Source organism: Nonomuraea sp. CX421, from assembly GCF_059358955.1.
Window position 1 is genome coordinate 1 of sequence record NZ_JCADBK010000013.1, and the last position, 113,719, is coordinate 113,719.

Sequence of the window (113,719 nt, forward strand, 5' to 3'; positions counted from 1 at the left end):
CTACGTAGCCCGCGAGCTCTATCGACTCATCACATCAAACGATCAAGAACACGTCGCTTGACATCCATAGGAGCATCCCTCCTGGGGAGCCACTCCCGAGAGGCCGCCCCTAGGAAGCCGCCATGTCCGCTGGGCTGCGCAGCGCCGCGTTGTACCGCTCCAGCAGCACCCGGGCGGGCTCCGGCGCGGGACCGAGCACGCCGGCCACCACGTCGGCGCCCGCCTCCAGCGTGGTGCGCCGTACCTTGTCGGCGAAGTAGCCGGGGGCCAGCAGGTAGGGGGCGACCGCCACCCGGGGGGCGCCGGCCCGCCTGAGCAGCGCGACCGCCTGCTCGGGCGTGGGGTCGGCGGCCGACGCGTAGGCGGCGGTCACCGCCCACCACCCGCGCTCGCCCGGCCGGCCGGGGCCGGTGGACGGCAGGTGGGCCGCGCCGGCGTCGGGGCGGGGCCGACGGCTCCAGTCGCGGGCCATCTCGGCGATCACCGCGTTGGCGCGGGCGTCGCTCGAACCGGCCGACACCAGCACGACCGCTGTGTCCGGGTCGCCAGGCGGGACACCCGCCTCGGCCAGCCGCCGTTCCAGGGCGGACGTCAGGAGCGGGTGAGGGCCGAGCGTCGCGCCGTAGTGCAGGCGCAGCCGCGGGTCGCGTGCCCTGGCCTCGTTGATCGCCGCCGGCAGGTCCACTCTGCTGTGGTACGCCTCCGTCAGCAGCAGCGGCAGCACCACGGCCTCCTCCAGGCCGTGCAGCGCCCGCGCGAGGGTCGGGGCCGAGTGATCGAGGTAGGCGGTGCGCACCGGCAATCCGGGGCGCGCCCGCCGTACTTCGTCCAGCAGCGCCTCCACGGTGGCGGCCGCGCGCGGGTCGCGAGACCCGTGCGCCACCGCCACCAGGGGCACGTCCTGGCCCGCCCCGCCTGCCAACGGGGCGGGCCACACGCCGGGGTTCACAGGTGAATGCCGCATTCGACCTTCCCCAGCCCCGCCCAGCGGCCGCTGCGCGGGTCCTCGCCGTCCGCGACCTGCCTGGTGCAGGGGGCGCAGCCGATCGAGGGATAGTTGTCGTAGTGCAACGGGTTGATCAGCACCCCGTTGTCGGCCATGTAGTTGTCGACGTCGTCCTGGGTCCACCGGGCGATCGGGTTGACCTTGACCATCTGCCGCTTGGCGTCCCACTCGACGACCTTGGTCTCGGCGCGGGTGGGCGACTCGTCGCGGCGGATGCCGGAGACCCACGCCAGGTAGGGCTCCAGCGCCCGGTTGAGCGGCTCCACCTTGCGCAGGTAGCAGCACAGGTCGGGGTTGCGGCCGAACAGGCGCGGACCGAGCTCGCGGTCCTGCTCCTCGACCGTCCGCGACGGCTTCACGTCGATCACGTTGACGTCGTAGACCTGGCGCACCGCGTCACGCGTGCCGACTGTCTCGGCGAAGTGGTAGCCGGTGTCGATGAACAGCACGTCGACACCGGGCTTGACCCGGCTGACCAGATCGATGAGCAGGGCGTCGCTCATGGAGGAGGTCAGGCAGAGCCGGTCGCCGAACGTCGCCGCCGCCCACCGGATGATCTCGCGGGGAGAGGCTTCCTCAAGAAAGATCGCGGCGGAGTCGACGATGTCCTGCAGGTCGAGCGTGCCGCGCTGCTCTCTTAAACCGACTTCGATGTCCACCAGCGTCATATCTTCACTCCGATCCCGAGGAACTTCAGTTTGAAAGCGCGAGAGCAGGCCCTGCAGTACCAGCCGCCGTCGCCCTCGTACGGCTCCAGGTCCTCGTCACCGCAGTAGGGGCAGTGGAACGGGACGGCCCGCGCGCTCATCGCAGGTCCGCCTCGTCGGCCCGCTGCACCCAGTCGGCGAAGGACTCGCCGTCCTTCTTCTGGGCGTCGTAGTGGGTCACGACGCGTTCCACGTAGTCGGGCAGCGCGGCGGCGGTCGTCTTCAGGCCGCGGACCTTGCGGCCGAAGCCGGGGGTGACGCCGAGCGAGCCGCCCAGGTGGATCTGGTAGCCCTCGACCTGCTCGCCGTGCTCGTCGACCACCAGCTGGCCCTTGAGCCCGATGTCGGCGACCTGGATGCGGGCGCAGGAGTTGGGGCAGCCGTTGACGTTGATGGTGAGCGGCTCGGCGAAGCCGGGCAGCCGCCGCTCCAGCTCGTCGATCAGGTTGGAGGCGCTGGCCTTCGTCTCGACGATGGCCAGCTTGCAGAACTCGATGCCGGTGCAGGCCATCGTCTGGCGGCGGAAGGTCGACGGGTTGACCTGCAGATCGTTGGCCTCCAGCTCGGCGACCAGTGAGTCGACCCGCTCGGGCGCGACGTCGAGGATGACCATCTTCTGCTCGACCGTGGTGCGGACCCGGCCGGAGCCGTGCCGCTCGGCGATGTCGGCGATCAGGTGCAGCCGGTCGCCGTCGAGGCGGCCCACCCTGGGCGCGAACCCGACGTAGAAGTCGCCGTCCTTCTGCCGGTGGACGCCCACGTGGTCGCGCCGCGATCCACGCGGCTGCTCCGGCGCGGGGCCGTCGGGCAGCGGCTCCTTCAGGTACTCGGTCTCCAGGACCTCCCGGAACCTCTCCACCCCCCAGTCGTTGACCAGGAACTTGATCCGCGCCCGGTGCCGCAGCCGCCGGTAGCCGTAGTCGCGGAAGATGCCGATCACGCCGCCGTAGACGTCGCCGACCTGCTCCGGCCGGACGAACACGCCGAGCCGCTTGGCGAACATCGGGTTGGTGGACAACCCGCCGCCCACCCAGAGGTCGAACCCCTTCTCGCCGTCCGGGCCCTCGACCCCGACGAACGCCACGTCGTTGATCTCGTGCACCGTGCAGTGGGCCGGGCAGCCGCTGATCGCGGTCTTGAACTTGCGCGGCAGGTTGGAGTAGGCCGGGTCGCCGATGAAGCGCTCGTGCACCGCGTGAATCTGCTCGGTCGCGTCGAGCACCTCGTCGGTGTCGATGCCGGCCAGCGGGCAGCCCAGGATCACGCGCGGCGTGTCGCCGCACGCCTCGGTCGTGGACAGCCCGACGGCTTCGAGCCGTTCCCAGATGTCGGGCACCGACTCGATCTCCACCCAGTGCAGCTGCACGTTCTGGCGGTCGGTGATGTCGGCCGTGCCCCTGCCGTACTCGTTGGAGATGTCGGCGATCACCCGCAGCTGGCGCAGGTCGAGCTGGCCGCCGTCGATCCTGACGCGCAGCATGAAGTAGCGGTCGTCGAGCTCCTCCGGCTCCAGGATCGCCGTCTTGCCGCCGTCGATGCCGGGCCTGCGCTGGGTGTAGAGGCCGTACCACCGCATGCGTCCGCGCAGGTCGGCCGGGTCGATCGAGTCGAAGCCGTGCTTGGCGTAGATGTCGATGATGCGCTGGCGTACGTTGAGCCCGTCGTCGTTCTTCTTGCTCTCTTCGTTCTTGTTGAGAGGCTCGCGGTAACCGAGAGCCCACTGGCCTTCGCCGCGCGGGCGCTTGTGGTGCCGGCTGGCGGGAGTGCTCATTGCGCGTCCTTCGGATCATGGGCGCGCGCGGCAGTCCTCCTGCCTCGTCATCGAGTGCAGGGGTGTTGAGGATCGCGACGCGCTCAGCGGTGATAACAGGGGTGGCTGACTAGCGGGCGTCGCAACAGATGGCACTGCGGACACGCAGAAGGTCGACGTGGCGTCGACCTACGAGCATGGGGTCCGCTGGCATGTACACGAAGATACTCTGACCGTCCGGGATGTCCAAGATGGGGTCCAGAGTCTGGACTCGATCATCCCTGGCGCAGCCAGTCCAGCTCCGACTCGTGGCTCTCCTCGCGGCTCTGGTGCTGGCAGTCGCACCAGGAGCCACCACGGCAGTCCTCGTGGTGCTTCTCCTTGCAGCTGTCACAGATCACGCTGCACATTATTCCTTGTAGAACGATGTTCGGGTTAATGTGTCGGGCGTGAACCTGATGCCCGACCTCCTCGCCGACCTGCGAGCCGAGACCGAGTCGCTGGAGCGGCTGCTGCGCCCGCTGCGGCCCGAGGACTGGGAGCTGCCCACGCCGGCCGCGGGATGGGCGGTGCGCGACCAGATCAGCCACCTGGCCTGGTTCGACGACGCCGCGCGCACCGCGGTGACCGACCCCGTCGCGTTCCGCGCCTCGATCGCGGAGCTCACCTCCGTCGACGACCTCGCGGCGCGCTCGCGCCACCTCCCGGCCGCCGAGCTGCACGCCTGGTTCCGTACGGCCCGCGCCCGCAGCGCCGAGGCGTTCGCCGGGCTCGCCCCCAAGGACCGGGTGCCGTGGTACGGGCCGGACATGTCGGCCGTGTCGTTCGTCACCGCCCGGCTGATGGAGACCTGGGCCCACGGCCAGGACGTGGCCGACGCCCTCGGCGTCACCAGGGAGCCCACGGCCCGGCTGCGGCACGTCGCCATGATCGGTTTCAGGGCCATGCCGTACGGCTTCGCCGTCCGCGGGCTGCCGGCCCCCGAGGACCCCGTACGGGTGGAGCTGACGACGCCCGGCGGCGAGCCGTGGACGGCCGGACCGGCCGGAGCGGCCGACGTGGTGCGCGGCCCGATGCTCGACTTCTGCCTGCTCGTCACGCAGCGTGTGCACCTGGCGGACACCGCGCTCCAGATCACCGGCGCGACGGCCCGCGCCTGGATGGAGATCGCTCAGGCCTTCGCCGGGCCCCCCGGAGAAGGCCGCGCGCCGAGGTCGGGGACGGATGGGGAACGGTCCGGATGACCCGCGCCCGGGCACGGTGACATGCTTGAGTCATGCGGACACTTCTGAACGTCATCTGGCTGGTCTTCGCGGGGATCTGGCTGGCCATCGGCTACGCCGTGGCCGGGGTCATCTGCTGCATTCTGATCATCACGATCCCGTTCGGCATCGCCTCGTTCAGGATCGCCGCCTACGCGCTGTGGCCGTTCGGACGGACCGTCGAACGCGACCCCGAGGCGGGGGTGTTCTCACTGATCGGCAACATCATCTGGTGCGTGGTCGCCGGCATCTGGCTGGCCATCGGTCACGTGCTGACCTCGATCCCGTTGTTCATCTCGGTCATCGGCATCCCGATGGGCATCGCGAACCTCAAGCTCATCCCGGTCTCCCTGCTCCCGCTGGGAGCGCGCATCGTGGACGCCGACCGGGGCAGCGCCGTTGGGACGTAAGCTGTTCCACAGAGTCACTGCGAAAATACGTTTGGGTGCCATGACCTCAACCGACGCGCCTGCTCGGACCAAGAGGCGGCTCAGCGCCACGGCGCGTGCCCGGCTGACCTGGGTGCGTGACTCGAAGCCGTGGGCCGTCGTCCGCGCGGCCACCAACGCCGGCGTCGCCTACCGCGTGACCGGCCTGGCGGGCGAGGCGGCCTTCTTCGCCCTGCTGTCGCTGCCGCCGTTCGTCCTCGGCCTGATCGGCGTGCTGGGCAAGCTCGGCACCTGGCTGGGCCAGGCCCAGGTCGACACGATCAAGACCTGGGTGATCGACCAGGCGGGCGTGCTGTTCACCAAGGAGACGATCGACACCGTCGTCGTCCCGCTCATCAACGACGTGCTGCGCGACGACGCCAGCAAGGTCTCCATCATCTCGCTGGGCTTCCTGCTGTCGCTGTGGTCCGGCTCGCGCGCCCTCTACGTGTTCGTCGACCTCATCTCCGTCGCCTACGGCCTCGGTGAGGAGCGCGGCATCGTCAGGACGAGACTGATGTCGTTCGGCCTCTACGTGGTGGGCCTGGTCGCCGGCATCATCGTCATGCCGATCCTGGTCATCGGGCCGACGCTGCTCAAGGGCCCGCTGCCCGCCGACTACGCCGTCCTCATCGACGTGCTCTACTGGCCGGTGGTGGTCATCGGTTCGGTGCTCTTCCTGACCGTCCTCTACCACGTGAGCGTCCCGGTGCGCACGAAGTGGTACCGCGAGCTGCCCGGCGCGATCCTGGCCCTGTTCCTGTGGATCATCTGCGCCGCGGTGCTGCGGGCCGTGCTGGCCGCGTGGTTCTCCCCGGTCTCCGTCTACGGCTCGCTGGCGGCGCCCATAGCGCTGCTGCTGTGGCTCTACATCACCGCGCTGGCCGTGCTCATCGGGGCCATCCTCAACTCCGAGGTCGACCGGCTCTGGCCGGGAGTGGGCCGCACCGCCGAGGGCTGACCGCGGCCGCCCGAGGGGCCGCCGGAGCCGCCTGACGTGCTGATCGGCCGGAGTTCGCCCTCATCTCATCCGATACCTCCGAGGAAACCCCCGCCTCCAGGCGGGGGAGGAATCGGACCTCTGCGGAGCATGACAGAGGCAGCCGATTCGCCGCCAGTCGAACCGGTGTCTCGAACACGCGCACGAGGCTTAGCTGATCGCGCAGTAGAATGTGAGGCGTGGTGCAGACCGTGAAGCGGGCCTACAAGTACCGCTTCTACCCGACCTCCGGGCAAGCGCCGTGGAAGACCTGACCGTCCGCACCATGGTCAAGAACCACTGCCTGGCCCGCGCCATCTCCGACGCCGCATGGCGGCAACTGCGCTCCATGCTGGAGTACAAGGCGCAGTGGTACGGGCGGACCGTGGTGGCCGTGGACCGCTGGTTCCCCTCCAGCAAGTTGTGCTCCGTGTGCGGTGCGCCGCGGGAGAAGATGCCGTTGAACGTCCGGGAATGGGAGTGCGCTTGCGGCGCGGTCCACGACCGGGATGTGAACGCGGCCAAGAACGTGCTCGCCGCCGGGCTGGCGGAGAGCTGAAACGCCTGTGGAGCTGGTGTGAGACCTCAACGAGAGTCCTCTCGGGCGGGCAACCGGCGGTGAAGCAGGAAGCCTCACGGGCGACCGTGGGAATCCCCTCGTTTACGAGGGGGAGGACGTCAACCGCTATCGTCTAGGAAGACGCGACTGGCGCATTGGGTGGGATCGACCACCGGGGAGCGGAGGGAGCGGAGGCCGTGCGCCTGGGTCTTCGCCGTTGTCAATGATGACAGGGGAGTCATGAGTTCTCTCGCTAGCGTCGACCCGCAGCTCGCCGATCTCATCAGGGCGGAGGAGCGCCGCCAGGCCGACACCGTCAAGCTGATCGCGTCCGAAAACTACGTGTCCAAGGCGGTCCTCGAGGCCACCGGCACCGTGCTGACCAACAAATACTCCGAGGGCTACCCCGGCAAGCGCTACTACGAGGGTCAGCAGGTCATCGACCAGATCGAGACCCTCGCCAACGAGCGGGCCAAGGCGCTGTTCGGCGTCAACCACGCCAACGTCCAGCCCTACTCCGGCTCGCCGGCCAACCTGGCCATCTACCTGGCCTTCGCGCAGCCGGGCGACACCGTGATGGGCATGGGCCTGCCGTTCGGCGGTCACCTCACGCACGGCTGGTCGGTGTCGGCCACCGGCAAGTGGTTCAACCCGGTCCGCTACGGCGTGCGCCAGGACACCGGCCGCATCGATCTCGACGAGGTGCGCGCCCTCGCGCTGGAGCACCGGCCCAAGCTGATCTTCTGCGGCGGCACCGCGATCCCGCGCACCATCGACTTCGAGGGCTTCGCCGCGATCGCCCACGAGGTGGGCGCCGTGCTCGCGGCCGACATCGCCCACATCGCCGGCCTCGTCGCGGGCGGCGCGCACCCGTCTCCGGTGGGCCACGCCGACGTGATCTCCACCACCACCCACAAGACGCTCCGCGGCCCGCGCGGCGCCATGCTGATGGCCACCACCGACGAGCACGCCACCGCCCTCAACAAGGCCGTCTTCCCCGGCCTGCAGGGCGGCCCGCACAACCACACCACCGCCGCCATCGCGGTCGCCCTGCACGAGGCCGCCACCGACGACTTCAAGGCCTACGCCCACCAGGTGGTCGCCAACGCCAAGGCGCTGGCCGAGGAGCTTTCGAGCCGCGGCTTCGATCTGGTGTCGGGGGGCACCGACAACCACCTGATCCTGCTCGACCTCACGCCCAAGGGCATCGGCGGCAAGCCCGCTGCCCAGGCGCTCGACCGGGCCGGGCTGGAGACCAACTACAACACGGTCCCGTTCGACACCCGCAAGCCGTTCGACCCTTCGGGCATCCGCATCGGCACCCCGTCGGTCACCTCGCGCGGCATGGGCGAGGCCGAGATGCGGCAGATCGGCGCCTGGATGGACGAGGTCGTCACCGCTCTGGCCAAGGGCGACGCCGAAGACGTCATCACCCGGGTGCACCACGAGGTCAGCGAGCTGACCTCCCAGTTCCCGGCGCCCGGCCTGTCCTGACGATTCGTGACACGTGAAACGCCCCGCCGGGCCGGCGGGGCGTTTCCTTTCGGGGCGCGGCCCGGAGTCACCGGAGGTCATCCGAGGTCACGCCAGGTCATCCGAGGTCATCCGAGGAAGAGGTAGTCGGCCTGGTAGGGAACCGTCGCCTTGCTGCCCGGCCTGCAGGTGCCCGACGGGGCGAGGCCGCCCTTCGTGTTGAGCCGCAGGATCTGGGTGGTGTGGGAGAGCAGGCCGCCACCCGCCCCCGATGGGGTGGCGACCAGCACGAGCTCGGGGATGTTCCGCTCGCCGTTCGGCGTCCGGGTGACGACCTGGCCGCGCACCGCGCTGCCGTCAGGGGCCACCCATCGCGGCGGGCCGGAGACGGGTCGGACGAACGAGTGGTCCAGGCCACGCCGGAGCTTGGCCCGCACGCCGTACTGGGTGAAGGCGTATCCGTCGCCGGTCACCTTGGTACAGGCGTAGATCTGGGAGCCGCGCCGCACGTCGGCGGTGAGCGCACGGGGGTGGCCGAACTGCCCGCCCGACAGCCGGCCGCGCACCGCCCCGCCCCCGGACTCGGTGGTGTGCAGGTTGGAGTAGTAGTTTCCGGGACGCGCCGCGATGCGCCTGACGACGGAGGCCTTCACCGGGGCGTCGCCCGCCACGCCGGTCAGCTGCGCGGGCAGCCCCTGGCCGCCGGCGAACAGGTCGGCGACCACGGGACCGTTCCTGCCGGGCACACCACGGTGGACATGGCCGGCGGTGACCGGCGAGAGCCCCGACCAGGTGGCCGTGTAGCTGATGGCCGAGCCGTGCGGGCGCAGCCACCAGACGGCCCGGCCGTCCTTGTCGCCGCGCTTCTGACCGTCGTCCGCGCGCACCTCCTGCGCGCCGTCGGCGCTGGAGGCGAGGGTGGCCCGGTCGCTGCCGTGCAGCACGCCGTCGAGGTCGACCGGCCGGGCCAGCCGGTGGAACTGGCCGCGCACCGCGCCCTTCGGGTGCCGGGCGTCGTGCAGGTTGGCGTAGAAGCTTCCCGGGTTCTTGCTCAGCGCATTGATCAGGGCAGGATCGGCGTCGACCGCGCCCTTCACGCCGAGCGCCGTCTTCGGCAGCGTCCCCCCGAAGAAGTCCAGCTTCACGTCGCCGTTCACGCCCCTGCCGCCCAGGTGGACATGTCCGGCCGTGGGCGGGCCTATCTTGTTCCACCGCACCGCGTACGTGACCCGCCGGCCGCTGATCCTGATGACCACGGTCGAACGGCCGTCGGGGTCGCCCTTGGCGCCGACCTCGTTGGCGCCGCGCAGCCCGGCGGCGAGATAGACGTCGCCGGTCACCGCGTCGGCGGAGGCGGCGACAGGAGTGAGTGCGGGGGCGAGCGCCGCCGCGAGCAGGCCGGTGGCGAGCAGGGCTCCGGCGCGGGCCGGCTTGGGCATCGACATGATGAGTCCTCGTCAGGGTTGGCATCCGGGTACGTACGGCAGGCAGTACGAGGCCCGCGCCCCGCCGGGTTCAACCCGCGAATGGGTAAAAATACCGCTTGCCCCGAGGGCAGGAAAAAGCCCTCCCACCACGGGTGAGAGGGCTTTCGCGAACACCTAGACGTCGACGGTGAGCAGCTTCTCGCCGTCCGTGGTGACCACCTCGAACCGGTCGATCTGGTCCAGCGGCACCGAGCTTCCGCCGTGCATGTAGAGCGGCTCCGGTTGTCCCGGCACCCCGTAGCCGGATCTGGGCACCGACCATCCCGTCATCACGTGCCGCTCGCCTGAGCGCGACACCGACACCAGCTCGCACTCCAGCGGCCCCTTCACCCCCGCCAGTTTGAGCGCGGCATGGGTGCCCCATGCCTTCGACTCCAGGACCAGCCCGCCGCTCACCCCGCCGGCACCGACTCCGGGCACCGGGATGCCGTCGGCGTAGAACTCCTCGGCCGGGCCCTGGTGATCGCCGTGGCCCGCCGCGACCGGGGGAGCGGCCGCGTCACCGCCGAGCTGGGTGCCGATCGTCATGCCGCCGGCCACCAGCGTGACCGCGGCGGCCAGGCCGATCAGGACGGTCCCCCTGCGCGCGCGCCGGTCGGCCCGCTGCTTGCGCCGCATCAGGTCGATCACCTCGGCCTCCCCGTCACGGGAAGGAGGGAGGTCGTCCTCCAGCGGGCCGAGCCCGGTCAGCGCGCCGGCCACGCCGGACAGCTCCGACAGCTCGGCCACGCACGACCGGCAGATCGAGAGGTGCGCCTCGAAGGCCCGCTGGTCGTCGCCGTCGAGCAGCCCGAGGGCGTAGGCGCCGACATCGGTGTGTTCGACTCGCGCGTTCACGCCGTCACCCCTCTCTCCTGCAGTGCGACACGCAACGCCCGGACCGCGTAGTAGACCCGGGACTTCACGGTGCCCACCGGGATGCCGAGCGCTTCGGCGGCGTCGTTGACCGACCGGTCCCGCAGGATCGTCTCGTTGAGGATCTCGCGGTGTGCCGGCGACAGCGCGCGGAGCGCATCCGCCACGACCACCTGGTGCAGGAGCCCCTCCATCTCGTCGGGCATGGGCACGGTCTCCAGCGGCCCGTCGCCCGACTCCTGAGGGCGGGCGTCCCTGCGCCGCCGGTCATCGATCACGATACGTCTGGCGACGGTGGCGAGCCAGGGCATCAGCGACACCGACGCGGGATCGAGCCGTTCCGCGCTCCGCCAGGCGCGGATCATGGTCTCCTGTACGACGTCCTCGGCCCACTGCCGGTCGCCCGCCGTGAGCCGCACCACGAAGGCCAGCAGCGGCCGATGGTATTCCCGGTAGAGCGCGGAGACGACCAGGTCGTCGTCCGGCCGGACGCGCCTGATCCAGTGGCTCACACGCGGCTTGCCCATGGGGGCGGCTCCCTCTGCGGAGGGCGGGGGATACGTGCCGATGCGCATCATTCCCCTTTCTCGAGTGCGTCGGCAGGGAGTACGGCCGGCGATCGGGGCGGGGTTCAACGCGCCGCGAAGATAAATGTGATTGCGACCTTCGGGACAGGGTGCGTAGAGTCCCGAAGGCGACGAGATCGAGGAGGTGAGGACCATGCGGGTTGTTCTGTTCCGCCTGCCGTCCATCAACCTCCGGGTGCCCGCCTGAGCGCTGCCCCGGGTCCTCTTCGATCCCAAAGGAATCACTCCGTTGTCCTTCGACCTTTCGCTGCTCGGCTGGACCGACGTACGTGCCGCCGAGCTTCCCGTTGACACCGTTCCGGCGCGTGTGGCGCGCGTGGATCGCGGCGCCGCAGAGGTGATCGCGGCCGACGGCCAGCACCACGTCCGATACGGCGCCCGCGTCCGCCGGGCCTCAGCCGGCGACCCGGTGGCGCTGCCGTGCGTCGGCGACTGGGTCGCCCTGAGGTGGCTGCCGGAAGGCCGCTTCGAGGTCGACGCGGTCCTGCCCAGAAGCTCCGCCTTCGTCCGTGGCGGGGTCAGCCGCGACTCGCGCGGCGGCCTGTCGGGCGACGGCCAGGGCCAGGTGCTCGCGGCCAACGTCGACATCGTGTTCGTGGCCGAGCCGTCCATGCACTCCACCGACTTCGCCGACCTGGGCCGCATCGAGCGGCTGGTCGCGCTGGCCTGGGAGTCGGGCGGCACGCCCGTCGTGCTCCTCACCAAGTCCGACCTGTTCGAGCAGGGCCTCGACGGGCTGCTCGCCGACGTGCGCGCCGCCGCGCCCGGCGTGGAGGTGCACGCCGTCTCCTCGACGCTCGGCGAGGGCGTGCAGCCGGTACGCGGCCTTCTCGGCGGCTCGCGCACCGCCGTCGTCCTCGGTCCGTCGGGCGCCGGCAAGTCCACCCTGGTCAACGCGCTGGTCGGCGGGGAGGTGATGGAGACGCAGCAGGTCCGGGCCGCCGACGGCCGGGGCCGCCACACCACGGTGCACCGCGAGCTCATCCCGCTGCCCGGCGGCGGGCTCGTCATCGACACGCCGGGCATCCGCCGGGTCGGCCTCTACGAGATGAGCGAGGGCGTCGACCTGGTCTTCTCCGACATCGAGGCCCTGGCCGGGCAGTGCAGGTTCGACGACTGCGGTCACGACAGCGAGCCCGGCTGCGCGGTGCTGGCGGCCCTGGAGAGCGGCGAGCTGCCCGAGCGGCGGCTGCACAGCTGGCGCAAGCTGCAGCGGGAGGCCGCGTGGATGGCCGGCCGCACCGATGCCCGGCTCCGCAAGGAACAACAGAACAAATGGAAGATCATCCACAAGGAGATGCGCCGTTCCGGCAGGAACCGCCCATGAGGCCGCCCGGTCGCGCGAAGTCCCGGCACCTGTGACGGGACCTCGCGCGCGCCGGGGGTACCACCAGGGGATGGACATCGTGTTCGCCGACCGGGCCGAAGCCGGGGCCATGCTCGCCGAGCGGCTCGCGCACCTGCATAACCCGGTGGTGCTCGCGCTGCCGCGCGGTGGCGTCGCGGTGGCCGTGCCCGTCGCCCGCAGGCTGGGCGCCGTGCTCGACGTGCTGGTGACCCGCAAGATCGGCTATCCCCCGTCGCCCGAGCTGGGGGTCGGCGCGATCGCCGAGGGCGGCGAGCCGGTCTTCGACCACCAGCTGCTGCGCCGGCTCGGGCTCACGCCCGAGTCGGTGGCGGACGTGGTCGCGGACGAGCGGCGCGAGCTGGCCCGCCGGGTGGAGACCTACCGCCAGGGCCGGCCGCTGCCCGCCCTGGCGGGGCGCGAGGTGGTCGTGGTCGACGACGGTCTGGCGACCGGAGGCACCGCGCGGGCGGCGCTCCGGGCGGTCCGCGCGGCCGATCCGGCCCGGGTGATCCTGGCCGTGCCCGTGGGCTCCCGCGCGACCGTCGAGGCCCTGCGGGAGGAGGCGGACGAGATGGTGGTGCTGGCCACACCTGAGGACTTCCGGGCGGTCGGCCAGTGGTACGAGCGCTTCGACCAGCTCAGCGACGCAGACGTGCTGGGCCTGCTGGCCGAGGCGTAGGCCGCGGCCATCGGCCCAGCACGCCGCCTAGACCGCCAGCACGGCCCAGACGTACTTGCAGGGGCCGTTCGGGATGATCCAGCCCCATGCGGCGGACAGCGCCTCGACCAGCCGCAGCCCGCGCCCGAACTCGGCGTGGACGTCGGGAGAGGCGGCGATCGGAGTGGTCTGACTGAAGTCGCTGACCACGCAGGCCAGCTCGGGCCCGTGGCTGATCAGGCGCAGCTGGATCGCGCCGCCGCCATGCCGCATCGCGTTGGTGACCAGCTCGGAGACCACGAGCTGCGCGTCGAAGGTGACGCACTCGGAGCCCCAGGCGGAGAGCGTGTAATCGACGAAACGCCGGGCTGTGGCCACACATCCTGGCTCGAATGTGGTCAACTGATGAAAAGGGAAGATCGCGTCGCAAGGAGTGGAACGTCCATCCAGCAGAATGGAGGACAGCCATCCGGGCGGCCGGGCCCCTATGGCGGCTGGCGGCCGAGAGTCGAAAGTCGTCATCCTGGCCCCCGAAGCGCGGTCTAGGTGATCTAGTTCCATCTTTACGGCATGCGCTTACCGATGCAAGACTTTTCATGGTTTACAGATGCAAATCGCATCTGCACGTGCAGATGATCAGGGAGTGAAGGCGTGAGCGTACCTGGTGCGGAGGGGAAGGTCCTTGGCCACTCGCTGGGGAGCCCCACGGTCCTGCGGATCCTTCTGGGCACGCAGTTGCGCCGGCTCCGCACGCGCCGGGGCATCAGCCGCGAGGACGCCGGCTACGCCATCCGCGCCTCCCATGCCAAGATCAGCCGGCTGGAGCTCGGCCAGGTCAGCTTCAAGGAGCGCGACGTGGCCGACCTGCTCACCCTCTACGGCGTCATCGACGAGGAGGAGCGGGCGCCGCTGATCGAGCTGGCCCGCCAGGCCAACGCGCAGGGCTGGTGGCACAAGTACAGCGACCTGCTGCCGAGCTGGTTCGAGGTCTACATCGGTCTCGAAGGCGCGGCCTCCAGCGTCCGTACGTACGAGAACCAGTTCGTGCCCGGGCTGCTGCAGGCGCCCGGCTATGCCCGTGCGGTGATCAAGCTGGCCCACTGGGCGGCCCCTGACGAGGAGATCGACCGCCGCGTCATGCTGCGCACCATCCGGCAGAGGCGGCTGACCGGAGACAACGCGCTGACCCTGTGGGCGGTCATCGACGAGGCCGTGGTGCGCCGCGCCCTCGGCGGGCCGAAGGTGATGCGCGAGCAGGTCGAGCACCTGCTGGAGATGACCGCGCTGCGCAACGTCACCGTGCAGATCATGTCGTTCGAGCGGGGCGGGCACGCCGCGGCGGGCGGGCCGTTCAGCATCCTGCGGTTCCCCGAGCGGGACCTGCCCGACGTGGTCTACATGGAGCAGCTCACCAGCGCTCTCTACCTCGACAAGCCGGCCGAGTCCGACCGTTACACGCAGGTCATGGACCGGCTGAGCATCCAGGCCGAGTCGCCGGCCGACTCCAGGCTGTTCCTTGAGCGGTTGCTCGCCTCCATGTGACCCACTCCATACGGGGATTTTGGTCATCCCGTATATGGGCTTCGGCGCGCTGCCGTATCGTCGGCGTGCAAAGCACGGATGCACGTGCATTTGTAAGCGCGAGGAGTTTCTCCATGCATGAGTTCCGCAACGGGACGCCTGCCCGCACCCTTCCGGTCGTCTGGCGAAAGAGCAGGCGGAGCAACCCGAACGGCAACTGTGTCGAGGTGGCCAGCCTGCCGTCCGGTGAGGTGGCTGTGCGCAACTCGCGTTTCCCCGACGATCCCGCGCTCGTCTACACGCGGGCCGAGATCGCCGCGTTCGTCCTGGGTGCCAAGGACGGAGAGTTCGACGACCTGATCGTCTGATTCGGGGGTCCGCGAACGAAGAGAGCCCGGCGTCGATGACGCCGGGCTCTCTTTGTGCTCGGGATTGAGACTCGCGCCTGATCAGGCAGTTGCCCCGACCGGGTTCGGCCGGGCCTGGCTGGGAGGGCCAGGCTCCGCTTCATCGGGACAACTGCGGGATCACGCGCGCTCGTGGCGCTACGGCCGGGCGGGTCAGGCGGCGGAGATGCCGGCGCTGGCGGCGCGGCGCATGCGACGGCGACGCTCGGAGGCGCGCTCGTCCTCGTTCAGGCCACCCCACGTGCCGTACTTCTCCGGACGGGACAGCGCGTAGTCAAGGCACTCGTTACGGACGGGGCACTGGGCGCAGATCGCCTTGGCCTTCCGCTCACGTACGTCACGCTCGGGCTGCCGCTCCCCGTCGGGGCCGAAGAAGAGCACGAGGTCCTCACCCCGGCACGCGGCATCATCCTGCCAACCCCAGCTGGGGCGCGGGCGGGCGAGCTGCCGACGTACCTGAGACATGAGAAAACCACCTTCGTGAGAGGTATTTCGGTAATTGAGCCGCATTGGACGCTTTTGGCGTCACTGTTCCAACGCAGGGAGGGGCCGCGGATGTTCCCGTGATCAGGTGAGGGCGAACGTGGTGTACCGCACAGGGGTGAGCCTGTCCAGCGAAACCAGCCGGTAGGTGGTGATCGTCTCGGCGCAAGCCGTACCACACGGGGCTTGCCACGCCGATGGTTCAACCACAACCCGCAACCGGACGTCGCCGCCGCTTCGCGCGCTGACTCGCACGATGGCTTCGGTGACGTCGCCGTCTGACCTGGAGGATTCCACGGCCACTGCGCCGACAGAGCACTCTCCCGTATGGGATCGGGCGAAGTGCTCGACGGCTTGCAATGGCTCAGGGATGCCTGCGCGTCCCCGGTAACGGTCGAGAATGATCTCGCCCGACCGGTACGCGTTAGCCGCTGCGATCGCAGCAGCCTGAGACATGCTGCCGTAGAAAATTCCGTGTGGCAAGCACACAAGGTTGGCGGCGTAGCGATCGCCGCCAACGTGTGACGTTTCCCACACTCTGTCCGGCAAAATTTCCGCCAGCTCACGAGCGAGGGGTAGTCCAATGCGGGCACAGCACGCATTGCGCTTGGCGTGCGTGCAGACCAGAAATACCGGCTCGTCATCCAGTATGCAGGACTCCGGGACCACTCCGGCCACCAGCGCGTCAAGGTCAAGATCGTCAGGACCTGCGATGACGCCCGAGGCCAGCCAGGGGGTGGGCCCCGTGCCGTAGGCGACTATCACACGCAGGCCCTGCTGTCGCGGGCGGGTACGCCTTCCGGGACGGCGGATGAGCTGGGGTCTGATACCGCGATCGAGCGCTCGCCGCACGAGTTCGGAGATGTTGTCAGGAAGTTCGAAGTTCTCCAGATGGGACGGCCAGGCGCCCGGGTATTCCACGAGCAACCAGAGCCGGGCCCCCACCGTGGCGCTGGCCCGCGTGGGCACGGCGCCGTCGTGGCTTCCCCCCGGATGTTCGCAGCCCCTGGTCACTCCGCCCCCTCTCGGATTAGGTAAGACTAACCTAAGAGTAAGGGATCAAGATGTGGGGGTTCAGCCCAGCGTGTCGCGAGCGGCGGGCAGGGCCGCCGCCCGGTCCTCGGGCACCAGGCCGATCCGCGTGCGGCGGTCGAGCAGGTCGCCGACGTCGAGCGCGCCCTCGTGCCTGACCGACCAGAGCAACTCGCCCCTGGTGATGCCCAGCCCGACCTCCTCGGGGTGCTCCCGGACCAGCTCGTGCACGGCCGCCGCCTCCCCGCCGTAGCGTTCGACCAGCCGTCGCGGCACCCCGTCGGCGGGCCGGCCGGGGGCCGCGCCGACGAGCGGGAGCCGCGCGGTGCGGCAGGGGCCCGCCGTGAGGTCCGCGACCGAGACCGCCCGGTCCACCGCGTCCCGCGCCATCCGCCGGTAGGTCGTGAGCTTCCCGCCGACGACCGTGACGAGCCGGCCGTGCGCCAGCACGGCGTGGCGCCGCGACAGGTCCGCCGTGTGGTCACCGGCGTCGCCGCCGGCGGCCAGCAGCGGTCTCAGGCCCGCGTAGGCGCCCGCCACGGCGTCGCGGCCCACGGGAACCTCCAGAACCGTGTTGAGCACGTCGAGGAGCGCTCTGACGTCCTCCTCCGGAGCCTCTGGGACGTCGGGGACGGGACCGTCGACCGGCTCGTCGGTCAGGCCGACGTGGACGCGGCCGTCGGCCTGCGGCAGCACGAGGGCGAACCGGTTGCTCGCGCCCGGGATCGGCACGTGCAGCCCGGCGGTGACGCCCGGCAGCGTCCCCGGCCGCAGGACGAGGTGGGTGCCCCGCGAGGGACGCAGCCGCACCCGGGGGTCCAGCAGGCCGGCCCACACCCCGGTCGCGTTGATCACGGCCCTGGCGCGGATCGTGAACTCCTCACCGGTCAGCTCGTCGCGCACGGTGGCGCTGCCGCCGGTCAGCTCCAGCGCGCGGCAGCGGGTCAGGACCTTGGCGCCGTGCGCCGCCGCCGTTCTGGCGATGGCCACCACGAGGCGGGCGTCGTCGACCAGGCGGCCGTCCCAGGACAGCAACCCGCCTCTCAGGCCGTCTTCGCGCAGCGCCGGCGCCAGGCGGCGCGCCCGCACGGAGTCCAGCAGGGAGGGGCCGGGCAGCAAGGGGCGGGGCGTGCGGGCGGCGGCGCGCAGGCCGTCGCCCAGCCGGTAGCCGGTCATCAGCACGGCCGCCCGCGACCGGGACACCGCGGGCGTGAGCGGCAGCAGATAGGGGTGGGCCCTGACCAGGTGCGGGGCGGTGCGCCGGAGCAGGATGCCGCGCTCGACCGCGCTCTCGTAGGCCACGTCCACCTGGCCCCTGGCCAGGTAGCGCAGGCCGCCGTGCACCAGCTTGGAGCTCCATCTGGACGTGCCGAACGCCATGTCGTGCGCGTCGATCGCGGCCACGCTCAGCCCGCGCGAGGCGGCGTCCAGCGCGGCTCCCGCACCCGTCGCCCCCAACCCCACGACGAGCAGGTCGACCGGCCGCTCGGCGACGAGGGCCAGCTCATGGGCCCTCCTGCGCGCGTTCAGCGAGCTGTCCAAGGTATGCCTCCAGCAGTGCCGTGAGTTCGGCGTCGAGGTCGTCGAGCGTCACCGGATGGCGCCCCGCCGGGCCGCTCGTCCCGGGGTCGAGCATCGTGGGCGCCGACAGCAGGAACGACTGGGCCACCAGCAGCACCGCCCGGGCCTTGCGGGCGTCGCCGGTGACGCGCTGGAGCGTGTCCAGCACGGCCTCGTGGGTGGCGCCCCGGCGCTCCAGCAGGTAGGGGAGGAGCAGGTCGGGGTCGGCCTCCACGATCTTGCGCCAGAGCGGGTGCTCGCGCAGCCGGCGTACGCCCCCGACCACGGCCGCGACCGGGTCCGAGGCGTCGAGTTCGCCCAGGACTCGCACCCACTCGCGGGTCATCAGGTCGGCGACCAGCGAACGGACGTCGGGCCAGCGTCGATAGAGGGTCATCCGCGACACCCCGGCCCGGCGCGCCACGTCGGTGAGCGTGGTGCGCCGCACCCCGTAGGCCAGCACGCAGTCGCGAGCCGCGTCGAGAACTCCATCATTGTGACGAATCAACGTCATATGTCACAGTGTAGACGTGTCTACCGAATCCATGCTGTGGTCCGGCTGGGGTGACCCAGCCCTGGCCCGCGAGCTGCCCGAGCAGGTCCGCCGGCTGCTGGGCGAAGTGCTGGGCGTGCGCTCGCCGGACGCTCCGGCCGTGCCCCTCGACGCGGTGCGACTGCCGCCGGTCACGCTGTCGGCCGGGCACCTGGCCGCGCTCGCCGGCGTGACCGGGCCGGAGCACGTGCTGACCTCGCACGAGGCGCGGGTCCGGCACACGCGCGGCAAGTCCACCCCCGACCTGCTGCTGATGAGGGCGGGCGACGGCTCCGACGCGCCGGACGCGGTCGTGCTGCCCGGCTCGCACGAGGAGGTGGCCGCGCTGCTGGCGCTCTGCGCGGCCGAGCGGATCGCCGTCGTGCCGTTCGGCGGCGGCACCTCCGTCGTGGGCGGGCTGGTCGCCTCGCGGGCCGGCTTCGCCGGGGTGGTTGCGCTCGACCTGCACCGGCTGGACCGGCTGGTGTCGGTCGACGCCGAGTCGATGGTCGCCGAGTTCCAGCCGGGCCTGCGGGCCCCGGAGGCCGAGCGGCTGCTGGGCGCGCACGGGCTGACGCTCGGCCACTTCCCCCAGTCGTACGAGTACGCCACGCTCGGCGGCTTCGCGGCGGCGCGCTCCAGCGGGCAGGCCTCCGCCGGCTACGGCCGGTTCGACGACCTGGTGGTGGGCCTCACGGTGGCCACCCCGGCGGGCACCCTGGAGCTGGGCCGCGCGCCGAAGTCGGCGGCGGGGCCCGACCTGCGGCAGCTGGTCCTGGGCTCGGAGGGGGTGTTCGGCGTCATCACCTCGTTGCGCCTGCGGGTGCGGCGGCAGCCCGCCGAGAAGGTCTACGAGGGGTGGCGGTTCGCGTCGTTCAAGGAGGGCTCGGCCGCGCTGCGGACGCTCGCCCAGGAGGGGCCGCTGCCCACCGTGCTGCGGCTGTCGGACGAGACCGAGACCATGATCGGGCTGGCCAGACCGGACGCGATCGGCGGCGGCGACAGCGGGTGCCTGGTGATCGCGGGCTACGAGGGGGCGTCGGTGGCCGGGCGGCGGGACGCGGCCGCCTCGGTGCTGGCGCGACTCGGCGGCACCCCGCTCGGGGCGGCGCCGGGCGAGGACTGGGAGCACGGCCGCTTCTCCGCGCCCTACCTGCGTGACTCGCTCCTCGCCGCGGGGGCGACCGTGGAGACGCTGGAGACCGCCACGTTCTGGTCCGGCCTGCCGCGGCTCTACGACGCCGTACGGCTGGCGCTGCTCGGCGCGCTCGGCTCGCCGCTGGTCATGTGCCACATCTCCCACGTGTACGAGACCGGGGCCTCGCTCTACTTCACCGTCGTCACCGCCCAGCACGGGGATCCGGTGGAGCAGTGGGCGCGGGCCAAGGAGGCGGTCACCGCGGCGATCGTCGAGGCGGGCGGCACCGTCTCGCACCACCACGGCGTCGGCCGCGAGCACCGCCGGGCGTACGCGACCGAGGTGGGGCCGGTGGGCGTGGAGATCCTGCGCGCGATCAAGTCGCGGCTGGACCCGGAGGGCATTCTCAACCCGGGAGTGCTCGTCCCCTGACCGGAACGCCGGGCTACGCCTGGCCCGGAGGCATGATCTGGGCCGCCTCCTCCGTCGCCGCGGCGGCCTCGGCGTACTGCTGGAGGGCCTCGTACACCGCGGACAGGCACCACAGGCAGGCGACCAGCGCCTCGCCCTTGGGGCGCGACAGCTCGACCGCCTCGATCGCGAACGGCAGCGCCTCGGCCGCGCGCCCCCGCTGGAGCAGCAACGTGGCCGCGGTGTGCAGGGCACGCACGAGCAGGACGGTGTGCGCGGGGTCGGCGACGGCGAGCTCGCGGCTGCGCGTGACCGCCTCCCGGAGGTCGCGCAGCGCGCTCCGGCTCCAGCGCGGGCGGGTCGCGGCATAGGCCAGCAGGCCTTCGACGGCATCAGCGCCCGTGGTGCCGCGCCGTGTCGTATCGTCCGAACCGTTCCGGGCCATCGCAGCCCCCCTCACGGCCGACAACCGCTTGCTTGGGGCGTGAGGCTACACCATTGCGAACCTTCTGTGTCGGCTGCAGCACGGAGCGTTCGGATGCAATTCCGGAAGATCACGGCAAAGATATGGTCATGGTGGACGTCGCAGCCGAGCGTGGGAAGCAGGCCTCATCCCGGGTCTCCGAGGAGGGCGCCGGCTGGTCGTGTCAGCAGATCGGCACGTTCGAGCGGCTCAGACCGCACGACACCGGCTTCAACTGGCTCAACGTGGCGACCCTGTGGCGCTCGCGCAACGAGATCCTGGCCGGGTTGTTCGGCGACCCGTCGGGGGAGGTGCGGCAGCGCTGGGTGGCGGGGCAGCTGGAAGGCGGGGCCGACGCCGGCTTCAGGATCCGGCCCGAGGCCGGCCTGAGCTTCGACTTCCTGGTGCTGGGTGACACGGGCGAGGGCGACGCCTCCCAGTACGCCGTCGTGCCGGGCCTGCTGCAGGTGGGGGAGGGCACGGCCTTCGCCGTCATCGCGAGTGACGTGATCTACCCGGCGGGGTCGCCCAACGAGTACGGCGACAAGTTCTTCCGGCCGTACAAGGACTATGGCGCGCCGATCTACGCGATCCCCGGCAACCACGACTGGTACGACGGGCTCGGCGGGTTCATGCGGATCTTCTGCGACGCTCCGCCGCTCAAGCCCAAACCCGACACCGGCTGGCTGCGCGGGCTGCTGTGGCGCAGGCCGGAGGCCGTCGACGAGGCGCGGCTGGCCGAGGCCCGCGAGCTCAGGGGCCAGCCGTCGCAGCAGGCCGTCCAGCCCGGCCCCTACTGGGTGATCGAGAGCGACGGCCTGCTCGTCGTCGGCGTCGACACCGGCATCAGGGGGACGATCGACGCGGTGCAGACGGAGTGGCTGCGCCGCGTCTCGCGCGACCCCCGGCCCAAGGTCCTCATCACCGGCAAGCCGATCTACACCCGCAACGACTACAAGCCGTCGCCGCTGGAGGGCGGCGGCACCATCGACGACATCGTGCGCGATCCCGAGCACCGCTACGTGGCGGCGATCGGCGGCGACGTGCACAACTACCAGCGCTACCCGGTCAGGGTGGGCGACCGGGTGATCCAGTACATCGTCTCCGGCGGCGGTGGCGCCTTCATGCACGCCACCCACACCATCCGGCGGGTCGACGTGGCCGGCGTGCACGAGGACGACTTCAGGCTCTATCCGCTGCGCGGCGACTCGCTGTCGTTCTACAGCCAGCTCTACGCCAAGCGGCTCCGGATGAAGTGGATCTACCTCACGCCCGCCGAGGCCGCCTGCATCATGGCCGGCCAGATCGGCAACACGCCGGTACGCCCGCTCGACGGCCAGGTGACGATCACCCGCCGGATGAGATGGGCCGCGCGGCTGCTCGGAGCCTGGCCGTGGCCGTTCCGGCTGCCGGTCGACCGGGTCTTCCACCGCTACCTGTCGGAGTTCTCCGACTGGGACACCCCGCCGTTCTTCAAGCACTTCCTGCACCTGTCGGTCACGCCCGAACTGCTCAAGATCCGTTGCTTCGCCGCCACCGGCTGCCTGGAGCAGGAGCTGCGGCCGCCGGTGGAGGACGAGGTCGTCATCGCGTTGTCGTAGGCGCCTGGCACGCTGGAGGCGTGTACGTGGTGCTTGCGGGAGAGACGATCCTCCCCGTCCCGGGGGCGGCCCGCCGGCCGGCCGATCCGGCGCGGGCCGTGGCGGAGCTGGAACGCGAGCGTCCCCGCTGGGTCTGGGCCGACGCCCGCGAGGACTACCCGCCGCTGCTCAGCGCCGGCGTGCGGGTGTCGCGCTGCCATGACCTCGCGCTCACCGAGGGCCTGCTGCTGGCCGCCGAGGGCCGCTACGGCGAGCCCCGCTCGGCCAGGGCCGCCCACGCCCGCCTGCGCGGGCTGCCGGTGCCCGACGAGCAGCCCTCCGCGCCCGGCACCCTGTTCGCGCCCGAGCCCCTGGCCGCCGAAGCGGTGGCCGAGGTGCTGGCCGGCCAGCTGGCCCGGATCGACGCGCTGCCCGATCCCGGCCGGTTCCGGCTGCTGGTCGCGGCCGAGTCGGCGGGCGCGCTGATCGCCGCCGAGATGGGCCACGACGGCATGCCGTGGCGCCGCGACGAGCACGACGCCCTGCTCAGCGAGCTGCTCGGGCCGCGCCCCGTGCACGGCATGCGGCCCGCCCGGCTGCAGGCGCTGGCCGACGAGGTGTCGGCCGCGTTCGGTCACCCGGTCAACCCCGACTCGGTGCGGCAGCTGGTCAAGGCGTTCAAGGGCGCGGGCGTGGCGATCGAGAGCACCCGGTCGTGGGAGCTCAAGCGGATCGACCATCCGGCCGTCGCTCCACTCCTCGCCTACAAGGAGCTGGCCCGGCTGCACAGTTTCCACGGCTGGACGTGGGCCGACCAGTGGGTGCGCGGCGGCCGGTTCCGGCCCGAATACGTGGCGGGCGGCGTGGTGTCGGGCCGCTGGGCCACCTCGGGCGGCGGGGCGCTGCAGATCCCCAAGGTGATGCGCCGGGTGGTGCGGGCCGACGAGGGCTGGACCCTGGTCGTGGCCGACGCGGCCCAGCTGGAGCCGCGGGTGCTGGCCGCGATGGCCGGCGACGTGGGGCTGGCCAGGGCGGCGGGCGAGATCGACCTCTACTCCGCGCTGGCGCAGTCGTTCGGCGGCGAGCGTGACAACGCCAAGATCGCGATGCTGTCCGCCATGTACGGCGGCACCAGCGGCGACGCCCCCAAGCTGCTCGCCATGATGCGCCAGCGCTTCCCGCAGGCCTACCGCTTCGTCGAGGACGCCGCCAAGGCGGGCGAGGAGGGCCGCCTCGTCCGCTCCTGGCTCGGGCGCACCAGCCCGCCTCCGTCCGAGCGGTGGAAGGAGATCGTGTCGGGGCCCGACGGCGGCCGGGCCGCGCGCGACCGCGGCCGGTTCACCCGCAACTTCGTCGTCCAGGCCACGGCGGCCGAGTGGGCGCTCGCGCTGATGGCGGTGCTGCGCGGGCTGTTGCCCGACCCGGCCCGGCTGGTGTTCTTCCAGCACGACGAGGTCATCGTGCACTGCCCGCTCGACCAGGCCGAGCAGGTGATCGGCGCGGTGTCCGGCGCGGCGGCGGAGGCGACCCGGCTGCTGTTCGGCCGCACCCCGGTCCGCTTCCCGATGGAGGCGGTCGCCGTCGACTGCTACGCCGACGCCAAGTAGTCGCGCCGTCGGCTGCTACGCCGACGCCAAGTAGTCGCGCCGTCGGCTGCCGCGCCGACGCCGGATCCGCCGTCGCCCGCTACGGCCACGCCGAGTGGGCGCGCCGCCGGCCGCTACGCCGGTGTCGGGTGGTTCCGCCGTCCGGCGGCCAGCCAGACTCCGGCCAGCGCCACCATCACGCCCACCACCAGGCCGAGCACGCTGTACGACAGGCCGCCGACGATCGCGCCGGCCACGATCGTGCCGGTGGCGCCGCACACGTTCATGAGCAGGTCCGACAGGCCCTGCACCGGGGTACGGCTGCCGATCGGAACCGACTCGGTGAGCAGCGCCGAGCCCGCCACCAGGCCGCACGACCAGCCCAGCCCGAGCAGCACCAGCGCCACCGTCACCTGCCAGACGCGGTGATCGGCGGTGGCGGCCAGGGCGGAGGCGCCGAGCAGCAGCGACATGCCGAGCAGCAGCACCGGCACCCTGCCCGCCTTGTCGGCCAGCCAGCCCACCACGGGCGACATGACGTACATCCCGGCGATGTGCAGGCTGATCACCAGGCCGATGACATCCAGGTTCGAGCCGTCGTGGTGCAGCTTGACCGGGGTCATCGACATGACCGACACCATCGCGGTGTGGCTGACCGCGATGATGACCAGCGCCCGGCGGGCCATCGGCGTGGCGCGCAGCGTCCGCCAGGCGTCCTTGACCGTGCCGCTCCTGGCCCGGTCGGCCGGGGACGCGCCGTCGCGCTCGCGCGCCAGCTTGAGCGGGTCGGGACGCAGCCCGATCACGATGATCAGCAGGGCCGCGGCGAAGGCCAGCGCCGCGAACGCGAACGGGCCCGCCTTCTCGGCCAGGCCCGCGTCCATGCCGATCTGGTCGGCGGGTCTGGCCAGGTTGGGTCCCGCCACGGAGCCGATGGTGGCCGCCCACACGACCAGTGACAGATGCCTGGCGGAGTGCCCCTTCGGCGACAGGTCGGTCGCCGAGTAGCGCGCGGCCAGGTTTCCCGCGCTTCCGCCGCCCACCAGCACCAGCCCGGCCAGCAGCAGCGGCCAGTTGCCCATCGAGATGGCGGCCACGGACAGCGCGCATCCCGCGAGCGCCGCCAGGTACGCCAGCGCCAGCCCCGCGCGCCGTCCGCCCCGTCCCGCCGCCTTGGCGGTGGGCAGCGCGAGCAGCGCGGCGCCGAGCACGGTCGCGGTGCCCGCGAAACCGCTGATGACCGTGGATCCGGACAGCTCGTCCACGACGACCGAGCTGAGCGCCAGCCCGACCGCGACCCCGACCCCGCCCGCGATCTGCGCGCCGGACAGGACGCCCAGGGTGCGGCGCTGAACGGCACGGATTCGGTCATCGGGGGAAATAGCGGCCTTTGTGGGGGTGCTCGTCACTTGTGAAGTCTCGCATAGCCCATGAGATGGCCCCAAAAAGGACAAGGGCGCTTTCCCGATGCGTTCCGCCCGTCCCATTCGTTCGGCCCGCGGACGGTGACAGGCGTCTCTCGCGACCGCGTCCCGGGGACGCGCCCGCTCCCATGACCTCCTTCCGTGAGGTCAGGTGGTCTGGCGGAAGGTGTCCAGGAAGACCTTGCGGTTCTTGGCCTGGTCGTCCCAGGTCAGCTCCGGCATGTCAAAGGTGATCTTGTACGCGGTGTCGTCGTCGATCGTGACGTACCTGGTCAGGGCGTGCATCGGGACACCGTTGGGCAACGTGTAGGTGTACTCCCAGTCGGCCGCCTTCCAGGTGCGAAACTGGGCCGCCTGCAACTGCACCTGGATGTAGCCCTCCCGGCCGCCGTCCGCCTCCTCCCTGCCCAGCTCGGACAGGCCGCCGTCGGGCTGCGCGGTCGCCTGCTCCACCAGGATCCGCAGGCCCGAATCCTTGGGCCCGGTGAACGTGGCCTCGCCGCCGGACGTCGTCAGCTTCCAGCCCTCGGGGACCGCCGCCGAGAAGCCCGGCGGGGTCTGCTCGGTGTAGCCGTCGGGCACCGCTGTCTTCTGGAGCGGCTGGGCCGACGCGGTCTCGCTGGTGGCGAGCGGGGGGCTCACGACGGGCTCCGGCGAGCCGCTGGAACCGATGAGCGCGATGGCCACCGCCACCGTGCCCACGGCCGCGACGGAGGCGAGGATCAGACGGGCGGTCGGCCGTCCGTCCCGCACCCAGGCGCTGTCCTCGTCATCACCGGGCCTGCGCCTGCTTCTGTTCCTGGTCAGCTGGTCGGGTGCGCTGGGCAGGGCGGCCAGGCGGCTGCGCGGGACGTCGCGTGACAGGTCGCGCGAGTGGTCGCGGAGGTCGTCGTCCGTGGCCAGCGGCCAGGGAACGGCCCGGCTGTCGGTGGTCAGCGGCAGGATCGGCTGCGGCCCGCTCTGTCCCGGCGGGTCGCCACGGCCGGGGGTTCGCACCGGGTGCGGGCCCGAGGGGCCGCCGAGCTCGTCGGGCGCCAGGACCGAGTACGGGCCGGACGGCCCACCGAAGGGAGGCGGGACAGGGGCGTTCGAGGTCGATGGCCCGCCGAAGGGGGGAGGGGCGGGGGCGTGTGGGCCGGACGGTCCGCCGAACGGGGGCGGGGCCGGGTCGTGCGGGTTCGCCGGCCCGCCGAAGGGGGGACGGGCGCCGGGCGCGGGCTCCGGGGACCGCTGCGGGCCGGAGGGCGGTTCGGGCCGGCGCAGCGGCCCCGAGGGACTGGTGAACGCGTCGAACCCGTCCGCCCTCGGCGGGAACTGGCCGCCCGATGGGCTCGACATCGCGTCGTACCCGTCGGGGGGGCCGCTCCCCGGGTCGTACGGCACGCGTACCGGACCGGACGGCGTCTCCACGATCCGCGAGGGCATCGGCCCGGACGGCGGGTCGAACGGCGGCAGCAGCGCCATCGGCGTCGAGTCGGCCTGCGTGGGCAGCGACGGCTGCGTCTCGGGCGTGCGCGGCCGGACCGACCCGTGCGCGTGCAGCACCCGTTCGAGCGCCTCGCTCACCTGGTCGGCGGTGAGCCGTTCGGCCGGGTTCTTGCGCAGCAGCCGCTCGATGATCGGCAGCAGCGCGCCGGCTCGCTGCGGCCTGATCGGGTCCTGCGTGAGCACCGCGCCCAGCACGGCGATCGCGTCCGGCCCCTCGTACGGCGGGCGTCCCTCCACGGCCGTGTACAACGTCGCGCCGAACGACCACAGATCGGCCGCCTGCGTGATCGGCTGGCCGGACAGCCGCTCCGGCGGAACGTACGCGGGCGAGCCCATGAGCAGCCCGGTCTGCGTGATCGTGACGTCGCCCTCGATGGCGGCGATGCCGAAGTCGGTCAGCACCACCCGGTCGGCGGTGAGCAGCACGTTGCCCGGCTTGATGTCACGGTGCAGGATCCCGGCGGCGTGCGCGTGGCGCAGCGCGTCGAGCACCCGGATGCCGATCTCCGCGGCCTGGATCACGGGGAGCGGGCCGCTCTGCCGTACGGCCTGCTCCAGCGACCAGGCCCGGACCAGCTCCATGACGATCCACGGCCGGCCGTCCTCCTCGACCACGTCGTGCACGGTGATGATGCCGGGGTGCGTCAGCCGCGCCGCGGACCTGGCCTCGCGCAGCATGCGGCGGTGGGCGACCTGCTTGCCCGTGGTGTCGAGGCCGTACGGCAGGATCAGCTCCTTCACCGCCACGGCCCGGTCGAGCAGCACGTCGTGCGCGTGCCACACCATGCCCATGCCGCCCCGGCCGACCGGTGACATCAGCCGGTAGCGCCTGCCGATCAGGCGGCCCTGGCTCTGCGACGCGTTCCCCTCCGCGCCCGGCCCGCTGAGCACGCGGTCGGCTGCCATCTCCGCCCCCATCTCCAGCATCGTCCGTCACATGCGCCGCGCCAACTTGCAGATTATGCGGTTCGCCACGATATAGGCAGTTCATTGAAGAACGGAAGCGGGAACCCTGCCTGACAAAGGGCATTACATAGCGAAATGTCGATCAGCAAAAGTGATCATTAAACGGAATCGGCCAGCGCCGCCAGCGCCCTGGTGAACGCCTCGGCGGGCGGATTCACCAGGCCCGCGCCGACCTGCCCGGTGCCCGCCACGCGCCCCGCGATGCCGGTGTTCACCACGGGTAGCAGGCCCGTCCTGGCCACCAGGGTGACGTCGATGCCGACCGGTGTGCCGCGAAAGCCGAGCCCCGGGATCTGGTAAACGGGATGTTCGGCCAAAGTGATCTCGTACATCGACCGGGTGGCCGCGATGGCGTCCGACACCTCGCCGCCCACGAACCGCACGATGGCCGGGGCCGCCGCCATCGCAAAACCCCCCAGACCCGACGTTTCGGTGATAGTGGAATCGCCTATGTCTGGATTGGCATCGGCTGGGCCGTATGCACCGAGATAGAGCCCGTCCGGCACACCCGCCGGCCCGGTGAACCACCGGTCACCCAGCCCCGAGACCTGCACGCCGAAGTCGGTGCCGTTGCGCGCCATGGCGACCACCAGCGAGGAGCCCGGCACGTCCCGGGCCGCGTCGGTGCTCACCTTGCCCGCGGCCATGCCGGCGTTGAGGAAGAAGTGGTCGTTGCCGTTGACGAAGCGCAGCACCTCGGCGGCGCGCTCCGGAGCCGCGTCCACCACGGCCGGGGCCAGCTCCCGCAGCAGCAGGGAGGTGGCGGCCCGGTTGCGGTTGTGCAGCTCGTCGCCCATCTGGAGCGCCTGGGCGATCAGGGCGCGCAGGTCGATCGGGCCGATCAGCGCGATCGCCGCCGACAGCACCGGGCCGAGCACCCGGTCCATCCAGCGCAACCGGTCGAGGACCTCGGGGCCGTACGCGCCATAGCGCAGCACCTTGCCCAGGCCCTCGTTGAGCGAGCAATAGGCGAGACCGCCGTGCTCGGCGTCCCGCACCTCGAACATCCACATCGACGGGCTGACCACCCCCGCCATCGGGCCCACGGTCCGGCGCCCGTGGCACGGCTCCAGCCGTACGCCGCCGGACTCCAGCAGCGAGCGGGCACCGTCCTCGTCGTGCGCGTACCCCTCCAGCAACGTCGCGCCGATCAGCGCGCCGCGCATCGGCCCCGACGCGCGCTCCCAGTCGACGGGCGGACCGGCGTGCAGGAACGTCCGCCCGTCCAGATCCAGCACCTCCGACGCCCGCCGGACGCCCACCAGGTGCGGCCGGGCGGAGGTCAGCCGGGCGACCGCGCGCTCGTTGGCGGCCGTCCGGCGGGGATCGGCCAGCACCCTGGCCAGGGCGTCCGCGGTGCCCGGCAGAGGCGGACGCCACTCCACGGGCGTCGTGGCGACGGCCTGGGCCTCCAGCGCCTCCTGGAGCAGGCCGGCGCCGACCGTGATCACGTGCGGTGGGCCGGAGAGAAGCGTCAAGTCAGGTCCCTGGCGTGGCGGGCGGCATGGGCGTTGGAGGTGAAGACGGAGGCTCCGGCCTCGCGGAGCGCGGCGGCCTGGCGGTGCAGGTCCTGGGGGTCGCCCTCGGTGCCGACCAGCGCGACGACCACGGTCGCCGGGCAGCGGGCGATCGCGTGGGCGAACGAGGCGGCCGGGTCGGGGTCGGCGGCGTGGCCGAGCACGACGTCCATCAGCACCACGTCGCCGGGCGCGGCCTTCGCCAGCGCCTCCAGCCGCAGCGCCGGGTCGATCATCGGATGGGCGCGGCCCAGCGTGTAGGCGTCGTCGCCGTAGTCGACGAACTCTCCCCGCCCCACGATCAGCCGCGCCTCCGCGCACAGCGTGCCGCCCGAGTAGACGCCCCGCACCGTGCCGGTCACCGCCTTGCCGGACCATCCGGGCCAGGCCGGCCACTCGGGCACGGACCGGCCGAGCGCCCGCAGCGCCTGCTCCGCGGCCTCGGTCAGATCACCCTCGCCCAGCAGCGCGGACACGACCGGAGTGCGCAGGCTCGCCACGACCTCGCGTACGGCCCGCGCCGCCTCGGGGGCGGGCGGCTTGGAGACGAGGACGATCAGCTCGGTGGCCGGGTCGTCGTCGAGCATGCGCAGCGCCCGCACCGTGGACAGGCCGCCCACCTCGGCCGACAGGTCTCTGCCGCCCACGCCGAGCACGTGGCTGACGCCCGTTCCGGCCAGGTCCAGCAGCGACGTCACCTGCTGGGCGCCGGTGCCGGACGCGGCGACCAGCCCCACCGGACCGGGCCTGAGCACGTTCGCGAAGCCGAGGCCCACGCCGGCGATCACCGCCGTGCCGCAGTCGGGCCCCATGACCAGCACGTCCCGCTCCTCGGCCAGCCGTTTGAGCAGCACCTCCCGCTCCACGGAGACGCCGTCGCTGAAGACCATCACCGGCAGACCGGACTGGACGGCGTCCAGCGCCTCGGCGAACGCGTGCTCGCCCGGCACCGAGACCAGCACCACGTCCGCCGGGCGGCGGGCGGCCGACCGGGTGGTGAGCGGCGGCTGCTCCGCCGCCGCCTGGGTCCGGGAGCTCGACAGGGCCGCCAGCTGACGGTCCAGCTCGCGGGTGGCGGTTTCCACGTCGTGGCCGCGGATCGCCACCAGCAGATCGGCCGGTCCCGCCGCCGGCAGGTCGAAGCGCAGGTCGCGGGCCAGAGCGAGGTTCAGCTCCGTCGCCATGGCGACGATCGCCACCTCCGTGCCGGGCAGCTCGGTCAGCGCTTTGCTCACCCGCATGAGAGCGACCGAGTCGTGATAAATCCCGGTACGCACCATCACCACATCGCCCATGACCACATCACCCGTGCCGCCGCTCACGCGGGACCGCCCAGGGCGAGGACGCTGGACAGGCCGATCGCGATGCCCTGCGCCAGGTCGGAGCCGGAGGTGTGCCCGAGGCGGTGCAGCCGCCGCACCGCGGGCTCCAGAGCCTGCCGCCCGGCGAGCCCGCGCAGCACCGCGATCACCTCGGGGCTCGCCTCGCCCCGGGCCGCGCAGTGCAGGAGCGTCGCCGAGATGGGTGTCGTACGGGTACGGGCGTCGTAGGTCACGGTCGCCGCCAGCCAGTCGGCCAGCCACACCGCGCGCTCGGTGCCGGTGCCCGCGCCCAGGTGCCGCAGCGTCACCAGCAGCCCGGCGAGCACGTCGTCACCGCTCGGCGTGAGCCCCGGCCCCAGGCCCACGAGCTGTTCGGCCGCCGTCATCACGCCCAGCAGCCAGCCGCGGGCGCAACTGCCGGCCAGCAGGTCGACGGCGTCGTTGCCGGCCAGCCCCGGACTGCCCACGGTCAGGTGGGGAGCGGCCTGTTCCAGGCGCAGCGGATCGACCGGGCCGAGTGGCGGCGCGGGATCCCACCAGCGGTGCGCCCGCAGGCTCAGCCGTCCCAGCTGGACACAGCCGTCGCCCACCCACCCCTCGTCACCGACCGTGACGTGCGGCAGACCGGCGGCCAGCAGCACCGAGTTGGGCAGCCGGGTCGCCGCGCCCGTGATCAGGGCGATCACCGACGGCTCCACGTCCGACCTGACCTCGAGATACACGCCCGTGGAGAACGCGGCCAGGACCCGGGCCGGTGAGCGCGGCGCCTCCAGCACCGGCCGCACCGCCGAGCTCGCGGCCCCGGTCACGTGGGTACGCGGCCGCCTCGCATGAGTACCGACGGTCACCGGACCTCCTTACCGACCTTGGACCTGACCGTAGAACGGCCTCCCAACCCTCCGTACGGAGAAATTTGCCAACAGTGCGCGGGAAGGTTGGCTCTTCCTGACAGACCGGCTAAGGGGCCACAATCTCCACATGGAACCCCCCGTCCGCCTCGCCAGCACCGGAACGATCATCCACGGCGTGTCCGTCGGGGAGGTGCTCGGCGTCTCGACCCTGGCCGAGGCCCGGCTGATCGCGGGGGAGAGCGGGCTGGGCCGCATCGTGCAGCGTCTCAACGTCATGGAGGTGCCCGACGTCCTGGCCTGGGTCAAACCGCACGAGCTGCTGCTCACCACCGGCTACCCGCTGCGCAACACCCCCCAGTCGCTCGGGCGGCTCGTCGCCGACCTCGACGAGCGCGGCCTCGCGGCGCTGGCCATCAAACTCGGCCGCTACGTGGACGAGCTGCCCGCCGAGATGGTGGAGCAGGCCGACCGGCTCGGCTTCCCGCTGATCCTGCTGCCGAACGACGTCGGCTTCGACGACATCCTCAACCAGGTGCTGACCGACATCCTCAACCGGCAGGCCGCGGTGCTCGCCCGTGCCGAGGAGGCGCACCGGGCGCTGGTCCAGGTCGTGCTCGCGGGTGGCGGCCTGAACGAGGTGACCGAAGGGGTGGCCGGGCTGCTCGACGTGGCCGTCGCGGCGGTGGACGGCGGCGGCCGGGTGCTGGCCACCGCCGGGCCCCCCGACCACGTGGCGGCGTTACGCGAGTCGATCGGCCGCGAGGGCCCGGCGGTGGGCGCGGTCCGCGTGGCCGCGGGCGGCCGGGGGCGCGAACTCGCCTCGGTGCCGGTCGTGGCGGGCGGGCACCACCACGGCCGCATCGTCGCCTACAGCCCGGCGGGCGCCATCCGTGACAGCGACATCGGCATCCTCGAACGCGCCGCCACCGTCGCCGCCCTGGTCGTCACCCGGCAGGAGGCGGTCAACGCGGTCGAGAGCAAGTATCGCGCCGACTTCCTGCGCGACGTCCTCACCGGCCGCGCCGGCAGCCCCGAACGGGTCATCGCCCGGGCCCGGGCCTTCGGCTGGGACCTGGATCGACCGGTGACCGTGCTCGTCGCCGAGCTCGACCCCGACGGCGACGAGCGCAGCGCCCAGGACCGGCTCGTCGCCTGCTGGACCGCGGCGATGCGCCGGCACGACCCCCGCGGCGCGGTGGCCGGCTTCTCCCACGAGGTCGTCGCGGTCGTGGACGCCGAGGTCGACGCGGCCAGGGTGGCCAAGGACGCCGCCTCCGCCTTCGCCGACACGCCGCCCGCCACGTTCTCGACCGGCACCTCCCGGCCGTCGCCCGGCGGGGGAACCCTCCCCGAGGCGTACGCGCAGGCCCTCAAGGCCGCCCGGGTCGGCCGGCAGCTGCACGGCGCCGGCGCGGTCGCCCACTTCGACCAGCTCGGCGTCTACCGGCTGCTGTCGCTGGTGAACGACACCGACGAGCTGCACGCCTTCGTCCGCGAGACGATGGGCCCGCTCGCCACCGACGACGACGCCGAGAACGCCGACCTGCGACGCACCCTGCAGGTCCTCCTGGAGACCAACCTGAACGTGGCCGAGACCGCCCGGCGGCTGCACTTCCACTACAACACGCTGCGCTATCGCATCGGCAAGCTGGAACGCATGCTCGGCAACTTCACCGACGACCCCCACCTGCGGCTCAACCTGACCCTGGCGCTGCACGTGCTGCGGATGCGGGGCATCTAGGCTTGGCCCTCGTGGACTTCGAACTGCGCTCCGACTACATCCCGCTGTGCGACCTGCTGAAATACTGCGGCATCACCGAGACCGGCGGCATGGCCAAGCATCTGATCGCCGAGGGCATGGTGCTCGTGGACGGCGAGGTGGAGCTGCGCAAGACCTGCAAGATCCGCTCCGGCCAGCTCGTCTCGGGCGACGGCTTCGCCATCCGGGTGCGGTGACCTTCACGGAAAGTGGCGATGATGTTACTCGCCGTTGACCATGCTCGAACATGCGAGCGAAAAGAAACGGCCCCCGAAATCGGGGGCCGTAGAGCCCGGGAACGTAGCCCCAGGCGTTGATGACTCCATGTTAGGGGACTATCGCCTTGGGTGACAAGCCGAACGGAGAGATGGCGCGCGTCGGGGTCTATGTCGACGGCTTCAACCTCTATTACGGGCTCAGGCTGCTGAGCCGACGCCGCGATCTCTGGCTCGATTTGGGCGAGTTGGCGCGCAACCTGCTGCGCAGCGGGCAGAGTCTGGAACATGTCACCTATTTCACCGCGCTGGTCCGGGCGGATCCTCTCGCCGTGGCCCGCCAGCGGGCCTACCTGGCCGCGTTGCGATGCCATGGCACCGAGGTGGTGCTGGGGAGGTTCCAGGAGCAGGTGAAGCGGTGCCGGACGTGCGGCGCCACCTGGCGGTCCTATGAGGAGAAGAAGACGGACGTGGCGATCGCGAGCGCCGTGGTCGCCGACGTCGCCCTCGGGCGGGTCGACGTCGTGATGCTCATCTCGGCCGACTCCGACCTCTGCGGGGCCGTCGAGAGAGTGAGGGAGATCGACGCGCGGCGTGGCGCCAAGACGAGGGTCGTCTCGGTCTTCCCTCCGGGCAAGAGCGCCGACGGTCTGCGCAAGTGCAGCGACGCGTGGTTTCCCCTGGGCGCGGCCGTCGTACGGCGGTCGCAGTTGCCGGAGGTGGTGGCGGGGCGGGACGGGGCGCGCTATCACCGGCCGCCGCACTGGAACTGAGACGGGCACCCATTTTCGGCCCGGCAGGACGGCCGGAGCCGTCTCACCGGCTCGCATGGGCGGAGTGAGTGACGGGAACGCTGGTCAGGAAAGCGAATTTGGCAGATCATGCCCGTGTGGAAGTGGGGAAACGGGCCTAATCTGCCCGCAATGGTTTAGTACCGCCGCGGAGGAGCCTGCGGGGCGGCCACCTGTCCGACGGCCCGGCTGATGAGGGGCTTTCATGGTTTTCGGCTGGACCAAACACGGTGACGGCAAACATCTGGCTCCCGGTGAGGTGGTCAGACCGGACGAGCGGCTGAGCTGGCCGCGCATGATCGGGTTCGGGGCGCAGCACGTGGTCGCGATGTTCGGCGCCACGTTCGTGTTCCCGCTGGTGATGGGGCTCAACCCGAACACCGCGATCATGATGTCCGGGGTCGCGACGATCCTGTTCCTGCTCATCGTCAAGGGCAAGGTGCCCAGCTACCTGGGCACGAGCGCGTCGTTCGTCGGCGGGGTGCTGGCGATCAGGGCGCTGTTCGGCGGTGACACCGAGGGGGCCAGCGCCATCGTGACCGGCGCGATCCTGGTCGCCGGATTCGTGCTGGCGCTGGCCGGCCTGGCCGTGCACTTCCTCGGCGTCGGCATCATCCACAAGATCTTCCCGCCGGTGGTCACCGGAGCGGTGGTCATGCTGATCGGGTTCGGCCTGGCGTACGTGGTGGCCGACTTCTACTGGCCGCAGGACCAGTGGCTGGCACTGATCACGATGCTGATCACGTTCGTGCTGGTGGTGGCGTTCAAGGGGTTCATCGGCCGGATCGGCATCCTGATCGGGCTGATCGCCGGCTTCCTCCTCTCGTGGGTCGCCGACCAGCTGTTCGGCATGGTGCCGGCCTACGTCGACGGCGCGCTCACCATCGCGCCGCACTGGCGGGTGGACTTCTCGAAGATCGAGTCGGCCCCCCTGTTCGGCTGGCCCGACCTGCACGCGCCCGACTTCAGGTTCTCGGCCGTGCTGCTCGTGCTGCCCGCCGTCATCGTGCTGATCGCGGAGAACATCGGGCACGTCAAGGCCGTCGGCGAGATGACCGGCACCGACGTCGACCCCTACATGGGCCGGGCCATCGCCGCCGACGGCGCGGCCACCGTGCTCGCCAGCGCGGTCGGCGGCTCGCCCACCACCACCTACGCCGAGAACATCGGCGTCATGGCGGCCACCAGGGTCTACTCCACGGCCGCCTACTACATCGCCGGCGTCATCGCGATCGTGTTCGGCTTCAGCCCGAAGTTCGGCGAGCTGGTCTCCGCCACGCCCGACGGCGTGCTGGGCGGCGTCACGGTCATCCTGTACGGCATGATCGGGCTTCTCGGCGCCAAGATCTGGGTCGAGAACAGAGTGGACTTCGCCGATCCGGTCAACATGGTGCCGATCGGCGCGGGCATCATCCTGGCGATCGGACCGGTGAAGCAGATGATCAGCGGTGACTTCAGGCTGGAGGGCATCGCGCTCGGCACCATCGTGGTGGTGGGCGGCTACCACCTGCTGCGTGTCATCGCGGGCAGGCGGCCGGTGCCGGTGGGGAGCGACGCAGGGTGAAGCCGCCGCCGTTCGAGTACCACGCTCCACGCGACCTCGGCGAGGCGCTGCGCATCCTCGCCGGGGTGCGCGGCAAGGTGCTCGCCGGCGGCCAGAGTCTGATCCCGCTGCTCAACATGCGGTTGATGGCGCCGGAGCACCTGATCGACATCAACCGGATCGAGTCGCTGGCCACGATCGAGGCGACCCCGAGGGGCGTCACGGTGGGCGCGCTGGCCCGGCACAGCGAGGTGGAGCACTCCGGCGCCCACCCGCTGCTCGGCCAGGCGCTCCGGCTCGTCGCGCACCCCGTGATCCGCAACCGCGGCACGGTGGTGGGCAGCCTCGTGCACGCCGACCCGGCCGCCGAGCTGCCCGCCGTGCTGGCCGTGCTCAACGGTTCGGTACGGCTCGCGCGCGACGGCGCGGCGGCCGGCGACGCGCCAATCGTGCGCGACGTGGGCGCCGCCGAGTTCTTCACCGGCCCCCTGGAGTCGGCGGTGCGGCCGGACGAGCTGGCCGTGTCGGCGTTCTTCCCGGCGTTGCCCGCGCGGACGGGCACCGCGTTCCGGGAGGTGGCCAGGAGACACGGCGACTACGCGCTGGCCGGGGTGTGCGCCGTGGTCACGCTGGACGACGACCTGCGCGTCGGCTCGGCCCGGGTGGCCTGCGTCGGCGTCGGCCCGGTGCCGATCACGGTGGACGTGACGTCCGAGTGCGACGGCCGCCCGGCCGCCACGGTCGACTGGGCGGCGGTCACGCGGGCGGTGCGGGAGGCCACCGAGCCGGAGGGCGACATCCACGCCACGGCCGCGTACCGCCTGCGGTTGGTGGGCGTGCTGGCCGGGCAGGCGCTGAGTGAGGCGGCCCGCGAGGCCGCCGCGGACTGAGGGAGGGCAGTGGAGCACGAGATCACGCTGGTCGTCAACGGCGACGCGCGGCGGGTGCGGGTCCCCGGGCGGCGGCTGCTGTCCGACTGCCTGCGCCACGACCTGGGCCTGACCGGCACCCACGTTGGCTGCGAGCATGGGGTGTGCGGGTGCTGCACGGTCCTGCTGGACGGCCTGCCGGTGCGATCATGCCTGACCTTCGCGGTGACGGTCGACGGGCACGAGATCACCACCGTGGAGGGGCTGGCCGGACCCGACGGGCTCTCACCGGTGCAGCGGGCGTTCGCCGAGTGTCACGGGCTGCAGTGCGGATTCTGCACCCCCGGCTTCCTGTGCACGGTGACGGCGCTGCTGCGGGACAACCCCGCGCCGACCGACGACGAGGTGCGCGAGGGCATCTCAGGCAACCTGTGCCGCTGCACCGGCTATCAGAACATCACCAAGGCCGTCCACCGCGCCGCCGAGCTGCTGGCCGAGGAGACGTGATCCATTGACGACCAGGCTGTTCGGCGAGCCGGTGCAGCGCAGGGAGGACCCTCGGCTGCTCACCGGCCAGGGCCGCTACCTCGACGACCTGGGCGCGGACGCGCTGGCCGTGGCGTTCGTGCGGTCGCCGCACGCCCACGCCCGCGTCCGCGACATCGACGTGACCGCCGCCCTCGACGTCGAGGGGCTGATCGCCGTCTACACCTGGGAGGACCTGCCTGAGCGGGTCGGACGCCCGCTGCCGCTGCTCATCCCGCACCCCGCGCTCACCCACGGCCGCACCGCCTACCCGCTAGCCAGGGAGATCGTCCGGCACGTCGGGGAGCCGGTCGTCATGGTCGTGGCCACCGACCGGTACCTGGCCGAGGACGCCTGCGCGCTGATCGAGGTCGACTACGAGCCGCTCAAGCCGGTCGTCGGCCTGGAGGAGGCGGCACACGGCGCGCGACTGGTGCACGAGGACGTGCCGGGCAACGTGGGCGCCCACCTGGTGCAGGAGGTCACCTCGGCCGCCGGCCTGAGCGCTGCCGAGGCCGTCGAGGCCGCGCCGCACCGGCTGTCGTTCCGGCTCGACATCGAGCGCAGCGCGAGCATGCCGCTGGAGGGCCGCGGCGTGCTGGCCCGCTGGGACGGCTCCGACCTGCGGGTCTACTCCAGCACCCAGACCTCCACCAGCGTCCGCATGGCGATCGCCGCCGCGCTCGGCCTGCCGCTGCCGCACGTCGAGGTGATCGCCCCCGACGTGGGCGGCGGCTTCGGCGTCAAGATCGTGCACCCGTGGCCGGAGGAGATCCTGGTGCCGTGGGCGGCGATGCTGCTCGGCCGCGAGGTCAAGTGGACCGAGGACCGCCGCGAGCACTTCGTCTCCTCGGCGCACGAACGCGGCCAGGTGCAGCACGTCACCGTGGGCTTCGACGACGAGGGCCGGGTCCTCGGCCTGGACGTGTCGATCCTGCACGACCACGGCGCCTACACGCCGTACGGGATCATCGTGCCGATCATCACCTCCACGCAGCTCCTCGGCCCCTACCGGATCGGCGCCTACCGGGTCGAGTTCAGCGCCATCTACACCAACACCGTGCAGGTCACCCCCTACCGGGGCGCGGGCCGGCCGCAGGGGGTGTTCTGCATGGAGCGGACGATGGACAAGATCGCCCGCTATCTGGGCAGGGACCGCACCGAGGTGCGTGCGGTCAACTTCATCGGCCCCGACGAATTCCCGTACGACCAGAAGATGACCTTCCAGGACGGCCGGCCGCTCATCTACGACAGCGGCGACTACCCCGAGATGCTCCGCATGCTCAAGGAGCTGATCGGCTGGGACGACTTCCGGCGGGCTCCCGGCCGGGGCATCGGCATCGGGTGCTACGTCGAGGGCACCGGCGTCGGCCCCTACGAGGGCGGGCACGTGCAGGTCACCTCCGACGGCCGGGTGCACGTCTCGACCGGGCTCACCTCGCAGGGGCAGGGCCACGAGACGGTGTTCGCCCAGATCGCGGCCACCGAGCTGGGCGTGCCCATCGAGCGGGTCTCGGTGGTCACCGGCGACACGCGCAGGTTCGGCTACGCGGTCGGCACGTTCGCCTCCCGGGCGGCCGTGATGAGCGGCAACGCGATCGCGCTGGCCTGCCGCAAGGTCCGCGCGAAGGCGCTGCGCATCGCCGCCGACGCGCTGGAGGCCGACCCCGCCGACCTGGAGATCGCCGACGGCCTGGTGCGGGTGCTGGGGGCGCCGTCGGCGTCGATCCCGCTGTCCACGGTCGCGGTGCTGGCCAACCCGCTGCGCTACGCGTTCGACGACGAGGCGGCCCGCGCCACCCAGTTCGCCGGCGCCGCCTCGCCGGACCGGCCGCCGGTCGCCGAGGGCGACGAGCCGGGCCTGGAGGGGCGCGACTACTACTCGCCGATCAGGTCCACGTTCGCCTCCGGCATGCACGCCGCCATCGTCGAGACCGACCCGGACACCGCCGAGATCAGGGTGGTCCGCTACGCGGTGGTGCACGACTGCGGGCGGCTGATCAACCCCATGATCGTCGAAGGGCAGATCCACGGCGGGGTGGCGCAGGGCATCGGCGGCGCGTTGTACGAGCGGATGGTCTACGACGGGCACGGCCAGTTGCTCAACGCCTCATTCATGGACTTCCTCATGCCGTACGCCACGGAGGTCCCGCACGTCGAGACGGCCCACCTGGAGACGCCGTCGCCGCTGAACCCGCTGGGCATCAAGGGCGCCGGCGAGGCGGGCGTGATCCCGGTCTCCGCGGTGATCGCCTCGGCCATCGAGGACGCCGAGGGCATCGAGATCGACCGCATGCCGATCTCACCGTCGGAGCTGTTCGAACTCCGCCAGTGATCATGGCAGGATCGCCGCATGACGGAGCGGTCCACGGCGGTGCGCCAGATACGGTCCGGCGGTGAGGTGACGGAGCTGCGGGCGCCGAGCGCGGGCCTGACCGCGGTCCCCGGCACCCCGGCCGAGCTCGCCCGGGTGCGGCTGATCGACCTGGCCTGGAACGAGCTGACCGAGCTGCCTCCGTGGATCGGCGGCCTGCGGTCGCTGACCGAGCTGAGGCTCGACGGCAACCGCCTGCGCGCCCTGCCCGGCCTCACGGGCCTGACCGCGCTGCGCGAGCTGCACCTCGACGGAAACCTGCTCACGACCGTCCCGGCCTGCCCGCCGCACCTCGAAGCACTCTTCCTGTACGGCAACGCGATCGAGACACTGTCCGGCCACCTCCCCGCCGGGCTCCGGCACCTGTCGGCCGGCGGCAACCGGCTGACCGAGGTGCCGGGGGCGCTGTGGAAGGCGGCCCGGCTGGAGTCGCTCAACCTGGCCGAGAACGAGCTCACCGAGGTGTCCCCGGCGCTCGGCGGCCTGAGCGGCCTGCGGATGCTCGACCTGGGACACAACCGGCTCACCTCGATCCCGCCCGAGCTGGGTGACCTGCGCCTCACCGGCTACCTCTACCTGAGCGACAACGGCCTCACCGAGGTGCCCGCCGCGATCGGGCGGCTCGACCGGCTGGCCTACCTCAACCTCACCGACAACCGGCTGACGAGCCTGCCCGAGGCCCTGGGCGAGATGGCGTCACTGGTGGAGCTGCGGCTCTACGGCAACCGGCTGGAGTCGCTGCCCGACGCGATCGGCCGTCTCGGCCGGCTGCGCGAGCTGCACCTGAGGGGCAACCTGCTGACCGCGCTGCCCGCCTCGGTCACCCGGCTCGGTGAGCTGCGCCATCTCGACCTGCGCGGCAACCGGCTCGGCTCGCTGCCCGCCGGGCTGGCGGCGCTGACCCGGCTCACCCATCTCGACCTGCGCGCCAACCGGCTCAGGACGCTGCCGGAGGACCTGGCCGGGCTGCCGGCGCTGGAGAAGCTGGACCTGCGCTGGAACAAGCTCGACGACGATCAGGACGTTGTGCGTCGTCTCCGGGAACGCGGCTGTGTCGTCCTCACCTGAATCGGCCTGACCTGAACACGGGTCCGGGCTGAACTCGGTTCTCAGGTGAACCCGGGCCGCGAGGGCTGCGTATCTCGGCACATGACGACATTTCCACGTCTGGCCGCCTCTGCGCTGCTGCTGGTCGGACTCGTAGCCGCCTGCGCGCCCGATGGCGGCGGCGACGGCGGCGGTTACGCCGCGGCCGGCGAGCAACAGGCGGGGCAGCCCTCAGACGCGCCCAAGGAGAAACTCTCCGTCGAGCAGCTCTCCGCCAAGGTCGGCTGCAAGCCGCGGATGCAGGTCGACGCCGAGGACATCCGCACCGGCTACTGCAAGACCGAGGACGGCGAGTTCTTCGTCACCACGTTCGCCAGCCAGGCGGGCAAGGACGCCTGGATGGACATCGCGCCGGAGTACAACCCGCACCTGGTCGGCAACCTGTGGACCGTGCTGTCCAGCCGCAAGGTGCTGGACGCGCTCAAGGAGCGGCTCGGCGGCGACCTTCACCTCAAGGACCACCGGACCAAGAAGATGGAGACCATCGGCTGAGATCGCCCGACCGTCGGCGGACTCAGTAGCCACCCGGGCGGACGATCACCAGAACGACGACGGCGGCCCACAGCAGGTTGTGGATCCCGGAGAGCCGGTCTGGCTCGAGCTCCGGCCGGTCGGCCGCCAGGGGCCGCCTGGCGATCCGCGCGCCGGGCGGGGACGCTACCTCGGCGCCACCGCCACCTGAACCCGCTTTCTGAACACCCAGTACGTCCACCCCTGGTAGACGAGGACGAACGGCAGCGCGATCAGCCCGATCCAGCTCAGCATGGTCAGCGTGTACGGGCCGGAGGCCGCCTCGGCCAGCGTGAGGCCGGGCAGCGGCGCCCCGCGGAGGTCGGCGAAGACCGACACCGAGGTCAGCACGATGGCCGCCGCCGTCGCGGTGAACGCCCAGCCCTCCCGGCGCCGCCAGATGAGGGCGGCCGCCGCGGCCAGCGCGCCCATGGCGACCAGGGCGGGCAGCGAGTCGAGGCTCGACAGGGCCACGGCCGCCAGCGGCAGCACGACCGCGCTCGCAGCCAGGGCGACCAGCCGGGAGCGCCGGCGTACCCCGCCGTCGGTCTTGAGGGCGAGGAAGACGGCGCCGTGCAGCACGCACAGGCCCAGCGTGAACACCCCGCCCACCAGGGCCGCGACCGCGCTGCCGAACAGCAGGTTGGCGAAGACCGCGCCCCACAGGAAGGCCGGCAGCGCGCTGCCGATCACGATGCCGAGGTCGCACCAGGCCGGGTAGGAGACCTTGCCGCGCCACTCCAGCCCGACGCCGCGCACGATCAGGCCGACCAGGATCAGCACCACCGGCAGGTAGAAGGCGCTGAACAGGCCGGAGTACCAGGCGGGGAAGGCCGCGAACATGGCGCCCACGGCGGTGATCAGCCACACCTCGTTGCCGTCCCAGACCGGGCCGATCGTCTGCAGGCCCTGGCGGTGCTCGCCGTCGTCCGCGCTCACGAACGGCGACAGCAGCCCGACGCCGAAGTCGAATCCCTCCAGCACGAAGTAGCCGGTCCACAGGAAGGCGATGATGACGAACCACAGGTCGATCACGGTCTCCACCTCAGTACATCAGCGACGGTTCGCGCCGCTCGGCCACGGCCGCGCGCTGCGGCTCCTCGGGGCCGTTGCGAACATGCCTGGTCAGGAGTACGGCCTCGGCCACCGCGAGCGTGCCGTACAGGAGCGTGAAGATCGCCAGTGAGATGGCCACCTCGGTCAGGCCGACGCCGGGGGAGACGCTCGCGGCGGTCAGCAGCTCGCCGGCGACCGTCCACGGCTGGCGGCCCACCTCGCTCAGCAGCCAGCCGGCCGTCACCGCCAGCAGCGGCAGCGGCAGGGCGAGCACGAACATCCGCGACAGCCAGCGGGGCATCGGCCGCCGCCGGCGGGTCAGCCACAGGCCCAGGACCGACAGGCCGACCGTGGCCAGCCCGAAGACGATCATCAGCCGGAAGGACCAGAACACCACGGCCTGGTCGGGCCGGTAGTCGCCGGGCCCGAACTCCTTCTCGAACCTCTGCTGCAGGTCCTCGGTGCCCTGCACGGTGGCGCCGGAGTCGCCGGTCGACAGGAAGCTGAGCACGCCGGGGATCTCGATGCCAGGCGCGATCGAGAACGGCGCGCCCGCGGTGTCGTGCCGTAGCCCCTCGGCGGAGGCCAGCTTCATCGGCTGCTGCTCGAACGCGAGCTTGGCCGACAGGTCGCCGGTGCCCGCGACGACGAGCCCCGCGATCGCCGTCATGACCAGCGCGCCCCGGGCGGCGCCGCGCCACATGCCGTCCCTGGTCCGCAGCAGCCAGTAGCCGCACACGGCCAGCACGAACCCGCCCGCCACGATGAACGCCGAGGCCACCACGTGGGGCACCTGGGCGAGCGCGGTGGAGTTGGTGAGCACGGCCCACAGGTCGGTCATCCTGGCCTTGCCGTCGACGACCTCGTAGCCCACGGGATGCTTCATCCACGCATTGGCCGCAAGGATGAAATATGCCGACAAATTGGACCCAATGACCGCGGCCCAGAGGCAGGCCAGATGCACCCTCTTCGGCAGCCGGTCCCATCCGAAGATCCACAGTCCGATGAACGTGGACTCCATGAAGAAGGCCAGCAGCGCCTCCATGGCGAGCGGCGCGCCGAACACGTCACCGACGAACGTGGAGTATTCGCTCCAGTTCATCCCGAACTGGAACTCCTGCACGATGCCCGTCACCACCCCCATGGCGAAGTTGATCAGGAACAGCTTCCCGAAGAACTTGGTCAGCCGGAGGTAGTGCTCCTTGCCGGTCCGGTGCCACGCGGTCTGCAGTCCGGCGACGAAGACGCCGAGCCCGATCGTCAACGGCACGAACAGGAAGTGATAAACGGTGGTCACCCCGAACTGCCACCGCGCGAGATCAAGCGCGTCCATTCCCCCACCCATCCCCCACCCAGCTGCTGAGCTCCACAGGCCGTCGTCAGGTCTACCTATTGTAGTACTACGCCTTGTAGAGCAACGCGATGCGACCTTGGTCACACCCGCATGCGTATCGGTGGTATCGAGCATGTCGCGGGAGGTCACCACGCCGCGTCACCCGGCGGGCTGATTTCCGGCTACCTCCCGCGGCGGACCCTGATCGACCGACTGGCAGGTGTTGCCCTTATCGCGGCGGCGGCTCGTCCCTAGAGTGGCGATGTGAAGGTCGCAGGCAGCGCCGTGATCGGCGTCGAGAGAGATCGAGTGTGGGCCGCGCTCCAGGACCCGGCGGTGCTGGTGCGCACCATCCCGGGCTGCGAGCGCCTGGAGGAGAGCGGGCCCGACACGTACCGGATGACGGTCATCGCGGGGGTGGCCTCCGTCAAGGGCCTCTACCAGGGGGAGGTGGCGCTGGCCGAGCCGCTCGCGCCGGAGCGCTTCGTGCTGCGGGCGCGCGGCCAGGGAGCTCCCGGGACGGTCGACGCCACCGTGCTGGTACGGCTCAGCGAGATCGACGGGGGGACCCGGGTCGACTACGACGCCGACGCGGTGATCGGCGGCATGATCGGCGGCGTGGGCCAGCGCATGCTCGGGTCGGTGGCCAAGAGGACGGCGGGGGAGTTCTTCGCCGCCGTCGAGGACCACCTGCGCGCCCCCGCCGCGCCGGAGCCCGCCGGGCTCGCGCTGGAGGGCGCGGTGCCCGACGGGCTCGCGCGAGGCGAGGCGGCCACCGCGCCGGCCCCGGGCACGGCGCCCGCCGTCCAGGAGCGCCCCGGCGTGTACGAGCGGCGAGGCGCACCCGGTGGGTACGAGCGGCAGGCCGGGACCCGGCCGTGGACGATGCTGGCCTCGTTCGGCATGGGCGCGGGTGTCACGCTCGCCGGCGTGGTCGTGGGCTGGCTGCTCGGGCGCGGCCGGGGCCGCTGACCTCCACCGCCTCTCGCGGAAAAGGATCTCCGGGCGTAGCGTTGGTGGTATGCGGCAGGCACACGCTGAAGACGCTCGGACCGAGGCCAGGCGAGTCGTACGCAACCTGCTGGGTGAGGAGCGTCCGTCGGCCGAGGCGTTGATCGCTGACGCGCGCCCGGTGCTCGGTGACGAGCGGACCGAGCGCTGTCTCAGCCTGGCGCTGGGCGCGTCGCTCACCAGGCGGTCGGCCGAGCTGGCGGCCATCGCCGCGCTGGTGGTCGGCACCCGTGAGCTCGGCGCGTCCTGGTGGCAGCGGCCCAGGGACGGCAAGTTGCCCGCGCCCGACGAGGTGCTGGAGACGTCCGTCGCGATCGAGCCGTGGACCGACCTCACCGCGCTGGAGATGCTGGCCGCGTGGACCTCCGACGACGCCGCCGACCAGCTCTGGGGCCGGCCGGTCGCGGAGGTCGACCTCAACTCCTGGCACGCCGAGGACCGCTTCGCGCTGCCGCCGGAGGTCAGGCCCGGTCAGCGGCTCGTCGTGCACTTCGACGCGGGCGGCCGGCTCGACGCGGTCGTCACGCGCCGCTCCGACGACGACCTGGGCTCCAACCTCGACTTCCACTCGCTGCGCTACTCCCGCCCCGCCGAGGCTCAGTGGAGCTGGGGGGTGGCCGCCGGGCTCGGTCCGCACCGGCTGCCGGGCGAGAAGCCCGACCCCTACGCCCGAGAGGTGGACCCGGCCGCGGTCCGCATCCTGCGTGCCTGGGCGATGCGGCACGGCGCCACCTCCGAGCAGCTGGGCGAGGGGTGGCGGACCGTCGGCGACGTGGTGGCCGCGATCGAACGGGTCGACTGGATGTGGCGCAGCGGCGAGTGGTTCGGCTGGTGGCGCGGCGCGTCGGCGCTGGTGGACGACTCGGCCTACCTGCCCTTCCGGCTGGAGGAGCTGGCGGCGGGCTGAGCCCGGCCGGACAGGCCGGCGGCGCCCTGCCCGCCGGCCTGGAGGTGGCGGACCGGCGCCGCCCCGGTCTCAGCCGACGGGGATGTCGGCGAGTGGGGGGAAGTCGGCGATGCGCACCCGGACCGTCGTGGCCTGTTCCGGCACGCCGACCAGCGCCCAGAACTCCTTGGTCTCCTGCGCGAGATGCTTCTCGACGGCGGTGCCGCCGGCCGTGCAGACGCAGTATTGGCGATCCCCCTGGTTGCCGTAGGCCACCACAGGGCCGGACATGGTCTGGGTGGCGGTGTCGACCAGGTCCACGTTCGAGGACGCCCCGAACCTGCCGGACGCCGGCAGGCTCTTGTGCCTCCTGCCCAGCTCGTGGAGCCAGGTCGACTTGATCCCGTTGTTGGTGGTCCGGTAGGTCAGCACGCCGAGTCCGCCGCCGATCGTCCGGACCGGATCCGCCTCGACGGTGAACGGCTGGCCGTCGACCTTGGTCGTGGACGACGAGCCGGGACGGCCGGAACTCAGCGGGACCGGCGTGCCGGTGGAGGCGGTCGCGCCCGAGATCCGGGGCCGGTCGAAGGACACGGTGACCCGCCGGTTCCTGCGCTGCCCGTCCTCGGTGTCGTTGGGGTACAGCGGTTGGCGGGAGCCGTGGCCTTCGGCGGTGAACCGGACGCCCTCCCTGGTCACCAGGGAGGTCAGCTCGGCGCGTACGGTCTCCGCGCGGCGTCTGGACAGGGGGTCGTTGACGGCGTCGTCGCCGGTGGAGTCCGCGTGTCCCTCGATCTTCACGGTGCCCGCGTCGGAGGCGTCGATCGACTTCGCCGTGCGTCGCAGGATCTGCCGGGCCTTGTCCGACAGATCGGCCTTGTTCACCTTGAACAGCACGTCCGAGGAGAGATTGATCCGCACGCGCTTGTCGTCGGTCGTGGTCTCCTGGCTCCGGTCCAGGCTGACCGAGGGGATCTCCATCGGGTACGAGAGTGGCGTGAGCTGATGGCCGGCCGGGTCGGGGATCTCCTGGCCGGGCGGTGGCACGGGCGGCTCGTCACTGATCGGGACGTTGACGATCGGCGGGGCGAACGGCAGGTACACCGTGGTGGAGGAGGCTCCGCCGGCCGGCGCCGGCACGACGGCGTAGAGCGTGCGTGGCTTGCCGTACTCCAGCCCCGGGCCCTCGTAGTCGTTCTCGGCCGTGCACAGGCAGGCGCCCTCGGGAGTGACGGACGGCATCAGGATCCGGCTCTGGGCGGGGTCGATCAGCCCGAGCCCGGAGGCCATGTCGTCCTTGTCCCTGGTCATGTAGTCGTGGACGTCGTGCCAGAGGTACCACTTCCGGCTGTCCGTGGTCTTGCTGAGCCGCACCTGGATCACCACGTGATCGGCGCCGAGCCGGTTGAGCCCCACGAGGTCGACGGCCACGTCCCGGATGCGCGCGTCCTCCGCGGTGGCCTTGACCGACGCGATGGCGGCACGGGTGTCGGTGTGCGGGTCGGTGTACTCGGGGCTCGGCGCGGGTTCGGTTTCCGGAGGCGGCGGATCCTGGGACGCGTCGTTCGAGGGCGGCGTGGCCGCCGCGGACGGGAGGCGTTCGGGGGCGGGCAGCTCCAGGGCGCCGCACCCGGCCAGGAGGGTGACGGCCCCGGCCAGCGACAGCGCGCGGGTCCACCGGGAGCGCTTGACAGAGGTGATTTCTAAGGCATCCATCAGATGGACATCTTGCCTTAGATGCGATCATCGCGACGGTAATGGGGCGAATCCGGAAGCGAGGACGGCGGACGCGGTCAGCCGGCGGTGCCCTCGCCGAGCCGGCCCGAGCGGTGGTGGCGCCGGCAGAGCACCTGGTAGCGCACCGGAGAGGCGTCGGTGTCGCCGATCACCACCCGCTCGCCCGTCCGCACCAGCTCGCCGCCCACGATCCGGCCGTTCAGCAGCCCCGGCCGCCCGCACCAGCACAGCACCTCGACCTGCAGCCGGCACACCTCGTCGGCCAGCTCGAACAGCCGCTGCGACGCCGGGAACATCACCGCCCTGAAGTCCGACGCCAGCCCGAAGGCGTACACGTCGATCCCGTGCTCGTCGACCAGGTCGGCCAGCTGCTCGATCTGCTCGACCGTGTAGAAGCAGGCCTCGTCGCAGATCAGGTAGTCGATCCGGTCGTGACCGGTGACCAACCTCACCAGATCGAGGGAGTCCTCCACCTCGATCGCCTCCAGGCCGAGCCCGATCCTGCTGGTCAGCTGGGGCCCGCCCGACCGGTCGTGCTTGGTGAGCACCAGCCCGCGCCTGCCCTGCCGGCCGTGGTTGTAGTTCATCTGCAGGGCGAGCGTGGACTTCCCGCAGTCCATGGGGCCGAAGTAGAACTTGAGCACGGCATCGCGAGCGCCGGACGGCACTGCTGACAAGGCGGACATCTCGATCACGGAGTGCCACCTTAGCGGTTCGCCCCCCGGGTGACGCGGCCAGCGCGTCCGGTCACGGGCCGCCGCCGCGGTGGGTTGGCGTGTTCCCTGACCTCGTGGGACATTTCTCCCCTGAAGCATCAGGAGGCAGGCGTGGTAACAGACAAGCCCCCCGCGGGGCTCGAAGCACTGATGACGCCCGACGACGTCACGGCGGCGCAGGCCGACGCCGCGCGCTGGCGCTACGGGTTCTACGTGGTGCTGACGGGCATCGTGGCGGTCCTCGTGGCCTTCGGCGCCGCCGTCTTCGCGACCGGCGAGTTCGCGGCGCTGTTCGCCGGAGTGGCCGGAGTGGTGGGAACGATCATGGGGGCCTACTTCGGAGTGCAGGCCGGCCAGTCGGGTAAGGCCAAGGTGGAGGCCGACCTGGCCCGGTCCAACGAACTGGTGGTCCGGCTCGCCGCCTACGTCGGCACGGCGAACGCGCCCCGCGTCATCGAAGAAGTGCTCGGCCGGCGCCGGAGCTGAGGAGCCATGCGTAGCGTCCGTATCGGAGTCGACACCGGGGGCACCTTCACCGACGTGGTGGCGGTGGACGAGCAGACCGGTGAGATCGTCACCACCAAGACCCCCTCCACGCCCGCCAACCCGGCGGACGGGTTCGTCGCGGGCATCGAGAAGCTGGGCGAGCTGGACGTCGGCTCGGTCGTCCACGGCACCACCGTGGCCACCAACCAGCTGCTCGAGGACCGGATCGCCGACCTCGGGTTCATCACCACCGAGGGTTTCGAGTTCATCCTGGAGATCGCCAGGCAGAGCGTGCCCGACGGTTACGGCAACTCCTACTTCTGGGTCAAGCCGCCCAGGATCGTCCCCGTGCACCTGGTGAGGACCGTCGGCGGGCGGCTCGACCACCTGGGCGCCGAGGTGCGGCCGTTCGCCGAGGAGCAGGCCGTCGAGGTGGCCCGCTGGTTCCGGGCCAGGGGCATCACCGCGATCGGCGTGTGCTTCCTGCACTCCTACGCCGATCCCACGCACGAGCGCCGCATGCGCGACGTGCTGGCCCGCGAGCATCCCGAGGCCGTGGTCTCGATCTCCAGCGACGTGCTGCGCGAATACCGCGAGTACGAACGGTCGGTCACCACGCTCGTCGACGCCGCGGTCAAGCCGGCCATGCGCCGCTACCTCGCCAACCTGTCCGGCCGGCTCGGCATCCCGTTCTCGGTGATGAAGTCCAACGGCGGGGTGCTGTCGGCGCGCGAGGTGGTCGACCAGCCGATCACCACCGTGCTGTCAGGCCCCGCCGCGGGCGCCCTGGGCGCGGCGCTCATCGCGTCCACGGCCGGGCATCCGTCGGTGATCACGCTCGACGGCGGCGGCACCTCCACCGACGTCGCCGTGGTGATCGATGGCGAGCCCTCGATCACCACCGAGGGGTCTGTCGGCCGCTACCCGTGCAAGATCCCGATGATCGACATCGTGACCGTCGGCGCGGGCGGCGGCTCGATCGCCTGGATCTCGCCCGAGGGCACGCTGAAGGTGGGGCCCAAGTCGGCGGGCGCCGACCCCGGTCCCCTCTGCTACGGCAGGGGCGGCACCGAGGTGACGGTCACCGACGCGCACGTCTTCCTCGGCCGCATCCCGCCCCACCTGCTCGGCGGGGAGATCCCGCTCGACGCCGGCGCCGCCCGCACCGGCATCGAGGCGCTGGCCGACAAGCTCGGCCTCGGCGCCGAGCGCACCGCGACCGGCATCCTGGAGATCAGCGCGTTCAACCAGAGCAACGCGATCCGCCAGCTCACCGTCAAGCGCGGGCTCGACGTGCGCGACTTCCCGCTGGTGACGTTCGGCGGGTCCGGGCCGCTGCTGGCCTGCCGGCTGATCGACATCCTCGGGCTGCCCGCCGTGGTCGTGCCGCCCGACCCGGGCAACGTCTCCGCGTTCGGCCTGCTCACCGTGGACGTCAAGAACGACTACGTGCGTACGCACGTCACCCGCGACCTGTCCCTGGCCACCGCCGCCCGGATCTACGGAGAGCTGGAGGGCGAGGCCGCCGAGGCGCTCGACCGCGAGGGCTTCGACGACCCGGTCTACGCCCGCAGCGCCGACCTGCGCTACTACGGCCAGGCCTACGAGGTGCGGGTGCCGGCCCCGCCGGGCCCGCTCGACGACGACTGGCGGGAGCGGGTGCTCCAGCACTTCCACGACGCCCACGAGAAGCTGTACGGCTACGCCTACCGCGACGACCCCCGGCACCAGGTCGAGTGGGTCAACCTGCGGGTCTCCGGCATCGGGCCCATCACCCGCCCGGCGATCCGGCGCAGGACGCGGCAGGGGGTGGAGGCGGCGGCGGTGCGCAGGCAGGTGCACTTCGAGGAGCCGTGCGACACCGCGATTCACCAGCGGGCCGCGCTCGACCCCGGCACGGTGATCGAGGGCCCGGCGGTGATCGAGGAGTACGGCTCGACCATCCCCATCCACCCAGGTTTCACCGCGACGGTGGACGAGTACGGCAACGTGGAGGTGCGGCGTGGCTGACCCGATCCTCGTCGAGATCGTCGAAGGCACGCTGGCCTCGGTGGAGAAGGAGGTCGAGACCGCGATCGCGCGCACCGCGCGGTCGCCGATGATCCGCGACGCCCACGACTTCCGGGCCGGCATCCACGACGCCCGGCTGCGCAAGCTGACCGGCCGCTCCTACAGCGCGCTCGTCCAGCCGGTGGTCCGCGACTTCCCGATCGACACGATGAAGCCCGGTGACGTCTACTTCCACAACGACGTCTACCTGTCCGAGGGCGGCATCGGCCACCTGCCCGACCTGTGCGTCACGGTCCCGGTCTTCCACGACGGCGTCGTGGTGGCGTTCGTGCAGGCGTTCGGCCACCATGACGACATCGGCGGGTCGGTGCCCGGCTCGATGCCCTCGCACGCGCGCAGCGTGTTCGAGGAGGGCCTGATGGTCCCGCCGATCAAGCTGTGGGACGAGGGCGTGCCCAACGAGGCCGCGCTGCGCATCATGACGCGCAACTCGCGGATGCCCGACTCGCTGGCGGGCGACCTCGACGCCGAGTGCTCGGCCTGCCTCATGGGCGCACGCCGCCTCGGTGAGCTCTTCGAGAGGTACGGCAGGGCCGCCGTCGAGGAGTGCTTCGACGCGATCATCGACCAGACCACGCGGACGTTCCGCCGTGAGCTGCTGGCCAAGATCCCCGAGGGCACCTACACCTGGGAGGACTACGCCGAGCACGACGGCGTCGACGAGCCCCGGCTGCACACCCAGCGCATCACGCTGACCGTCGACCAGTCGGCCGAGTCCCCGCTGACGATCGACTTCACCGGCACGTCGCCGCAGGCCAAGGGGCCGATCAACCACGCGGGCGACTACGCCGACGGCGTGTTCCTGAAGAAGTGGCTGGCGCCGATCCTGCGCAACCTGGCCGACACCCCCGAGCGCATGGCCGAGCTGGACGTCAACGAGGGCGTCGTCCCCCTGATCAAGATGATCTTCCCGGAGAAGGGCACGCTGCTCACCCCGGTCTTCCCGGCTCCCACCAACGCCCGGACCTTCGTCATCCTGCGCCTGCTCGGCGTGCTCGCGGGCGTGCTGGCCAAGGCCACCGGCGGCCGGATGCCCGCCGACCAGGAGACGATCCGTTACACCGGCGTCTACGGCGCCGACGCCGAAGGCCGCCCCTACCTGATGCGCGAGGTCCTCGGCGGCGGCTCCGGCGGGCGCTGGTACGCCGACGGCGAGGACACCATCCACGTGGTGCCCGACTCGCGCAACATCCCGGTCGAGTTCGCCGAGGCGCGCTGGCCGTTCCGGGTGGAGCGGCTGGCGCTGGCCTGCGACTCGGGCGGGCCGGGGATGTTCCGGGGCGGGCTCGGCTACGACAAGCACATCCGGATGCTGCGCGACGCGTCGTACATGTCGATCGCCGACCGGTCGATCCTGTCGTGCTGGGGCGTCAACGGCGGGCTGGCAGGCCGGCCGTTCCGGGTGGAGATCGCGGGCAAGGAGATGGAGGGCCTGGTGGACGACCACCAGGTGCAGGCCGGCGAGGTCATCCGCATCCGCACCACCGGCGGCGGCGGCTGGGGCTCGCCCTACGACCGCGACCCGCGCGCGGTGGCCGCCGACGTCCGCGACGGCAAGGTCTCCATCGCGGGCGCCCTGGGCGACTACGGGGTGGTGCTCGACGGCGACCGCATCGACGAGCAGGGCACCGCCCAGCTCCGCGCCAACCTGCGCCCGGCCACCGGCCGCTTCTTCGACCGCGGTCCCGGCTATCCCAAGCTCTCCGGTGGCCGTACACACGCCGAGGTGGACGAGTTGTAAGGGCCCGGGCGAGCGTCAGAGGGTGAGGCGGTAGAGGGTGAGCGGCCGCCCACTGGAGCCGCTGGTGAGGTTGCCCGTGCGCTCGGCCAGCCCGGCCAGCTCCAGCCGGTGCAGCATGCGCCGGGCGGTGCGCTGCTGCACGGCGAGACGGCTGGCGATCTCTCGGGTGGTCAGCGGCATGTCGCCGACGGCGGCCCGCGCCTCCAGCAGCTTCTTCAGGGTCGGCACCGACAGGCCCACCCGGCGCGCGATGACCGAGAGGTCCTGCTGCCCGGCCATGCCGGTCGCGACCGGCGCCAGCACGATGTCGGTCTCGGCCCGCAGGGACAGGACCGCCGCCACGTCGCCGATGCGGCGGGCCTTGGCCAGGGCGCGCCGGGCCAGGCTCTCCGCCTCCGCGGCACTGCGGCCCAGGCCGAAGCCCACACGGACCAGCTGGTTGTGGTCGGCGAGCCGGGTCAGCATGGGCAGGCCGGTGAAGCCTCCTGTGGCCCTGTGTAGCGGGCCGCGCGTCGTCACCAGCAGGTGCGTGCCGCCGCGGAAGGCCGCTATGGTGCCGCCCAGCGCGGTCGCCTCGCGCAGCAGTCCGGCCTCGCCGGCCACCTCGATCAGCCCGAGCGCGATCTGCGCGTCCTGCTGCGCCTGCCCTTCGGCCGTCAGCAGCAGCTGGCGCAGCGCCATCCGCACCGAATGGGCCGCCGGCACCAGGCGCAGCACCCGCATGTCGCCACGGAGCGCCTCGTGCACCGAGCCGAGGCAGGTGATCACGGGATGGTCCGGGGGGCGGCGGTGGAAGGCGATCGCCTTCTCAGGCGTCATCTCCGGCCGGTACGGCAGCGCGCGCAGGTTTCCGGACGGCAGCCCGGCCTCGGCGAAGACCGCCGTCACCCCGGCCGCCGGCAGCGTGTCGATGGACAGCCGGGTCACGTCCTGGCCCTCGTGCTGGAGCCGTACCAGGGCGCCGAGCAGCGTCGCGCCCGTGTAGTCGACGTAGGCGGCGGGGCGGGTCAGCGCGCCGGCGTCGCGGGCCAGTGTGTACGGGACGGCGCCGGTGAACAGCCACCCTTCGACGGCGGAGGCGTGCGCCTCGACGATCGCCGGCGCCTGCGACTCGTGGTCGTAGTCCAGGCGGAGGGTGCTGACCCCCGGTTGTTCCTCGCACGTGGCCGCCACGTCGTCGACCAGATCGTGCGGGCCGACGACCCCGATGACGACTGCCACCCACGCCTCCCTCTTCCGCCTGCGCCGGACCTGATCGCGGCTCTCGGACGTGCTGTCGGTCGTGGCGCGTGGGCCGGAGCCCGGACGCGATCATCATGGGGTCCGATCAAGGACATCTGCCGCCCATCTTGGCGCAGAATCGCCGTGTCTGTCTCCGCGACCGCCTCCCGGATGTCACATCCAAAATCTTGATCTACATTGTAAAGGCATTGGCGCTGTACGCAGATGGCCGGCATGCGCGTGCGGGCGGATGGGTCGCGGCTGCTGATCGTCGCCACCCGCACCAGCCGCTCCGTCTCGGAAGGCCGGCGACACGCCACCTCACAATTCGGTACACATCATCGATCACTACGCCTGAACCTCGTGATCACGGGTAGCGCTGTGCAACCACACCAGTAACATCCGACGGACGGAAGCCCAGCATGATCACCCTCATCCTGCTCATCTTCGCCCTGGCCTGCTTCGTCCTGGCCGCCTTCAACGTGGGCGGGGGCCGCGTCAACCTCATCGCCCTCGGCCTCGCCTTCTGGGTGCTGACCGAGCTCATCCCCCACTTCGGCGATCTTTAGCAGCGGGCCGGGCCCCGCCGCCGTCCTCACCGGGGACGGCGGCGGCCCATCCCGGGTACGTGTCACGAATCAGCAGGTGACGACGAGATCGGCCCGATCACGGGTGCCGTCGTCGGCGAACCACTTCCGCTCGGCCGCGAACCAGGCGTCCCACCGGGGCGCGAACTCGGAGCCGTCGCGCTCGATCACCCGGCGCAGACGCACCTCCTCGGGCGCCTCCACCCAGACCGTGTACGCCAGCAGGTGCGCCGCCGACCTCCGGGCCGTTCCGACGCCTTCGACGACCAGCGCCGGCGCGACCGGCACCTCGACGAGCGGCCCGTATTCACCGCGCACCCAGTCGTAGCGGCGGAAGGCGCCGGGCCGGCCCTGCCACAGCGGCCGGAGCACCTGCTCGTGGAGCGCGTCGAACCACGGACCCGGTCCCTCGTCCCAGGGCACGGGGAAGTCGTCGCTGTGCACGACCTGGCAGCCGAGGGCCGACGCGAGGCCGTCCGCGAACGTCGTCTTGCCGGACCCGGCGGGACCGTCGACGGCCACCAGCCGGACCGGGCCGCAGGACGGCGCCAGCTCCTGGATGTGGCCGGCCAGTGATTGCACGGACCCAGGGTAGGTGAGGTGTGGGGTGGGGGGAGAGAATGTGCTCCCGCACCGGATCAAGCTGGAGGCCGATTTGCCCGGACCCCTCGATGACATCGTCGTACTGGACCTGTCCAGGGCGTTGGCCGGCCCGCATGCCGCGCAGATGCTGGGAGACCTCGGCGCGCGGGTGATCAAGGTCGAGCATCCGGCCGGGGGTGACGAGTCGCGAGGCTGGGGCCCGCCCTTCGTAGGGCCAGATCACGATATTTCCACCTATTTTCTGGCGGCCAACCGCAACAAGCAGTCCATCGCCGTCGATCTGAAGACGCCCGACGGCAAAGCGCTCATCGAGCGCCTGGTACGCCAGAGCGACGTGCTGATCGAGAACTTCCGCACCGGTGTCCTCGACCGGCTCGGGTTCCCGGTCGAGCGCCTGCACGAGCTCAACCCGCGTCTCGTCATCCTGTCGATCACCGGGTTCGGCCACGACGGGCCCGAGGGCGGGCGGCCCGGCTACGACCAGATCGCCCAGGGCGAGGCCGGCCTGATGTCGCTGACCGGCCCGTCGGCCGACGAGCCGTACCGGGTGGGCGCCTCGATCGCCGACCTGCTGGCCGGCATTCACGGCGCGTACGGGGTGGTGGCGGCGCTGTACGACCGGAAGCGCACCGGCAAGGGCCGGGTGGTGCGCACCTCGCTGCTCGCGGCGGTGACGGGCGTGCACTCCTACCACGGCACCGCCTGGACCGTGGGCGGGCAGGTGCCGGTCGCGGGCGGCAACCACCACGCCTCGATCGCCCCCTACGGCGCGTTCCACTGCGCCGACGGCATGTTGCAGATCGCCGTGGCCAACGACGCGCAGTGGCGGAAGGTGGCTACGCTGCTCGGCATCGATCCCGGCCAGCCGAGATACGCGACCAACCGCGACAGGTTCGCGCACCGAGACGAGCTGATCACCGACATGGAGAAGGCCCTGGTGGCGCACGACCGCGCCCACTGGCTGGCCCGCCTCGCCGAAGAGGGAGTGCCCGCGGGGGCGATCCGCTCGCTCGACGAGGTCTACGCGTGGGACCAGACCCGCTCCCAGGGGCTGGTCGTCGAGGTCGACCACCCGGTGCTCGGCCGCATCGAGCTGCCGGGGCCGCCGCTGCGGTTCGACGGGCTCGACGAGGCGGAGCACACCGCTCCGCCCGCGCTCGGCCAGGACCAGGACGCGGTGCTCCGCTGGCTGCGAGAGCGTGAGACATGATCCGGACATCGCGCTATCGGCCGGTACATTCGTGCGTCACCATGGCAGCATCGGCCGACACGAGGGAGCAGCGGTGACGCGTCCGGACGCACGCACACTGATCGAAACGGTCCTCGACCAGGGATCGTGGACATCGTGGGACGTGCCCCCAGCCGATCCGGCGCCCCCCGGTTCCTCCTACGCCGACGAGCTGGCCGCGGCCCGGGCCAAGTCGGGCTACGACGAGTCGGTCATCACCGGGGAGGGGCTGCTCGCCGGTCGCCGGGTGGCCGTGCTGGCCAGCGAGTTCTCGTTCATGGCCGGGTCGATCGGGAGCGCGGCCGCCGAGCGCATCACCTCGGCGGTCGAGCGGGCCGCCCGCGAGCGCCTGCCGCTGCTGGCCGCGCCCGCCTCGGGCGGCACCAGGATGCAGGAGGGCGCGCTCGCGTTCGTGCAGATGGTGAAGATCACCGCGGCCGTGCAGGCGCATCGCGCGGCCGGTCTGCCGCACGTGGTCTACCTGCGGCACCCGACGACGGGCGGGGTGCTCGCGTCGTGGGGGTCGCTCGGGCACGTCACGGCCGCGGAGCCGGGCGCGCTGGTCGGGTTCCTCGGGCCGAGGGTGTTCGAGGCGCTGCACGGCTACCCGTTCCCCGAGGGCGTGCAGGTGGCGGAGAACCTCTACCGGCACGGGCTGGTCGACGCGGTGGTGCCGGCCGAGGACGTGCGCGAGGTGGCCATCCGGGCGCTGACCGTGCTGTGCGCCGACAGGACGGCCCTGGAGCCGGGCGAGCCGCCCGAGGAGGACCTGCGTCCGGTGGAGGCGTGGGAGGCGATCACCCGGTCGCGTCGCGACGACCGGCCCGGCGTGCGCGGGGTGCTCAAGCTGGCCGCCACCGACGTGACCCCGCTCAACGGCACCGGCGCGGGCGAGAACGAGCCAGGTCTGCTGCTGGCGCTGGCGCGGTTCGGCGCCGCGCCCGCCGTGGTGCTCGGCCAGGACCGGCACGGCCAGCGCTCCCGCTCGCCGCTCGGCCCGGCCGGGCTGCGCGTGGCCCGGCGCGGCATGCGGCTGGCCGCCGAGCTGGGGCTGCCCCTGGTCACCGTGATCGACACGGCCGGGGCGGCGCTGTCGAAGGCGGCCGAGGAGGGCGGCCTGGCGGGGGAGATCGCCCGCTGCCTGGCCGACCTGGTGAGCCTGGACGCGCCCACCGTCGCGCTGCTGCTCGGCGAGGGCGCCGGCGGCGCCGCGCTGGCCCTGCTGCCCGCCGACCGGGTGCTGTGCGCGCAGCACGCCTGGCTGGCGCCGCTGCCGCCGGAGGGCGCCTCGGCGGTGCTCTACCGCTCGGTCGACTTCGCCCCGGAGATCGCCCAGGCCCAGCGGGTACGCGCCACCGATCTGCGCGCCGCCGGGATCGTCGACCGGGTCATCCCCGAGCTGCCCGACGCCGCCTACGAGCACCGGGCGTTCTGCGAGCGGGTGGGACGGGCGCTGGAGCACGAGCTCGCGCTGCTGCTCGCGCGGCCGCCGGCCGACCGGCTCACCGCCCGTCTGGCCCGCTATCGCCACCTGGGCGGCTGACCGGGCTGGCCGGGCCGGCCGGGCGGCTCAGGGGATCGGGACCCGCTCGACCCGGATGGAGAAGACCTCCTCGCGGGGTACCACGACCTCGTAGGCGCCGTGGTCGACCATCCAGTAGCCGAGGGCCTCGGCCTTCATGCCGCTGTGGCCGCTGTAGGCGATATGCAGGCCGTCGTCGTCCTCGTCGAGGACGACGCACGGCTCGCCGCCGAACATCCCGACGGTGCGGACCAGCACCAGCCACTCCAGCTCGTCGCGGCGCACCTCGCGCCGCCAATAGCCGGACGCCGCCTCGAACCCGTCGAGCTCTTCCTCGCTGAACAGCACGACCTGGTCGCTGCCGGGGCCCAGCGCGGCCGGCAACGTGCGCTCGCCGAAGCCGGCGACGAAGCCGGAGGCCACGGGCGTGAACTCGGCACTCATGCGGCGGGCCGCCAGGTCAGCCCGTCGTAGTCGGCGAAGCGCCGCTCGCCGTCGCCGGTCAGGTGCACGATCTCGGCCCCCGCCGGGATCGGCATGGGCATGGTGTGGAACTGCGGCACCATGTGCGTGGACGAGGTGGTGAACCCGTTGCCGGCGAAGGGCGGCGCGTCGCTCCAGTCACCGCCCATGTGCGGACCGTACGGGACGGCGTAGGTGTCGACGTCGCGGGCGTACCACCGCATGATGTAGAGCTCGGGCACGTCGGCCGTCAGCTCGGACCCGTCGAACACCAGGTCGAGCCCGTGGAAGAAGTCTCCGGGGGTGGTCAGCCGCGAGCAGTCCTGGACGCGGTAGACGTAGCCGGAGATGACTGTGCGCTTGCCCGACAGGTAGGGGACGAGCAGACGCGGCGGAACCACTTTCTGCATCTGCGTTCTGCTCACGGTTCCACTTTACGATCTATTGACCCAGAGCACGCGATGTTCGAGGCAGGGCAAGGTAGTCCGGGCGGCCGCGGTCGCCTCGGGATCCAGCTCCACCACCTGCACACCGGGCGCGGTGCCCAGGTCGGCGCGGACCACGCCCAGCGGGTCGATCAGCATGCTGCGGCCCACCCCGAACCCGTCGCCGGACTCGGCCGGGTTGGGGGCCTGGCCGACGGCGGCGGTCCACATGGTGTTCTCCAGCGCGCGGGCACGGACCAGGGTGATCCAGTGGTCCTCCTTGAGCGGCCCCGACCCCCAGGCGGCGATCACCGCGAACAACTCGGCGCCCCGGTCGACCAGTGCCCTGGCCAGCTCGGGGAAGCGGATGTCGTAGCAGGTGATCAGCCCGACCCTGACCCCGGCCAGCTCCACGACCGTGGGCTCGGAGCCGGGGGCGACCAGCTCCGACTCCCTCGTGCCGAAGGAGTCGAACAGGTGGATCTTCCGGTAGGCGGCCCTGACCTCGCCGGTGGCGTCGATCGCGACGGCCGTGTTGTGCACGCGGCCGTCGCCGGGCTCGAACACCCCGGCGATCACGGCGACGCCGTGCTCGCGGGCGGCCTCGGCCACGCCGGAGACGAACGGCCCGTCGAGCGGCTCGGCCAGGTCGGTGATCCGCCGGCCGTAGCGGGTCAGCGTCGCCTCGGGGAAGATCGCCAGGTCGGCGCCCTCGGCTCGGGCGAGCGCCTCGCGGACCCGTTTGAGGTTGGCCGCCGGATCAGGAGCCACCGGGATCTGGCAGAGGGCGATTGTGGTCACGGCCCGACTCTAACCGGTTGGGCACCCATCGAAACCAGGTCAGGCACCGCCAGACCCACTCCAGTGGGCCATATCGGAAGGTGGACAGCCACCACCTGCTGGCCCACGCCTGGGCCAGCAGGGTCACCACGGCCACCAGGACCACCGACCAGCGGGTGGGGTCGCTCGCCACGAGCGGCCCGGTGAGGAAGATCACCAGCGTGCCGGAGACGTAGTTGGTCAGCGCCATCCGGCCCATCGGCTCCAGCACCGCCGACAGCGGCGCCGACCAGTCGGCCCGCAGGAGCAGCAGCAGCCCGGTCGTGTAGGCGACGGCCCCGGCCAGCGCGGCGACGCTGTAGACGGTCCAGTCGCCGGTCATGACCCAGGCGGGGGTGAGCAGCGCGGTCGCCAGCGCGCTCACCGCGAACCCCGGCCACAGCAGCCGTTCGGACGGCCGCAGCTGCATCAGCGCCATGCCGACCAGGAACAGGCCGGGGATGAACAGCGAGCCGCCCCCCTCACGCATCGCCCAGACGACCGCCCCCAGCCCGAGGATCAGCACGGGCAGCCCGCCCGCCAGGAACGACGCGGGCAGCAGCACCAGCGCGCCGTAGAAGGCGTAGTCGGTGAGCACCTCGCCCTGGTAGAAGGTGTGCTGCACGAGCCCGAAACCGAACAGCCAGACCAGCCTGCTCAGCAGCACCCAGCGGCCGGCCCGCTGCAGGAACAGCACGAAACCGATGCCGAAGAGCAGCGAGAAGATCGGGTAGAAGCGGGCCTGGAACAACGCGTCGATCGCCCAGTCGACGCCGGTGCGCGGCCGGTCGGGATCGTTCGGCAGGTGCTGCCAGGTGTTGACCAGCATGATCCCGCCCACCGCGAAGCCGCGGAGGGCGTCGAGCTCACGGATGCGCGTCACAGGAACCAGGCGAACCACCATACGAGGAATCCGGCGCCGATGAACGCCGCCACGGCCTGCCCCCATCCGCGCCGCCGCGCGAACGCCGCCAGCGCGAGCACGGCCGAGCCGACCGCCACCCAACTGTACGGCCAGGTCATCGCGGGCACGCCGACGGTCAGGGCGGCCCCGTCCGTCCGCCCGTACACCTCCTTCGTGACGAGCCAGCTGAACGCCACCCCGGTGAGTCCGGCGTACGCGGTCAGCGCCCGGCCTCTGGCCGCGCCCGCGAGCAACTGCGCCAGGGAGGCCAGCGCGAACAGCGCGAACGGCGCCGCCAGCCACGGCGCGGCCGCCAGCCGGTAGGGCGCGGCACTCACCCGCACGTCGGCGGGATTGGGCGGCTGCTCGGAAGCGCAGGGGGAGGAGGGCCGGGCGGGGTCTGCGACGAAGGCCCGGATGTGCTCGCGGGCGCACGCGCCGGCCGGGGACCCGGCGAGGGACACCGCGTGGCCGAGGCCGGCGAACTCGACGAAGCGGCCGTCCGGCAGCCGCTCGGCCGCGGCCCTGCCGGTGCCGGACGGGGTGGTGGGGTCGGCCCGGCCGCCGACGGCCAGGACCGGCGCGTCCGTGGTGGAGTTCGTCGGCGCGGACGCGGGCAGCTTCCAGGCGTCACACACCGCTTTATCAGCTTTTACGGTGAAAAGTCGGGAGCTGGTGGTGAAAGTGTTGAACGGGACCTCGTCCTGGCACTGCACCGCGTGATACAGCCCCAGCTCGCGCGCCATCAGCCCCTCGGCCAGCGCGTCGGCCGGTGGGCTCAGCAGTTCGTCGTGCCCGCTCGCCAGCGCGCCGACCAGCACGGGCATCATCACCGCTGCGCCCGCTGCGCCCGCCGTCCCGTCCGCCCCGCCGGCTGCACCGGCCCCGCCCGCTGTGCTCGATGCGCTCGATGTGCTCGATGCGCTCGATGCGCGCGGTGTCCCGCCCGGCTCCCGCAGTGCCTGGGCCAGGAGCGCCGCCGTGTCGTCGCCGGTCAGCCGGGCCGTGAACGCGGTGCCGAGCAGCGGGTCGGTCACGGGCACCCGCGCGGGCCGCGCGTTCAGCCTGCGCACCATCGTCTCGAAACGGTCGCGCAGTCCCAGCCGCGCCACCGCGTCGGCCAGCCCTTGGTCCGCCTCGTCGTACCAGTCCGCGCTCTCGGGCACGAACGAGTCCAGCACCACCGATCGGACACCACCCGGGTCGGCGGTGGCCACGTCGAGCATCACCCGCGTCGAGTAGCCGACCCCGAACAGGTTCCACGACGGGTGACCGAGCACCTCGCGCAGCGCTATCACGTCGGCCGCGATCTCCCTGGTCGTGTAGCCGCGCAGGTCGACTCCCTGCTCCCGCAGCCGCTCCCGGCAGGCTCCGGCCGCCGCCGCGACATCCGCCCAGCGATCGACCGGCCCACCCGATCCATGCGATCGGCTTGACCCAGCCGACCCAGCCGACCCAGCCGATCCGTCCGATCCGTCCGATCCGTCCGATCCAGCCGATCCGTCCGATCTCCCAGCCACGAGGGCGTCCGTGTCCGCCGCGCCGCCCGTGGCCGGCTCGCGCAGCAGCCCGAGCATCGCCTCGGCCGTCTCCGGGCAGCCCAGCGCGGGCCGCGAGTGCCGGCCGCCGCGCTGCTCCACGGCCACCACGTCGCGGTCGGGGAACATCCGGCTCACCAACCCGATGAGCGGGATCGACGACGTGCCGGGCCCGCCGTTCATGAACACGACCGGGTCGGCCGCCCGGCCGCCCGCCGTCGAGGCGTGTACGGCGAAGCCGACCCTGATGGTCCGGCCCGGCGCGTCCCGGCGTTCGGGCACGACCAGGAAACCGCAGACCGTGTGATCGGGCACCGCGACCGGGCACGGGCTCCGCTCGACCTCGCCCGGCGCCGGACCGGGGACGAGAGGGGGGAGGGCCAGAGCGAGGGCGAGGGCGACCTGGGTGATCACGCGACGACCCTATTAGGGTGGGCCCGTGACGGAAGCACTAGTTTCTCGGATGCGTGGGTTCGGCACGACGATTTTCGCCGAGATGAGCCAACTTGCCGCGCGCACCGGGTCCATCAACCTGGGACAGGGATTCCCCGACACCGACGGCCCGGCGGCCATGCTCGACCGTGCGGTCCAGGCGATCGGGTCGGGCGCCAACCAGTACCCACCCGGCCCCGGTGTGCCGGAGCTGCGCCAGGCCGTCTCCGAGCACCGGGCCGCCCACTACGGCCTGAGCTACGACCCCGACGGCGAGATCCTGGTGACGGTCGGCGCCACCGAGGCCATCGCGACCAGCGTGCTGGCGCTGTGCGAGCCGGGTGACGAGGTGATCGCGTTCGAGCCCTACTACGACTCCTACGCCGCCTCGATCGCGCTCGCCCAGGCCCGGCTGGTCGCCGTGACCATGCGGCCCGAGGCCGGCCGCTTCACCTTCGACCCCGCCGAGCTGCGGGCGGCCGTCACGCCGCGGACCCGCGCCATCCTGGTCAACTCGCCGCACAACCCGACGGGCACCGTCTTCACCAGGGACGAGCTGACCGTCATCGCCGAGCTCTGCCAGGAGCACGGGCTGATCGCCATCACCGACGAGGTGTACGAGCACCTGACGTTCGACGGCGTCGAGCACATCCCGCTGGCCACGCTGCCGGGCATGCGCGAGCGCACGGTGGCGATCTCCTCGGCGGGCAAGACGTTCTCGGTCACTGGCTGGAAGACCGGCTGGGTGTGCGCCCCGCCCGAGCTGGTCACGGCCGTGCAGACGGTCAAGCAGTTCACCACCTACACCGCGAGCGCGCCGTGGCAGCTCGCCGTCGCCCACGGCCTGCGGCACGAGCTGGGCTGGGTGGCCGAGCTGCGCGCCGCCCTGCAGGACAAGCGCGACCGGCTGGTGACCGGGCTGGCGGCGGCCGGGTTCGAGGTGTTCAAGCCGGCGGGCACCTACTTCGCGCAGATCGACATCAGGCCGCTCGGCTTCACCGACGGGTTCGACTTCGCCCGCAGGCTGCCCGAGCTCGCCGGGGTGGTGGCGATCCCGACCGAGGTGTTCTACGACCATCCGGCGCGGGGCAGCCACTTCGTCAGGTTCGCCTTCTGTAAGAAGGAGGAGGTCATCGACGAGGCGGCCGCCCGCCTGAAGCGCCTGTCCGCCTGACCTGGCGCCCGGCCGGGTGCGGTCAGGCGGTTCCGGGGGTGTCGAGCGGGGTGAGCGCGGCTCCGGCCTCCTCCGGGCCGGCCCCCGTGGCCAGCAGCAGGTCCACGACGATCGACCGGAGCTGGGCCACGATGACGTGGGCGGAGAAGCCCAGGCCTTCGGGCCGCTCGCTGCCGGCCACGGCCAGCAGCGCCTGCCTGGCCAGCACAGGCTCCCGGCCGGCCCCGAGCTCCAGCTGCAGCAGCAGCGCGGCCTCGGACACCTCGCGCATGGAGTCGGCCAGCGAGGCGGAGGGTGGGGCGGCCTCACCCAGCGCCGCCAGGGTGCGACGGGCCAGCACCCTGGCGTTCCTGAGCGCGTGATCCACCGGCACGACCGCCCTCTCGTACCTGGCCAGCCGGGCGCGGCGGTGCCAGTGCAGCGGCGAGATCATGGCGATCTCCTTGCCGGTCGCCAGCGCCTGCTCGAACTCCTCGACCGCCGCCTGCGTGCCCCGGGCTCCCTCCAGCGCCTCGGCGGCCAACTCCACGTCACGCTTCTCGATCGCCTCGGCCGCCTGCTCCAGCACGGTGGACAGCGCGTCGAGCACTCCCGAGGCGTGCTTGGCCACGAGGTTGACCGGGCTGGCGGGCAGCAGGGCCACCACGGCGACCCCGATGGCGCCACCGGTGAGCGCGTCGAGCATCCGGTCTAAACCGCCCGTGCTGTCGCCCGGCACCAGGGCGACGACCAGCACGGCCGACGACCCGGCCTGCAGCGCGAACAGCGCCCCGCTGTCCAGCAGGGCGGCGGTGGCCATGGCCAGCGCGACGACCAGGGCGATCTGCCAGGTACCCGAGCCGATCCAGGCGACCAGGAGGTCTCCCACGCCGACGCCGAGGCTGACGCCGACGACCAGCTCGGTCACCCGGCGCAGCCGCTGCCCGAGGCCCACGCCAACACAGATCAGCACGGCGATCGGCGCGAAGAAGGGGCTGGGGTGACCGAGCAGCTGGGTGGCGGCGAGCCAGGCGAGCGCGGCCCCCACGGCGCACTGCGCGATCGACGGAGCCTTCAGCCCGAACGTGTGCAGCCGTTCCCGTAGGTGATCGCCGAGCCTCGTCCTCACGCCCCCACCTTGCCCGATCTTGATGACATTACGGTCACATGACCCCAATTTGGAGGATAGAGGGCAGTAGTACCATCTGCCCCGTTCGTTGCCGTACGCGAACGGGCCCCTATTGTCGACAGCGTGGAACCAAGGAGCCGGGAGGGCACACGGCGCCGTATTCTCGACGCCGCCTGCCGCCTGTTCGCCGAACACGGCTACGACGAGGTGACGATGCGGATGCTCGGCGCCGAGGCGAACGCCAACATCGCCCTCATCAACCGCTACTTCGGCTCGAAGAGGGAGCTGTTCGCCGAGGCGCTGGCCCAGCAGGGCAGGTTCCCCGCCGTGCTGGACGAGGGCGACGACCTGGCCGGGCGGCTGGCCGAGTACGTCGCCGACCGGCTCGGCTCCGAGGACGCCAGCCCCGTCCTCGCCACCCTGGAGCGTTCGGCGTCCAGCCCGGCGATCCGCGAGCTGGCACAGGACCGGGTCAGGAGCGCCATCCTGGAGCCGCTGATCGCCCGGCTGGACGGAGAGGACGCCGAACTGCGCGCCTCCATCGCCGCCGCGATCATCATGGGCGGCGGCAGGTTCCAGCAGTTGTTCGGGCCCGCGGCGCCGGGGTCGCGGCAGGCGCTGGTCGACAGGCTGACCGCGGTCTTCCGCGCCTGCCTCAGCTGACGTCGCGCTCGCCCTGGTCCAGGAACGCGTCGACCTCGGCCAGGAACGCCTTCCTGGCCGAGACGTGGATCAGGTGCCCGGCGTCGATCGTGACCAGCCGGGCGCCCGGAATGCGCTCGGCCAGCGGCTCGGACCGGACATGGCTCGACGGCCCGCCCGACAGCACCAGCGTGGGAGCGGTGACGCGCTCCAGCCCCTGCCACCACGCCGGGTCGGGCGCGAGGAACTGCCGCTCGGTCTGGTGCACCATCCGCCAGTCGAAGCCGGTGGATCCGTCCTCGACGATGGGCGCGCGCCCTTCGACGGGCAGCGGCGGGGGAGGGTCCTCGACGACGAGCCGGTCGACCCGGCCGGGGTGACGCATGGCCAGGAGGTAGGCGACCACGCCGCCCAGCGAGTGGCCCAGCAGGGTGGCCCGCTCGACGCCGAGGTGGTCGAGCAGGCCCACGACGTCCTCGGCCATGCCGGGCAGCGCGTAGTCGCCCGGCCGGCCGCTGCCGCCGTGGCCTCGCAGGTCGGGCGCGATGACGTGGTGGCGGGCGGCGAAGTGCTGGGTGATGCCGTTCCAGTCGTTGTGGTCGGCGGTGCGGCCGTGGAGCAGCACCAGCGCGGGAGCGTCCGGCGCGCCTTCCTCCCGGAAGACGATGGTGACCCCGTTGACGACCGCCGTACGCATCATGCCCGCGACCCTACTACCGCCCCGGCAGCACCATGAGCCGATGGCTGCCGAGGTGCTCGGACAGCGCGGCCAGGAACTCGGGCGCGGGCGGGCCCCAGTCCCAGAGCCGGACGGCGAGGTGCGCGAACGCCCACGGCGGATCGAACCGCCATTCCCGCAGATCGCCGCGCCGGCCGCAGGCCCGGCAGCCGTGCCCCGGGAGCCGGCCCGCGGTCCAGTCCGCGATCGAGGCGGCGATCTCGTCCCATTCGTCAGTCGCCACGCCGTCACGGCTGAGCACCGCTCGCGAGCCGCAGCCTGGGCAGGTCGCCCCCTCGGCCGCCATCGGGTGGCAGGCGATTCGCCCGGTGTGGAGCGAGAGCCCGCCGGGCGGAGGGATCCGCGGGTGCACGGGCCGCGCGTCCAGGGAAAGGACCTGCGTATCCGCGGCGACGACGCCGCCGGACACCAGCCACTCCCTGAGGGAGGAGGCCAGGGACGGGCCGTCGCCCTCCGTCGCGTCGAGGTCGGCCACCCACACGCACCCGGCAGGCGGAGGGCCGCCGCACAGCCGGAGCTCCAGCGCGTGCCTGTCGTCGTGCGGGGCGAGCTCCACGGCGCGCGCCAGGTCGGCGCGGGCCTCGTCGTGCCGTCCCACCCGGCGCAGGGCACGGGCGCGGCGGGCCAGTGCCCAGGGGGTGTCCGGCTCCAGCTCCACGGCGCGGTCATGGTCGGCCAGCGCCTCGTCGTGCCGTCCCAGGATCCGCTGGAGGTCGCCCCGAAGGGAGAGGCCCCAGGCGTAGTCGGGCTTCGCCGTGATCGCCAGGGTGAGGCCGGCGATCGCCTCGGCATGGCGTCCCATCAGCCGGTGGGTGACCGCCCGCGTCCCCGCGGCCCACGTGTAGCCGGGCCTCAGCTCGATGGCGCGGGTGAGGTCGGCCAGCGCCTCCTCGTGGCGCCCGCACCGCTGGTGGACCTCGCCCCGGGTGGCGAAGGCCCACGCGTAGCCGGGGTCCAGCTCGACGGCACGGGTGAGGTCGGCCACGGCCTCGTCGAAGCGCGCCATCACCCGGAGGACCTGCCCTCGGCCGCCGAAGGCCCAGGCGTCGCGCGGGTCGAGCTCGACGGCACGGGTGAGGTCGGCCAGCGCCTCCTCGGGGCGCCTCATCAGACGGTACGTCTCGCCCCTGGCCCCGACGGCCGGCTGGTAGCCGGGGTCGAGTTCGAGGGCCGCCTCGAAGTCGCCGAGCGCACGGTCGAAGCGGCGGGCGTAGCGGTGTTCCTTGCCGCGTACGTGATAGGCCTCCTTCAGCCGGTCGGCGGGGAACGTCCGGTGACCGATGAGGACGCCGAGGAACCCGGTGAGATCCCCGTCCTCCCCCAGGCCGGCGCCGAGGTCGCGGCCGAGTGCCGCCAGCCGGTTCGAGTCGGCGTCGGCGCCGGCCGAGGCGATCATCTCGGCCCAGCGGCGCGCCCACGCGGATCCCGCCGCGCAGGCTCCCAGTGCCGTCTCCAGCAGGCCGGGCAGCGAGCCCGCCGGGTCGGCGCAGGCCAGGTGGTAGAACTCCTCCAGCAGGCAGGACTCCCACGTCTCGTCGGCCCAGGCGTCCTCGGCGGCGAGCCCGAGCCGCTCGCGCCGGTCGTGGTAGGCGCCGGCGAGCGCGTGGTGGGCCTGCTGCCAGCGGTGCGGCGAGCGGCCCCGGCCGAGCCGGAGCATCGGCTCGCGGACCACGTCGTGGTAGCGGCAGCCGCCTCCCGACCGGGTGACGAAGCTCTGCGCCCGCAGCCACGCGTAGTGGCCGGCCGCGTCGGCACCGGGCACGCCGACGAGCACCCCGACGAGGTCCTCGTCGAAGCGGCGGGGCAGCGCCGCGGTCACGGCCAGGTCGCGCCGGACGGGGTCCGCCTCCCACCGCAGGAACCGGTCCACGAGCCCGTCCGAGGGGTCGGCCACGGCGCCGGGGTCGCTCGGGCGCTGCTCGGCCAGCGTCGCGACCGCCAGCGGCAACCCTCCGGAGACGGCGCTGATCACCTCGATGACCCGCTCGTCCGTCACCGACCTCCGCGCCAGCAGCCGCCTCACCTCGACTTCGGTGAAGGGCACGAGCGGCAGGTCGGCGAGCACGCTCAGGTACGGCGACCAGCGCAACGGGTCGAGCGGCAGCCGTCCGGCCACGGTGACCACGAGGTCCACGGGCGCCTCGCCGTACCTGCCCTCGAACACGTCGCGCAGCCAGTCGTCGAGGTAGGCGCCCGTGCGCTCGTAGGTGTCGAAGAAGAGCGCCAGCGGGCGGGGCAGCTCGCGCAGGCCCTCGAGAAAGGCCGGGGTGAGCTCCTGCGCGGGGGCCGGCGCCGGCTCGCGTCCGCGCAGCCTGTCCATGGCGGCGACACGGAGCCGGTTGACCTGTTCGGGGTCGATGGCGCCGGTGAGGAGGCTCGCGCCCGGGACGAGGGCGCCCACCGTGCCCGTGGCCACCTGGGTCGCGGTCCTGGTGACGGCGCCGGCCACGTCGTCGCCAGCCTCGGCCTCGGTCTCGTGCCTGCGCCTGCGGTAGGCGGCGTGCTGCTGGGTGAACCTCTTCAGCCGCGCGCCCTGCCCCTCGAGTTCGGCGGCGACGGCGGCCATGACCTCGACCACCTCGTACGCCGACTCGTCCACGCGGGCGGTCAGCCGGCCCGCGTCCTGGGCGATCCGCCTGAGCCTGGACAGCAGGAAGGTCTTGCCCATGCCGCCGTCGCCGTGGATCGAGAACAGCACGCGGCGGCGCTCGTCCTCCAGTGGCAGGTCCAGGTTGGCGCGGAAGAAGGCGATCTCCGCCTCCCGCCCGATGAACCCGGCCTGCTGGCGCCGGCGCACCAGATCCTGGAGGGAACGAGGAGTGTTCGTCACGTCGTACATCTCAACCGGTGACGGCACTGCCCGCAACGTCTGGCAGACATTGCCCATGAAAGGGGGTCGAGGTCGTCAGTAGCGTCGGGGCGTGGCGTGCCGCCGGAGGAGGCCGGGTATCTCGCCCGGGGGCGGCTCGGTACGGCGGCCCTCCCTGCTCCTGCGGCTCACAGGCGAGAAAGGGCGATAAATGCCGGATCCGATTGAAGTGCGGAAGGTGCCGATCGAGAGCGTGACCGACGCCTCGGGCCTGGAACGGCTGATCGACGACGGGGTGATCGAGGCGCACCGGGTGCTCGCCGTGATCGGCAAGACCGAGGGCAACGGCGGCGTGAACGACTACACCCGCATCCTGGCGGACCGGGCCTTCCGTGACGTGCTGGCGGCCAAGGGGCATCCGGCGCCGGAGAACGTGCCGCTGGTGTGGTCGGGCGGCACCGACGGGGTGCTGAGCCCGCACGCCACGATCTTCGCCACCCTCGACCCGTCGCGGGCGGTCGCGTCCGACGAGCCGCGCGTGTCGGTCGGCGTCGCGATGAGCGAGGTGATCCTGCCCGAGGACATCGGCCGCCCCGCCATGGTGGAGAAGGTGGCGGCCGGCGTGCGCGAGGCGATGAAGATCGCCGGCATCGACGACCCGCGAGACGTCCACTACGTGCAGACCAAGACCCCGCTGCTCACCCTGGCCACGATCACCGACGCCAAGAGCCGCGGCCAGGACACCGCGATCGAGGAGACGGGACCGTCGATGGACCTGTCCAACTCGACCACCGCCCTCGGCGTCGCCGTCGCCCTGGGCGAGATCGACATGCCCAGCGCCGACCAGATCCACAAGGACCTCTCGCTCTACTCGTCGGTCGCCTCGTGCTCGTCCGGCGTGGAGCTCGAGCGGGCGCAGATCGTCCTGGTCGGCAACGTACGGGGCGTCGGCGGGCGCTACCGCATCGGCCACAGTGTCATGAAGGACGCCCTGGACGCCGACGGCATCTGGGAGGCGATCCGCGACTCCGGCCTGGCGCTGCCCGACCGCCCGCACCCGTCGGACCTGGGCGAGCGGCTGGTGAACGTCTTCATGAAGTGCGAGGCCGACCCCACGGGCAGGGTCAGGGGCCGGCGCAACATCATGCTGGACGACTCCGACGTGCACTGGCACCGCCAGATCAAGGCCACGGTGGGCGGCGTGGCGGCCTCGGTGACCGGCGACCCCGCCGTCTTCGTCTCGGTGGCCGCCGTCCACCAGGGCCCGTCGGGAGGCGGTCCGGTGGCGGCCATCTCGACCCCCTGACCGGCCGGCACGAGCGCCGCGGCCTCCCCGGGACGCGCGTCCCGGGGAGCCCGCACCGCCCCGGACAGCCGTCCGCACAGCCGTCTACCCGTGTCCTTCCTACGGTCGTCCGCACGGGCCTTCGTGCGGGCCTTCGTACGGTCAGAAGTCGAAGCGGGGCGAGGACGCGCTCAGCGTGACGGGCTTCGGATCCACGGCCCGCAACGCGCTCAGCTCGCCGACCAGGGCGGTCATCAGCCGCCCGATGTCCAGCGCCGCCGACGGGTGCAGCGCCTCGGCGACGATCAGCACGGACCGGGTCGTGTCGCTGACGGCCGACTGGCGGCTCTGCCGGTTGGACCACCGCCGGGCGTGGGCCCGCCCGGCGCCGTCGGCGAAGATCACCTCGCCGGGTTCGGGGTGCTCGGTCTCCCCGGAGAAGGTCAGGTAGGTCTCGTCGCCGGTCGCGTAGCGGACCTCCAGGAAACCGGTCACCTCCGTCACGTCGAACACCGCCACCGGGATCGCGAACGCCAGGGACACCGCGTTGCACACGTCGATCAGGGGATGGATGCGCGGCAGCGACCCTTCCTTCCGGAACCGCCGCAGCAGCGACTCCGAGGCGCACCGGTACTGCGTCGGCTTCAGCCCCATCCGCGAGAAAGCCCGCCGCCACGCCTGGATCTCGGGCAGCTCCGCCTCGGACGAGGCCGCCAGCCGGGAGGCCGCGACCGCGGTGAACGCCTCGATCCGGTCGCCGGGGCGGGCATCCGCGCTGATCCCGTCGGCGAACAGCGCGCCGGGCGCCAGCTCCGGGAAGTCTCGCCAGATCGCGGTCGCATGCTCGAAGTACAAACAGATCGCCCCCTTTGACGCGCTCCCCGGCCTGCAGGCCGGGGATTCAGCCTATGCCGCGCGTGCGGCACCTCTGCGGCTTCCTGGTTCACCGGGCCCTGTCCTCCGCTAGGCGGCGGGTCTTACGGTCCCTCCGCAGGCGGCCAGGATGTTGCCCGTCCGGCGGCCAGGATGTTGATCGCGGCGTTGCCGTCCCGGTCGTGGACCGCGCCGCACGGGCAGGTCCACTTCCGGACGTTGAGCGGCAGGGATCTGGTGACGGCGCCGCAGGCCGAGCAGAGTTTCGACCGGCGGAGCGCGCGGGTACTCTCGGGATCTGTGCCGAGCATCCCACGACCTCTCGACCCCGGCGACGACGGCAGCACCGCGCCCGCCGTCGCCGCCGCCCTCGCCTCCTACCAGGACGACACCGCCGGCCCCGCCGAGGTGCTGGCCGCGCTGACCGGCTCCCGGCTCCTGGTGCCCGTGGTCGCGCTGCTGACCGAGTCGGAGGTGGGTGAGCACGGGCTGCGGCAGGAGAAGGAGAGCGAGATGGCGCTGCCCAAGCTCGTCGGCAAGGACGGCCGGGAGGCCGTGCTCGCGTTCACCGGCACCGAGGCGCTGACCAGGTGGCGGCCCGACGCGCGGCCGATCCAGGCCACCGCGCTCCAGGTCTGCCAGGCGGCGGTCCACGAGCGGGCCGCCGCGGTCGTGGTCGACGTGGCCGGGCCGGTGCCGTTCGTGATCGAGGGCACCGCGCTGGAGGCCCTCGCGGCGGCAGAGTCGGGCACGCTCGACCGGCTGTCCGGCGTGACCGTGGCCCGGGTCGAGACCGCCGAGCCCGCCCGCAGACGCCGCTGGTTCGCCCGCCGAGCCCGCTGATGATCCCGCGAAGCCCACGACCACACCGGAAGCGTCGAATCCGAGGCCGCTGAACGGCCCAGCCCCAGACCGGGTCACTGCGGGCGAAGCCGCTGAACGGTCCGGCCCCGGGCAGGGTCACTGCGGGCGAAGCCGCTGAACGGACCCGCGCGGGCACGTCGCCGGACTAAGGTCGCCACGTGGTTGCACTCGTGGCGCTGCTCGGCCTCATCGCGGGCCGTTATGTCCGGACATTAGCCGGCGCGTTCGGTGACGAGCCGGACGACCTCAGGGCCGAGGCCCGCGCCGCGATGTCCGGCGTGCTGCGCACGGTGCCGATGCCCGCCTGGCCGCCGGCCGTCGAGCTGGCCACGGCCATGGTGACCGTCCTGGTCGCCTGGCGCGCGGGCCTGCCGTACGTGTATCTCGCCGTGGCGGGCACGGCCCTGGCGATCATCGACTGGCGGACCTTCCGGCTGCCGGACGTGATCACGCTGCCGTCGTACCCCATCCTGGCCCTGACCCTGATCCCCACCGGTGAGCTGCCCCGGGCGCTGCTCGGCGGCGTGGCGCTGGCGGCGGTCTACGGGGTGCTGTGGTTCGTCCGGCCCGCCGCCATGGGCCTCGGCGATGTGAAGCTGGCCGGGCTCATCGGCATGGCCACCGGCGCGCTCGGCTGGCCCGCCTGGGTGCTCGCCGCCGTGGCCGGGCAACTGCTCGGCGCCCTCTACGCGGTCACGCTGCTCGCGACCGGCCGGGCGGGGCGCCGCACCGAGTTCCCGCTCGGCCCCTTCATGCTGCTCGGTGCCCTGACCGGTCTCTGTCTCGGCAGTTGAACACCCGGACATCTCACTAGGCGGCACATGGAAGACTTGTAGGCATGTTGCGCTGGTTGACCGCCGGAGAGTCTCACGGCCCGGAGCTCGTTGCCGTCATGGAAGGCCTGCCCGCGGGGGTCGAGGTGACCACGGCCGCCATCGACGAGGCGCTGCGCCGCCGCCGCCTCGGCTACGGCCGGGGCGCCCGGATGAAGTTCGAGCAGGACCAGGTGACGATCATCGGTGGCGTCCGCCACGGCCGCACCATGGGCAGCCCGGTCGCGATCCGCATCGGCAACACCGAGTGGCCCAAGTGGGCGAAGGTCATGGCGGCCGACCCGGTTGACCCCGAGGAGCTCGAGGGGCTGGCGCGCAACGCGCCGCGTTCGCGGCCCCGTCCGGGCCACGCCGACCTGGCCGGCATGCAGAAATACGGCTTCGACGACGCCCGCCAGGTCCTCGACCGGGCCAGCGCCCGCGAGACCGCCGCCAGGGTGGCGCTCGGCGAGGTGGCCAGGCGCTTCCTCAAGCAGGCGCTCGGCGTCGACATCGTCAGTCACGTGGTCTCCATCGGCGAGGCGTCCACCCCGGCCGAGACGCTCCCCGGGCCGGGCGACCTGCCGCGGATCGACGCCGACCCGGTGAGGTGCGCCGACCCCGAGGGCAGCGCCGCCATGGTGGCCGTCATCGACAAGGCGCACAAGGACGGCGACACGCTCGGCGGCGTGGTCGAGGTGCTCGCCTACAACCTGCCGCCCGGCCTCGGCAGCTACACCCACTGGGACCGCCGCCTCGACTCCCGGCTGGCCGGCGCGCTCATGGGCATCCAGGCGATCAAGGGCGTGGCGGTCGGCGACGGCTTCGAGACGGCCCGCCGGCCCGGCTCGCGCGCCCACGACGAGATCGCCTACACCGCCGAAGACGGGGTGCGTCGCATCACCAACCGCGCGGGCGGTGTCGAGGGCGGCATGACCAACGGCGAGATTCTGCGCGTCAGCGCCGCGATGAAGCCGATCTCCACGGTGCCCCGGGCGCTGGCCACGATCGACGTCAAGACCGGCGAGGCGGCTCAGGCCCACCACGAGCGGTCCGACGTCTGCGCGGTCCCGGCGGCGGGCATCGTCGCCGAGGCGATGGTCGCGCTGGTGCTGGCCGACGCGGCGCTCGAGAAGTTCGGTGGCGACTCCGTCGAGGAAGTCGCCCGCAACCTGTCAGGCTACCTCTCCTCAATGGTGATCAAATGATCAAGGCCGTGCTGATCGGCCCGCCCGGGTCCGGCAAGACCACCCTCGGCCGTCTGCTCGCCGAGCGGCTCGGCGTGCCCTTCCGCGACACCGACGCCGACGTGGAGGCCGTCGCGGGCAAGCCCGTGGCCGACATCTTCGTCGAGGACGGCGAGGCGCACTTCCGCGAGCTGGAGCTGCGGGCGCTGCGGCAGGCGCTGGCCGAGCACGACGGCGTGCTGTCCGTCGGCGGCGGGGCCGTGCTGCGCGAGGAGGCCCAGGAGCTGCTCGCCGACCGGCCCGTCGTCTACCTCCAGGTGGGCCTGTCCGACGCGGTGCAGCGGGTGGGCCTCGCCTCGGCCCGGCCGCTGCTCGTGCTCAGCCCGCGCAGCCAGCTGAAGAAGCTCATGGAGGAGCGGCGGCCCATCTACGAGCGGCTCGCGACGATCACCGTGGTCACCGACAAGCGCGAGGTCGAGGAGCTGGCCGACGAGATCGTCGAGGGGCTCGGCCGATGACCGCCACGAGGATCGCCGTGCGCGGCGACAGCCCCTATGACGTGGTGGTCGGCGCGGGCGTGCTGGGCGAGCTGCCCGGCCTGTTCAGGCCGGGGGTGCGCACGGTCGCGGTGATCCACCCGGCCGGCCTGCCCGAGATCTCCCGTCCGGTGTGCGCGGCGCTGTCCGACGCCGGTCTCGACGTGGTGGCGCTGCCGGTGCCCGACGGCGAGCAGGCCAAATCCGTCGAGGTGGCCGCCCAGCTGTGGTCGGCGCTCGGCCGCTACGGGGTGACGCGCTCCGACGCCGTGGTGGGCGTCGGCGGGGGAGCCACCACCGACCTGGCGGGGTTCGTCGCCGGCACCTGGCTGCGCGGCGTCCAGGTGGTGTTCGTCCCGACCACGCTGCTCGCCATGGTCGACGCGGCGGTCGGCGGCAAGAACGGCATCGACACCCCCGAGGGCAAGAACCTCGTCGGCACCTTCCTGCCTCCCGCCGGGGTGCTCTGCGACCTCGCGACGCTGCAGAGCCTGCCGCGTGCCGACTACGTCGCCGGGCTCGCCGAGATCATCAAGGGCGGCTTCATCGCCGACCCGGCCATCCTGGCGTTGGTCGAGGAAGACCCCGAGGCGGCCACCCGGCCCGATGGACGCCACACCCGCGAGCTGATCGAGCGCAAGATCCGGGTCAAGGCCGACGTGGTCGGCGCCGATCTGCGTGAGGCGGGGCTGCGCGAGATCCTCAACTACGGTCACACGCTCGCCCACGCCATCGAACGCGCCGAGCACTACCACATGCGTCACGGCGAGGCCGTCGCCATCGGCATGGTCTACGCCGCCGAGCTGTCCAGGCTCGACGGCCGCGTGGGGGCCGATCTGGTCGAGCGCACCAGGTCGATCCTGACCTCGGTCGGGCTGCCCACCACCTACCGCGCCGACGCCTGGCCGCAGCTGCGCGATCACATGCGGCTGGACAAGAAGAACCGCGGGGCCGAGCAGCGGTTCGTCGTGCTCGACGGCCTGGCCGAGCCCGCGCGGCTCGAAGGCCCGCCGGAGGAGCTGCTGGAAGCCGCCTACCAGGCGGTCACCCAGTGACCCCGGAAGCTCGGCCAAGCCCGGCAGGTCCGGCGGAGACGGGCGTGGGGCGATGAGGCGCTACGGCTCCTTCGTGGCGCTCGGTGACAGCTTCACCGAGGGGCTCAACGACGTCGGCCCCGACGGCCGCTACCGAGGCTGGGCCGACCGGGTCGCCGAACGGCTCGCCGCCGACGACCCCGCGTTCCGTTACGCCAACCTGGCGGTGCGGGGCAGGCTGCTCGACCAGATCGTCACCGAGCAGGTGCCGGTCGCCGTCGAGATGGCCCCCGACCTGGTCAGCCTCTGCGCGGGCGGCAACGACCTGCTCCGGCCGGGCTGCGACCCCGACGCGATGGCCAAGACCCTCGCGCGAGCCGTGCGCGAGTTGCGGGCGGGAGGCGCCGAGGTGCTGCTGTTCACCGGGGTCGATCCGCGCGACACGCCGCTGATGCGCCGCCTGCGCGGCCGTTTCGCCGTCTTCTACCTGCACGTACGCTCGATCGCCGACCTCTACGGCTGCCGGCTGGTCGACCAGTGGTCGATGCAGGGCCTGCGCGACTGGCGGGCCTGGGGCGACGACCGGCTCCACATGAACGAGGACGGCCATCGGCTGGTCGCCGCCCGGGTGCTCGACGTGCTGGGCGTGCCGTTCGACGACTGGCGCAAGGTGTGGCCGGAGCGTTCGGTCGATCCGCGGGCCAGGCGGCGCGAGGACGCGCAGTGGATCCGCGAGCACCTGGTGCCCTGGGTGACCCGCCGGCTGCGCGGCACCTCCTCCGGCGACGGTGTCGACCCCAAACGCCCCGACCTGCTGCCCTGGGGGCCTTGAGGTCCGTGCCCGGCCGCCCCTCTGCACAGCGGAACGAATACGGCGAAACCTGTGCACGGCGGAACGAGTGCGGCCAACCCTGTGCGCAGGCCGACCTCGTACGGCCGGGTCAGCTCTCGGCCGCCAGGCGCTTGAGCGCGGAGCGGGGGATGGCGGGGTCGGTGGTGCGCCAGAAGGGCGGCAGCGAGCCCAGCAGGAAGCCGCTGTAGCGGGCGGTCGCCAGGCGCGGGTCGAGCACCGCGATGACGCCCTTGTCGTGTTGTGACCGCAGCAGCCGGCCGGTGCCCTGGGCCAGGAGGAGCGCCGCGTGGTTGGCCGCGACCGTCATGAAGCCGTTGCCGCCCTTGGCCGCCACGTGCCGCTGCCGGGCCGAGGTGAGCGGGTCGTCGGGGCGAGGGAACGGCACCCGGTCGATGATGACCAGGCGCAGCGACGGGCCGGGCACGTCGACGCCCTGCCAGAGCGACAGGGTGCCGAACAGGCAGGTCGTCTCGTCTTCGGCGAACTGCTTGACGAGCAGCATGGTCGAGTCGTCGCCCTGGCAGAGCAGCGGCACGTCGAGCCGGTCGCGCAGCGCCTCGGTGGCGGCCTTGGCGGCCCGCATGGAGGAGAACAGGCCCAGTGTGCGGCCGCCCGCGGCCTGGATCAGCTCGGTGATCTCGTCGAGGTAGGCCTGGGGCAGCCCGTCGCGGCCGGGCTGCGGCAGGTGTTTGGCGACGTAGAGGATGCCGGCCCGGGGATGGTCGAACGGCGAGCCGACGTCGATGCCCTGCCACTCGCCCTTGCCGAGCCCCCACTGCATGGCCATGGCGTCGAACGTGCCGCCCAGCGCCAGCGTGGCGGAGGTGAGCACGACGGTGCGGTCGCCGAAGAGCCGCTCGCGCAGCATGCCGCCGACGTTGAGCGGTGCGACGCGCAGCGTCGGCGGGCGCCGGTCGGTGCCGGAGTCGAGCCAGACCACCTCGGCCCGGTCGGCCTCGGTGGCGTGGCCGTAGGCCTCCAGCATGCGCACGGCGGTGTCGTGGACCTCGTCGAGCGCGGTGAACGCCGCCTTGCGCTGGCCCGCCTTGTCGGGGTCGTCCTTGTCGCCGCCACGCGGCCCCAGCGCCGTGACGCAGCGGGCCGAGGTGTCGCGCAGCAGGGCCAGCGTGAGCCCGAGCACCTCGGGCAGCTCGTCGACCCGGCCCGCCGGCGCGGCGGCCAGCAGCGCCTTGAGGTCTTCGCCGGCCTCCAGCAACTGGTCGGCGATCGGCTGCTCGATCAGCCGGCCCACGCGGCGCACGGCCAGCGCCACCGAGACGTCCGACAGCTCGCCGGTCACCACCGAGGTGACCCGGTCGACCAGCTCGTGTGCCTCGTCGACGACCACGAGATCGTGTTCGGGCAGCACCGACATCTCGCTCATCGCGTCGATCGCCAGCAGCGCGTGGTTGGTGACGACCACGTCGACCTCGCCGGCCTTGGCCCTGGCCAGCTCGGCGAAGCACTCGGCGCCGCTCGGGCAGCGGGTGGCGCCCAGGCACTCCTGGGCGCTCACCGAGAACTGCCGCCAGGCCTGCTCGCTGACCCCGGGCACCAGCTCGTCGCGGTCGCCCGTCTCGGTCTCCTCGGCCCACTCCTGGATGCGCTGCACCATCCGCCCGGTCGCACTGACCTCGCGCGCGTCGAACAGCTGGTCCTGCTCGTCCTCCTCGGGCCAGCCGGCGGTCGCCTTGTAGCGGCACAGGTAGTTGCGGCGGCCCTTGAGGATGGAGAACGACGGCTCGTGCGGCAGCTCCTTGGCCAGGGCCTCGGACAGCCGGGGCAGGTCGCGGTCGACCAGCTGGCGCTGCAGCGCGATGGTGGCGGTGGAGATCACGACCGTGGTGTCGGTGTCCATGGCGTGCCGGATGGAGGGCACCAGATAGGCGAGTGACTTGCCGGTGCCGGTGCCCGCCTGGACCGCTAGATGCTCTTCTTCGTCGACGGCCCGCTGGACGGCCTTCGTCATCGTGATCTGGCCCTGGCGCTCGCTCCCTCCGAGAGCGTTGACCGCGGCGCTGAGCAGGTGTTCGACTGACGGGAGATGGGAGTCCGGCACGGCACTAAACGCTACCGGCATTCCGGGGTCGCCGCGCCGAACACGGTGTGACGGGGCGTACGCATCCCGGCGTTCCCGGGCCCGGACGGCGGGAGGCGTGGCACACTGAACGACCGGAACTCCAACCTGTCCGTCTAGGAGCTTCCAGATGCGACCAGATGGACCCAAGATGAGGGCGGGGAGTCCGGTTAAGTAGGGTTTTCCGGGGTTGAGTGGACGAATAAAGGCTGGTTAAAGCAGTATGTCTGCCATGTCGGAAGTTGTCCCGTTGCCGTCGTTCGGTGAAGTGTTCTTCGATGCCAGAGGTCAGGAACGTTGCCTCCGGGTCACCTGGCATGAGGGCACCCTCGTGCTCAGCCTGTGGCGAGGGGAGATGTGCACGGCCAGCTTCCGCATGCCGATGGACGACGTGGGGCGCCTGCTCGACACGCTCGACGACGGCTACGCGGAGGCCAGCGGCGAGCAGCCCGCCGTGCCCGAGCAGGATCCGGTGACCGAGGCGATCCCCGGCACCGGCCAGTATCACCGGCCTCCGGCCCACGGCCTGCAGCCCCCGCCGCCGCAGCATGACGAGCGGCCGACGACCGCGCCCAACGACGTGCTCGTCGCCAGGGGGCCGGCCCACCAGGACAAGCTGGTGGCCTCCTATCCGGAGCCGGTCGCGCCCCGCGACGCGCCGACCCCGCAGTACGGTGAGCGGAGCCCCTTCACCGGCCCCCAGTACGCCGATCCGCACACGGGCGAGCCGATCCCCGCCTACCGGGAGCCCGCCCGGGCGGAGCCGTTCTCCGGCCCGCAGTACGCCGAGCCCGACACCTTCGGCGGCCGGCCGTACACCCTGGACCCCGAGCCCTTCTCCGGCCCGCAGTACATGGCCGGCGGCAACGAGACACATCCGCACTACCAGCTGCCCGACGGCCGTCCGGTGGCGCCGTCGACCGATCCGCTGGGCTTCCCCTCCCAGGCCGCCCAGTCCTATCCGGCGCCGCGTCAGGACCGCCCCGCGCCGAGCGACTACGGCTACCAGCAGCAGCCGCCGCCCTCGCGCGAGGTCCCGGGCGCGGCCGGGCTCGGCACCCCGATGCACGGCATCCCCGGCGCGGGCAGGCGCCAGGCCCCCGCCCCGGCGGCCGGCCGCGACCGCTACCCCGGCCAGGACGGCTACCAGCCCCAGATCGACCCCCTCGACCCGCTGGCGAGCCCGTATCCTCGCGACCACGGCACGCCCGACATCTCGCGCCCGTACGTGGGCGATCCGATGTTCTCCACCGGCGAGCGGCTACGTCCCGACCAGTACGACGACCGCGACGACCGCCGCGAGTGGTGAGCCGGGGCCGCTGACCTGGGGCAGGTGACCTGAGGCGTCAGGCCATCTGGGCGTGGACGAAGCACCACCGCCAGTTCTCGCCGGGTTCGAAGGACTCGATCACCGGGTGGCCCACGCCCTGGAAGTGCCGCGTGGCGTGCTTGTTGGGTGACGAGTCGCAACATCCGACATGGCCGCACGCCAGGCAACGACGCAGGTGGACCCAGCCGCTTCCGGTGGCCAGGCACTCCTCGCAGCCTTCCGGCGTCCGCGCCGGCGGGTCGTCGGCTTGGGCGAGATGCTCACAGATAGTCATGGTTCGAATCCTAGAACCAGAATCGTGTTCCAATTTGGCCGGACCTCTTGCTCCACCACGTTCCAACGGTGGACATTGTGACCATCGGGGAGTGACGTAGGACACAATCCCGAGGAGCCGGCTTGCTTGAGGTTCGCAATCTCGAGGTTGTCTATGACGACGTGATGCTCGTGCTGCGCGGCGTGAGCCTCAAAGTCCCTCCGGGCTCGATCGTCGCGCTGCTGGGCGCGAACGGGGCCGGCAAGACGACCCTGCTGCGCGCGTTGTCGGGCCTGCTCGACGTGCACGACGGCGACATCACCAAGGGCTCCGTCACGCTCGAAGGCGAGCCCATCCACCAGCTTAAACCCGCCCAGATCGTACGGCGAGGCATCAGCCAGGTCATGGAGGGCCGGCGCATCCTGGCCGAGCTGACCGTCGAGGAGAACCTCAGGGTCGGCGGCCACACGGCGGGCACTTCGCACCTGGAGCGGGTCTACGACCTGTTCCCGCTGCTGCGCGAACGCCGCAGGAGCGTGTCCGGCTACCTGTCGGGCGGCGAGCAGCAGATGCTGGCCGTCGGCCGCGCGCTCATGGCCGGCCCCCGCTACCTGCTGCTCGACGAGCCCAGCCTGGGCCTCGCCCCCGCACTGGTGGCGCAGATCCGCGACCTCATCGTGGAGATCAACCGGCAGGGCACCACGGTCCTGCTCGTCGAGCAGAACGCCACGATGGCACTGTCGATCGCCGGCCACGGCTACGTCATGGAGACCGGCAAGATAGTCATGGACAAACCGGCCGCCGAGCTGCTGGCCGACGAGGACATCAAGGAGTTCTACCTCGGAGCCGTCAGATCCTTCCGCGAGGTCAAGCACTACAAGCGGAGGAAGCGATGGCTGTCGTGACCCCCGTGCTGACCTTCGAGGACGTGCGCCTCAGCTTCGCCGGGGTGAGGGCCATCGACGGCGTCACCTTCGACGTGGGCCCCGCCGAGCTGTTCGCGATCATCGGCCCCAACGGCGCGGGCAAGACCTCGATCTTCAACGTGCTGTCCGGCGTCTACCGGCCGGACAGCGGCCGGGTCGCCTTCCTCGGCGAGGACCTGCTGTCCCGGCGGCCGCACGAGATCGCCGCGATGGGCCTGGCCAGGACGTTCCAGAACGTCGAGCTCTTCCACAACCTGACCGTCCTGGACAACCTGATGCTCGGCCGCCACCACCACTTCCGCTACGGCGCGGCCGCCGCCGTGCTGTGGCTCGGCCGGGCCAGGCGCGAGGAGCTGGCCGCCCGCGCCCGGGTCGAGGACATCATCGACTTCCTGGAGCTGGAGGCCTGGCGCCGCCACCCCGTACGGCTGCTGCCGTACGGAGTCCAGAAGCGGGTGGAGCTGGGCCGGGCGCTGGCCATGGAGCCCCGGCTGCTGCTGCTCGACGAGCCGGTCGCCGGGATGAACCTGGAGGAGACCGAGGACATGGCCAGGTTCGTCCTGGACATCCGCGACGAGCTGGGCATCCCGATCGTGCTCGTCGACCACGACATGGGGCTGGTCATGGACTTGGCGGACCGGGTGCTGGTGCTCGACTTCGGCCGGCCCGTCGCGCTCGGCACTCCGGAGCGGGTGCAGCACGACCCCGAGGTCATCGAGGCGTACCTGGGAGGCACGGCATGACGGTCACCATCGTCACCAGAGTGCGCGAACGCGCCCTTTCCGCCCCCACCGCCGTCGCGATGCGGCGCAAGGACCTGGGCATCTGGCAGGAGATCGGCTGGGCCGGCTACTGGGAGCAGGTCGAGCTGGTCGCGCACGCCCTGCTCGCGCTCGGCGTAGAGCCGGGCGACCGGGTGGCGGTGCACTCCGAGAACCGGCCCGAGTGGCTCTACGCCGACCTCGGCACGGTCGCGGTCAGAGGCATCACGGTCGGCCTGTATCCGACCAACCCGCCCGCCGAGGTCGCCTACCTGCTGGCGGACTCGGGCGCCACGATCCTCGTGGCCGAGGACCAGGAGCAGGTCGACAAGGCGCTGGCCGTGCTCGACGAATGCCCCGCACTACGGCACATCGTCTACCTGGAGCCACGCGGCATCCGGGGGCGCTACACCGACCCCCGGCTGATGTCCTGGCCCGAGCTGCTGGAGCTCGGCGCCGGGCACCGCTCGCGGCATCCCGGCGTGGTCGCCGCCCGGATGGACGCGGCCACGCCCGACGACGTGATGACGCTGATCTACACCTCCGGCACCACCGGGCCCCCCAAGGGCGTGATGCTCACCGTGCGCAACGTCGAGTTCGCCGTGGAGACTCTGGTCACCGGTGGCGGGTTCACCTCGCCGCCGCCCTCGGACCGCGACCTGGCGGTCTCCTACCTGCCGCTCTGCCACGTGGCCGAACGGGCGTTCACCGTCTGGTTCAACGCCGCGTCCGGCGTGCAGGTGAACTTCGCCGAGTCGATCGACACCGTCCAGGCCAACCTGCGCGAGGTGCAGCCGACGATCCTGTTCGGCGTGCCGCGCATCTGGGAGAAGGTGCTCGCCCAGGTCGACATCAGGCGGGCCGCCGCGACCCCGGTCAAGCGCGCGACGACCCGGTTCTGGCTGCGGGTGGCCGACCGGATCGGTGACACGCTGGTGCACACCGGCGGCCGGCACACGACGCGCACCCGGCTGCTGTACGGGCTGGGCTGGGTGTTCTGCTACCGCGCGCTGCGCGAGCGGCTCGGCATGCGCCGCGTCCGCTACGCCGCCTCGGGCGCCGCGCCCATCGCGCCCGACGTGCTCAAGTTCTACATGGGGATCGGCGTCCCCATGCACGAGGTGTACGGCATGAGCGAGAACACCGCCGTCGCCACCGCCAACCGCCCCGGCAGGGTACGGCTGGGCACGGTCGGCGAGCCGCACCCCGGCACCGAGCTGCGCATCGACGAGCTCACCGGCGAGATCCTGACCAGACATCCCGGCACCTTCGCCGGCTACTGGGGCAACCCCCGGGCCACGGCCGACGTCCTGGAGCCCGACGGCTGGCTGCACACCGGCGACGTGGGCGAGTTCGTCGACGGCAGCCACGTCCGGATCACCGACCGGATGAAGGACATCCTGATCACGGCCGGCGGCAAGAACGTCGCGCCCAGCCAGATCGAGAACGCGCTCAAGGCGTCGCCGTACCTGAAGGAGGCCGTCGTCGTCGGCGACCAGCGGCCCTACCTCGTCGCGCTGATCGGCATCGAGCCCGACACGGTGGGGGAGTGGGCGCGGCGGCGCGGCATCACCTACACCACCTACCGCGACCTGTCGGACAAGCCCGAGACGCGCGAGCTGGTGCGCGGGATCGTCGACGAGGTGAACGAGCGGTTCGCCCGGGTCGAGCAGGTCAGGCGGTTCGCGTTCCTGCCCAAGGAGCTCGACCACGAGGACGGCGAGCTGACCGCCACCCAGAAGGTCAAGCGGGCGGCCATCGCCAAGCTGTTCGAGGACCTGGTCGAAGGGATGTACACCCGGTGACGGGCCTCCTGGAGTCGCTGATCCGCGGGCTGGGCAACGGCTCGGTGTACGCGCTGCTCGCGCTCGGCTTCGTGATCATCTACAAGGCGACCCGGGTGATCAGCTTCGCGCAGCCGGCGCTGATGCTGGCCGGGGCGGTCGCGGTCAGCTATCTGGCCGAGGTGACCGGCTTCTACGCCGCCGTGCTGCTGGCCGCGCTGCTCATCGCCGGGGTGGCGCTGGCGATCGAGCGGATCGCGATCAGGCCCATGGTGGGGCGGCCGGTGTTCGTCGTGGCCATCATCACGCTCGGCATCGACGTGGTCGTCCGGGTGGTGGTCAACGGCTTCATCGGGCGGGACGTGCGCCAGGTGGGCGACCCGTGGGGGTTCGCGCAGGTGTCGCTCGGGCCGCTGGTGGTGCAGCAACGCTGGCTGGCGATGCTTCTGGTGACGGCCGTGCTGGTGACGCTGCTGTTCGCGTTCTTCCGCTACACCAGGTACGGCCTGGCGATGCGGGCGGCGGCGTTCGACCAGGAGACGGCGCTCGCGCAGGGCGTGTCGGTGGGCATGGTGTTCGCGCTGTCGTGGGGGCTGGCCGGGTTCCTGGCCGCGATCGCCGGCGTGTTCGTCGGCACCGGGCAGGGCATCGAGCAGCTGACCTGGGTGATCGCGCTCAAGGCACTGCCCGCGATCATCGTCGGCGGGCTCGACTCGCTGGGCGGCGCCGTCGTCGGCGGGCTGGCCATCGGGGTGGTCGAGTCGCTGTTCCAGTCCTACCAGGGTGAGTTCGCGCCCTGGCTGGGTCAGAACTTCGCGGTGGTCACGCCGTACGTGGTGATGCTGGTCGTGCTGCTGGTCAGGCCGTACGGGCTGTTCGGCACCAGGGAGGTGGAGCGGGTATGACGGCTCCTCCCGGCGTGTCGGGCGGCCGGTCCAGGCGGGTGCGCGGCCGGCCGCTGCTCTACACCTCCTACGCCCAGGACATGGCGTTGCTCGACACCCGCGGCAAGCGGATCTGGACCGGGGTGCTGGTCGCGGCGGCGTTCGCCGTCTCCGTGCTGCTGGCCGACCGGTCGCTGGAGGTGCTGGCCGTCGCGTACGTGCTGGCCATCGGGGCCATCGGGCTGAACATCGTCACCGGCTACGCGGGGCAGGTGTCGCTCGGGCACGCGTTCTTCGTGGCGATCGGCGCCTACACCGCCGCCGCGCTGTCCGGGCCGCCCGGCGGCGAGACCCTCGGGTACGGCCTGGCCGAGATCTGGATCTGGCTGCCCGCGGCCGGGCTCGTCGCCGCCGTGGCCGGGGTGCTGGTCGCGCCGCTCGCCACCCGGCTGCGCGGCCTCTACCTGGCCATCGTCACGCTCGGCCTGGTCTTCCTCGGCGAGCACGTCTTCAAGGAGTGGAAGGAGCTCACCGGCGGGCCGGGCGTCGGCCGGGAGGCGGCGATCCCGCAGCTGTTCGGCTACCGGCTCGACCAGGACGGTCCGCTCGGCACCAAGGAGCAGGTCCTCTACCTGCTGATGCTGTCGCTGCTCGTCGTCTTCGCCGTCGCGGCCCGCAACCTGGCCCGTTCGCGCGTGGGCCGGGCCTTCGCCGCGATCCGCGACCGCGACATCGCCGCCGAGGTCATCGGGGTGCCGCTGACCCGCTACAAGGTGCTGGCGTTCGGCATCTCGTCGTTCTACGCGGGCTGCGCGGGCGGCCTGCTCTACTGCGTCTCCGGGTACGTCGAGCCGGGCTCGTTCAACCTGCTGCTGTCGGTGCAGTTCATCGCGATGGTGCTGATCGGCGGGGTGGCCACCGTCTCGGGAGCGATCGCGGGCGCGCTGTTCATCTCGCTGCTGCAGCCGGTGACCAGGGCGCTGCCCGCGCTGGTGCCGGTCATCAGCGGCGACACCACCCAGACGCCCAACGTGTTCCAGGTCGAGACCGTGCTGTACGGCCTGCTGATCGTGTTGTTCCTCGTCTTCGAGCCGCGCGGGCTGTTCGGTCTCTGGATTCGCGCGCGCAACTACTGGAAGTCGTGGCCGTTCTCCTACTAGAGAGGGATTTCTCATGAAGAGTCGCTATGTGGTGATAACCGCCGCTGTAGTGACCCTTCTGTCCGCATGCGGCGTCATCCGGGGGGACGACGAGGGCAGCAAGGGCGCCCAGACGACAGGGGTCACCAGTGAACCCTGTCCCTCCGCGGTCGACAGCAAAAAAGGGTGCATCTATCTCGGCAGCATCTCCGACCTGACCGCCGGGCCGTTCGCGGCGCTGGCCGTGCCGATCACCGAGGCGCAGAAGGCGTTCTGGGCCCGGGTCAACAAGGCGGGCGGCATCGGCGGCAAGTACGAGGTGGACGTCACCAAGTTCGTCCGCGACAACAAGTACAACCCCGAGGTGCACCGCCAGGTCTACAACGAGATGAAGGACCAGGTGCTCGGCCTCGCCCAGACCCTCGGCTCACCCACGACCGCCGCCATCATCGGCGACCTGAAGGCCAACAGCGTCGTCTCGGCCCCCGCCTCCTGGACCTCGGCCTGGGAGTTCGAGGACGTGATCATCGAGACCGGCGCCAACTACTGCGTCGAGGCCATGAACTCGGTGGACTACGCGATGGAGACGTACAAACCGAAGAGCGTGATGGCCGTGCACCTGGCCGGCGACTACGGAGCCGACGCGGCGGCCGGAGCGAAGATCGCGGCGGAGAAGAACGGCCTCGAATTCACCGCCGTGGAGACGCCCTCGGGCGCCACCGAGCAGGGCCGCGCGATCACCGAGATCACCAAGAACAAGCCCGACCTGGTCATCCTGACCACCGGCCCCGCCGACGCGGCCACCATCGTCGGCCAGGCCGCCGCCGCCGGATACAAGGGCCGCTTCATCGGCACCGGCCCGACCTGGAACCCCGCCCTGCTCAAGTCACCCGCCGCCCCCGCGCTGAAGGCCCTGTACGAGCAGTCGGCCCCCGGCAAGTCGTGGGCCGCCGACACCCCCGGCCACCAGGCCATGCGCGACTCGCTGCCCGGCGTCACCCCCAACGACGGCTACACCTCGGGCTGGGCCTGGGCCTACCCGCTGAAGGCGGCGCTGGACGCGATGGTCGCGAGTGGCGACGTCAGCCGCAAGGGCCTGCTCGCGGCCGTCAAGTCGCTCAAGACCGTCGACTACGAGGGGATGCTGCCGCCCGAGGCCGGCAACTTCGCCGACGACCCCAACACGGCCACCTTCCGGCAGACGCTGATCAACAAGGTCGACGACCAGGTGCCCACCGGCGTCTCCATGGCCAAGGACTTCTTCGTCGGGCCGACCGCCAAGGACTACACGTTCGACGGCCCCTGTTTCGCCAAGCTCTAGCCACGTGCGGGGCACGGGCGGTTGGGTAGGGTCGCGGTATGCGCCCCCTGAAGACTCGCCTCGTGCCCCTCGCCGCCTTCGCCGCGTTCGTGCTCGCCGCCGGATGCGCTGAGGTCAACTCCACGATCGACAAGACGCAGGCCTGCCTGGAGGCCCCCAAGATCGTCGCTGATCTCGGCGCCGAGATCACCAAGCTCAAGGACGACCCGCAGGCCATGGAGAAGGCCCTCGACGACGCCGCGGGCAAGCTCAACGGCGTCGCCGACCAGGCCGCCAACACCACGCTCAAGGAGGCCAGCGACAACCTGGCGAGCACGCTGGCCGGCATCAACGTCAACGACGTCAACGACGCCGTCGACGCGATCCAGAAGGTCGGCACCGACTCGGCCGCCTACCTGGAGAAAGTCGCCCAAGCCTGCAGCTGAACCCCGGCTTCTCTAGGGGGAATGGGGACGAACTAGCGTTGAGACCATGGAGCCGGATCCCCGTTTCACGCTCGCCAACGAGCGCACCTACCTGACCTGGCTCAGCACCGCCCTGGCACTCAGCGCGGGCGGTGTGGCCATGGCGGCGGTGCCCGAGGACGTGTTCGTCCCGTGGGTGCGCACCGCCCTGGCCGTCGTGCTGGTCACGCTCTCCGCGCTGGCCGCCGGCATGGCCTATCCACGCTGGCGCAACATCCAGCGCGCGCTGCGCGCCCAGGCGCCCCTCCCGCCGCCCGCCCTGGCGGCCGTGTTCGGCTACGGCGTAGCGCTGGTCGCGGTGATCGCGCTGGTGCTGATCCTGCTCTCGGTCTGACGATGTCCGGCGAGATCTGGGACTCGGGGCTGCAGAGCGAGCGCACCCGGCTGGCCTGGGTGCGCACCGCCGTGATGCTGTCCACCGGCGGGCTCGCCGCCACCGGGCTGTCGCTCCAGCACGGCCTGGCCCCGTTGGCCGCCGTGGGCTTCGCGCTGGGCGCGCTCTGCGGTGGGTTTCTGCTGCTGCGGACCGGCGTACGGTATCGGCGCGTCCAGGAGGCGCTGCACGGCGGCCGGCCGCTCGACTGCGGCTTGGACGCGCTGCTCGCCTGGCTTGGCACGCTGAGCGCCGTGGCCGGGGCGGTCGTCTTCGTGATCACCGTCTAACGGCTCCCTCTTGAAGAGGCATGTTGTCCCTGAGCGTCAGCCTCGCGGTCGGTGGCTGCGCGGGCGATCAACTCGGCGGCCCGCCGCATCTCGGCCTCGGTACTCCAGCGGCCCAGTGACAGCCGCAGCGCGCCGCCGGCCCGCTCCGCGCTCAGCCCCATGGCCAGCAGCACCGGAGAGGGCTCCGGGACACCCTCGTGGCAGGCCGAGCCGGTGGCGGCGGCGATCTCGGGAACGGCGGCCAGCAGGCCCCGCCCGTCGATGCCGTCGATGCTGACGTTCAGCGTGCCGGGCAGCCGTTCGGCGGGGTGCCCGTTGAGGTGGACCCGGCCGGGCAGCAGCCGCCTCAGCTCACCGTGCAGCAGGTCCCGCAGGCCCGACAGCCGTGCCTGGCTTTCGGGCAGGTCCTGGCGGGCCAGCTCGGCGGCGGCGCCCAGCGCGGCGATGAACGCGACGTTCTCCGTGCCGGCCCGCCGCCCGCCTTCCTGACCGCCGCCGTCGATGACCGGGACGAGCGGGACACCGTCGCGCACGTACAGGGCGCCCACCCCCTTGGGCGCGTACATCTTGTGGCCCACCACGGTCAGCAGATCGACGCCCAGCTCGCGGACGTCGATGGGCACCTTGGCCACCGCCTGGGCGGCGTCGGTGTGGAACAGCGCCCCGGCGCGACGGGCCAGGGCGGCCAGCTCGGCGATCGGCTGCAGGGTGCCGGTCTCGCTGTTGCCGTAGGCGATCGACACCAGCGCCGTGTCCTGACCGAGGGCCTCCTTCAGGGCGGCGGGGTCGACCCGGCCGCGGGCGTCGACCGGCAGCAGCCGTACGGTGAAGCCGTCGCGCTCCAGGCTCCGGCACGCGCGCAGCACGGCGGGATGCTCGGTGGCCAGCGTGATGACCTGACGCCTGCCGGTCTCGGCCGCGCGAGCCAGGGTCAGGGCCAGGGCCGCGCCGCGAACGGCCAGGGTGTCGGCCTCCGAACCGCCGCCGGTGAAGACGATCTCCTCCGGGCGGGCGCCGAGCAGGCCGGCCAGCTGGGCCCGCGCCCGCGCGACGGCCTCGCCCGGCGCCTGGGCGTAGCGGTGGCCACTGGAGGGATTGCCGAAATGGGTGGTCAGGTAGGGCAACGCCGCCCGCAGCACCGCCGGGTCGACGGGGGTGGTGGCGTTGTAGTCCAGGTAGATCGGTCCGTCGGCCAGGGCGGGATGGCTCATCACGTCTTCTCCGGGTGGGTCTCGGCCATGCGCACCGCCACCACTATGCCGGTCGTGGTCGCGGCTTGCGAGGTCACGGGCCTGGGCGGACACTCGTAAGTGGGGGTGAACTCATGGAAGAAGAGCGCCGAATCCTGCCCTTCGAGTGCCGCGGATGCTGGTACGTCTGGGAAGAGGAGTATCTCGTACGACGCGGCGAGGGCCGCAGGGGCGACGACCGGGAGATCTGGCTGCGCTCGGGCGTCGCGGTGCCGCCTCCGACGCAGGGCGCCATCTGCCCGCGCTGCGGCTGCCAGGCGGCCACCACGTTCCCCGAGGGATATCTCAGGTGGCATCCCGAGCTGATCGCGCCGGTGGGGCCGCCGACACCCGACGCGACGCCGCTCCTCAGCCCGGCGCCCAGGCGACATCCCGGACACCTAACCTGACAGCAGGTGAGCGTTTCATAGCGATGGGTGTCATAAGTCACGTCTTTTCGTAGCGTGACGAGAGGCGGACACTCGGTGCGGATGGCGGTCGGTCACCGGGGGGTGGTCCTCGTGCGCGACGGGTTCAGCACTCGGCGGATGTGGCTCTTCGAATGTCTACGCTGCTGGTACGTCTGGGAAGAGGCCTACCTGGTCAGGCACGTCACCGACGACCACGGCAACGAGGTCGAGGTCTGGCTCCAGAACGGGCTGCCCGTACAGCCGCCCTGGTCAGGCACCTGTTGCCCCGGTTGCGGCGTCTACCACGTCACGTCCTTCCCGGTCGGTTACCTCGCGCAACACCCGGAGCTGGCACCCGCGCCGGAACCGGAGCCCCTGACGGCGGCCACGCCCGTGGCGAGGGCAGGGCTCCCGGCGCGGGCGCCGCTACCCGGCAGACTGCTGGTGGCGATGGGCCTGCCCGTGCTCGCCTTCATCGGCTACGAGCTGTACGAGAACCTCTTCGTCCGAGCGCACCCGCACTAGAGACCTGTCCCGTAGATCAGGCTCGCGATGTCACCGGCTTGTTGCCGGGACTCATAGCCGTGCCCAGCCGATTAGCGGAGGAAGGCACTGATCACCGCTACGGTTAGCGGAGAGTTTGATGTGTCCACGGCGAGCGGGCGAGGGATTGATGTGGCATGAGGAACTCCATCCAGCCGACCGCGCAACCGTTCGTCACCCGCCTCCGTGCCCGCGACTATAAGTCGATCAAGTCATGTGATGTGGCTTTCGGACCGCTGACGATCCTGACCGGTTTCAACGCGGCCGGGAAGTCGACTGTTCTCGACGCGATCCGTCTCGTCCGCGACGCGTTGGCGCTGTCCCCCGAACGAGCGATCGCCAAGCGCGGTGGGCTGGAGTCGGTGCTACGGCGCGGGAAGGAAACCGGCGAACACGCCGCCGACTCTTTCGCGATCTCGCTCGACCTGTCCTTCCCGGATGGCCAGGGAGGCGCGGCCTACGAGATAGAGATCGGCCGCGATCCGGCAGGGCGGCACCCACTCGTGGTGATCAACGAGAAGCTGACGCTCGCAGGGCGCGACGAGCAGGCCCAATATGCCGTCGATTACGTTGCCGACGGGCACCGAGAAGTTCATGGTGGGCAGATTCCCGGAGCGAAGCTTGGTGTCGATGCGTTGCTTCTGCCCATCGTGGGACGCCTGGCCCCTTATGACGTTCTGCTCGACAAGCTTCTTGCGATGCGGTTCTACGAGCTGGACACGACCGTGCTCAGGGAGCTGGACAACACCCGTGTGCCTCATCGCCAGTTGGGTGAGCGAGGCGAACACCTAGGACAGGTGCTGGGGGTGCTCGCGGAGGAGCATCCGATGTTCAAGGAGGGGGTCGACGAGACGATGCGCTGGTTGGTCCCGTCGCTGCCGCATGCAGGGCGATTACGCCACGGTCCAGGCTCGGTTCTGGACGGGCGACCCGCACTTGCCGTACTGGAATGCGGTGAACTCCGGCGCGGTGCAATCGCAGGATCAGCGCGTGCAGGTTTTCCAGAGCGACGAGCTCTCAGAGGGAACAGTCCAGGCCATGGGCGTGCTGGTGGCATTGAACCAGCCGGAGGCTATCAGCGGTGCGATCCCCCTGCTCGCGATCGAGGAGCCGGAATATGCCATCCATCCCGCACGAGTAGCCGGACTGCTGGCGGAAATGGCGGAGGCGGCCAACCGCACTCAGGTGATCGTGACCACGCAGAGCTCCGAGTTGCTGGACGCGGAGGAAATGGATCCCGCATGGCTGCGCATCGTGGAGATGGATGAGGCGGTAAGTAAGGTCGGCCCGCTGAGCGACGAAACCATCGAGATCCTGCGGAAGAACCCTTCGTATCTTCCCGACATGCATCGGCAAGGGCATCTCAGTCCCAAGGGTGACCAATATCTGATCACCGGGTAACTCCCCTGGCGATCACCGGCGATGGACTGCTTGAACCTGCTCATCAGGCTGAAGGCCGGAGAGTGAGGGAGGTGTGGATCTTCGCCCACACCCGATGCCCGAGCGCGGCGTCGCCCTCGTACCCGACCTGGTCCGCGAGCGCGGCGACGACGGCCAGGCCCCTGCCGCGCTCGGCGTTGGTCCGGCACGGGGTGCCGAAGCGGGGGAGGCCACCCCAACCGCAGTCGTAGACCGCGATGGTGATCGTGGCGGTCGTACGGGTCAGCTCGACGATGAAGGTCCCCTGCGGACGGCCACTGCTGCTGTGCTGGACGGCGTTCGCGGCGAGCTCGGCGACGATCTGCTCGGCGTCGTCCTGGCGGGGAGAGTCAGCCAGCAGGAAGCGGGTGAAGTGGCGGGCGTCCGGGACCTGGTCGAAGGCGCCTGGGAAGGTGCGCCGCCAGACCAGGCCGCCGGGGTGCAGGTCGATCATCGCGTCGACGAGTTCGTGTTTGACGTGGCACGGCTGAGCTTGTGCGCGTTGCCGGGGGATGATCAGAGCGGCGGCGGTGTCAGGCACTGGGATTTCTCCGTGGGGAAGCGGATCGATGTGTGACTGAAAGGTTGCCCCTCAAAACCGGCACCGTGGATCCCCGCCGTCGCTTCCGGAATGACCCCCGCTGAGCCGAACGACTTCGATCAGGCCCCCACAACATCCTCGCCTCCACCTGGACGGAACGTGACTGTGCCATTACGTTCGGTTGTCGTGATGTCGTAGTGGAGGTGGTACGAATGGCCCGCGAAGGTTACCTGGTGCTGCAGCAGACCCGGATGTGGAGTCAGCGGCTCCGGGAGAAGGGGTTCACCTGGGATCAGATCGCCGAGGTGATCGCGCTCACCCACGAGGTGAGCCCGTTGCGGCTGTATCGGCTGGCGCACGGCCGCACTGCCGCCGACGTGGTGGCGATGGTCAACGACGCCGACCCGGCGGGCACGGCCGCGCTTCGTGTGCCACGCCTGTACGACTTCGAGTCCTGGCCGTACGCCGGGCGCAGGCCACCCGCACCGCTGCTCGCCGTCCTGGCCAAGATCTATCAGACCAGCGCCCGCAACCTGGTGCACAGCATGACCCTGGCGTCGTACGGGCAAGTCGATCATGAGCTGATCGACCGCGCGGACTTCCGCCACTCAGACACTAACCGGCCCGCTGCCCCAAGCCATGTCACCATGGACGAGAGCGCAGCAATCCACTCCGCTGACACGTCGCTCCTGGACGCCGCAGCGTGCGTCCGGTTGCTGCACGCCACCGGCGCCGAGGAGGCCGACGTGAAGCGACGCGAACTGCTCTTCGAACTGGCCCTGGTCTTCGGCGGCAGCCAGGCGCTCGGTCTGCTGCGCATCCTCACGCCCGAGGAGGAAGAACGCCTGGCCGGAGTGCTGCGCGACACCTGGCGAATGGACGAGGCCGCCGTACAGACCTTCGAGAAGCTCGCGCTCCAGGCACGGCGGGCCGACGATGTGGCCGGCCCGGCAAAACTGCTGCCGGTCGTCAACGGACAGCGGGCGGCGGTCGGCAAGCTCCTGGCACGCGAGTCTCTGGCACCGAGCCTGCGCGACCGACTCCTCGACACGTACGCACAGCTGTCCCAACTGGCCGGCTACCTGACCTACGACCTGCGTGAATACGCGGCAGCCGAACAACCCTTGCGCGACAGCCTGCGCGCGGCACACGACCTCGGAGATCCGACGCTGATCGCCTACGCGCACTACTGGCTCGGCAGGCTGGCCGCCGACCAGCACCGCACCGCCGCCGTTTTCGACCATGCCTTCGCCATTCAAAACTGGGCCGCCCGATCTCCGAGCAAGCTGCTGGCCTCGCTGCACGAAACGCTGTTCTCACTCGCCTACGCCTTCGAGGGCAGTACTCCGGCGAGTGCCCGCGCGCATGACAGCGCCCTCGCGTCGGCCAGCGCGCCGAAGGGGGACGAACCGGCCTATCTGTACTGGGTCTCGCCATCGGAGGTGGAAGTCAGAAGGAGCACCTTGTTGATCCAGCGGAACCAACCCGGACCTGTCATAGCGGCGGCCGAACGTTTTCTGGCCGGACATGACCTCAGGTTCAAGCGGCGTCATGGACTCGTGCTCACCCGATACGCCCGCGCCCTGACCATGATCAAGGAGATCCCCGAGGCCACCGCCCGGCTGGCCGAGGCGGCCGACATCACCAGGGAGCACAGCTCCGCTCGACTGGCCGATGAGATCACCCAGGCGCGAGCTCGGCTGGAGCCCTGGGCGACCACCACCTACGTTCGCCGGCTGGATGAGACCCTGCGCTCCTGTGGCCTCGCTCCGGCGAGGTCGGCAAGGGCTTGAGCTGGATCGCATACCAGCTGGCGATGACACCGTTTGGTCCGGCGATGACGCCTGACCAAACGGCATAGGCCCTAGCTGAGACTCTCCAGCCAGGCCCGGTGCAACCCCGCGAAGCGGCCCGAGGCGGCGATCAGCCGGTCGGGCGGGCCGTCCTCGACGATCTCGCCGCGCTCCATGACCAGTACCCGGTCGGCGATCTCCACTGTCGAGAGCCGGTGCGCGATGATGAGCGCCGTCCGGTCGGCGAGGATCGTCCGCAATGCCCGCTGCACCAGGCGCTCGCTCGGCACGTCCAGGCTCGACGTCGCCTCGTCCAGGATCAGCACCGCCGGATCGGCCAGGAACGCCCGCGCGAACGCCACCAGCTGCCGCTGCCCCGCCGACATCCGGCCGCCGCGCTGGCCCACCTCGGTGTCGTAGCCCTCGGGCAGTGACATGACGAACTCGTGCGCGCCGATCGCTTTGGCCGCCTCGCGCACCTGCCGGTCGGTGGCGTCCGGCCGGCCGAACCTGATGTTGTCGGCCACCGTGCCGCTGAACAGGAAGTTCTCCTGCGTGACCATGACCACGGCTCTGCGCAGCGAGAGCTCGTCCAGCCGACGCAGGTCGATGCCGTCGAGCAGCACCCGGCCCTCGGTCGGGTCGTAGAAGCGGGAGATGAGCTTGGCCAGCGTCGTCTTGCCCGCGCCGGTCGCCCCGACCAGCGCCACGCTCTGTCCCGCCGGGACGGTCAGGTCGAGCCCCGGCAGGATCGGCATCTCCTCGACGTAGGCGAACCGCACCCCCTCGAACCGCACCCGGCCGCGTGCCCCGGTCAGCGCCTCCGGCTCGCGCGGCTCCGGCACCCCCGGCTCCTCCTCCAGCACGCCCGACAGCTTCTCCAGCGCCGCGCCCGCCGACTGCAGCGTGTTGTAGAACTGGCTGATCTCCTGCATCGGCTCGTAGAACTGGCGCAGGTAGAGCAGGAACGCGGCGAGCACGCCAACCGTGATCTCCCCGTGCAACGCCAGCCAGCCGCCGTAGACCAGCACACCGGCGACCGTGACGTTGCCGATCAGCTTGATGCCCGGCATGAACACCGCGACCAGCCGCATGCTGCGCGCGTTGGCGTCGCGGTAGTCGTCGTTGAGCTGCCGGAAGATCTCCTGGTTGCGCGGCTCGCGGCGGAACGCCTGCACCGCGCGGATGCCGGTCATCGACTCCACGAAGTGCACGATCACCAGCGCGACCGTCTCCCTGGTGCGCCGGTAGACGATGGCCGACTGCCGGCGGAACCATGTGGTGATCAGCAGCAGGAGCGGCAGCGGGATCAGCGCCACCAGGCCGAGGGGCACGTCCAGGACCAGGAGCAGCACCGCCGTGCCGAACAGCGTCAGCACCGCGGTGACCAGGCCGTCGAACCCCGACTGCAGCAGCTCGGCGATGGCCTCGATGTCGGAGGTGAGCCGCGAGATGACCCGGCCGGAGGTGTACTTCTCGTGGAAGCTCAGCGACAGCCGCTGGAAGTGCTCGAACACCCTGCGCCGCAGCTCCAGCAGGATGCTCTGGCCGATGCGGCCCGACAGCTTGAGGAACGCCTGCCGGGTCAGCGCCTGGGTGACCGCCGCGGCCACGATCACGCCGACCACCGTGATCAGCGTCCCGGGGCCGGTGCCCTTGAGCATCGGCGGGATGCCCGCGTCGATGCCCACCTTGACCAGGTAGGGGATCGCCAGCCCCGCCGCGTTGGAGACCACGATGATCGCCGTGAGCAGCGCGATCGCCTTGCGGTGCGGCGTCAGCAGGTCGCCGAGCAGCCGCCGCGACCGGTCGCGCAGCAGGACGGAGACCTTCTCGGACAGCTCGTCCTGGTCCTCGGAGGCCACCCCGCGCCAGTCGGTGACCGTGGGCGTCGTCATCGCAGGGCCCCTTCCGACGGGTCGAGGTCGGCGTCCTGCGCGAGCAGCTCGCGGTATTCGGGCACGTCGTTCAGCAGCTCCTGGTGCCGCCCGACGTGGGTGATCGTGCCTCCCGCCAGCAGCGCGACCTTGTCGGCCAGCAGCACCGTCGAGGCGCGGTGGGCGACCACGATGCCGGTGGCCTCGCGCAGCACGTGCCGCAGCGCCTCCTCCACCAGTGCCTCGGTCTCCACGTCCAGCGCGGACAGCGTGTCGTCGAGCACCAGGATGCGCGGTCTGCTCAGCACGGCGCGGGCCAGCGCCAGCCGCTGTCGCTGCCCGCCGGACAGCGACAGCCCCTGTTCGCCGATCCGGGTGTCGAGGCCCCACGGCAGGTCGTACACGAACATCGCCTGCGCGGTGCGGATGGCGGCGTCCATCTCCTCCTCGGTGGCGTCGGGCCGGCCGAGCATGAGGTTCTCGCGCACGCTCATCGAGAACAGCGTCGGCTCCTCGAACGCCGTCGCCACCACCTCGCGCAGCGCCGGCAACGTCAGGTCGCGCACGTCGTGGCCGTCGATCGTGACCCGCCCTCCGGTGGGGTCGATCAGCCGGGGCACCAGCGAGGTCAGGGTCGTCTTGCCCGACCCGGTGGCGCCCACGACGGCGACCGTCTCGCCCGGCCGGACGTCCAGCCAGACGTCGTGCAGCACGGGCCGCTCGGCGCCGGGAAAGCGGAACTCCACGCCCTCGAACCGCAGGTGGCCGCGGGGCCGCTCGACCGTCCGCGTGCCGCCCGCGATCGCCGGCACCGTGTCCATGACCTCCATGACCCGGTCGGCCGAGGTCATCGACTCCTGAGCCATCGCCAGGATGTAGCCGAGGCTGGCGATCGGCCACACCAGCTGCAGCATCAGCGTGGTGAAGGCGACCAGCGTGCCCAGCGTCAGCGACCCGCCGCCGACCGCCAGCGCGCCGAGCAGCAGCACCAGCGAGAGCGTGAAGTTGGGGATCATCTCCAGGAAGGTGAAGAACCGGGCCGACAGCCGGACCTTGTCCATGGAGGTGTCGTAGACCTTGAGTGCTGCGTCGTCGTACCGGTCGTAGACGTGGTGCCGGCGGCCGAACGCCTTGATCGTCCTGATCCCGATCGCCGACTCCTCGACCAGCGTGGCCAGGTCGCCCTGTTCGTCCTGGACCTGCCGGGAGATCTTGATGTAGCGCTTCTCGAACCGCATCGACACCACGATGATCGGCACCGCCGACGCGGCCACCAGCAGTCCGAGCGGCCAGTACATGTTCAGCAGCAGCACGGTCACGACGCTGAGCTGCAGGATGTTCATGACCAGGAAGAGCATGCCGAAGCCGAGGAACCGGCGGATCGTCGACAGGTCGGTCGTCGCGCGCGACAGCAACTGCCCAGACTGCCACTCGCCATGGAAGCCCATCGGCAGCCGCTGCAGGTGCTCGTAGAGGTCGTCGCGGATCCGGGTCTCCAGGCCGAGCACCGGCCCGATCTGCGACCACCTCCTGATGAAGATCAGGAACGCCTCCAGGACGCCCAGACCGAGCGCCAGGAGGCCGAGGGGGAGTAGGGCGCCGGAGTCGCCGTGGAGCACGGGGCCGTCGATCACCTCCTTGCCGACGAGGGGCAGCGCGATGCTCGCGCCGATGCCGAGGAGGGCGGCCAGCCAGATGAACACCAGCTTGGCGACGTAGGGGCGGAGGTAGGACCTCATCCGCCACAGGGAGTTGGAGGACAGCAGGGGACGACGTGGTGAACTCGTATCGGGAGGCATCCCATCCAGGCTACGACGGAGGATCAACCGATTTTCGGAGCGCCACGGGCGCATACCCGTTCCTGACCAGGACGTGACATCCGCCGAGAGGGCGTGATGGACAGTGATCACAGGTTGCCGCGCGCCCGGGGCGACTGGTTTCCAAAAACGGTAGGGCATAGGAGCGGTACGTCACCTTCCGTGATCTTTGGCTAACTACAATGGATCTTGTTGTCCTTTTAGGTAAAAGTTACGCTTTGCCCGTTTGGCAACATGCTCCGAGCTGCGTGAGTCAGCAACCTTGTTTTCGGGACGGGGTGGAGCTTCGTCTGGCGTCATTAGGCGCCCTGCGTGGTTCGGAGTGTGATGGCGTATGCGTGCGTCTTTTTCGAGTCGGTTTTTCCTTAGATCGGCACCTGTTGTCATTCTTACGCTTTTGGCCGTGATGCCTGGACTTGTGGGTGTCGCTGGGGGAACCGCATTGGCGGCGGCCGTGGCTGAAACGGGTGGTGTGGTTCACGCGGCCCCGGAGACGCCGAAACAGTTGGCGGGTACTGCGGCGGGGCTGCCGTCGTTGGTCGACACCGGAGTCACCGCGACGTCCGCTGCCGCGGGTACTCCCAAGTCGAAAGTCAAGGTTCCGAAGAATGCGGTGCCGGAAGAGCAGCGGCAGGGTCTCGTCCGCGATACTTCGGCCGTGCCGGTTGATGCGGCGGCCAAAACGCTCGCGCTCGCCGCTGATCCGCCGTGCGGGAATGAATCACCCTGGCAGCGGAGCGTGTACGTCGCGTATGGGACGCGTGTCTACTCCGGTGGGCGTATTTGGCAGGCGATTCAGAATATTCCTGCCAATCTCAATTTCTACCCTCCGCACGAAGATCAGACAGGTTGGATGCTGATCGGCCCGTGCCCACTGCCGCCGGCTCCCACTGCCACGTCCATGACCCCTGTGAATGGGGCGTTGGTGTTGACCGAGCAGCCAATCCTCAATGTGGTGGGCAGTACCTGGTCGGGCGGGGTGATCGGCTTTGACTTCGAGGTGTGCGACAACCCGGCGATGTCCAACTGCATCACCTACGAGTACTGGGGCACGGGGTTGTCAGCTGACTGGCAAATCCCTGCGGGCACACTCGCATGGGGACGGCAGTACTGGTGGCGCGTAGACCTGTCTGACGCCTCGACCATCGGCGGCCGGTCCGCGTATTCGCCGGTCCAGACGTTCACGGTCGGTGTGCGGCAGCCGACGATCACTTCACAGTTGTCCACCTCCGGGGTGGACGGCCAGGAGTTTCATCAGCAGGCGGGCAACTACACCACGACGGCCACGGACGCCCAGATTCCGGCGGCGGGGCCGCCGTTGTCGGTGGTGCGCTCCTACAACAGCATGGACACGCGCCGCACGGGCGTTTTCGGCGCGGGCTGGTCGACCCGCTGGGACATGAGGATCATCCCGGAGACGATCCATGGGCGCGAGGCTCTGCTGGTGACGTTCCCGGACGGGCGTGAGGTCCGTTTCGCCGACAAGAAGGACGGCACGTTCCAGCCGCCACCGGGCATGTACGCGACTCTCGCTGTGCGGGCGGAGGGCGGCTGGCGTCTGATGGACAAGGCGTCGAACACCTATCTGTTCGACGGGGCGGGCCGGCTGCTCAAGATCACGGACGGGCGTGGCCGTAGCCAGGAGTTGACGTATGACGCGAGTGGGAAACTCGCCGAGGTCACCTCGCCCGGCGGACGTTCGCTGACTTTCCAGTGGAGCGGCGGCCATGTGACCTCGGTGTCCACCGACGCCGTGAACGGCACGCCGTTGACCTGGACCTACGCCTACAACGGCGATGTGCTGCAGCAGGTGTGCGATCCCGAATCGCGGTGCACCATCTACGGCCATGATCCGGGCTCGCAGTATCGCAGTTCGGTGCTCGATTCGGATCCGTACCATTATTGGCGGCTCGGCGAGGCCACGGGCGGCGCCATCGACCTGGGGTGGCGGGCAGGAAACGCCACCTACAGCGGCGCGGTCGTCCGGGCACAGCCGGGAGCCCTGGCCGGCACTCCTGACGGCGCGGTGAAACTCACCAACTCCACGAGCGTCAGCCTTCCTTCGGGGATCGTCCCGGCGATTGGGAAGTACGCGTCGCTGGAGACGTGGTTCAAGACCAGCACCAGTGGCACGGTCATGTCGATCGCCTCAAGCGGCGGCACGAAAACGAACGTCTTGAGCATCGAAGCCGATGGGAAGTTACGCGGCTCCTATCAGTCCACTGCGACACCGATCATCACCGCGGCGCCGGTCAACGATGGCGCATGGCATCACGTGGTGCTGACCGTCGCGGACAACGTGCAGACCATGTACGTGGACGGAGCCGTGGTGGGAACCCTCACGGCGTCGATCACCGGCACGAACAACCGGCCGACGTCGACCATCGGCGGTCTGGACGGCTGGATCGACGAGTTCGCCGTCTACGACCGGCCGCTCGAGCCCTATGAGGTGGTCCGTCACTACCAGGCCCGCAACGCCGCCCCGCACAAGCTCACCCAGGTCACCCTTCCTTCGGGCCGGGTCAGGGCGACGAACGTCTACGAGCCCACGACCGATCGCCTCAAGACCCACACCGACCAGCATGGCGGCACCTGGCAGATCAGCGACCCCGTGATCAACCGCAACACCGGCACCTCCACGGTGACGGTCACCGACCCCAAGAACGCGACGATCACGGCCGTCTACGACGCATGGCGCGGATACCGGATCACGTCCCAGACCGACCAGCTGGGAAAGAAGACAAGCTACACCTACGACACCCGCGGCTTCCTCAACAAGATCACCGACCCGAACAACAACACGACCCAACGGAGCAACGACAAACGCGGCAACGCCCTGACCACCACGACCTGCCGCGCCTCAGGAAACTGTCAGACGGCCCGAGCCGAGTACTACCTCAACGCTGCTGATCAGTTCGATCCGCGTAATGACCGGGTCGTCAAGATTCGGGACGCGCGCTCGGCCAGCAGCACCGACAACACCTACGCCACCGTGTGGGAGTACAACTCCTACGGCGAGCAGACCAAACAGACCACCCCCGCGACAACGGACTTCCCCAACGGCCGATCCGTCACGGTCACCTACACCGACGGCAGCGAGGCCGCGGTGGGCGGCGGAAGCACCCCGGCAGGCCTGGCGGCATCACAGACCGATCCCCAGGGCAATACATGGAGCTACCGCTATACCGCTGCGGGTGACTTGGCCGAGCAGAGCGATCCAGACGGTCTGGTGACTAAATACGAGTACGACGTGCTCGGCCGTGCTGTCTCCCAGGCCGAGGTCTCCGACGCCCACCCCGGCGGGGTGAAGAGCACCTACACCTACGACATGGCCGGTCGGCTAGCCACCGCGACGGCGCCGGGGGTGAAGAACGAGATCACGAACGTCACGCACACCGCGAAGACGGCCTACACCTATGACGCGGACGGTAACGAGCTCACCGAGACGGTCACCGATCTGACCGGTGGCGATCCGGAGCGGACCACCACCTTTACCTACGATGCGAAGGGTCGCGAGGAGACCCGCACCGACGCCGAGGGTGGCGTAATACGTACCAGTTGGAACGCGCTCGGCTTGCAGACGAGTGTGACCGACGAGGTCGGCTCGGTGTTCGGCTACAGCTACACCGAGCGGGGTGAACTGGCCTCGGTCAGCCTGAAGAACTGGACCGGCAGCCCGGTCAACCCGCAGCCGGCCACGGAGATCGTGCTCGAGTCGTTCTCCTACGACCCGGCCGGTCGGCTGGGTACCCGGGTGAACGCGATGGGCCGGAAGACCTCCTACACCTACTTCAACGATGACCTGCTCTCGCAAGTGATCGCCGACGACGTCAAGGTGAACGGCTCGACCACGGCCAAGGACGTGGTGACCGAGGCGAACACCTACGATGCGGCTGGCAATCTGACCCGCCAGGTCACCGGCGGTGGTGTCACTACCAGCGACTACGTCTATGACGCCGCGGGCCGGCTCACCTCGGCCACGCTGGATCCGGCCAAGCTCAACCGCAAGACCGTCTTCGCCTACGACGCCACCGACCTGACCACCAAGGAGACCTACACCGGGGCGGGCAGCAGCCGCGAAGAAAGCGTCAGCTACGTCTACAACCCGGTCGGCATCATGACCCGGCAGACGGTGGAGAACGGCGCCGAAGATCTCGTCACCAGCTGGGAGGTCGACGACCGCGGCCTGATCACCGCTGCCATCGACCCGCGCGGTAACGCCGACGGCGCCAGCGCGGCCGACTACACCACCAGTCTCCGTTACGACGCGTTCGGCCGCTTGATCGAGATCAAGGCGCCCAGCGTGCAGATCGACAGGGCCGGGACCGCCACGCAAGGGCGGCCCACGATACGGATCGGTTACAACAGCGCGGGCTCGCAGACGCATGTCGTCGATGAGGAAGGCCGTCTGGCCGCTTCCGGATTCGACCGGATGGGCCGGCGCACCTCACTGACCGCCATGGCCTACACCCCGCCCGGCGGCAGCACCGTCACCCCGGAAACGGCCTACGCCTATGACGCCGCCGGCCGCCTGATCACCAGCACTGACCCGCGCGGCCAAGTCACCACCTTCGAGTACGACGCGCTGGGCAATCCAGTACGGGCCACTAACCCACCGTCTGCTCCCGGCCAGCCAGCTGGGCAGTGGGTGGCCGAGTATGACTTGGCCGGGGAGCAACTGGCGGCCATCGACCCGACCGGTGCCCGCCTCGAGGCGACCTACGACGATCTCGGTCGGCAGATCACCCAGACGGTGATCGAACGCCGCCCCACGACCGCGGCGCACGTCACCAGGCTGACCTACAACGACGCCGGCTTCCTCACCAAGATGGTCCGGCCCGGCGACAAGACCACCGACTACACGCCCAACGCCGTCGGCGAGGTCGAAACTCTCATCGACGCGGCACGCGACACCACCACCTACACCTACGACCTGGCAGGCCGACCGGCCAAGGCCGTCAACGCGCTCGGCAACGCCATGGTCGGTGACTACGACCTGGCCGGCCGCATCACCGAGGTGAAGAGCCTGAACGACGCCGGCGCGACGTTACGCACCGTTGGCCTGGGCTATGACGCGGCGGGCAACATGACCCGCTCCACCTCTGGCGAAGGCCGGATCACCCGCTACAGCTACGACGCCACCAATCTGCTCACCGAACTGGTCGAGCCGGTCTCGGGCAGCAAGTCGATCACCACCAGCTTCGGCTACGACGCCGCCGGCGCCCGCACCCGGCTCACCGACGGACGTGGCAATGCCACCTGGACCGGCTACAACACGCTCGGCCTGATCGAAACGCTCACCGAGCCGGCCACCACCGCCCACCCGAACGTGGCCGACCGCACCTGGACACACGTCTACGACGCCAACGGCAACGAGACCGCGCTCCTCCAGCCCGGCGGGGTCCGCCACGACAAGCAGTACGACAATCTCAACCGGCTGACCCGCGTCAGCGCCTCCGGAGAGGGCATCGTCACCGCCGACAAGACCTACGGCTACGACCTGGCCGACCGGCCCACCACCGTGAGCGACCAGACTCTGGAGTACGACGACCGCGGCCTGCTCACCAAACTCATTCCGCCGTCCGGGACCGCCGCCACCTTCGCCTACGACGCGGTCGGCAACCCGACCCAGCGCGTGGACGTCACCGGCACCACCACCTACACCTGGGACGCCGACGACCGGCTCAAGACAGTCACCGACCCGGTCAGCGGCCGTACCAACACCTACGCCTACGACGGCGCCGACCGGCTCCAGACCATCACCTCGGCCAACCCGGTCAACACCCAGGTCTACACCTACGACGCCCTGGACCGCATCCAGACGCACACGCTGAAGAACAGCAGCGGCGGCCAGCTCTCCAAGATCACCTACGGGTGGGACAAGGACGACAACCTCACCAGCAAGAACACCGAGGGCCTGGCCGGAGCCGGCAACAACACCTACGGCTACGACCACGCCGGCCGCCTGACTTCCTGGACCGGCCCCGACGGCACCACCACCGCCTATGAGTGGGACGACGCCGGCAACCGCACCAAAGCCGGTGACAAGACCTATACCTATGACCAGCGCAACCGTCTCACCTCCGGCGACGGCACCGACTACACCTACACCCCGCGCGGCACCCTGGCGACCGAGACCAAGAACGGCAACACCAAACACCTGACCTTCGACGCCTTCGACCGGCTCCTCAACGACGGCGACGCCGTCTACACCTACGATGCCTTCGATCGCATGGCCACCCGCCACAAGAGCGGCGGCACCCAACAGCACTTCGTGTACGCCGGGCTGGACAACGACATCGTCGCCATCACCGACCAGGCCGGGACCATTCAAACCAAGTACGGTCGAGACCCCTTCGGCGGACTGCTCAGCCTCCAGGAAGGCGCAGGCCCTGCCCTCGGCGCCCTCACCGATCTCCACGGTGACGTGATCGGCAGCTTCTCCGGTACCGCCCTGTCCAACTCGACCGCCTACAACCCCTACGGCGAAGTCCTCGCCCAAACCGGCACCAAACCCACTCTCGGCTACCAGGGTGAATACACCGACCCCGACACCGGCACCGTCAACATGCACGCCCGCTGGTACCAACCCGGCACCGGCACATTCACCTCCCGAGACACCTGGACGCTCACACCAAACCCCTCCATCCAAGCCAACCGCTACACCTACGCAGGCGGCGGCCCATTGACCGGCATGGACCCCACGGGCCACATGCCCGAAAAGGACGGAGGCGTCTCTTCGGGTGGGACCATGACCGCCTCCCGCGGCGGGAACGGAGGCAGTGGGGTGGGAGTGCTTCCTGCCTCATCCGGTACAGCAGCAGTAACAGCAGCGGTGCGCGGTGCCCAGACAGCGGCAAAAGCCGGGCAAGTGGCAAAAGCGGCGAACTCGAGCAGTGCACCTTCGACCAAACGCCGGACCAGCCCGTATGGGGACGACCGACGCGAACCCAAGAAGCCTGATGCCAAGAAGCCGTCATCCTATAAGGAGAGATGCAAGACCAATTGCGGCCTCAAGCCGCCAACGAAATGCAAGACCAATTGCGGCCCTAAACCGACAGTGAAATGCAAGACCAACTGCGGCCCTAAACCGACAGTGAAATGCAAGACCAACTGCGGCCCTAAACCGACAGTGAAATGCAAGACCAATTGCGGCCCTAAGAAATCGGACATCAAACCGGGGCCGACTCATGGCCCATGCAAAAGCCCGTGTAATCCTCCTTGCCCCCCATGGGTATGCGAAGGGACAGATGGACTGTGCGGACCGGGGCAGCCCTGTGCACACCCAGACCAAATCTTCATTGACGACTCACAGGTAATGAATTTTTATGACTATGGGGTCGACCCGGATGACTATCCGATCATCCACTGTGATGATTCTAGATATGGCACAGGGACCTGCTCAGACGGTGTAGCGGCAGTCGACCCCGACGACACAGATACAGGCTCGTTCGACGGCGACCCCGTAGTGCCCATCTTCACCTGCGATCCGGCCCCCAACAGCTTCGTTCCCGGCACCAAGGTCCTTATGGCCGACGGCACGAGTAAGCCGATCGAAGAGGTGAAGATCGGTGACGAGGTCCTCGCGACCGACCCGACGACCGGCCGCACCGACCCTCGACCGGTTACCGCTCTGATCGCCGGTCAAGGCACAAAACGCCTCGTCAAGCTCACGATCGACACCGACGGTGACCGCGGTGATGCGACCGGGTCGATCACCGCGACCGACAACCACCCGTTCTGGGTGCCCGCCCTCCGCCTGTGGGTGCATGCCGACCAGTTGAAGCCCGGCATGTGGCTGCAGACCTCAGCCGGCACGTACGTCCAGATCACTGCCGTCCAGAAGTGGACCGCGACCCAACGCGTCCACAACCTGACCATCGACGAACACCACACCTACCATGTGCTAGCAGGCGATCACGCCGTCCTCGTTCACAATGACAATCCTCTTAACGATGAGGAATGCTTTGCGGCCGCTGACAGGGCGAGAGACGAAGCCCGTGAGGCTATGTCGAATACGCAACGCAGAAAACACGTCATGATGGTTGGGGTGGTCGACTGTGTCACGGGAGCGGTGGCAGTCGGAAAGAAACGGTCGGAAAAAGGAGAATCAACGCATTGCGCCGAGGATGTCGGTCGGGATGAGCTTGTCAGCCGGGGGTCGCTGCCCGAGAATCTTCGATATGGGCACCCGTTTTATCCCGACTCAATGAAAGAGGCAGAGTTCTGTGACAGGTGTCGCACTCGGATTAACCCGCCGCAGGTTCCATCTGACCTACGTTGGTAGTCCGGCAGCATAAACAAAGAGGTATAAGCATGTGGGACTGGCGAGAGCTAGAAACATTGAGTGGTAACGCATTGGGCATCCCTCCAATCCTGCAGAAACTTCTGCGGGGCACAAGTGAACAGCGAGCAGTTGCGTTCCGCGCCTTGGAAGGGAAGGTGATAAATCAAGGAGATCTCTATACTTCGGCAGCTGCAGTTACCGATACGATTCTTGATGAGTTGCGGTCGGAGGGATGTATTCCCGAGCATGCCTGGTTGATGCTCCATGAAATAGCCCGAGGTTTCGGCTGCAGTGGACAGCTCATGGTAGATGGTCACCCTGTTGAGATTGAGGACTATTGCCGAGGGCGCCTCCTGGAAGCGCTTCCGATCATCGGTAGAGCGGTCAGAGATCTTTCGGATGAAGGATTCACTTACGCAGCGTTTCTCCTAGGCGATCTGGGTGAATACAGTAAACAGGCGATCGCAATACTCGAACATGAAGTTTCGCGGTCGGCCGGTTCACGGCTCCAGTCAGCCCGTGATCAGTTGGAGGTTGCAATAGAGCTAGCTCGCGAGCGAGAGCTTGGCGAAGGGTAAGACCTAAGTTCCTTTGTGTCGTGGCCCCGCCGGTTATGTCACCGAGGTGCTTACCGCCATCGGCGAGCACCCTTTCTGGATCCCGCCCCTGCGCGAGTGGGTGAACGCCGACGAACTCTAGTCAGGCATGTGGCTGGGCACCTCGGCCAGCACGTACGTTCAGGTCACCGCGATCAAGAAGTGGACCACCACCCGACGCGTCCACAACCTCACCGTCGACGACATCCACACCTACCATGTGCTCGCGGGGGACCAAGCGCTCCTCGTTCACAACGATAGGAAGCCAAGCCCTTGGGACTTTGTCGACAGTCCTCGTCCCGATAGGGGGCAGACGGTATTATATGCTCTCTGGGATACGCGTGAATATAGAATACTAAAATGGGGTATTCATACGAACAATAATCCTAATTATTCAAGATATTCGGCGAAAGAGTGCATTGAGGATGGCAAGCGTATGCAGATTATAAAAAACTTTGACACAAAAGAGGAGGCGCTGGCGGCCGAGCGTTATCTTACGAAGCGTGTTCCGGGTCCTTTGAATGGCGAAGAGCGTGCTGGTTCCGTTCCAACGGATAGGTCGTGGGAAGAGATTCTCGGTGATGTCCGTAGAGGTGTCTGTGATTAGGTGGGCTTATGTCGCAAGAGCGGATGGATAAGTTTTGGGCTACCATCGAGATGGTTCGGGCTCAAAGTGCAGACGAGACCATGGCTCAGGTTCTTGTATCTGAACTTACTCGGCTGCCCATTCCAAGGATTGTAGAGTTTCATCGTTGTATGCTCCAGGCTGCACAGATCGCCTTGACTTGGGATCTATGGGAGGCGGCCCGTGTCATACACAGGGGCTCGTGTTCCCAAGATGATTTCTGCTACTTCCGGCTTTAGCTGATCGCACAAGGAAATAAGGTATTTCTGGATACTGTGAAGAACCCAGATGTGCTGGTCGGTCATCAAAAGATAATCAATTATTCCCGAAAGCGAGTTGGGTTTAGGGCGGATAGTGACTTCCCGCAAATGGAAGGGCTTATGTATGTTGCTGAACAAGCCTTTGATCATATTTTGGAGAAATTCCCTCCGGAGCGTGTCGCTCAAATATCATTCCCGGAGGAGATTGAGGTCAGGCCTGATGAGATTCCTTTAGGGAGGCGAAGGGACCTTAGTGACGAAAGCGAGCTGAGGCGCCGCTTTCCGCTGCTTATCCGGTTGTTCTCAGAGGAGGTGCGATAGGTTTCTTGGGCCAAGGCAGACGGCGTTCTTGGCTGGGAGAGTGGGAGCCTGCTGCCCGATGGCGGTGCTGGAGCGACTACTTCTGCCACTGCTCCGCCTGCCGGCGGTAGGTCGCGGGGGAGCGGTCGTGGGCGGCGCGGAAGGCGCGGCTGAACTGCGCCGGGTTGGGGAAGCCCCAGCGGGCGGCGATGGCGTGGATCGGCAGGTCGTTCAGCGACGGGTCGGCCAGGTCCCGGCGGGCTCCGTGGAGCCGCCGCCGGCGGATCCAGCCGGCGACCGTCAGCTCCTGCGACTGGAAGAGCTTGTGCAGGTAGCGGGTGGAGATGTGGAAGGCGTCGGCGATCGTGGCCGGCGACAGGGCGGGGTCGCCCAGGTGCCGGTCGATGTGCTCGTGGATCCGTACGAGCAGGGCGTGCCGGCCGACGCCCGGCGGGGGTGAGGTGTCGAGACGCTGGTGCAGCATCGCGGCGATGAGGTCGAGCAGCACCGTGGACAGGCGCGCGGTGTCGGCGGCGCCGTACTCGTCCGGGCGACGGGTCAGGTTCGTCAGGAAGCCGGCGAGGAGCGCGCCGATCCCCTCGTCGCCCGGCAGGGGGGTCGCGATCAGCCGTCCGACCTGGCATTCGGGCACGGGCAGCAGCGCTCTGGGGAACGCCATCAGCACTCCCTCGGCGAACGTCCCCTCAGGGACCACCTGGCCATGGAACGGGCGTGAGGTGTCAAAGAGCATCATGTCCATGCGACCGAGGCAGGCGTCCTGCCGTCCCTGCGACACGCTGGATCTGCCGCGCAGGTTCAGTGCGAGCTGGTACGACTCCAGGTCGGACTGCCGGATCAACCGCGGAGTGCGCACCGCCTCGTAGGCCGGGCAGGTCGTCCGCGACACCAGCACCGTGCCCAGGTCGATCAGCCGCGCGGTGGCCCGGAAGTCGCCCGTCTCCCGTCTGCGGAGGTCCATCGGGGCCACCAGCCGCCCGCTCACCTCGCGCCAGAAGGCGAACCGCTCGCCGACAGGGAGATCATGCGTACGTAGGACCACGTTCACGGCTGCCCCTCCGACCGTCACGTTCTGCGGCGCTTTCCACCTGTCCGCCGCACATTCGGTTGGAGTTTCCGGCGCGCGGATAGGTTCGCGGCAGAAAGCACAAAAGGTCCCGCGACGCGGGACCTTTTGCGCGGGTTCCGAGGGCGGGCTCCCGTCCTGCCCCGGACAACCGGTCGATCAGCTGTTACGAAGGTCGATCAGCGGGCGGCCGCATCAGATCCAGCAGGGATTGCTGGAGCCCGAACGGATGGTGTAGAGAACGGCCTGACGGTAGTTCTGCGGTGTGACCCTTTGGCCGACGCACAGCTCGTAGTCACCGTTGGACGTGTGCAGCACCACTTCGCAGTTGGCGGGCGGGTGGTTGATGTACGACCCGACGTACCGTCCTTGGACCACCCCGATGAAGTCGTCGCAGGTGTCGTATTGGATGTTGGTGGTGGGCGAGGAGTACTGGGTGTCGGAGAAGAGCGTCAGGCGGCTGGCCGCTCCCGCGGCCTGGGCGGGAGTGCTCATCAGGGCCAGCGAGGCAGCGGCCACGGCGACCGCGAAAGCCGCGCGGGCCCGGTGCGGGCTACGAATCATCCTGCTCCTTAACGATGATCGGACAGATCATCGTTAGAATGTCCGGAGGGGACAGGAGATGTCGTTGGCGCAGAGCGAACAATGATGCGCAATGAACGTACGACCCACCGGCGCCGCCCACCGTCCTCGCCCTGACGGAAGGCCGGCGTCGGTCGGCCCACTCCTCCTGGCTCCGGGGCGCCGTCGCAGGGTCGCTCAGCCGGTGCCGGACGCCTGCGGCGGCGGCCAGGCGGCGACGCGGCCGAGCTGGGCGGGCACCGGCTTGCCCAGGTGCCGCCCGATGCCCAGGCCCGCCTCGGCCACGGCGGGCAGCGTGATGCCGGTGCCGACGCCCATCCGGTCCAGCAGGTAGACGAGGTCCTCGGTGGCGATGTTGCCGGTGGCCTCGGGCGCGAAGGGGCAGCCGCCGATGCCGCCGGCGCTGGAGTCCAGGGCGGCGGCGCCGGCCTCCAGAGCGGCCACGGCGTTGGCGTAGCCGGTGCTGCGGGTGTTGTGGAAGTGGAAGCGCAGCGGCGCGTCGGTGACCTCGCGGACGGCGGTGACCAGGCGGCGCACGTCGGCCGGGGTGCCCACGCCGATGGTGTCGGCCAGCGCGACCTCCTGCGCGCCGGTGCAGCGCGCCACCAGCTCGGCCACGTGGCCGGGGTCCACCTCGCCCTCGAACGGGCAGCCGAACGACGCCCCCACGGTCAGCGTCACGCCCAGCCCGGCGGCGCGGGCCCGCTCGGCGATCGCGCCGAAGCCGTCGACGGCCTGGTCCACCGACATGCCCTGGTTGCGCCGGGAGAACGTCTCCGTCGCCACGACCACGACGTTGACCTCGTCGACACCGGTCTCCAGGGCGCGGTCGAGGCCGCGTTCGTTCAGCACGAGGCCGGCGTAGCGCAGGCCCGGCACGCGCGGGGCGCGGGCCATGACCTGCTCGGCGTCGGCCATCTGCGGGACCCGGCCGGGATGGACGAAGCTGACCGCCTCGATGCGGCGCACGCCCGCGCCGACGAGAGCCTCCAAATAGGCGACCTTGGCGTCGGTGGGCACCTGCTCGGGCTCGTTCTGGAGACCGTCGCGGGGGCCGACCTCGATGATTTCCAGCTCCATGTTGTATGCAACCCCTTGTCCAAATGGTGCGATTACGCCAAGATACTCGCATCCCAACCGAGGAGTTGTATACATGTCGGCTGTCGACGAGCTCAGAAGCCTCATCCTGGCGGGACAGTACGCCCCGGGTGACCGGCTGGGCGAGGTCGAGCTGGCCGAGGTGCTGGGCGTCAGCCGCACTCCGGTGCGCGAGGCGCTGCGCCGGCTGGAGGCCGAGGGGCTCGTCGAGCTCGTCGCCAACAAGGGCGCCCGGGTGGTGGCCTACCCCGGCCGGGACCTGGAGACGATCTTCGAGCTCCGGGCGCGCGTCGAGGGGCTGGCCGCGCGCCAGGCCGCCCTCACCGCGAGCCCGGACGACGTCGCCCGCCTGCACGAGGTGGCCGTCGACCTGCGCGACCACGCCGAGCGGGGCGAGCTCGACGCCGTCTACCGGCTCAACTCCGAGTTCCACCAGAGCCTGGTCCGGCTCGGCGGCAGCCCCCTGCTGGGCCAGTCGATCAGCTCGCTGATCCACTCTTCCGTTCTGCTGCGCACGTACGGCTCGTTCGACGAGGACGCGATGCGGCGCAGCGTCAACCACCATCTGGAGATCGCCGCCGCCGTGCGCGCCGGCGACCCCGAATGGGCCGAGGCGGTCATGAGGGCCCACCTGTTCTCGGCCCGAGCGTCGTTGCTGGGCCCCCGATATCAGGAGAGAACCACATGAGAGGACTCCCGCTCGGCGACATTCGAGTGGTCGAACTGGGGCAGTTGCTCGCGGGACCCTTCTGCGGCCAGCTCCTCGGCGACTTCGGCGCCGAGGTGATCAAGGTGGAGGACCCCGGCAAGGGTGATCCCATGCGCCAGTGGGGCAGGGAGAAGCCCCACGGCAAGTCCCTCTGGTGGCCGGTCGTGGGCCGCAACAAGAAGTCGGTCACCTGCGACCTGCGCACCACCGAGGGCCAGGACCTGGTGCGGCGCCTGGTCGAGCAGGCCGACGTGCTGCTGGAGAACTTCCGGCCCGGCACCTTGGAGCGCTGGGGCATGTCGCCCGAGCGGCTGCACGAGCTGAACCCCAGGCTGGTGATCACCCGGGTGACCGGCTTCGGCCAGACCGGCCCGTACGCGCCGCGCGCCGGCTACGGCTCGATCGGCGAGGCGATGGGCGGCATCCGCTACGTGACCGGCGACCCCGGCCAGCCGCCGTCGCGCGCCGGGATCTCCCTGGGCGACTCGCTGGCCGCCACCTACGCCTGCGTCGGCACCCTGGTCGCGCTGCACGAACGCGAGAACAGCGGCCAGGGCCAGGTCGTCGACTCGGCGATCTACGAGGCCGTGCTGGCCATGATGGAGTCGCTGCTGCCCGAGTGGCAGCAGGCCGGCTACCAGCGCGAACGCACCGGCCCGGTGCTGCCGAACGTGGCGCCCAGCAACGTCTACCCCACCAAGGACGGCGACAGCATCCTCATCGCCGCCAACCAGGACAGCGTGTTCGCCCGCCTGGCCGCCGCCATGGGCCGGCCGGAGCTGGCCGGCGACGAGCGCTACGCCACCCACGGCGCCCGCGGCGCCAACATGGGCGAGCTCGACGACCTGATCGGCAGGTGGACGGCGGAGCTGCCCGCCCAGCAACTGCTCGACCTGCTGCACGAGAGTGGCGTGCCGGCCGGGCGGATCTACCGCGCCCCGGACATGTTCGCCGACCCGCACTTCGCCGCCCGCGAGGCCATCGTCAAGGTCCAGCATCCCGACTTCGGCGAGCTGGCCATGCAGAACGTCGCGCCGAAGCTGTCGGCCACCCCCGGCGCGGTCCGGACGGCCGGCCCGGCGCTGGGCGAGCACAACCAGGAGATCTACCACGGACTACTCGGCCTCACCCCCGAGGAGATTGACCGGCTGTCGGCCGGCGGAATCATCTAGCAACAAGGAGCGTCGCCATGCGTTACCGCCTCGGCGTGGATGTCGGAGGCACCTTCACCGACATCCTGCTCATCGACGAGCACTCCGGGCGCAGCTATCGCGCCAAGACCGCATCAACCCCCCACGACCAGTCCGTCGGCGTACTCGCCGGTCTCGAGAAGGCCTGCGCCCAGGCGGGCGTGACCCCCTCCGAGATCGGCGAGATCCTGCACGGCACCACGGTCGCCACCAACGCCATCCTGGAGGGCAAGGGCGCCAGGGTCGGCCTGGTCACCACCGCCGGATTCCGGCAGGTGCTCCAGATCGCCCGGTCCTACGTGCCGGGCGGCCTGGCCGGCTGGATCATCTGGCCCAAACCCGAACCGCTCGCCGCCCTGGAGGACACCGTCGAGGCGGTCGAGCGGGTCGCCGCCGACGGCTCGATCGTCACCCCGCTCGACGAGGACGACCTGCGCGTCAAACTGCGCCGGCTGCGCGGCGTCGAGGCGCTCGCGGTCTGCCTGATCCACTCCTACGCCGACGACACCCACGAGCGGGCGGTGGCGAAGCTCGCGGCCGAGGAACTGCCCGGCGTCCCGATCTCGCTCTCCTCGGCGGTGCTGCCCGAGCTGCGCGAGTACGAGCGCGCCATCACGACCGTGGCCAACGCCTACGTCCAGCCGCAGGTCGCCCGCTACGTCGACAACCTGGCGGCCAAGACCGCCGACGGCGGCGTGGACGGCCAGCTCTACATCCTGCGCAGCGACGGCGGCCTGTCCTCGGCCGCGAGCGCCGCGGAGAGCCCGGTCAACCTGCTGCTGTCCGGCCCGGCCGGCGGCGTGGCGGGCGCGACCTGGTTCGCCGAGCAGGCCGGGTTCGACGACTTCCTGACCTTCGACATGGGCGGCACGTCCACCGACGTGGCGCTCGTGGAGGGCCTGCGACCGCGGATCGGCCGCGAGACCCGGATCGGCGACCTGATCGTCCGCTCCGCCTCGGTGGACGTGCGGACGGTCGGCGCGGGCGGCGGCTCCATCGCGCACGTTCCCGAGCTGACCCGCGCGCTGCGCGTCGGACCGCAGTCGGCGGGCGCCGTGCCCGGCCCCGCCGCCTACGGCCGGGGCGGCGAGGAGCCCACGGTGACCGACGCCAACGTGGTGCTCGGCTACCTGCCCTCCCGCCTGGCCGGCGGCGAGATCGAGCTCGACCGGGAACGGTCCAGGGAGGCGGTGGGCAAGCTGGCCGAGGCCATGGGCCTGCCGTCGGTGGAGGCCGCCGCGCAGGGCATCGTGGACATCGTCAACGAGAACATGTTCGGCGCGCTGCGCCTCGTCTCCATCCAGCAGGGCTACGACCCGCGCGACTTCGCGCTCGTCGCCTTCGGCGGGGCGGGCCCGCTGCACGCCAACGCCCTCGGCAGGCTGACCGGCTCGTGGCCGGTCATCATCCCGCCCTCACCCGGGGTGCTCTGCGCGTACGGCGACGCCACCACCAGCCTGCGCGACGAGGCGGCCCGCACCTACATCCGCCGCTTCTCCCAGCTCACCGACGCCGAGCTGAGGCAGCTCCTGACCGAGCTGGCCGAGACCGCCACCCGCGACCTCGGCTCCGACGTGGACGAGGTCGTCTACCAGGTTGACGTCCGCTACCACGGCCAGGGCTTCGAGATCCCGATCACCCTCGACCTCGACACCGGCCTGGAGGCGCTCGGCAAGCGGTTCGACGCCGAGCACGAGCGGCTCTTCTCCTTCCTGCTGAGCAACGAGCACGAGCTCGTCAGCGCCAGGGCGATGGTCAGCGGCCCGCGCCCGAACGTCCAGCCGGTCCGGCTGGAGCAGGCGGACACCGACCCCGAGCCGGTCGGCAGTCACGACGTCTGGATCGACGGAGGCTGGACCACCGCCGCCGAGTACGACCGGACGGCGCTGCGCGCGGGAGCGGTGATCACCGGCCCCGCGATCGTCGCCGAGATGGACTCCACCACGCTGATCCTGCCCGGGCACGCCGCCCGCGTGCACGAGAGCGGCTGC

At 70.9% G+C, this 113,719-nt stretch carries 104 protein-coding genes, 2 pseudogenes and 1 riboswitch (1 of these 107 cut by a window edge); of the genes and pseudogenes, 60 read left to right on the plus strand and 46 right to left on the minus strand.

What is annotated here, in order from left to right:
- Positions 1-109: 109 nt before the first annotated feature.
- From AC5L3X_RS22860 to AC5L3X_RS22885, 6 genes are all read right to left on the minus strand, one after another.
- On the minus strand, positions 110-964 hold the full coding sequence (locus AC5L3X_RS22860; RefSeq protein ID WP_494859455.1) for a sirohydrochlorin chelatase: 855 nt from the start codon (positions 962-964) through the stop codon (positions 110-112).
- Complete coding sequence (locus AC5L3X_RS22865; RefSeq protein ID WP_189126525.1) at positions 946-1,674, minus strand: phosphoadenylyl-sulfate reductase; 729 nt, start codon at positions 1,672-1,674, stop codon at positions 946-948. Before AC5L3X_RS22865 ends, AC5L3X_RS22860 begins: the two co-directional genes overlap by 19 nt.
- Positions 1,671-1,814, minus strand: a complete 144-nt coding sequence (locus tag AC5L3X_RS22870; protein ID WP_358466253.1) for an Insertion element protein — start codon at positions 1,812-1,814, stop codon at positions 1,671-1,673. The genes AC5L3X_RS22865 and AC5L3X_RS22870 overlap by 4 nt, the downstream gene beginning before the upstream one ends.
- The gene (locus AC5L3X_RS22875; RefSeq protein WP_189126524.1) at positions 1,811-3,484 is read right to left on the minus strand and encodes a nitrite/sulfite reductase; all 1,674 of its coding nucleotides are present in this window, start codon (positions 3,482-3,484) and stop codon (positions 1,811-1,813) included. The genes AC5L3X_RS22870 and AC5L3X_RS22875 overlap by 4 nt, the downstream gene beginning before the upstream one ends.
- A gap of 109 nt (positions 3,485-3,593) precedes the next feature.
- Positions 3,594-3,677 (minus strand): putative leader peptide, encoded by an 84-nt coding sequence (locus tag AC5L3X_RS22880; protein ID WP_354532976.1) that lies wholly within the window; start codon positions 3,675-3,677, stop codon positions 3,594-3,596.
- Between the two features lie 61 nt (positions 3,678-3,738).
- Positions 3,739-3,864 carry a hypothetical protein gene (locus AC5L3X_RS22885; protein ID WP_263648104.1) on the minus strand — a complete coding sequence of 42 codons (126 nt, stop codon included), beginning with the start codon at positions 3,862-3,864 and terminating at the stop codon, positions 3,739-3,741.
- Between the two features lie 57 nt (positions 3,865-3,921).
- Here AC5L3X_RS22885 and AC5L3X_RS22890 point away from each other — a divergent pair, with 57 nt between their 5' ends.
- The 6 genes and pseudogenes from AC5L3X_RS22890 (at position 3,922) to glyA (ending at position 8,185) form a co-directional block, all read left to right on the plus strand.
- A complete protein-coding gene (locus AC5L3X_RS22890) occupies positions 3,922-4,707 on the plus strand; it encodes a TIGR03084 family metal-binding protein (RefSeq protein WP_494859692.1) in 786 nt (261 codons plus the stop codon).
- A 32-nt stretch (positions 4,708-4,739) separates the two neighbouring features.
- Positions 4,740-5,135, plus strand: coding sequence for a YccF domain-containing protein (locus tag AC5L3X_RS22895; protein ID WP_494859459.1), 396 nt, complete (start codon positions 4,740-4,742; stop codon positions 5,133-5,135).
- Positions 5,136-5,175: 40 nt separating this feature from the next.
- A complete protein-coding gene (locus AC5L3X_RS22900) occupies positions 5,176-6,114 on the plus strand; it encodes a YihY/virulence factor BrkB family protein (protein WP_494859461.1) in 939 nt (312 codons plus the stop codon).
- A 230-nt stretch (positions 6,115-6,344) separates the two neighbouring features.
- Complete coding sequence (locus AC5L3X_RS22905; protein WP_494859694.1) at positions 6,345-6,407, plus strand: helix-turn-helix domain-containing protein; 63 nt, start codon at positions 6,345-6,347, stop codon at positions 6,405-6,407.
- Positions 6,395-6,828 (plus strand): annotated as a pseudogene (locus AC5L3X_RS22910) (RNA-guided endonuclease TnpB family protein); the annotation flags it as partial. The gene AC5L3X_RS22905 and the pseudogene AC5L3X_RS22910, both read left to right, overlap by 13 nt.
- Positions 6,829-6,830: 2 nt before the next feature.
- A riboswitch (ZMP/ZTP riboswitch) is annotated at positions 6,831-6,907 on the plus strand.
- Between the two features lie 24 nt (positions 6,908-6,931).
- Positions 6,932-8,185, plus strand: a complete 1,254-nt coding sequence (glyA, locus tag AC5L3X_RS22915) for a serine hydroxymethyltransferase (protein ID WP_494859463.1) — start codon at positions 6,932-6,934, stop codon at positions 8,183-8,185.
- Between the two features lie 107 nt (positions 8,186-8,292).
- Here glyA and AC5L3X_RS22920 read toward each other — a convergent pair whose 3' ends face one another.
- The 3 genes from AC5L3X_RS22920 to AC5L3X_RS22930 all read right to left on the minus strand — a co-directional run bounded on the left by AC5L3X_RS22920 (position 8,293) and on the right by AC5L3X_RS22930 (position 11,033).
- Positions 8,293-9,609 carry a CHRD domain-containing protein gene (locus AC5L3X_RS22920; RefSeq protein WP_494859465.1) on the minus strand — a complete coding sequence of 439 codons (1,317 nt, stop codon included), beginning with the start codon at positions 9,607-9,609 and terminating at the stop codon, positions 8,293-8,295.
- 156 nt (positions 9,610-9,765) lie between these two features.
- Positions 9,766-10,488: an anti-sigma factor family protein gene (locus tag AC5L3X_RS22925; RefSeq protein WP_189126520.1), complete on the minus strand. Its 723-nt coding sequence runs from the start codon at positions 10,486-10,488 to the stop codon at positions 9,766-9,768.
- A complete protein-coding gene (locus AC5L3X_RS22930) occupies positions 10,485-11,033 on the minus strand; it encodes a sigma-70 family RNA polymerase sigma factor (RefSeq protein WP_494859467.1) in 549 nt (182 codons plus the stop codon). The genes AC5L3X_RS22925 and AC5L3X_RS22930 overlap by 4 nt, the downstream gene beginning before the upstream one ends.
- Before the next feature lie 289 nt (positions 11,034-11,322).
- On the opposite strand from AC5L3X_RS22930, the gene rsgA reads away from it, so the two are divergent.
- Both rsgA and AC5L3X_RS22940 read left to right on the plus strand, forming a co-directional pair.
- Positions 11,323-12,420, plus strand: coding sequence for a ribosome small subunit-dependent GTPase A (gene rsgA, locus AC5L3X_RS22935; protein ID WP_494859469.1), 1,098 nt, complete (start codon positions 11,323-11,325; stop codon positions 12,418-12,420).
- A gap of 70 nt (positions 12,421-12,490) precedes the next feature.
- Positions 12,491-13,120 (plus strand): phosphoribosyltransferase, encoded by a 630-nt coding sequence (locus AC5L3X_RS22940; protein WP_494859471.1) that lies wholly within the window; start codon positions 12,491-12,493, stop codon positions 13,118-13,120.
- 27 nt (positions 13,121-13,147) lie between these two features.
- On the opposite strand, the gene AC5L3X_RS22945 is transcribed toward AC5L3X_RS22940, so the two are convergent.
- Positions 13,148-13,477: an ATP-binding protein gene (locus AC5L3X_RS22945; RefSeq protein WP_189126517.1), complete on the minus strand. Its 330-nt coding sequence runs from the start codon at positions 13,475-13,477 to the stop codon at positions 13,148-13,150.
- Positions 13,478-13,750: 273 nt separating this feature from the next.
- Here AC5L3X_RS22945 and AC5L3X_RS22950 point away from each other — a divergent pair, with 273 nt between their 5' ends.
- Both AC5L3X_RS22950 and AC5L3X_RS22955 read left to right on the plus strand, forming a co-directional pair.
- Complete coding sequence (locus AC5L3X_RS22950; protein ID WP_494859473.1) at positions 13,751-14,641, plus strand: Sco1979 family transcriptional regulator; 891 nt, start codon at positions 13,751-13,753, stop codon at positions 14,639-14,641.
- Positions 14,642-14,754: 113 nt separating this feature from the next.
- Positions 14,755-14,988, plus strand: a complete 234-nt coding sequence (locus tag AC5L3X_RS22955) for a DUF397 domain-containing protein (RefSeq protein ID WP_494859475.1) — start codon at positions 14,755-14,757, stop codon at positions 14,986-14,988.
- 192 nt (positions 14,989-15,180) lie between these two features.
- Here the strand turns inward: AC5L3X_RS22955 and AC5L3X_RS22960 are convergent, their stop codons facing one another.
- From AC5L3X_RS22960 to AC5L3X_RS22975, 4 genes are all read right to left on the minus strand, one after another.
- Complete coding sequence (locus AC5L3X_RS22960; protein WP_080036407.1) at positions 15,181-15,492, minus strand: WhiB family transcriptional regulator; 312 nt, start codon at positions 15,490-15,492, stop codon at positions 15,181-15,183.
- Positions 15,493-15,594: 102 nt separating this feature from the next.
- Positions 15,595-16,479, minus strand: a complete 885-nt coding sequence (locus AC5L3X_RS22965; RefSeq protein WP_225263124.1) for a sucrase ferredoxin — start codon at positions 16,477-16,479, stop codon at positions 15,595-15,597.
- Positions 16,480-16,584: 105 nt separating this feature from the next.
- Entirely contained in the window at positions 16,585-18,084 is a 1,500-nt protein-coding gene (locus AC5L3X_RS22970) for a glycerol-3-phosphate dehydrogenase/oxidase (protein WP_494859478.1), read from the minus strand.
- Positions 18,047-18,616 (minus strand): TetR/AcrR family transcriptional regulator, encoded by a 570-nt coding sequence (locus AC5L3X_RS22975; RefSeq protein ID WP_189126512.1) that lies wholly within the window; start codon positions 18,614-18,616, stop codon positions 18,047-18,049. The genes AC5L3X_RS22970 and AC5L3X_RS22975 overlap by 38 nt, the downstream gene beginning before the upstream one ends.
- A 31-nt stretch (positions 18,617-18,647) precedes the next feature.
- Here AC5L3X_RS22975 and AC5L3X_RS22980 point away from each other — a divergent pair, with 31 nt between their 5' ends.
- Entirely contained in the window at positions 18,648-20,204 is a 1,557-nt protein-coding gene (locus AC5L3X_RS22980) for an FAD-binding oxidoreductase (protein ID WP_494859696.1), read from the plus strand.
- Positions 20,205-20,217: 13 nt separating this feature from the next.
- Here the strand turns inward: AC5L3X_RS22980 and AC5L3X_RS22985 are convergent, their stop codons facing one another.
- Positions 20,218-20,628 (minus strand): hypothetical protein, encoded by a 411-nt coding sequence (locus AC5L3X_RS22985; RefSeq protein ID WP_494859480.1) that lies wholly within the window; start codon positions 20,626-20,628, stop codon positions 20,218-20,220.
- 128 nt (positions 20,629-20,756) lie between these two features.
- On the opposite strand from AC5L3X_RS22985, the gene AC5L3X_RS22990 reads away from it, so the two are divergent.
- Together AC5L3X_RS22990 and AC5L3X_RS22995 are read left to right on the plus strand one after the other, a co-directional pair.
- Complete coding sequence (locus AC5L3X_RS22990; RefSeq protein ID WP_494859481.1) at positions 20,757-22,247, plus strand: metallophosphoesterase family protein; 1,491 nt, start codon at positions 20,757-20,759, stop codon at positions 22,245-22,247.
- Positions 22,248-22,267: 20 nt separating this feature from the next.
- On the plus strand, positions 22,268-23,833 hold the full coding sequence (locus tag AC5L3X_RS22995) for a bifunctional 3'-5' exonuclease/DNA polymerase (protein WP_494859483.1): 1,566 nt from the start codon (positions 22,268-22,270) through the stop codon (positions 23,831-23,833).
- Between the two features lie 113 nt (positions 23,834-23,946).
- Here AC5L3X_RS22995 and AC5L3X_RS23000 read toward each other — a convergent pair whose 3' ends face one another.
- The 5 genes from AC5L3X_RS23000 to AC5L3X_RS23020 form a co-directional block, all read right to left on the minus strand.
- Positions 23,947-25,221, minus strand: coding sequence for an MFS transporter (locus AC5L3X_RS23000; protein WP_225263127.1), 1,275 nt, complete (start codon positions 25,219-25,221; stop codon positions 23,947-23,949).
- 162 nt (positions 25,222-25,383) lie between these two features.
- Complete coding sequence (locus AC5L3X_RS23005) at positions 25,384-27,630, minus strand: serine/threonine-protein kinase (RefSeq protein ID WP_494859484.1); 2,247 nt, start codon at positions 27,628-27,630, stop codon at positions 25,384-25,386.
- A 158-nt stretch (positions 27,631-27,788) separates the two neighbouring features.
- A complete protein-coding gene (locus tag AC5L3X_RS23010) occupies positions 27,789-29,168 on the minus strand; it encodes a YlbE family protein (protein ID WP_494859486.1) in 1,380 nt (459 codons plus the stop codon).
- On the minus strand, positions 29,165-30,502 hold the full coding sequence (locus AC5L3X_RS23015) for an AllF/FdrA family protein (protein ID WP_494859487.1): 1,338 nt from the start codon (positions 30,500-30,502) through the stop codon (positions 29,165-29,167). The genes AC5L3X_RS23010 and AC5L3X_RS23015 overlap by 4 nt, the downstream gene beginning before the upstream one ends.
- 23 nt (positions 30,503-30,525) lie before the next feature.
- Positions 30,526-31,377 (minus strand): oxamate carbamoyltransferase subunit AllH family protein, encoded by an 852-nt coding sequence (locus tag AC5L3X_RS23020; protein WP_494859489.1) that lies wholly within the window; start codon positions 31,375-31,377, stop codon positions 30,526-30,528.
- A 130-nt stretch (positions 31,378-31,507) separates the two neighbouring features.
- Here AC5L3X_RS23020 and AC5L3X_RS23025 point away from each other — a divergent pair, with 130 nt between their 5' ends.
- The 9 genes from AC5L3X_RS23025 to AC5L3X_RS23065 all read left to right on the plus strand — a co-directional run bounded on the left by AC5L3X_RS23025 (position 31,508) and on the right by AC5L3X_RS23065 (position 41,055).
- Positions 31,508-33,121, plus strand: coding sequence for a PucR family transcriptional regulator (locus tag AC5L3X_RS23025; RefSeq protein WP_494859490.1), 1,614 nt, complete (start codon positions 31,508-31,510; stop codon positions 33,119-33,121).
- A gap of 11 nt (positions 33,122-33,132) precedes the next feature.
- Complete coding sequence (locus AC5L3X_RS23030) at positions 33,133-33,336, plus strand: RNA-binding S4 domain-containing protein (protein ID WP_494859492.1); 204 nt, start codon at positions 33,133-33,135, stop codon at positions 33,334-33,336.
- Between the two features lie 170 nt (positions 33,337-33,506).
- The gene (locus tag AC5L3X_RS23035) at positions 33,507-34,127 is read left to right on the plus strand and encodes an NYN domain-containing protein (RefSeq protein ID WP_494859494.1); all 621 of its coding nucleotides are present in this window, start codon (positions 33,507-33,509) and stop codon (positions 34,125-34,127) included.
- A 223-nt stretch (positions 34,128-34,350) separates the two neighbouring features.
- The gene (locus tag AC5L3X_RS23040) at positions 34,351-35,709 is read left to right on the plus strand and encodes a uracil-xanthine permease family protein (protein WP_494859496.1); all 1,359 of its coding nucleotides are present in this window, start codon (positions 34,351-34,353) and stop codon (positions 35,707-35,709) included.
- Entirely contained in the window at positions 35,706-36,578 is an 873-nt protein-coding gene (locus tag AC5L3X_RS23045; RefSeq protein ID WP_494859497.1) for an FAD binding domain-containing protein, read from the plus strand. The genes AC5L3X_RS23040 and AC5L3X_RS23045 overlap by 4 nt, the downstream gene beginning before the upstream one ends.
- A 9-nt stretch (positions 36,579-36,587) precedes the next feature.
- On the plus strand, positions 36,588-37,064 hold the full coding sequence (locus tag AC5L3X_RS23050; RefSeq protein ID WP_189126501.1) for a (2Fe-2S)-binding protein: 477 nt from the start codon (positions 36,588-36,590) through the stop codon (positions 37,062-37,064).
- Between the two features lie 4 nt (positions 37,065-37,068).
- The gene (cutA, locus tag AC5L3X_RS23055; RefSeq protein WP_494859498.1) at positions 37,069-39,417 is read left to right on the plus strand and encodes an aerobic carbon-monoxide dehydrogenase large subunit; all 2,349 of its coding nucleotides are present in this window, start codon (positions 37,069-37,071) and stop codon (positions 39,415-39,417) included.
- An 18-nt stretch (positions 39,418-39,435) separates the two neighbouring features.
- On the plus strand, positions 39,436-40,524 hold the full coding sequence (locus AC5L3X_RS23060) for a leucine-rich repeat domain-containing protein (RefSeq protein ID WP_494859499.1): 1,089 nt from the start codon (positions 39,436-39,438) through the stop codon (positions 40,522-40,524).
- Between the two features lie 81 nt (positions 40,525-40,605).
- Positions 40,606-41,055: a hypothetical protein gene (locus AC5L3X_RS23065; protein ID WP_189126498.1), complete on the plus strand. Its 450-nt coding sequence runs from the start codon at positions 40,606-40,608 to the stop codon at positions 41,053-41,055.
- Positions 41,056-41,220: 165 nt separating this feature from the next.
- On the opposite strand, the gene cydB is transcribed toward AC5L3X_RS23065, so the two are convergent.
- Both cydB and AC5L3X_RS23075 read right to left on the minus strand, forming a co-directional pair.
- On the minus strand, positions 41,221-42,108 hold the full coding sequence (gene cydB / locus AC5L3X_RS23070) for a cytochrome d ubiquinol oxidase subunit II (RefSeq protein WP_494859501.1): 888 nt from the start codon (positions 42,106-42,108) through the stop codon (positions 41,221-41,223).
- 10 nt (positions 42,109-42,118) lie between these two features.
- Positions 42,119-43,462 (minus strand): cytochrome ubiquinol oxidase subunit I, encoded by a 1,344-nt coding sequence (locus AC5L3X_RS23075; RefSeq protein WP_494859502.1) that lies wholly within the window; start codon positions 43,460-43,462, stop codon positions 42,119-42,121.
- Positions 43,463-43,726: 264 nt separating this feature from the next.
- Here AC5L3X_RS23075 and AC5L3X_RS23080 point away from each other — a divergent pair, with 264 nt between their 5' ends.
- Positions 43,727-44,434, plus strand: a complete 708-nt coding sequence (locus tag AC5L3X_RS23080; protein WP_494859503.1) for an SRPBCC family protein — start codon at positions 43,727-43,729, stop codon at positions 44,432-44,434.
- A gap of 49 nt (positions 44,435-44,483) precedes the next feature.
- Positions 44,484-45,380: a hypothetical protein gene (locus AC5L3X_RS23085; RefSeq protein ID WP_494859505.1), complete on the plus strand. Its 897-nt coding sequence runs from the start codon at positions 44,484-44,486 to the stop codon at positions 45,378-45,380.
- A 69-nt stretch (positions 45,381-45,449) separates the two neighbouring features.
- Here AC5L3X_RS23085 and AC5L3X_RS23090 read toward each other — a convergent pair whose 3' ends face one another.
- Together AC5L3X_RS23090 and AC5L3X_RS23095 are read right to left on the minus strand one after the other, a co-directional pair.
- The gene (locus AC5L3X_RS23090) at positions 45,450-47,075 is read right to left on the minus strand and encodes an OmpA family protein (protein WP_494859507.1); all 1,626 of its coding nucleotides are present in this window, start codon (positions 47,073-47,075) and stop codon (positions 45,450-45,452) included.
- A gap of 77 nt (positions 47,076-47,152) precedes the next feature.
- Positions 47,153-47,782 carry a thymidine kinase gene (locus AC5L3X_RS23095; protein WP_494859698.1) on the minus strand — a complete coding sequence of 210 codons (630 nt, stop codon included), beginning with the start codon at positions 47,780-47,782 and terminating at the stop codon, positions 47,153-47,155.
- A 141-nt stretch (positions 47,783-47,923) separates the two neighbouring features.
- Here AC5L3X_RS23095 and AC5L3X_RS23100 point away from each other — a divergent pair, with 141 nt between their 5' ends.
- Genes AC5L3X_RS23100 through AC5L3X_RS23110 form a run of 3 tightly spaced genes read left to right on the plus strand, consistent with a single transcriptional unit; the run spans position 47,924 to position 52,109 of the window.
- Positions 47,924-48,298 carry a hypothetical protein gene (locus tag AC5L3X_RS23100; RefSeq protein ID WP_189126490.1) on the plus strand — a complete coding sequence of 125 codons (375 nt, stop codon included), beginning with the start codon at positions 47,924-47,926 and terminating at the stop codon, positions 48,296-48,298.
- Between the two features lie 6 nt (positions 48,299-48,304).
- Complete coding sequence (locus tag AC5L3X_RS23105) at positions 48,305-50,308, plus strand: hydantoinase/oxoprolinase family protein (protein ID WP_494859509.1); 2,004 nt, start codon at positions 48,305-48,307, stop codon at positions 50,306-50,308.
- The gene (locus tag AC5L3X_RS23110) at positions 50,301-52,109 is read left to right on the plus strand and encodes a hydantoinase B/oxoprolinase family protein (protein ID WP_189126488.1); all 1,809 of its coding nucleotides are present in this window, start codon (positions 50,301-50,303) and stop codon (positions 52,107-52,109) included. The genes AC5L3X_RS23105 and AC5L3X_RS23110 overlap by 8 nt, the downstream gene beginning before the upstream one ends.
- A 15-nt stretch (positions 52,110-52,124) precedes the next feature.
- Here the strand turns inward: AC5L3X_RS23110 and AC5L3X_RS23115 are convergent, their stop codons facing one another.
- Positions 52,125-53,330, minus strand: coding sequence for a hypothetical protein (locus tag AC5L3X_RS23115; RefSeq protein ID WP_225263132.1), 1,206 nt, complete (start codon positions 53,328-53,330; stop codon positions 52,125-52,127).
- A gap of 422 nt (positions 53,331-53,752) precedes the next feature.
- On the opposite strand from AC5L3X_RS23115, the gene AC5L3X_RS23120 reads away from it, so the two are divergent.
- Entirely contained in the window at positions 53,753-53,899 is a 147-nt protein-coding gene (locus tag AC5L3X_RS23120; protein ID WP_494859511.1) for a hypothetical protein, read from the plus strand.
- Positions 53,900-53,968: 69 nt separating this feature from the next.
- Here the strand turns inward: AC5L3X_RS23120 and AC5L3X_RS23125 are convergent, their stop codons facing one another.
- Positions 53,969-54,499 carry a uridine kinase family protein gene (locus tag AC5L3X_RS23125; RefSeq protein ID WP_494859512.1) on the minus strand — a complete coding sequence of 177 codons (531 nt, stop codon included), beginning with the start codon at positions 54,497-54,499 and terminating at the stop codon, positions 53,969-53,971.
- A gap of 73 nt (positions 54,500-54,572) precedes the next feature.
- Between AC5L3X_RS23125 and AC5L3X_RS23130 the strand changes: the two genes are divergently transcribed.
- Both AC5L3X_RS23130 and AC5L3X_RS23135 read left to right on the plus strand, forming a co-directional pair.
- Positions 54,573-55,730 carry a CaiB/BaiF CoA transferase family protein gene (locus tag AC5L3X_RS23130; protein ID WP_494859699.1) on the plus strand — a complete coding sequence of 386 codons (1,158 nt, stop codon included), beginning with the start codon at positions 54,573-54,575 and terminating at the stop codon, positions 55,728-55,730.
- Between the two features lie 73 nt (positions 55,731-55,803).
- Positions 55,804-57,291, plus strand: a complete 1,488-nt coding sequence (locus AC5L3X_RS23135) for a carboxyl transferase domain-containing protein (protein ID WP_189126485.1) — start codon at positions 55,804-55,806, stop codon at positions 57,289-57,291.
- 27 nt (positions 57,292-57,318) lie between these two features.
- On the opposite strand, the gene AC5L3X_RS23140 is transcribed toward AC5L3X_RS23135, so the two are convergent.
- Genes AC5L3X_RS23140 through AC5L3X_RS23160 form a run of 5 tightly spaced genes read right to left on the minus strand, consistent with a single transcriptional unit; the run spans position 57,319 to position 61,832 of the window.
- Positions 57,319-57,714, minus strand: coding sequence for a UCP033725 family protein (locus AC5L3X_RS23140; RefSeq protein WP_494859513.1), 396 nt, complete (start codon positions 57,712-57,714; stop codon positions 57,319-57,321).
- Positions 57,711-58,157, minus strand: coding sequence for a hypothetical protein (locus AC5L3X_RS23145; RefSeq protein ID WP_225263133.1), 447 nt, complete (start codon positions 58,155-58,157; stop codon positions 57,711-57,713). Before AC5L3X_RS23145 ends, AC5L3X_RS23140 begins: the two co-directional genes overlap by 4 nt.
- Positions 58,158-58,166: 9 nt before the next feature.
- Complete coding sequence (locus AC5L3X_RS23150; protein WP_494859515.1) at positions 58,167-58,958, minus strand: carbon-nitrogen hydrolase family protein; 792 nt, start codon at positions 58,956-58,958, stop codon at positions 58,167-58,169.
- Positions 58,918-59,859 carry a DUF418 domain-containing protein gene (locus AC5L3X_RS23155; RefSeq protein WP_494859516.1) on the minus strand — a complete coding sequence of 314 codons (942 nt, stop codon included), beginning with the start codon at positions 59,857-59,859 and terminating at the stop codon, positions 58,918-58,920. The genes AC5L3X_RS23150 and AC5L3X_RS23155 overlap by 41 nt, the downstream gene beginning before the upstream one ends.
- The gene (locus tag AC5L3X_RS23160; RefSeq protein WP_494859518.1) at positions 59,856-61,832 is read right to left on the minus strand and encodes an alpha/beta hydrolase; all 1,977 of its coding nucleotides are present in this window, start codon (positions 61,830-61,832) and stop codon (positions 59,856-59,858) included. The genes AC5L3X_RS23155 and AC5L3X_RS23160 overlap by 4 nt, the downstream gene beginning before the upstream one ends.
- 25 nt (positions 61,833-61,857) lie before the next feature.
- On the opposite strand from AC5L3X_RS23160, the gene AC5L3X_RS23165 reads away from it, so the two are divergent.
- Entirely contained in the window at positions 61,858-63,024 is a 1,167-nt protein-coding gene (locus tag AC5L3X_RS23165) for a pyridoxal phosphate-dependent aminotransferase (RefSeq protein ID WP_494859520.1), read from the plus strand.
- Positions 63,025-63,046: 22 nt separating this feature from the next.
- On the opposite strand, the gene AC5L3X_RS23170 is transcribed toward AC5L3X_RS23165, so the two are convergent.
- A complete protein-coding gene (locus AC5L3X_RS23170) occupies positions 63,047-64,132 on the minus strand; it encodes an FUSC family protein (RefSeq protein ID WP_494859521.1) in 1,086 nt (361 codons plus the stop codon).
- A 123-nt stretch (positions 64,133-64,255) separates the two neighbouring features.
- On the opposite strand from AC5L3X_RS23170, the gene AC5L3X_RS23175 reads away from it, so the two are divergent.
- Positions 64,256-64,795: a TetR/AcrR family transcriptional regulator gene (locus AC5L3X_RS23175; RefSeq protein WP_494859523.1), complete on the plus strand. Its 540-nt coding sequence runs from the start codon at positions 64,256-64,258 to the stop codon at positions 64,793-64,795.
- On the opposite strand, the gene AC5L3X_RS23180 is transcribed toward AC5L3X_RS23175, so the two are convergent.
- A complete protein-coding gene (locus AC5L3X_RS23180) occupies positions 64,788-65,474 on the minus strand; it encodes an alpha/beta fold hydrolase (RefSeq protein ID WP_494859524.1) in 687 nt (228 codons plus the stop codon). The genes AC5L3X_RS23175 and AC5L3X_RS23180 overlap by 8 nt on opposite strands.
- Positions 65,475-65,487: 13 nt before the next feature.
- Positions 65,488-68,343, minus strand: coding sequence for a tetratricopeptide repeat protein (locus AC5L3X_RS23185; RefSeq protein WP_494859525.1), 2,856 nt, complete (start codon positions 68,341-68,343; stop codon positions 65,488-65,490).
- A 190-nt stretch (positions 68,344-68,533) separates the two neighbouring features.
- On the opposite strand from AC5L3X_RS23185, the gene bar reads away from it, so the two are divergent.
- Positions 68,534-69,628 carry a barbiturase gene (gene bar, locus AC5L3X_RS23190; RefSeq protein WP_494859527.1) on the plus strand — a complete coding sequence of 365 codons (1,095 nt, stop codon included), beginning with the start codon at positions 68,534-68,536 and terminating at the stop codon, positions 69,626-69,628.
- A gap of 141 nt (positions 69,629-69,769) precedes the next feature.
- Here the strand turns inward: bar and AC5L3X_RS23195 are convergent, their stop codons facing one another.
- Together AC5L3X_RS23195 and AC5L3X_RS23200 are read right to left on the minus strand one after the other, a co-directional pair.
- On the minus strand, positions 69,770-70,462 hold the full coding sequence (locus AC5L3X_RS23195) for a B3/B4 domain-containing protein (RefSeq protein WP_494859528.1): 693 nt from the start codon (positions 70,460-70,462) through the stop codon (positions 69,770-69,772).
- 122 nt (positions 70,463-70,584) lie between these two features.
- Complete coding sequence (locus AC5L3X_RS23200) at positions 70,585-70,791, minus strand: zinc ribbon domain-containing protein (protein ID WP_494859529.1); 207 nt, start codon at positions 70,789-70,791, stop codon at positions 70,585-70,587.
- Between AC5L3X_RS23200 and AC5L3X_RS23205 the strand changes: the two genes are divergently transcribed.
- From AC5L3X_RS23205 to AC5L3X_RS23230, 6 genes are all read left to right on the plus strand, one after another.
- On the plus strand, positions 70,781-71,323 hold the full coding sequence (locus AC5L3X_RS23205) for an SseB family protein (RefSeq protein ID WP_494859531.1): 543 nt from the start codon (positions 70,781-70,783) through the stop codon (positions 71,321-71,323). The two genes, AC5L3X_RS23200 and AC5L3X_RS23205, sit on opposite strands and share 11 nt — an antisense overlap.
- A gap of 179 nt (positions 71,324-71,502) precedes the next feature.
- Positions 71,503-72,138 (plus strand): prepilin peptidase, encoded by a 636-nt coding sequence (locus AC5L3X_RS23210; RefSeq protein WP_494859533.1) that lies wholly within the window; start codon positions 71,503-71,505, stop codon positions 72,136-72,138.
- A gap of 44 nt (positions 72,139-72,182) precedes the next feature.
- Positions 72,183-73,364, plus strand: a complete 1,182-nt coding sequence (gene aroC / locus AC5L3X_RS23215; protein ID WP_189126473.1) for a chorismate synthase — start codon at positions 72,183-72,185, stop codon at positions 73,362-73,364.
- A complete protein-coding gene (locus tag AC5L3X_RS23220) occupies positions 73,361-73,861 on the plus strand; it encodes a shikimate kinase (RefSeq protein ID WP_189126472.1) in 501 nt (166 codons plus the stop codon). The genes aroC and AC5L3X_RS23220 overlap by 4 nt, the downstream gene beginning before the upstream one ends.
- Entirely contained in the window at positions 73,858-74,934 is a 1,077-nt protein-coding gene (aroB, locus tag AC5L3X_RS23225; RefSeq protein WP_494859535.1) for a 3-dehydroquinate synthase, read from the plus strand. Before AC5L3X_RS23220 ends, aroB begins: the two co-directional genes overlap by 4 nt.
- 52 nt (positions 74,935-74,986) lie before the next feature.
- Positions 74,987-75,745, plus strand: coding sequence for an SGNH/GDSL hydrolase family protein (locus AC5L3X_RS23230; RefSeq protein ID WP_494859537.1), 759 nt, complete (start codon positions 74,987-74,989; stop codon positions 75,743-75,745).
- A 109-nt stretch (positions 75,746-75,854) separates the two neighbouring features.
- Here the strand turns inward: AC5L3X_RS23230 and AC5L3X_RS23235 are convergent, their stop codons facing one another.
- Positions 75,855-77,846 carry an ATP-dependent DNA helicase gene (locus AC5L3X_RS23235; RefSeq protein WP_189126469.1) on the minus strand — a complete coding sequence of 664 codons (1,992 nt, stop codon included), beginning with the start codon at positions 77,844-77,846 and terminating at the stop codon, positions 75,855-75,857.
- Positions 77,847-78,075: 229 nt separating this feature from the next.
- On the opposite strand from AC5L3X_RS23235, the gene AC5L3X_RS23240 reads away from it, so the two are divergent.
- Positions 78,076-79,152, plus strand: coding sequence for a hypothetical protein (locus AC5L3X_RS23240; RefSeq protein ID WP_494859539.1), 1,077 nt, complete (start codon positions 78,076-78,078; stop codon positions 79,150-79,152).
- Between the two features lie 37 nt (positions 79,153-79,189).
- Here the strand turns inward: AC5L3X_RS23240 and AC5L3X_RS23245 are convergent, their stop codons facing one another.
- Entirely contained in the window at positions 79,190-79,447 is a 258-nt protein-coding gene (locus tag AC5L3X_RS23245) for a ubiquitin carboxyl-terminal hydrolase 14 (protein WP_189126467.1), read from the minus strand.
- Positions 79,448-79,569: 122 nt separating this feature from the next.
- Here AC5L3X_RS23245 and AC5L3X_RS23250 point away from each other — a divergent pair, with 122 nt between their 5' ends.
- Genes AC5L3X_RS23250 through AC5L3X_RS23290 form a run of 9 tightly spaced genes read left to right on the plus strand, consistent with a single transcriptional unit; the run spans position 79,570 to position 87,368 of the window.
- Positions 79,570-80,331 carry an ABC transporter ATP-binding protein gene (locus AC5L3X_RS23250; RefSeq protein WP_189126466.1) on the plus strand — a complete coding sequence of 254 codons (762 nt, stop codon included), beginning with the start codon at positions 79,570-79,572 and terminating at the stop codon, positions 80,329-80,331.
- Positions 80,319-81,095 (plus strand): ABC transporter ATP-binding protein, encoded by a 777-nt coding sequence (locus AC5L3X_RS23255; protein ID WP_189126465.1) that lies wholly within the window; start codon positions 80,319-80,321, stop codon positions 81,093-81,095. Before AC5L3X_RS23250 ends, AC5L3X_RS23255 begins: the two co-directional genes overlap by 13 nt.
- Entirely contained in the window at positions 81,092-82,918 is a 1,827-nt protein-coding gene (locus AC5L3X_RS23260; protein WP_494859542.1) for an AMP-dependent synthetase/ligase, read from the plus strand. Before AC5L3X_RS23255 ends, AC5L3X_RS23260 begins: the two co-directional genes overlap by 4 nt.
- Entirely contained in the window at positions 82,915-83,802 is an 888-nt protein-coding gene (locus tag AC5L3X_RS23265) for a branched-chain amino acid ABC transporter permease (protein WP_494859544.1), read from the plus strand. Before AC5L3X_RS23260 ends, AC5L3X_RS23265 begins: the two co-directional genes overlap by 4 nt.
- Positions 83,799-84,941 carry a branched-chain amino acid ABC transporter permease gene (locus AC5L3X_RS23270; protein WP_225263135.1) on the plus strand — a complete coding sequence of 381 codons (1,143 nt, stop codon included), beginning with the start codon at positions 83,799-83,801 and terminating at the stop codon, positions 84,939-84,941. Before AC5L3X_RS23265 ends, AC5L3X_RS23270 begins: the two co-directional genes overlap by 4 nt.
- 13 nt (positions 84,942-84,954) lie before the next feature.
- The gene (locus tag AC5L3X_RS23275) at positions 84,955-86,241 is read left to right on the plus strand and encodes an ABC transporter substrate-binding protein (protein WP_494859546.1); all 1,287 of its coding nucleotides are present in this window, start codon (positions 84,955-84,957) and stop codon (positions 86,239-86,241) included.
- A 38-nt stretch (positions 86,242-86,279) separates the two neighbouring features.
- On the plus strand, positions 86,280-86,666 hold the full coding sequence (locus AC5L3X_RS23280; RefSeq protein WP_494859548.1) for a DUF8711 family protein: 387 nt from the start codon (positions 86,280-86,282) through the stop codon (positions 86,664-86,666).
- Between the two features lie 46 nt (positions 86,667-86,712).
- The gene (locus AC5L3X_RS23285) at positions 86,713-87,039 is read left to right on the plus strand and encodes a YidH family protein (RefSeq protein ID WP_189126460.1); all 327 of its coding nucleotides are present in this window, start codon (positions 86,713-86,715) and stop codon (positions 87,037-87,039) included.
- Between the two features lie 2 nt (positions 87,040-87,041).
- Positions 87,042-87,368 (plus strand): DUF202 domain-containing protein, encoded by a 327-nt coding sequence (locus AC5L3X_RS23290; protein WP_494859550.1) that lies wholly within the window; start codon positions 87,042-87,044, stop codon positions 87,366-87,368.
- Here the strand turns inward: AC5L3X_RS23290 and AC5L3X_RS23295 are convergent.
- Positions 87,365-88,579, minus strand: coding sequence for a cysteine desulfurase family protein (locus AC5L3X_RS23295; RefSeq protein WP_494859552.1), 1,215 nt, complete (start codon positions 88,577-88,579; stop codon positions 87,365-87,367). The two genes, AC5L3X_RS23290 and AC5L3X_RS23295, sit on opposite strands and share 4 nt — an antisense overlap.
- Before the next feature lie 113 nt (positions 88,580-88,692).
- On the opposite strand from AC5L3X_RS23295, the gene AC5L3X_RS23300 reads away from it, so the two are divergent.
- Positions 88,693-89,007 (plus strand): hypothetical protein, encoded by a 315-nt coding sequence (locus tag AC5L3X_RS23300; RefSeq protein ID WP_494859554.1) that lies wholly within the window; start codon positions 88,693-88,695, stop codon positions 89,005-89,007.
- Between the two features lie 54 nt (positions 89,008-89,061).
- Entirely contained in the window at positions 89,062-89,532 is a 471-nt protein-coding gene (locus AC5L3X_RS23305) for a hypothetical protein (RefSeq protein WP_494859556.1), read from the plus strand.
- A 383-nt stretch (positions 89,533-89,915) separates the two neighbouring features.
- On the opposite strand, the gene AC5L3X_RS23310 is transcribed toward AC5L3X_RS23305, so the two are convergent.
- The gene (locus tag AC5L3X_RS23310; RefSeq protein ID WP_494859558.1) at positions 89,916-90,338 is read right to left on the minus strand and encodes a hypothetical protein; all 423 of its coding nucleotides are present in this window, start codon (positions 90,336-90,338) and stop codon (positions 89,916-89,918) included.
- Positions 90,339-90,432: 94 nt separating this feature from the next.
- Here AC5L3X_RS23310 and AC5L3X_RS23315 point away from each other — a divergent pair, with 94 nt between their 5' ends.
- A complete protein-coding gene (locus tag AC5L3X_RS23315) occupies positions 90,433-90,951 on the plus strand; it encodes an AAA family ATPase (RefSeq protein WP_494859559.1) in 519 nt (172 codons plus the stop codon).
- Between the two features lie 43 nt (positions 90,952-90,994).
- Here AC5L3X_RS23315 and AC5L3X_RS23320 read toward each other — a convergent pair whose 3' ends face one another.
- On the minus strand, positions 90,995-91,510 hold the full coding sequence (locus AC5L3X_RS23320) for an ATP-binding protein (protein ID WP_494859561.1): 516 nt from the start codon (positions 91,508-91,510) through the stop codon (positions 90,995-90,997).
- A 212-nt stretch (positions 91,511-91,722) separates the two neighbouring features.
- Here AC5L3X_RS23320 and AC5L3X_RS23325 point away from each other — a divergent pair, with 212 nt between their 5' ends.
- Positions 91,723-93,303, plus strand: coding sequence for an NsdA family TPR-like regulatory protein (locus AC5L3X_RS23325; RefSeq protein WP_494859563.1), 1,581 nt, complete (start codon positions 91,723-91,725; stop codon positions 93,301-93,303).
- A gap of 71 nt (positions 93,304-93,374) precedes the next feature.
- Here the strand turns inward: AC5L3X_RS23325 and AC5L3X_RS23330 are convergent, their stop codons facing one another.
- Positions 93,375-95,201, minus strand: coding sequence for an ABC transporter ATP-binding protein (locus tag AC5L3X_RS23330; protein ID WP_494859565.1), 1,827 nt, complete (start codon positions 95,199-95,201; stop codon positions 93,375-93,377).
- Complete coding sequence (locus AC5L3X_RS23335) at positions 95,198-96,919, minus strand: ABC transporter ATP-binding protein (RefSeq protein WP_494859566.1); 1,722 nt, start codon at positions 96,917-96,919, stop codon at positions 95,198-95,200. The genes AC5L3X_RS23330 and AC5L3X_RS23335 overlap by 4 nt, the downstream gene beginning before the upstream one ends.
- Before the next feature lie 520 nt (positions 96,920-97,439).
- Here AC5L3X_RS23335 and AC5L3X_RS23340 point away from each other — a divergent pair.
- The 4 genes and pseudogenes from AC5L3X_RS23340 to AC5L3X_RS23355 all read left to right on the plus strand — a co-directional run bounded on the left by AC5L3X_RS23340 (position 97,440) and on the right by AC5L3X_RS23355 (position 107,086).
- Positions 97,440-105,284 (plus strand): RHS repeat-associated core domain-containing protein, encoded by a 7,845-nt coding sequence (locus tag AC5L3X_RS23340; protein WP_494859568.1) that lies wholly within the window; start codon positions 97,440-97,442, stop codon positions 105,282-105,284.
- Positions 105,285-105,313: 29 nt separating this feature from the next.
- A complete protein-coding gene (locus tag AC5L3X_RS23345; protein ID WP_494859570.1) occupies positions 105,314-105,862 on the plus strand; it encodes a hypothetical protein in 549 nt (182 codons plus the stop codon).
- 127 nt (positions 105,863-105,989) lie between these two features.
- Positions 105,990-106,487 carry a hypothetical protein gene (locus tag AC5L3X_RS23350; protein WP_494859572.1) on the plus strand — a complete coding sequence of 166 codons (498 nt, stop codon included), beginning with the start codon at positions 105,990-105,992 and terminating at the stop codon, positions 106,485-106,487.
- Between the two features lie 23 nt (positions 106,488-106,510).
- Positions 106,511-107,086: pseudogene (locus AC5L3X_RS23355) on the plus strand (DUF4240 domain-containing protein).
- 76 nt (positions 107,087-107,162) lie between these two features.
- Here AC5L3X_RS23355 and AC5L3X_RS23360 read toward each other — a convergent pair.
- The 3 genes from AC5L3X_RS23360 to AC5L3X_RS23370 all read right to left on the minus strand — a co-directional run bounded on the left by AC5L3X_RS23360 (position 107,163) and on the right by AC5L3X_RS23370 (position 109,811).
- Positions 107,163-108,131: an AraC-like ligand-binding domain-containing protein gene (locus tag AC5L3X_RS23360; RefSeq protein ID WP_494859573.1), complete on the minus strand. Its 969-nt coding sequence runs from the start codon at positions 108,129-108,131 to the stop codon at positions 107,163-107,165.
- Between the two features lie 213 nt (positions 108,132-108,344).
- Positions 108,345-108,713 (minus strand): hypothetical protein, encoded by a 369-nt coding sequence (locus AC5L3X_RS23365; protein ID WP_494859574.1) that lies wholly within the window; start codon positions 108,711-108,713, stop codon positions 108,345-108,347.
- A gap of 195 nt (positions 108,714-108,908) precedes the next feature.
- Positions 108,909-109,811 (minus strand): hydroxymethylglutaryl-CoA lyase, encoded by a 903-nt coding sequence (locus tag AC5L3X_RS23370; protein WP_494859575.1) that lies wholly within the window; start codon positions 109,809-109,811, stop codon positions 108,909-108,911.
- Positions 109,812-109,884: 73 nt separating this feature from the next.
- Here AC5L3X_RS23370 and AC5L3X_RS23375 point away from each other — a divergent pair, with 73 nt between their 5' ends.
- The 3 genes in view from AC5L3X_RS23375 to AC5L3X_RS23385 are tightly spaced (at most 17 nt apart) and all read left to right on the plus strand, a layout consistent with a single transcriptional unit that may run on beyond the window.
- Positions 109,885-110,517 (plus strand): GntR family transcriptional regulator, encoded by a 633-nt coding sequence (locus AC5L3X_RS23375; protein WP_189126446.1) that lies wholly within the window; start codon positions 109,885-109,887, stop codon positions 110,515-110,517.
- Positions 110,514-111,710, plus strand: coding sequence for a CaiB/BaiF CoA transferase family protein (locus AC5L3X_RS23380; RefSeq protein WP_494859577.1), 1,197 nt, complete (start codon positions 110,514-110,516; stop codon positions 111,708-111,710). Before AC5L3X_RS23375 ends, AC5L3X_RS23380 begins: the two co-directional genes overlap by 4 nt.
- Positions 111,711-111,727: 17 nt before the next feature.
- A protein-coding gene (locus AC5L3X_RS23385) for a hydantoinase/oxoprolinase family protein (RefSeq protein ID WP_494859579.1) crosses the window boundary here: on the plus strand, positions 111,728-113,719 show its 5' portion. Its footprint extends 27 nt past the window's final position; 1,992 of the gene's 2,019 nt are visible here — the first part of the coding sequence; it begins with the start codon at positions 111,728-111,730; its stop codon lies beyond the right edge, outside the window.

What these genes read in the sequence shown, in the direction of transcription:
- AC5L3X_RS22860 (WP_494859455.1), bottom strand. Translation starts at nt 964, where the DNA reads ATGCGGCATTCACCTGTGAACCCCGGCGTGTGGCCCGCCCCGTTGGCA.
- AC5L3X_RS22865 (WP_189126525.1), bottom strand. Translation starts at nt 1,674, where the DNA reads ATGACGCTGGTGGACATCGAAGTCGGTTTAAGAGAGCAGCGCGGCACG.
- AC5L3X_RS22870 (WP_358466253.1), bottom strand. Translation starts at nt 1,814, where the DNA reads ATGAGCGCGCGGGCCGTCCCGTTCCACTGCCCCTACTGCGGTGACGAG.
- AC5L3X_RS22875 (WP_189126524.1), bottom strand. Translation starts at nt 3,484, where the DNA reads ATGAGCACTCCCGCCAGCCGGCACCACAAGCGCCCGCGCGGCGAAGGC.
- AC5L3X_RS22880 (WP_354532976.1), bottom strand. Translation starts at nt 3,677, where the DNA reads ATGCCAGCGGACCCCATGCTCGTAGGTCGACGCCACGTCGACCTTCTG.
- AC5L3X_RS22890 (WP_494859692.1), top strand. Translation starts at nt 3,922, where the DNA reads ATGCCCGACCTCCTCGCCGACCTGCGAGCCGAGACCGAGTCGCTGGAG.
- AC5L3X_RS22895 (WP_494859459.1), top strand. Translation starts at nt 4,740, where the DNA reads ATGCGGACACTTCTGAACGTCATCTGGCTGGTCTTCGCGGGGATCTGG.
- AC5L3X_RS22900 (WP_494859461.1), top strand. Translation starts at nt 5,176, where the DNA reads ATGACCTCAACCGACGCGCCTGCTCGGACCAAGAGGCGGCTCAGCGCC.
- glyA (WP_494859463.1), top strand. Translation starts at nt 6,932, where the DNA reads ATGAGTTCTCTCGCTAGCGTCGACCCGCAGCTCGCCGATCTCATCAGG.
- AC5L3X_RS22920 (WP_494859465.1), bottom strand. Translation starts at nt 9,609, where the DNA reads ATGTCGATGCCCAAGCCGGCCCGCGCCGGAGCCCTGCTCGCCACCGGC.
- AC5L3X_RS22930 (WP_494859467.1), bottom strand. Translation starts at nt 11,033, where the DNA reads ATGGGCAAGCCGCGTGTGAGCCACTGGATCAGGCGCGTCCGGCCGGAC.
- AC5L3X_RS22940 (WP_494859471.1), top strand. Translation starts at nt 12,491, where the DNA reads ATGGACATCGTGTTCGCCGACCGGGCCGAAGCCGGGGCCATGCTCGCC.
- AC5L3X_RS22955 (WP_494859475.1), top strand. Translation starts at nt 14,755, where the DNA reads ATGCATGAGTTCCGCAACGGGACGCCTGCCCGCACCCTTCCGGTCGTC.
- AC5L3X_RS22960 (WP_080036407.1), bottom strand. Translation starts at nt 15,492, where the DNA reads ATGTCTCAGGTACGTCGGCAGCTCGCCCGCCCGCGCCCCAGCTGGGGT.
- AC5L3X_RS22975 (WP_189126512.1), bottom strand. Translation starts at nt 18,616, where the DNA reads ATGACGTTGATTCGTCACAATGATGGAGTTCTCGACGCGGCTCGCGAC.
- AC5L3X_RS22980 (WP_494859696.1), top strand. Translation starts at nt 18,648, where the DNA reads ATGCTGTGGTCCGGCTGGGGTGACCCAGCCCTGGCCCGCGAGCTGCCC.
- AC5L3X_RS22985 (WP_494859480.1), bottom strand. Translation starts at nt 20,628, where the DNA reads ATGGCCCGGAACGGTTCGGACGATACGACACGGCGCGGCACCACGGGC.
- AC5L3X_RS22990 (WP_494859481.1), top strand. Translation starts at nt 20,757, where the DNA reads ATGGTGGACGTCGCAGCCGAGCGTGGGAAGCAGGCCTCATCCCGGGTC.
- AC5L3X_RS23005 (WP_494859484.1), bottom strand. Translation starts at nt 27,630, where the DNA reads ATGGCAGCCGACCGCGTGCTCAGCGGGCCGGGCGCGGAGGGGAACGCG.
- AC5L3X_RS23015 (WP_494859487.1), bottom strand. Translation starts at nt 30,502, where the DNA reads ATGGGCGATGTGGTGATGGTGCGTACCGGGATTTATCACGACTCGGTC.
- AC5L3X_RS23025 (WP_494859490.1), top strand. Translation starts at nt 31,508, where the DNA reads ATGGAACCCCCCGTCCGCCTCGCCAGCACCGGAACGATCATCCACGGC.
- AC5L3X_RS23035 (WP_494859494.1), top strand. Translation starts at nt 33,507, where the DNA reads ATGGCGCGCGTCGGGGTCTATGTCGACGGCTTCAACCTCTATTACGGG.
- AC5L3X_RS23040 (WP_494859496.1), top strand. Translation starts at nt 34,351, where the DNA reads ATGGTTTTCGGCTGGACCAAACACGGTGACGGCAAACATCTGGCTCCC.
- AC5L3X_RS23060 (WP_494859499.1), top strand. Translation starts at nt 39,436, where the DNA reads ATGACGGAGCGGTCCACGGCGGTGCGCCAGATACGGTCCGGCGGTGAG.
- AC5L3X_RS23065 (WP_189126498.1), top strand. Translation starts at nt 40,606, where the DNA reads ATGACGACATTTCCACGTCTGGCCGCCTCTGCGCTGCTGCTGGTCGGA.
- AC5L3X_RS23075 (WP_494859502.1), bottom strand. Translation starts at nt 43,462, where the DNA reads ATGGACGCGCTTGATCTCGCGCGGTGGCAGTTCGGGGTGACCACCGTT.
- AC5L3X_RS23085 (WP_494859505.1), top strand. Translation starts at nt 44,484, where the DNA reads ATGCGGCAGGCACACGCTGAAGACGCTCGGACCGAGGCCAGGCGAGTC.
- AC5L3X_RS23090 (WP_494859507.1), bottom strand. Translation starts at nt 47,075, where the DNA reads ATGGATGCCTTAGAAATCACCTCTGTCAAGCGCTCCCGGTGGACCCGC.
- AC5L3X_RS23095 (WP_494859698.1), bottom strand. Translation starts at nt 47,782, where the DNA reads ATGTCCGCCTTGTCAGCAGTGCCGTCCGGCGCTCGCGATGCCGTGCTC.
- AC5L3X_RS23105 (WP_494859509.1), top strand. Translation starts at nt 48,305, where the DNA reads ATGCGTAGCGTCCGTATCGGAGTCGACACCGGGGGCACCTTCACCGAC.
- AC5L3X_RS23120 (WP_494859511.1), top strand. Translation starts at nt 53,753, where the DNA reads ATGATCACCCTCATCCTGCTCATCTTCGCCCTGGCCTGCTTCGTCCTG.
- AC5L3X_RS23140 (WP_494859513.1), bottom strand. Translation starts at nt 57,714, where the DNA reads ATGAGTGCCGAGTTCACGCCCGTGGCCTCCGGCTTCGTCGCCGGCTTC.
- AC5L3X_RS23180 (WP_494859524.1), bottom strand. Translation starts at nt 65,474, where the DNA reads ATGATGCGTACGGCGGTCGTCAACGGGGTCACCATCGTCTTCCGGGAG.
- bar (WP_494859527.1), top strand. Translation starts at nt 68,534, where the DNA reads ATGCCGGATCCGATTGAAGTGCGGAAGGTGCCGATCGAGAGCGTGACC.
- AC5L3X_RS23200 (WP_494859529.1), bottom strand. Translation starts at nt 70,791, where the DNA reads ATGCTCGGCACAGATCCCGAGAGTACCCGCGCGCTCCGCCGGTCGAAA.
- aroC (WP_189126473.1), top strand. Translation starts at nt 72,183, where the DNA reads ATGTTGCGCTGGTTGACCGCCGGAGAGTCTCACGGCCCGGAGCTCGTT.
- AC5L3X_RS23220 (WP_189126472.1), top strand. Translation starts at nt 73,361, where the DNA reads ATGATCAAGGCCGTGCTGATCGGCCCGCCCGGGTCCGGCAAGACCACC.
- aroB (WP_494859535.1), top strand. Translation starts at nt 73,858, where the DNA reads ATGACCGCCACGAGGATCGCCGTGCGCGGCGACAGCCCCTATGACGTG.
- AC5L3X_RS23230 (WP_494859537.1), top strand. Translation starts at nt 74,987, where the DNA reads ATGAGGCGCTACGGCTCCTTCGTGGCGCTCGGTGACAGCTTCACCGAG.
- AC5L3X_RS23235 (WP_189126469.1), bottom strand. Translation starts at nt 77,846, where the DNA reads ATGCCGGTAGCGTTTAGTGCCGTGCCGGACTCCCATCTCCCGTCAGTC.
- AC5L3X_RS23240 (WP_494859539.1), top strand. Translation starts at nt 78,076, where the DNA reads ATGTCGGAAGTTGTCCCGTTGCCGTCGTTCGGTGAAGTGTTCTTCGAT.
- AC5L3X_RS23245 (WP_189126467.1), bottom strand. Translation starts at nt 79,447, where the DNA reads ATGACTATCTGTGAGCATCTCGCCCAAGCCGACGACCCGCCGGCGCGG.
- AC5L3X_RS23255 (WP_189126465.1), top strand. Translation starts at nt 80,319, where the DNA reads ATGGCTGTCGTGACCCCCGTGCTGACCTTCGAGGACGTGCGCCTCAGC.
- AC5L3X_RS23260 (WP_494859542.1), top strand. Translation starts at nt 81,092, where the DNA reads ATGACGGTCACCATCGTCACCAGAGTGCGCGAACGCGCCCTTTCCGCC.
- AC5L3X_RS23270 (WP_225263135.1), top strand. Translation starts at nt 83,799, where the DNA reads ATGACGGCTCCTCCCGGCGTGTCGGGCGGCCGGTCCAGGCGGGTGCGC.
- AC5L3X_RS23275 (WP_494859546.1), top strand. Translation starts at nt 84,955, where the DNA reads ATGAAGAGTCGCTATGTGGTGATAACCGCCGCTGTAGTGACCCTTCTG.
- AC5L3X_RS23280 (WP_494859548.1), top strand. Translation starts at nt 86,280, where the DNA reads ATGCGCCCCCTGAAGACTCGCCTCGTGCCCCTCGCCGCCTTCGCCGCG.
- AC5L3X_RS23285 (WP_189126460.1), top strand. Translation starts at nt 86,713, where the DNA reads ATGGAGCCGGATCCCCGTTTCACGCTCGCCAACGAGCGCACCTACCTG.
- AC5L3X_RS23290 (WP_494859550.1), top strand. Translation starts at nt 87,042, where the DNA reads ATGTCCGGCGAGATCTGGGACTCGGGGCTGCAGAGCGAGCGCACCCGG.
- AC5L3X_RS23295 (WP_494859552.1), bottom strand. Translation starts at nt 88,579, where the DNA reads ATGAGCCATCCCGCCCTGGCCGACGGACCGATCTACCTGGACTACAAC.
- AC5L3X_RS23300 (WP_494859554.1), top strand. Translation starts at nt 88,693, where the DNA reads ATGGAAGAAGAGCGCCGAATCCTGCCCTTCGAGTGCCGCGGATGCTGG.
- AC5L3X_RS23315 (WP_494859559.1), top strand. Translation starts at nt 90,433, where the DNA reads ATGCAGGGCGATTACGCCACGGTCCAGGCTCGGTTCTGGACGGGCGAC.
- AC5L3X_RS23325 (WP_494859563.1), top strand. Translation starts at nt 91,723, where the DNA reads ATGGCCCGCGAAGGTTACCTGGTGCTGCAGCAGACCCGGATGTGGAGT.
- AC5L3X_RS23330 (WP_494859565.1), bottom strand. Translation starts at nt 95,201, where the DNA reads ATGACGACGCCCACGGTCACCGACTGGCGCGGGGTGGCCTCCGAGGAC.
- AC5L3X_RS23335 (WP_494859566.1), bottom strand. Translation starts at nt 96,919, where the DNA reads ATGAGGTCCTACCTCCGCCCCTACGTCGCCAAGCTGGTGTTCATCTGG.
- AC5L3X_RS23345 (WP_494859570.1), top strand. Translation starts at nt 105,314, where the DNA reads ATGTGGGACTGGCGAGAGCTAGAAACATTGAGTGGTAACGCATTGGGC.
- AC5L3X_RS23350 (WP_494859572.1), top strand. Translation starts at nt 105,990, where the DNA reads ATGTGGCTGGGCACCTCGGCCAGCACGTACGTTCAGGTCACCGCGATC.
- AC5L3X_RS23365 (WP_494859574.1), bottom strand. Translation starts at nt 108,713, where the DNA reads ATGATTCGTAGCCCGCACCGGGCCCGCGCGGCTTTCGCGGTCGCCGTG.
- AC5L3X_RS23370 (WP_494859575.1), bottom strand. Translation starts at nt 109,811, where the DNA reads ATGGAGCTGGAAATCATCGAGGTCGGCCCCCGCGACGGTCTCCAGAAC.
- AC5L3X_RS23375 (WP_189126446.1), top strand. Translation starts at nt 109,885, where the DNA reads ATGTCGGCTGTCGACGAGCTCAGAAGCCTCATCCTGGCGGGACAGTAC.
- AC5L3X_RS23380 (WP_494859577.1), top strand. Translation starts at nt 110,514, where the DNA reads ATGAGAGGACTCCCGCTCGGCGACATTCGAGTGGTCGAACTGGGGCAG.